Source organism: Streptomyces sp. NPDC048441 (assembly GCF_043200235.1).
Lineage (GTDB): Bacteria > Actinomycetota > Actinomycetes > Streptomycetales > Streptomycetaceae > Streptomyces.
This window is the reverse complement of the sequence record NZ_JBICXM010000001.1, coordinates 226,316-341,658: the sequence shown is the minus strand read 5'-3', so window position 1 is coordinate 341,658 and position 115,343 is coordinate 226,316. Positions and strand designations below refer to the sequence as shown.

The following is a 115,343-nucleotide window of genomic DNA, read 5'->3' as shown; positions in this document are numbered from 1 at the left end:
GGACCGCCGCGGCCTTGTCGTAGTGGATCAGCCGGGCCAGGAAGGCGGCGAGGTCTCCCGCCTCCCCGGCATCGGCGAAGTGCAGCCGCGCCGTCATGCGACGAGCGCCTCCGCACTCTCGTCCTCATCGCCGTAACCGTCCATGAACGTCAGGAGCACGGCCTTCTCCTCGGCGGTGATCCGCCGAGGCCGCTGCGTCTCCAGATTGAACGGGACGACGATCGTCGAGGCCCGCACATACACCTGCTCGGGGTCCTTGACCTCGTACGAGATGGTGAGCGAGGCAGCGCCTATCTTCGTCACCCACGACTCGATGGTCACCGGCGAGTGCCGGTGCACCAACGGCCGTACGTAGTCGATCTCATGGCGGGCCACGACGGACCCGCCGGAGAACGACGGGCTGCCGTCCCCGGGCGCGAGCCGGAACATGAAGTCGATCCGCGCCTCTTCCAAGTACCGCAGGAAGACGGCGTTGTTGACGTGCCCGAAGGCATCCATGTCCGACCACCGGAGGGGGCAACTATAGATATGCCGACTCATGTAAGTCTCTGCCTCTGCTTCTGCTTCTGCCTCTGTCTCAGCCTCGAGTGAGCTTCTTGTAGGTGGCACGGTGCGGACGAGCCGCGTCGGCGCCAAGACGCTCGATCTTGTTCTTCTCGTAGGACTCGAAGTTGCCCTCGAACCAGTACCAGGTGGAGTCACCCTCGTACGCGAGGATGTGCGTGGCGACGCGGTCGAGGAACCACCGGTCGTGGGAAATGACCACAGCCGCGCCCGGGAACTCCAGAAGCGCGTTCTCGAGGGAGGACAGCGTCTCCACGTCGAGGTCGTTAGTGGGCTCATCCAGGAGGAGCAGGTTGCCGCCCTCCTTGAGGGTCAGCGCCAGGTTGAGGCGGTTGCGCTCACCACCGGAGAGCACGCCGGCAGGCTTCTGCTGGTCGGGCCCCTTGAACCCGAAGGCGGAGACGTACGCCCGAGAGGGCATCTCGACCTGCCCGACATTGATGTAGTCGAGCTCGTCCGACACGACGGCCCACAGGGTCTTCTTCGGGTCGATGTTGGCACGGCCCTGGTCGACGTAACTGACCTTGACCGTGTCGCCGATCTTGATCGCGCCGGAGTCCGGCTGCTCCAGGCCCTGGATCATCTTGAACAGCGTGGTCTTGCCCGCGCCGTTCGGACCGATGATGCCGACGATGCCGTTGCGCGGCAACGAGAAGCTCAGATTGTCGACGAGAACCTTGTCGCCAAAGGCCTTCGAAAGATTCTCGACCTCGACGACGATCGAGCCGAGACGCGGACCCGGCGGAATCTGGATCTCCTCGAAGTCCAGCTTCCGCATCTTGTCCGCCTCGGCGGCCATCTCCTCGTAACGGGCAAGACGCGCCTTGGACTTGGCCTGACGCCCCTTGGCGCTGGACCGCACCCACTCGAGCTCTTCCTTGAGCCGCTTGGCACGCTTCTCGTCCTTGCGGCCCTCGACCTTGAGACGCGTGGACTTCTTCTCCAGGTACGTGGAGTAGTTGCCCTCGTACGGGTGGGCGCGGCCACGGTCGAGCTCGAGGATCCACTGGGCGACGTTGTCCAGGAAGTACCGGTCGTGAGTGACCGCTACGACAGCGCCGGCGTACTGGGAGAGGTGCTGCTCCAGCCAGTTCACCGACTCGGCGTCGAGATGGTTGGTGGGCTCGTCGAGGAGGAGCAGGTCGGGCGCCTCGATGAGGAGCTTGCAGAGCGCGACGCGGCGCTTCTCACCACCGGAGAGGGTGGTGACAGGCCAGTCGCCCGGCGGGCAGCCGAGCGCGTCCATGGCCTGCTCGAGCTGGGCGTCGAGGTCCCACGCGTTGGAGTGGTCCAGGTCCTCCTGGAGCTTGCCCATCTCGTCCATGAGCGCGTCGGAGTAGTCGGTCGCCATGAGCTCGGCGACCTCGTTGAAGCGCTTGAGCTTGCCCATGATCTCGGCGGCGCCGTCCTGGACGTTCTCCAGAACGGTCTTCGACTCGTCGAGCTCCGGCTCCTGCATGAGCATGCCGACGCTGTACCCGGGCGAGAGGAAAGCATCACCGTTCGACGGCTGCTCGAGCCCCGCCATGATCTTCAGCACCGTGGACTTACCGGCGCCGTTGGGACCCACGACACCGATCTTGGCGCCAGGAAGGAAGCTCAGGGTGACGTCATCAAGAATCACCTTGTCGCCGTGCGCCTTGCGCGTCTTGCGCATGGTGTAGATGTACTCAGCCAAGAGAAACCGTCCGGCAATCAGTGAGTGGGCAGATACACCCCATCTTGCCTGACGGCCACCTACCGGGGGAAACCAGTATGGCTGGGGGGCCATGACCTGGACGTTCTCCGACTACTTGGGTAGTTGACCTGTCACTGGCTGTCGCTATCGGTCGCTGCTGAGCGACCTCGCACGGCCCAGGGACGGCCTAGGGCCCGGCCTCCAAGGACTGTCCGCGACTGGGGAGCAATCGGGAGTTGCTCGCTGTGAGCCAAGTGAAGGTGCGGTCCGGTTCGAGGCGCCTGTCAACCTCTCGTGGTCGACTCGGACACACCGAGGTCTCGGCGCATGATCTTGCGGAGTTCCGCGACCGCCGAATCGAACCTGTCCTCCAACGCCCGGTAAGCAGTGCTCTCGACAGCAGCGCTGTCCATGAGCAGGTCGCGCGTATCCCTCAGGACGACGAATGCGGCGCGTGAGGCCTCGACGACGTCGTGCGGCGCGGTAATGGCTAGCTGGTGGCGGATCTCGTACGCCCCCAGAGGGCGCCAGAAACAGTTCGAGCACCCTCTGGGCGCGTTCATCCACAGGGATGTCTGCCTGCACGCACTCGTTGAGCGCTGTCCGCATTCGCGAGAGCGCAGCGGTGTAGTCGGCGTAGAGCTGCCGACGCACGTCGAGACTCTGACCGGCACGCTCCCTGCGCCAACTGACGCGATCAGCCATCAGCGTGGAACCGACCCCGATGACCGCGCCAAGCAGCGTACTTACTGGCGATATCCACTCCATGGCGGAGGAGCTTAGACGGCGATAGACGTCGCCCTGCTAGCGACTGATCGGAACCTCGTAGACGATCTCGCAGAGAGCAGCGGGCACCACGATGTCCGCCGTCTCCACGGGTCGGCCCTCGTCGCTGTAGTACGTCCGACGGATGTGAGTGACGAGGGCCGCCTTCTGAATTCCCAGGAGTGACGCTTCCTCGGCAGTCGCCTGCCGCGGTTCCGGCTGCTCCACGGCGTGGCTGACGGTGACGCCGATCGCGGCCATCCGGTTCACGACGCCTACCCCGGCATGCGGGCCGCCCTCAGGGAGAACGACGAGAGTGCCGCCGGTGAGCTCGTACGGCTCCCAACTCGTCGACAGCTGAACCGGCTTTCCGTCGGCGAGGAACTCGTAGGCGGTTCGGACGCACAGATCACCCTCGGCGATACCGAGCCGCGTGGCGACATCAGCCGGCGCGGGGAGCTTGGCATCGGTGCGACTCTCCCAGTCCCCTTGCCTACCCACGGCCTTCATGTCCGCACGAAACGGGGAGCTCTGGCGCTGCTCGCGCGCCGCCGAACGAACAACCCGCACGCGCTTCCGGGGCTCGGCAACGTAGGTGCCAGAACCGGCACGCCCCTCCAGCACCCCCTGGGAGATCAGAAGCTCCTGGGCCCGGCGCACCACGTTGTCGCCCACGCCGCATTCCTGGGCGATCTGAGCGCGGGAAGGGAGCCGATCTCCGGGCGTCCACACGTGCTCCGCGACCCGCCGCCGGAGCTCGTCGGCGATGCGGAGATAAGGAGGCTGCTCAGACATATGGAAAATCTAGTCCACTAGCCCTAATCTAGTTAACTAGCTTAACTCAAAGTGATCGCCGGTGACGGAGGCTGCCCTGTGCCTGCTGCAGAAGTGAGCGCAGAGGCCATCGCCGCACGGTTATCAGCCCTCGGGCTCACCACGCGCGTGGAGGAGCACGACCGAGACACGTCGATCGAGGCGGAGGTACCGGAATCGCTCTCCGCCGAGTCATGGCGGGAGGCCCTGGAAGTGGTGGCGGAGGCGGACCGGTTCGGCCTCCTCGCCACCAGCTTGAACAGCCGCACCCTCTGGGCGGCCGTACGCAAAGCGGTCCCGACGACGGGTGACGTCGACGGACCGAGCGATCAGCGATAGGAGCTGAACAACGTGTCCATCCGTACCGAGCGCTCCCCTTTACGGGTCTACAAGGAGCGCGCACGACAGCGCTCGGCAGAGGAACTTCGCCCCGCGCTTATGGCCAGCTGGTGCGCCCGGACCGGTGCCTGCTGATGCCCTCTAATCCCTGGCGCCCCATCACGCACACCCAGGCCGCCCCCTACCGGTCGAGCGCGTGCCGACTCGGTACGCACCACGCATGCGCGGAGTCCAACCCCGCTTCAGCGCCGATCGACGTTCCCGTGATCTATGAGGCGTGCGCTTGTCCCTGCCACGCGGCGGCCAACCCGCAAGCGCCCGTGGAGGTACCGCGGTGAAGGGATCAGCGCCAGGCGGCGCGCAGGTCTACACAGTCGTGATCAGCGCGACCAGCGTGCAGTGCGGTGACGTCATTCAGATCGGCGGCCAACCCTCCTGGGTGACAGACCTTTTTCAGCTGCCCCAGGGCTGCAAACAACTCGTCTTCGACTCGGGCGAACTGCTGACTATCAACCCGCAGAGCCGCCTCGTCGCACTTCGGACGACGAGAGGAACGTGACCCATTCGATGCTCTCTCGCCGTCACTGCATCGCGAACGACCTCCGCGACCGGATCACGGCCGGTCGGCTCAAGCCGGGCGAGCGCCTCCCCTCCGAGGCTCAACTAGCCGCCCAATACGAAGTCAGCACAGCGACGCTGCGGAGTGCTCTAGCAGTGCTGCAAGCGGAGGGCCTAGTCGACAAGATCCACGGCAAGGGGAACTTCGTTCATCGCTCTCTACGCAGAATCACGTATGTCGGCGGCTCTGGCACGCGGCCTCCGCAGATCGCTGCCGACGCAGCGCTGCGCATCACGGTCCGCACTACCAAGATCCGGGCGCGCGGCCATCTGACAGCCCTCTTACAAGTGTCGACCGGAAGCCCACTCACGGAGTTTCTCTGCCTGAAATACGAGGCGAAGTCGCCCCACAGCCTGGCTCGCATTTACGTCCCCCGCGACCTGGCGCCGGCCGCCATGCTCAACGAGCCGTCTATGTCCCACGAAGCAGCGGCGAGCTTCGCAGTACTGCTCCCGACACCCGCCAACGTCAGGGAGACAGTCAGCGCTCGCCTCCCAACGCGAGACGAAGCCTCGACCCTTCAAATCAGCTCTGCACTAGCCGTCCTCGCGATCACACAAGTGACGGCCGACATCACTGGGCGCGTGATCGAGGCTGCACTCCTAGTGCTCCCCGGGGACCGCGCCGACGCGGTCTTCACTAACAACCACGCAATCGACGAAGGACGGCCGGAAAGATGACCTACCGAAACGAGTTGCGGCTCCTCCCCTGGTCAGGGCCAGACGGCAAGCCCTGCTACCTCAGCACCAATGACAACGGCGGCCACATGTCCCGTCTGGCCGACAACATCGAGGCGGTACACCTCGGGATGGCGGCGGCACTGCTGGAACAGTCACAGGAAGTACTGGACGGCGAGGATGCCGAGCCAGACCGGCTGCGCCTCCTGGTGACAGACCTGCAGGGAGCCTTGCGGAATGCGCTCCGCGTAGCAATCAGTCGCAGCACTTCTCAGCGGTGAGTACCTACCACCGCTAATGCCTAGCCTGTCTCAGTCGCCCCAACTCCCCCAGGTGACCCCGTTCCTCGGTCGGCATCTCTGGGCTGGAAGCCAAGCGATTAGAAGCGCTTGGCTCATCGGCTGCCGACCCGGCGCTGACCTGCTCGCGGTTCTCTCTTCCTACCACGCTCGACAACCGCGATGTGGCCGACAATACGCTGTCGCCATACGATGCCGCAGGTATCCAGGCCACCACTTCAGGGGGAAGAGGCAGTCGTGCAGATCGGCCAGTCGCAGCAGATCGAACGCGAGGGAGTGACTTGGATAGGCCACCTCGTCACCCGTGAACTCGGTTGGATCTTCCGAGAGCAGTCGACCGTCGACGTGGGCATCGACGCGCACTTCGAGGTTGTGGACCGTGCTACATCACGTGCAACCGGGCAACTACTTGCAGTTCAGATCAAGTCCGGTCAGAGCTACTTTGCGTCACCCACCAGCGATGGATGGTGGTTTGTTGCAAATGCGGCACATGTGGACTACTGGCTGGGGCACTCATTGCCAGTAATTGTGGCACTATACAATCCTGAGACGCGCAAGGTTTATTGGCAACACGTAAGCAACAGCACGGTGGTATCGACGGGAAGCGGTTGGAAAGTTCATCTCCCATCCGCACAGGAAATGACCGCTGATGCACGGGTTGCTTTGCGGCCTCTCACAAGGCCAGCATCCGAACTTGAGTCGCTCAATAACCCTCTCGCCTGGAAACTTGATAGCACATATATTCAGGGTGATTGGATAGCTACATTTGAGCTCTATCGAAACCTGTTGGCCGCTCGCCTGCCCATGCTCTTCCGGGCAATCGCTGTCGTAGGTCATGAACACAATGACCGCATCCCTGTCGATCTGGCCTTGTGGATGAAGTCAGGAAGCGGAACCATTGACGTGGCGCTCATCAGACCAGGCCAACCTTTGAGCCACCTCATTCGCTACGGTGAGGGACCGCGCTACCGCCCAATGGTTGGCGTAATTTGCGGCGCAAAGCACGTAAGCGACCACCCGGAACTGAGGGGGGCAAGGATCCAGCCTCCTTTGTTCTTCGCCTCTTGGGACCCGGAGAGCGGAGACGATCAATCTCTCAAATCTGCTGTTGCGCAAGCAATTACCTGGATTGGAGATGAGGAGTGGCTATGACGAATCCGAGGAACTGACAACAGCTTCCTGCGTAGACCAGTCACCCCGGTCATACCGGTGGTTCAGTGGACAGGAACGAAAGCGAACACCCCGGCTGATGTGATTGCTGTGCTCCTGTGCTACTGGCCGACGTCTGACAGGATGCAACGCAGGGAACCGGTTCCGTGCCAGGTGTGCCGCCACCACTTAACCCGTCTCCTCCTCCTGCCGGTCTAGCTCTTGCATAGAGGCACCTCCGAGCACCGGGTTAGGCGGCAGCCTATGCGGTGTGCGCTCATCGGAATTGCATAGGCCACTTCGTCCCAAGTCAGTCAAGGTCAAGACCGACCGCTACGGCACCGGTCTGCGCTCCCGCGCCCGCTACGTCGGGCCGGACGGCTCCGAGCAGTCCAAGAGCTTCCCGGACCGTCAGAAGGGGCTCGCCGAGAAGTGGCTCACGCGGGTCAAGGCAGACATGGACGCGGGCCAGTTCATCGACCCGAAAGCCGGGCAGATCACGTTCCGGGAGTACGCCGCGAAGTGGCTGGACGGCTTGACGACGGACCTCGGCAGTCAGGAAGTCGTGAACCGACGCATCCGGCTGCACGCGATTCCCTACCTGGGATCGCGTCCCATGGGCTCCTTCAAGCCCGAGCACATGCGCACCTGGCTGAACATGCTCAGCTTGGCGCTGCCGAATGCGACGTACCGCCGCGCCATTTACGACTCGGTGTCGTCGCTGTTCAACGCTGCGGTCGATGACGGAGTCCTCAGGTCGAACCCGTGCCACGCCCAATCGGTCAAGGCCCCCGAGCCTGAGCCCCGGCTGATCCATCCCTGGCCCGAGGAACGCGTGTTCGCTGTTCGCGCGGGGCTGCCTGACCGATACGCCGCCACAGTGGACGCGGGCGGTGGCTGCGGACTCCGCCAGGGAGAGGTGTTCGGCCTCGCCAAGGAGAACATCGACTTCGACACCGGCTGGGTGCACGTCCGCCAGCAGATCAAGCGCGTACGCGGCACGCTGGTCTTCGCGCCGCCCAAGCGGGGCAAGCTCCGGGACACTCCGCTCAGTCCCGTTGTGGCTGCGGGCTTCCGTGAGCACATAGACCAATTTCCGCCGGTCGAGGTCACCTTGCCGTGGAAGACGCCGGACGGTCCACTCGTGACCCGAAGGCTCGTCTTCACGAGCAGCGTGGGCAAGGCCATATGGCGCAGCTACTTCGATGACTACGTGTGGAAGCCCGCCCTGGCCTTCGCGGGCGTCATCCCGTCCAAGGCCCGCGGCGAGAAGCGCTACGCCGCCGCACCGGACGACGGCATGCATGCCCTGCGGCACTTCTACGCCTCGGTCCTCCTGGACGCTGGCGAAAGCATCAAGGCGTTGAGCGTCTACCTGGGACACTCGGACCCCGGCTTCACGCTGCGGATCTACACGCACTTGATGCCGAGCAGCGAGGCTCGAACCAGAACCGCCGTGTCCGCCGTCTTCCTGCGGAAGCCCGCCCCGGTCGTCGCCTCAGCGGCCTAACGGCCCACAGACGGCCCACGGCCCAGCTCCGGCCCCTGATTAGCGGTTCCCCCGCTGGTCAGGGGTCGTTGGCATGATCGGGCTCGGCAAAAACACCCCATCTTGCCTGACGGCCACCTACCGGGGGAAACCAGTATGGCTGGGGGGCCATGAACTGGACGTTCTCCGACTACTTGGGTAAGTAGTCCACCACTGACTGTCACCATCGGTCGTCGCCGAGCGACGTCGCAAGGCCCAGGGAGCTCTGATGGATCTCAATGGATCTCACCTGAGGCGCGGTCCAGATTTTTCGGAGTTCGGCAGTCTGCTGATGTCGAGAACGTGCCACCGGCTCCGTCCCAGGGACATCAGCGGCCAGCACCGGCCGCACAAGGAATAAGGAGAAACCAGCATGGCTATTCAGCGGATGGACAACGTCGGCATCGTCGTCGAGGACATGGATGCCGCCATCGCGTTCTTCGTGGAACTCGGTATGGAGCTGGAGGGCAGGGCGGAGGTCAAGGGCCTCGTCGCCGACCAGTGCACCGGACTCGACGGCGTCCACTGTGACATCGCGATGGTCCGGACCCCGGACGGCCACAGCCGCCTCGAGCTGTCGAAGTACCGCAGCCCCGCGGCGATCAGCGACGGGCCGCGGAACCGGCCGCACAACATTCTGGGCACGCACCGGGTCATGTTCGCCGTCGACGACATCGAGGACACCGTTGCCCGCCTGCGGCCTCACGGCGCCGAACTCGTCGGCGAGATGGCCCGGTTCGAGGACAGCTATCTGCTCTGCTACGTCCGCGGCCCGGAGGGCATCATCGTCGGACTGGCCGAGCAACTGCGCTGAGAAGGACGAACCGAACCACGCAGCCGAAAGGAGAGGCGTCGCAGGCAGAAGGGCACTAAGGGCATTCAGTCCTCCGACGGCTCCGCCGGCGCCTTCTTCTTGCGCAGGAGGAACATCGCCGCCGCACCGAGCACGACCATGAGGATCGCTATTCCGGCGATCATCGGCGTCGCGCTGGAACCGCCTGTCTCCGCGAGGTCACCGCTGCCGGTGCCGCCTGCCGACGCGGGGCTCGGCTGGGAGACGGGCTCCGTCTTGTTGCCTATCGTGCTGCCCTCGGTCTTGCAGTCGAGCACTCCCTTGAACCGCTTCTCGAAGCCGTTCGGCCCGTTGATCGTGAAGTCGTAAGGCTGGTCCTCCTGCAGCGGGATCGTCACGGTCCGCGACGTGCCGGCCTCGATGGTGTGCTTGAAGCCCATCAGCCGGAAGGTGAACGCCTGGTCCCCCTTGTTGCTCGCCGTGATGTCCACGCCGCCCTTGGCGCAGTTCTTCTCCGCGGACAGCGCCGGTATCGCGCCCTTCTTGGCCCAGCTGGCGTTCGCCGTCGCGGAGACCGTCGATTCGCTGGAGCCCGCCAGGATCTGCGTCTGGCTCCTGGTCTCGGAGGTGAAGGCGCGGCCGACCGGCACGGTGGTCGACGCCTGCACGGCGAGGGCCGCCGAGCCGTCCGGGGTGCCCTGGGGGACCTCGAAGAACAGCTGGCTGCCGTTGGCGGCGGACGTGACTGGCTTGCCGTCCTTGCCGACGACCTTCACTCCGCTCGCCGCCGAGTCCGCCGGCGGGGTCACGGACACCGCGTCCGCGTCCGTCCGCACGGTGACCGGACCGAGCCGCTCGCCCGCGCGCCCGGAGATCGCCGGTGGGTCGAGTGTCAGCGAAGCCTTGGGCTCGGCCGAGTCGCGTGCGCTCTTGTAGAGGTAGTCCGCGAGCTTCTCAGCCTGCGGGTCGACCGCCTCCACCTCGGCGCCGTCCGAGTAGCGCCAGATCGCCACCTGCGTGCCTGCCGCCGCCGCCTGTTCGGTGAGCGCTCGCGTGCCCGCCTTCCTGGCCAGCGTGGCGAGGTCGTTCACCTGCGGGTAGGAGTTCCGCAGGATCCAGCCGATCCGGCCCGCGTTCTTGTTGCCGTTCAGCGAAGTGCCACTCCAAGGCGTCTCCTCGTACTTCGCGTCCTTCTGCGTCGGGTTGTGGATATCGATGCAGTACGTCTGCAGAGTGCCGCCGTCGTCCACGGACATCTCGAAGAGTCCGGCGGGCACCCGCTGGCTCGCGCCGTGGTCACGGATGACGGCCTGGTCGTACGTCTGGAGTCCGCCCAGCATCGCGGTGGCTCCGCCCCGGTGCTGGGGAACATCGTCCGCCGCGGCCGCACCCGCGGTGGCTATCGCGCCCGTCGTGGCGAGACCGGTCGCCAGGGTCAGGGCGGCGAGGCGCGTGGCGCCTCGTCTCCGGAGAGACGGCATGGAGCACGCGGAACCGGCGGAGCGCCCGGAGAACCGGGCGAGCCCGGAGAACGCAGAGGACACAGAACGCGCAAAAGACACAGAATTCCCCTCCGGTCGGGACCCGTTCACATCGAGGGGGGTGGTCCCGCCAGCAGATTGAAGGGGCAGAATCACCTGCCACCTGCGTGGCATCAACTACCAACTGCCCCATGAGCTACGTCCGGCATCCTAGGGACGCGGCAGATGACGGTCCCCAGTACAGCCATTCGATAACCGATCCGAATCGGAATCGTTATCGCCAACACCCTGCCCGAGCTGGGCTTATCGACAAATCAACGGCACTCATTCGCCGATAAGCCGCACATCGGTCGCCCGTCGGGGGCGTGCGGGGAGCGTGCCGGGTGCGTGTCGAGTGCCTGCGGGGAGCGTGCTGGGTGCGGGTCGGAAGCCCGCCTGAGGTCCACCGGATGTCCGTCGACCGCCCGTCATCGGAAGCCTGCCGGACCTCCTCCCGCCCAACCGCCGATCACCCGCCGATCAAACGCCGATCAAACGCCGGTCGATCGCCGATTCCCCGTCTCTAACCGCCCCCTGACCCTCCGTCACCCCACCGGTTCCGGCTCCGCCTCGCGCACCGCCGCCGCCGCCTCCGCCATCGCCGCCGGATCCGTCAGCGCCGCGTTCGCTTTGAGTACGCGTCGGAACGCTGCCGTGCCGCGCGAGAGATCGTGGCCGATGACCATCGCGTCGATGTCCGCCGATGTCCAGTGCTGGCCACCCCGCTCCTCGTCACGAACCTTCAACTTCCCCTGCACGATGACTGGTTCACCGATCGTCAGTGATCCCTGCACGTTCGTCCCGAGTGTTCGCCTCGCCCACACCGTGAAGAAATTGGTGTGCCCGTCCGTCCAGACGTTCTGCACGGCGTCGTAGTACCGCGCGGTCACCGCGAGCCGGAACCGCGCGACCGGTCCGGAGGACAGCTCCCGGAACACCGGTGTCGTCGCGACGTTCCCCACCACCGTCACCAAGGTCTCGTTCATGCGCCGAACCCCTCCCTCGTCCACTCCGCTTTCGCTGCCGCCGCGGTCGGTTCCGCGGCTGCGATCTCAGAGTGGACCGGTCGGGAAGATCTCGCTGAGCCCTGTGGTCTACCGGCCAGTTGTGGATAACTCCCTCGCCCGAACGAGGGAGCAGAGCCATCTGGCGCTCAGCCGACAGCCGCCCCCGTCACCCGCACGTACTGCTCCCGCACCTCCCGATACCGCAGCAGCTCCGCCGCCACCGGATCCAGGACCCGCGCCCGTCCGCACCCGGCAGCCGCCTCCCGCAGTCGCCGTTCCGCGTCCAGGCCGTAGCGCCGCGCAGGCCCCCGTGCCGCCATCCGGCTCGCCCACTCCACGCAGGGACCGCCCACGATGCCCGCGAGCATCAACATCACCGGCACCCCCAGGTTCGGCGCGGCGATCCCGACGATCTGGCCCACCAGCCAAAGTCCACCCACGACTTGGAGCATCGTCATCGCCGCCTGGGCGAGGACCGCCACCGGCCACCACCCGGGCCGCGGCGGCCGCCCCTGGGGCACCCCCGCCGTCACCGTCAGCTCGTCAAGCGCATCGGGCAGCCCTTCAGCCCCGCGCACCGCCGCCTCCCGCACGGCCTGCCCCCACGGCAGGGGCAGCCCCGAAGCCGCCTCGTCGGCCACTGTGCGCACCGCGTGCTCGACGCGCTGCCGAGCCGTGGCCTCCTCGTCCGTCGCGGCCTGCGCCACGGGCCACCCCATGCTCCGCGGCGAGCGCTGGGCCTCGTACCAACGCCAAAGCCGCAACCAGGGCGTGCCACACGCCTTGCCCGCGTTGCGCCGCCAGGCCCGTTCAGCCGCCTGCCCCGCGGCGGCCGCCCCCACCGCGTCCGCGAGCCGGTCGGCGAATTCCTCGCGCGCCTCTTCGCTGAGCCCGATCCACGCGCCGCCCCTGCCGCCGGACGCCCCGGCCGCGTACACGGGCCACAGCCGGTCGGCGGCGGCATCCAGGTCCGCCGCGATCCGCCGGGCCGCGGCGCCCCGCTCCTGGGTGAACTGGCCGAGTGACTCCCGCAGTTCACCGATGCCGTCGCCGGTCAGGGCGGAGAGGGCGAGCACCGTGGCGCCCGGTTCGCCGTGTTCGCCCAGTGCGATGCCGTCCTCGTCGAGCAGCCGCCGCAGATCGTCGAGGACCTGGTCGGCGGCGTCGCCGGGGAGCCGGTCCACCTGGTTGAGTACGACGAAAGTGACCTCGGCGTGCCCCGCCATGGGCCGCAGATAGCGCTCGTGGAGCATCGCGTCGGCGTACTTCTCGGGGTCGACGACCCAGATGACCGCGTCGACGAGCTCGAGGATCCGGTCCACGTGGGCGCGGTGCTCGCCGACCGCCGAGTCGTGGTCGGGCAGGTCGATCAGGACGAGCCCCTCGAGCGTGCTCGTGTCCGGGCCCTGCAACGGGCGCCTGCGCAGCCGCCCCGGGATGCCAAGGCGGTCCAGGAGCCCCGCCGCGCCGTCGGTCCAGCTGCAGCCGATGGGGGCCGCCGTGGTCGGCCTGCGGACACCGGTCTCCGAGATCGTCACCCCTGCCAGGGCGTTGAACAGCGTCGACTTGCCGCTGCCGGTAGCACCCGCGATGGCGACGACGGTGTGCCTGCCGGAAAGTCTGCGCCGGGCCGCGGCCTCGTCGAGAACCCGGCCCGCCTCGGCGAGCGTGGCGCTGTCGAGCCGGGTGCGGGAGAGCCCGACGAGTTCACGCAGGGCGTCGAGCCGGGCGCGCAGAGGGCCTTCGTAGGCGGTCGAAGTACTGGCCGAAGTACTGGCCGAAGTGCTGGAGGACGCGCCCGTCGGAGCACCTGAGGGAGCGCCGGTCGGAGCACCTGCCGGAGTATCGGACGACGGGGTGACGGACGGAGCCTCCGCCGGGATGTACGCGCCCTCAGCCGCGTCACCCCGCGCGGCACCACCGCGCCGCGCGATCAGCCCGTCGTCCCAGACGCCCTCGGAGTCATTACGAGCACCTTCGGAGCCACTACGGGCGCCTACGGAAGCGTCCTTTGGCCCCCCGGACTCTTCGGAACGCCCATCGTGCTCGGTGTGATCAGTGACGGCAGTCACCGCGGTCACCTCTCCTTCTGCAGTACGGACAGCGCGGCGATCAGGTCGGACTGGGGTTCGGGGTTCACGTCGAGGGCGTCGAGCGGGGCTAGGCGTCGCTCGCGTTCCGCGCCCAGGACGTTGTCCAGGTAAGTGGTGAGCAGGCGTCCGCCCCGGTCTCGCAACCGGAGCGCTCCGTGGGCGCCGATGCGCTCGGCGAGCGTCTCGCCCGCCGAGCGTCCGCGGCGCCCGCCGAGCAGGGCGGTGGCGAGCAGGGCGGCCACCATCTCGGGGTCGGGTACGAGGTTCTTCTCGAGCTTGTCGAGGCCGCGGACCTCGTCCTCGGCGTACTCCTCCAGGACGCGCCGCCAGCGCCGTACCGCCATGCCGATGCGGTGCTCGGCGCTCTCGGCGGTCTCGGCGTCCCGGTCGCGGCCGGTGAGCCCAGGGGCGGCGGAGGCGGGCTCGCGCCGCCACGCCTCGTCGATCCGCTCGTCGGCGGCGGTCACCGCGCACAGCAGCAGCGCCTCCAGGCTCTCGGCGACGGCGTCGAGGAGTTCGCCCGCGCCGCAGTCCAGGGGGTAGCTGCGCCAGCGCTTCAGCGCGTCCCCCGCGAGTACGGCCCCTGCCTGCAAACGCTCCCGCACGCGCGCGTGCTCGCTCTCGTACGCCTCGTCGACGGCGGAGGTGAGCCGCAGCGCGGCCGCGTACTGCGTGGCGACGGCGCCCGCGAGCTCCGGGACCCGCACGTTGAGGGACTGGATGACGCCGAGTGCCGTCCGCGCGATCGCCTGCGTACGGGCCGCCGGTTCCTGGGACCGGTGGGTGAGCCAGGCCCTCAGCGGGGCGACGGCGGTGGCCGGCAGAAGCCCGCCGCCGCCCGCGGACTCGGGCAGCTCGGGCACGGTGAAGCGCGGCACGTCGCCCAGGCCCGCCTTGGTGAGCAGCGCGCCGTACTGCCGCGACACCTCGGCCACCAGCTGGTGGGGCACCCGGTCGAGGACAGTGACGAGGGTGGCGTCGTGCTCCTTGGCCGTACGCAGCAGATGCCAGGGCACGGCGTCCGCGTACCGGGAGGCGGTCGTGACCATGACCCAGACGTCGGCCGCCGAGATCAGGGAGGCGGCGAGGATCCGGTTGTCGGAGATCAGGGAGTCGACGTCGGGGGCGTCCAGGAGCGCGAGCCCCTGGGGCAGGGTCTCCGAGGTCTCGATGCGCAGCGCGCGCTCGCCATCGGGCCCGATCGGCACCAGGTCTTCGCTCCCGCCGCCGTCACCGTCCCCGTCGCTCTCGTCGTCCGAAGGCTCCGGCCGGGGCACCCACACGCGCGTGAGGTCGGGCAGTACGCGCATTCCGGCGAACCAGTGGTGATCCTCCGGATGGCACACAAGGACCGGCGTCCTGGTGGTCGGCCGCAGCACCCCCGCCTCACTGACCTGCCGCCCGACGAGGGAGTTCACCAGGGTCGACTTGCCCGCCCCGGTGGATCCCCCGATCACGGCGAGCAGTGGCGCTTCGGGGGCCCGCAGGCGGGGCACCAAGTAGTCGTCGAGCTGGGCAAGGAGCTCATCCCGGTTGGCACGCGCGCGTGGCGCCCCCACGAGAGGGAGCGGAAAGCGTGCGGCGGCGACACGCTCGCGCAGGGCGGAGAGTGCGTCGAGCAGTTGAGGCCGTACGTCCAAGGTCACCACATGCGAAGAATGCCCAATTTTGGCAGCTTTCTGAAGCATATGGACACCGCCTGCGCGCCGATCGGACACTCAGGACGGAAGGGGCGACTGGGGCGCAGGCATAACGAGTGCACAACACCCGGGGCGTGAGACGCCAAAAGCGCTGCGAGATTCGTACCTGCCTGCGATTATCAGGACCGCTTCACCGAACCTCCACATGGCGTAGCGGAGGCGAAGCACCAGGGACAAGGACCCGGGAGCCCTATCCTTGTCCCCGGCAAGGTCACAGCTCGTCCCCACCCGGGCTCCAGGCCACCGGCCACCATCCGGCCCCCGTAGCTCAGTGGATAGAGCAGGCGCCTTCTAAGCGCTTGGCCGCAGGTTCGAGTCCTGCCGGGGGCGCACAGTCCGTCCGTGTTCGGCCCTCCTGATCGGGAGGGCCTTTTTGCTGGTCGGGGGAACGTAGCGAGAGCCCGGTAGCGGGCGTGTAAGCGCCGGACCGGCCCCAGGTCAGCGTGGGGAGGGGCCTCGTTGAGCTGGTCCGTAAACACTTCGTGTCGGACTTGGCGGGCGTGCCCGCGATTCGCTACTGCTTGACCGGCGGGCACACGCCCGTGTCCTCGCCGATGGAGTTGATCTCGGCATTGGAGCGCGAGTCACCCGCGTAGTTGACCTGGTCCGTGCACTTCGTGTCGGGGTCCTTCGGCGTGCCCGACGCCTTGTCGGACTTCTGGGGCTCGGGGCACGTGCCCGTGTCCGCGCCGATGGAGTTGATCTCGGCGTTGGAGCGCGGGTCACCCGCGTAGTTGAGCTGGTCCGTGCACTTCGTGTCGGACGGCGACTTCTTGACCGGCGGGCACGTGCCCGTGTCCGCGCCGATGGAGTTGATCTCGGCATTGGAGCGCGGGTCACCCGCGTAGTCGAGCTGGTCCGTGCACTTCGTGTCGGACTTGGCGGGCGTTCCCGACGGCTTGCCCTTCGCGGTGCCGTCGGACTGCGGGGTGCTCGTGGCCGACGCCGATGAGCTGCTCGCAGAGGGGGATGCGTTGCCGGCGTCGTCGTTGTTGCATGCCGTCAGCGCCAGGCTGAGGGCCACTGCGGTCATGGTCAGTACCGAGATCTTCCGAGTGCGCATTCTGGTGTCTGTCCTCTGCGTGTGGGGGTGACGCTCCTGGGGAGCGGGCGGGCTAGCTGGGCGACTGTTCGTCCGTGTCGCTTTCTGTCCTCTCAGAGAGTCAGCGTGGTTGCCCCAGTTGCTTCTTGATCGCGTTCAGGACACGTTCGTGACATGGCAGTGGCCGCGTCGTAAAGCGCCACACGCGCCGCCGCGATGTCACGCCGGGGGTTTCGGTGAGCAGCACTCGCCCATACGGTGGCCGGATGATGTCGATCAAGAAGTTCCAAGTCACCTTCGACTGCGCGGAACCAGAGCGCCTCGCTCGCTTCTGGTGCGAGGTGTTGGGGTATGTCGTACCGCCGCCCCCGGAGGGGTTTGCCACTTGGGACGATTTCCAACGCTCCCAGCCATCTGAGCAGCGGGATTCATGGTTCGCCTGCGTTGATCCCTCAGGCGTGGGCCCGCGGCTGTACTTCCAGCGCGTTCCCGAAGGCAAGGCCGTCAAGAACCGGGTGCATCTTGACGTGCGGGTCGGCACCGGACTCGTGGGTGAAGAGCGCCTCGCCGCACTCGAGGCCGAATGCGCGCGGCTGGTCCCGCTCGGCGCCGTACACCTGCAAACGCTGTATGACGGCAATGATGCGTGCATCCCGATGCAGGACATCGAGGGCAACGAGTTCTGTATCGACTGAGGGGCCGCGAGCCGCGAACGTGGCCTCATAGCGACGTGTCCTCATAGCGACGTGTCCTCGTAGCACCTCGTCCTCGTGGCGAGGCACGCCAGGTAGAGGTGCCCGGCACATGTCAGTGACGGCTCCCTAGCGGCGGCGTGCGCGTAGGAGGAGTGGCGGGTTCGCGCCTCGTGAGTGCTGTGATGGCGATGACCAGCATCAACGCATCCGGCGCGAATGCCGTCACCCTTTCCATTCCGCCGAGGCCGATCCCGGGGTCCTGCTGGGCGAAGAACAGCCACGTGGCCAGTGCCGCGGTCGTGGCAATGGTGAGGGAGATGGGACGCAGGCTGCCGAGCAGCGCGTCTCGAGGGGCGAATCCGGTGAGGATCAAGCCGATGCCGCCTATCCCCATGATGAGGAACGCGCCCAGTACGTGCAGGTCTTCGTTCACGTCCGCGGGGACGAAACCCACCAGCACCCACGCGCCCGCGTTCACGGCGAACAGGGCCTGCGCCGCTCGCGAGATCCGGGCCGCTCCCCAGAGTCCGCCCGCCGAGGTCAACAGCACGCCTGCCAGGAGGAGTACGCCGTGCACCGCGAAGGACACGTTCATCACGTCGTGCATCGGCGAGCAGACGTAGCGGGGGCGGGAGTCGTCCCAGGTCCGGCAGTGGACGTTGCCCAGGTCGCTGATGTTGTTGCTCGCCCAGCTGTAGGGCGTGTTGGCACGGCCTTTCCAGGCGGCTCCCACGATCACTTGCGTCATCAGGAATTGTGCGGCATTCGCAATCCATACGATCGCGCCGATTCTGGCCCACTTCGCTTTCATGCGGGGCACGTTCGCAGGCGCGGCGTCTCTCCCACATCGCTGTGCCGAGCTGGCTCTTTAGGGGGAGGTACGGCACCAGCGGCGCCGGTAGCGTTCCGCGGATGGTGATGGTGATCAGATACCTGCGATACACGGCGTACTCGTTCCTCGGCGCCGTCATGGGGCTCCTGCCGCTGGCCGTGGCGGTCTTCACCGCGTCGCCGAAGTTCCCCGCGGTCGTGCGCGTCGTCGGGTTCGGACTCGCTGTTGTCCTGGTGGTCGGCGCCATGGGGCTGCCCAGCGGGGCGCGACGGGGGTGTGTGGGGCTCGCCGACCGACAGTTGGGGGTCGCCGACTGGCAGTTGGGGGTCGACGTGCCCGCCCCCGCCGCCAAGGCCTCCTGGGCCGATCGGCTGCGGACTTCGGCGTATCTGGGCGCGCACATGGCCATCGGTGGCGCGGTGACCGTCGCCGTGGGGCTGCTCCTGTTCGTGACGGTGGTACTGCTGACCGTCTGGCTCGGCGGGGGCGGTGACGTGGCGAACTTCGGGTCAGGTCTGCGCCTGCACGGTGGGTGGTCGGGGGCCTGGGCGCTCGTCGCGTCCGTGGGGTGTCTCGCCGCAGCGGGATGCGCCGTACTGGGCGGCGCCGCACTGCTGCGAGCCCTCGCACACGGGCTGCTCGGCCCACGGCCCGCGGAGCGCCTCGCCGCCGCGGAACGACAGCTACGGCTCCTAGCCCAACGCAACCAGCTGGCCCAGGAGTTGCACGACTCCATCGGTCACACTCTCACCGCGTCCACCATCCAGGCCGCCATGGCCGGGGAGCTGATGGACAGCGATCCCGCGGCGGCCCGGCGGGCGCTCAGCAGCATCGAGGAGACCTCGCGGGCCGCCATGGACGACCTCGATCACGTCCTGGGTGTGCTGCGGCAAGGGCAGGTCCGGGCTCCCGCGCCGAGCCCCACGCAGCGCACCCTCGCCGACCTCGACGCCCTCACCGAACACGTACGACGGGCAGGCGTCGAGCTCGGTGTCGAGACCTACGGAGACCTCGCCCACGTACCGGCCACCGTCTCCCGCGAGGCCTACCGGATCGTCCAGGAGGGGCTGACCAACGCTCTTCGGTACGGCGGTGGCAGCGATGGAGGTGGCGGTGGCGGTGAGGTGACGGGGATCATCAGCCTTCACGTTGCCTCGCGGGACGGGTGGCTCGGTATCGAGGTCATCAACCCCGTTGCTGAGGATGTGATGGACCGGGTGGACGGGACGGACGGGGTGGACGGGGCCTCTCTCGCCCCCAAAGAACGCGGCGGGCACGGCCTCACCGGCGTCTCCGAACGCGTACGGCTCCTGCGCGGCGAGGTCTCCGCAGGCCTCACCCATGATCCGGCCACCGGCCCACATTGGCGGCTCGCCGCCCGTCTGCCGCTACGGTCGGCACCGTGACGACCGACGACCGCCCCGACGACCGCCCCGAAGAGTGCGCCGACGACCGCCCCATCACCCTCCTCATCGTCGATGACGACGAACTCACCCGCACCGGCCTGCGCGCCCTGCTCTCCGCCAAGCCCGATCTGGATGTCGTGGGTGAGGCCGCCGACGGCTCCGAAGTGCTGTCCCTCGTCACCGAACTCCGCCCGGACGTCGTCCTGATGGACGTACGCATGCCCGAAGTGAACGGCATCGAGGCTACCCGGCGGCTGCGTGCTGCCGACCTGGACCATCCGCCGAAGGTTGTCGTCATCACGACCTTCGAGAACGATGCGTACGTGTACGACGCCCTGCGCGCGGGCGCCAGCGGCTTCATCCGCAAGCGTGCGCCGTCGCGGCAGATCGCGCACGCCATCCGCCTGGTGGCCACCGGTGACTCGGTACTGTTCCCCGACGTCGTACGGGAGTTGGCTGCCGAGCAGCCCCGCCGTCCCGACGCGAGGACCGCCTCAAGGACCGCCTCCCTCACCCCGCGCGAGATCGAGATCGTGGGCCTCATGGCGCAGGGCCTCTCCAACCGGGAGACCGCGACGCGCCTGCATCTGAGCCTGGAGACCGTCAAGACACACGTAGGCAACGTGCTGACGAAGCTGGACGCCAGCAACCGCACCCAGGCGGTGATCCTCGCCTACGAAGCGGGGCTGGTGACCCCACGAACAGACTGGAGAGACCGGACGGACCGAACGGACCGGACGGCCCGAACAGACCGGGAGGGCTCCTCACTCCGGTAGTCGCCTGAGTTCGGATCGGGAACTTCCGGGCGTGTTCCGGCCGTTGAACGATTGGTGCCGGTGGCGCCACCGGCACCGCCACCGCCACCGCCACCCCCGACGCGGTAGCCCCCTCACCCCTCACTACCCCTCACTCACCGTAGAGCGCCTCGATCTCCCCCTCGTACGCCGCCGCCACCGCATGTCGCTTCACCTTCAGTGAGGGCGTGAGCAGACCGTTGTCTTCTGTGAACTCGCCCTCCACCAAGGCGAATTTCCGGATGGACTCCGCCCGTGAGACCGCCGTGTTCGCGTAGTCCACGGCCTTCTGGACCTCTGCGATCATTTTCGGGTCCCGGCACAGTTCGGCGAGCGGCGTGTCCTTGGGGCGCTTGCGCACGGCGAGCCAGTGCTCGACGGCCTCCGGGTCAAGGGTGATGAGCGCCGCGACATACGAACGGTTGTCGCCGACGACGATGCACTGCCCGACCGGCGCCCGGCTGCGCAGCCGGTCCTCGAGGATCGCCGGGGAGACGTTCTTGCCGCCCGACGTGACGATGATGTCCTTCTTGCGCCCGGTGATCGTGAGGTAGCCGTCGTCGTCGAGGGCCCCCAGGTCACCGGTCGCGAACCACTCGTCCCGCAGCACGGCGTCCGTCGCTGCCGGGTTGTTCCAGTACGAGCCGAAGACGATGCCGCCCTTGATGAGCACCTCACCGTCGTCCGCGATGCGGATGGATGTGCCCGGCACCGGCGTCCCCACCGTGCCGGGGCGGGGCTTCAGCGGTGGCGTGATGGTCGCGGCGGCCGTGGTCTCCGTCAGGCCGTATCCCTCGTAGATGATGATCCCGGCGGCGTAGAAGAAGAGGTTGAGGCTCCGGTCGAGGGGCGAGCCGCCGCTGATCGCGTAGCGCAGCCTGCCGCCGACCTCCTTGCGGATGCGGCGGTAGACGAGGAGTTCGTACAGCGCCCAACCGAGGTAGAGGCCGACGGAAGGGCCTGCGGAGGGGCCGGGTCCCCGTTTGTCGAGGAACTTGTTCAGGTACGCCTCCCCGAACCGCACCGCGATCCCCTCGGCCCGGTCGAAGGACGCGGCGCGCCCGATCTTCTCGGCGGTCGCGCGCCCCGTGTCGTGGATCTTCTCGAAGAGGTACGGGACGCCGACGATGAACGTCGGCTTGAACGCGCGCAGTTCGGGCCTCAGCTCGTCCGGCTTGATGCTCGGGCAGTGACCGAGTTCGATGCGGGCCATCATGCAGGCGAGCTGGATGGTGCGGCCCAGGATGTGGGCGAGCGGCAGGAAGAGCAGCGTGGACGCGACCTGGCCCGTGATCTCCTTGAAGATGGGGTGCAGCAGGTCGACCGTGTTCGCGGCCTCGGCGTGCAGATTGCCGTGGGTGAGGACGCAGCCCTTGGGCTTGCCGGTCGTGCCCGATGTGTAGCAGATGGTGGCGATGGAGTCCGGGGTGAGTGCGGACCGCCGCTTGGTGACCTCCTCGTCGGACAGCTCCGCGCCCTCGTTGGCGAGTTCGTCGATTGCGCCGTCGTCGATGCAGAGGATGCGCGGCTGCTTGGGACCGGCGAGGCCCACGACCGCCGACTCAGCCGTCGCCACGTTCTGTGGCGTCTCCGCGATCAGCAGGCTCGCGCCCGAGTCCCGCACGATCCACTCGATCTGCTCCGCCGCCGAGGTCGCGTACACGGGCACGGTAAGCCCACCCGCCGCCCAGATCGCGAAGTCCAGTACGGCCCACTCGTACCGCGTACGGGACATCAGCGCGACCCGGCCGCCCGGCTCAAGACCCGCGGCTATCAACCCCTTGACCGTGGCGGTCACTTCACGTGCGAAGGTCTCCGCGGTGACCGGCCGCCACTGGTCGCCCTGCTTGCGACGCAGGACGACCGCGTCGGGCGCTTCGGCCGCGTTGGTGAAGGGGATGTCGGCGGTGCTGCCCGATGCGGCCTTCGCCGCGAGCCGGGCCGTACGCGCCTCGCGTACGACTCCGTGCTCGTCCCGGGTGAGTTCGACCGGGGCGCGGTCAGCCAGCTCGCTGTGGCGTCGCGCCCGTTTCAGATCCTTGCGTACGCCCATGACGGCTCCCGGCTCCCGGCTACCAACTGACGTGCAGAGGTCATGCGGTGGTGATGCGGTGCGTACTTACTGGGAGGTCAACTTACTCAAGCGTAGGGAAAGTTCAATGGGCCGGACAGCGAAGAAGAGGCCAGGAGATCCAGTTTCCGACCGGGCTCACCCGGATGAAGGAACCCAGACCTCCCCCTCCAGCACCCGCCCCATCCCCACCCACACCATGTTCATCAGCCGCAGCGTGACCCCCTCCGGCGACTGGTCCGGATGGCTGCCCATCCAGTCGGTGAGCGAGTCTGCCGCGCCGACCAGCGCGTGTGCGACGAAGTCGGCGTCCTCGTCGGAGAGTTGCGAGCCGCCGCCACTCGCCGTGATGCCGTCCCAGACCAGGCCGGCGACCTCCGCCATCACCGCACGCCGCGCGTCGGCCACGGTGGCCGCGATCGCCTCGCTCAGCTCGGAGGCCTGGCGGTGCAGGACCACCCAGCTGTCCCGATGCTCGGCCACGAAGGCGAAGAACGCCGATAGGCCCGCGTGCAGGCGCAGTTCGGGTGCGGCTCCCCCGGCCTGCGCGGCACTCTGGAACGCGGCGACCAGGCGGTCGGCCTCGCGCCGCAGGCAGGCGAGGAAGAGGCCCTCCTTGGAGTCGAGGTAGAGGTAGACCATCGGTTTGGAGATCCCGGCGAGCTCGGCGATCTCGTCCACGGACGCGGCGTGATAGCCGCGCTTGGCGAAGACCGTCACCGCCACGTCGATGATCTGCTGCTCGCGCTCCTGGCGCGGAACGCGCCGCCGCCGCCCCTCGGTTCTCCCGTTTCTCCCATTTCTCCCGTTCACCATCACCCTTGCAGCCTCCCAGACTCGGCATTACCTTACCCCTTAGTAAGTTTACTGTTGAGTAAGGAGATTGCCATGGTGGACGACATCGGCGGCATTGGCGACATCGACGGGACAGACGGTCTGGCCGGTCTGGACTTCGCGAGCGTCACCCCCGAAGAGTTCGCGAAGATCGTGAAGGGCCTTTCCGGCAAGGAGATCACCGAGATCGCCCAGGACGGCGAGCTGCGCGCCCGCGTCCTCGCGGAGGTCTTCGGCCGGATGAGACGCCAGTTCAAGCCGGAGGCCGCGGGCACGCTCAAGGCCCTGATCCGCTGGAAGGTCACGGGAATCGACGAGGCGGTCTACGAGACCGAGATCGCGGACGGCACCTGCACCGTCCGCGAGGGCCGCTCCGATGCCGAGCCGCGCGTCACGCTCGTCCTGCCCGACGCCGAGTTCCTCAAGCTGGTCTCCGGCAACGCCAACCCCGTGACGATGTTCATGATGCGCAAGCTCAAGATCGCGGGCGATGTGGCGCTCGCCGCCGGTCTGACCCGCTACTTCGACATCCCGAAGGCGTAAGCCACCACTTGGGACGTAAGCCACCACCACTTGGGGCATAAGCCACCACCCCGAAGGCATAACGAAGGCGTTCGTAAGGAGCACATCATGGCCTTCTCCCTCGACCTGACCGAGGAACAACAGGACCTCCGTGACTGGGTGCACGGCTTCGCGGCCGGCGTGGTGCGACCGGCCGCCGCCGAGTAGGACGAGCGCGAGGAGACCCCCTGGCCCGTCATCCAGGAGGCCGCGAAGATCGGTCTGTACGGTTTCGAGTCCCTGGCCGACCTGTTCGGCGACCCGAGCGGGCTCTCGCTACAGATCGCCAACGAGGAGCTGTTCTGGGGCGACGCGGGTATCGGCATGGCCCTGTTCGGCACGTCCCTCGCGGTGGCCGGGATCTTCTCCGCGGGCACGCCCGATCAGCTCGCCATTGGGGTCTCCCCTGCTCGAACGTAGTTGAGAGCTTGGGGAAGGGTGCCGCAGTGTTTCGGCGACGAGGACGACCCGCAGGTCGCGGCGTTCTGCGTCTCCGAGCCCGACGCGGGCTCGGACGTGTCGGCGATGCGGACGCGCGCGACGTACGACAAGGTGCGCGACGAGTGGACCCTGTCGGGCCAGAAGGCGTGGATCACGAACGGCGGCATCGCGAACGTCCACGTCGTGGTCGCCTCCGTGGACCCGGCCCTGGGATCGCGGGGGCAGGCGGCGTTCATCGTGCCGCCGGGCACGCGGGGCCTCGAAGGTGCCCGGAAGATAGAGAAGCTGGGGCTGCGGGCGTCGCACACCGCGGATGTGTTCCTCGATGACGTACGCGTCCCGGGGCACTGTCTGCTCGGCGGCAAGGACCGCCTCTACGAGCGGCTCGCGCGGGCCCGCGAGGGAACGGGGTCCGGCGGCCGTAGCCAGGCCGCGATGGCGACCTTCGAGGTGAGCAGGCCCACGGTGGGCGCGCAGGCGCTGGGGATCGCGCGGGCCGCGTACGAGTACGCGCTCGACTACGCGGGCTCCCGGGTCGCCTTCGGCCGCCCCATCATCGAGAACCAGTCCATCGCCTTCGCCCTCGCCGATCTGCGGACCGAGATCGAGGCGGTACGGCTGCTGATCTAGCAGGCGTCGTGGATGGCGCGGAACGACAAGGCCTTCGACGCCGGACAGGGCTCCATGTCGAAGCTGCGGGCCGGGGAGCTGGCCGTGGCCGCCGCGGAGAAGGCTGTGCAGGTACTGGGGGGTGCGGGGTACAGCAGGGAGCATCCGGTGGAGCGGATGTACCGGGACGCGAAGATCTACACGATTTTCGAGGGGACCAGTGAGATTCAGCGGCTTGTGATCGCTCGGGCGATTTCTGGGCGGCAGATTCGCTGAGCAGATCCGCTGAGGTGAGGGACGGGAATCGGGCGGCCGAACCGGGCGGCCGAACCGTGCGGCCGAACCGTGCGGCTTCTTTCCCCGTGGCGCCTCAAGCCCGCACTGACCTGCGCCGATGAAAAGATCATGACGTCGACGCACTCACCGCTCCGCGAGCCCGACGCCGTCCTCGGGCTGCTCAACAGCCAACGCGTCGGCCGCGGCCACCTCCGCACCGCCGTCTCCGTCCTGCTCCCGGCGCTCGCGATCGCCGTCGCCGGGTTCCACCGGCGCTGGATGTCCGACGACGGGCACATCTACGTCCGGACGGTCCGGCAGATCCTGGCCGGCAACGGCCCCGTCTTCAACGCGGGCGAGCGCGCGGAGTCCTCCACCGGCACCCTCTGGCAGTGGCTGCTCGTGCTCGCGGGTCTGCCGGGCTTCGACATCGCGACGGCGGCGATGTACGGCGGGCTGCTGCTGACCGCCGCAGGGTTCGCGTTCGCCTCGCTGGGGGCGCTGCGCCTCTACCGGGGTGCGGCCGTCCTGCCGCTCGGCTGCCTCGTGCTCCTTGCCCTGCCGCCCGTCTGGGACTTCGCCACCTCCGGCCTGGAGACCGGGCTCGCCACCTGCTGGATCGCGGGGGCCTGGCTGCTCCTTGTCACGCGGGCCCGGTCGATCGCCACCTGTGTGGTGCTCGGGCTCGGCCCCCTCGTACGGCCCGACCTGGCACTCGTCTCCGCCGTCTTCCTCGGCACGCAGTGGCTGATGGTGGGACCCTCGCGGCGGACCGCTTGCCGCGGGCTCGGGGCGGCCGTCGCGCTGCCGGTGGCGTACGAGATCTTCCGGGTCGGGTACTACGGGCAGCTGATGCCGCTGCCCGGCGTGACCAAGGAGGCATCGCAGAGCCTGTGGGGGCGGGGGCTCGGCTACCTCGCTGACTTCGCCGGGCCCTATCTGCTGTGGGTTCCCGCGCTGTTCCTGCTCGCGGCCCTGCTGCCGTCGTCGGCGACGCCGCAGCGGGCCGCCGCTCCCCTGATCCCCGCGCTCGCGCCCGTCGTCGCTGGCCTCCTGTGCTGGGCGTACGTCATCAAGGTGGGCGGCGATTTCATGCACGGCCGGATGTTCCTGCCGGGGCTGCTTCTCATGCTCCTGCCGGCCTTCCTGGTGCCCCTCACCCGCGCGTGGACCATCGCCACGGTGGGCGTCGCGGGCTGGGCCGTGATCTGCGCGGCCGTACTGCGGATTCCGTACGAGGGGCGGATCGGGCCCGGCGGGGTGGCGGACGAGCGCGGTGTGTACGTCCAGCAGAACGCGGCCCCGCACCCCCTCCACCACTACTTCGCGGGCTACCCGGGCAATATCGCGTACGCCCGTCTCGTACGCGACGCCGATCGCCCGGGAGCGCCCAACCTGATCCTCGCCCGGACCCCCGCCGCCGCCCACTCCCCCACCGTCACCGGCGTCTACAGCACCCTCGGCTTCAGCGGCACGGTCGTCCCGCTGGACGGCGCCGCCCTCGACCCGATCGGCCTCGCCTACCCTCTGGCGGCCCACTCCCAGCGCATCAACGGCCGTGTGGGCCACGACAAGCGGCTCCCCGACACGTGGATCTTCGCCGACCGGGGCCGCGGTCCGCTCCCCGCCGGCCTCGACCCGGCGGGTGTCGCCGCCGCGCGCCGGGCCCTCGGCTGCGGGCCGCTGGCCGAGCTGCGGGCGGCGACGCGGGATCCGATGACTCCGGGCAGGTTCTGGCACAACATCACAGGATCCTGGGACCGCACCTCGTTCCGCTTCCCGAACGATCCGGTACAGGCCGAGCGGCAGCTCTGCGGCGACTAGGGCCCTTCTGCCTTCTGACGGAGGGCTCAACTTCCGCTGCCTACGCGGGTCTTGAATGTTGAGTGATCACGTCTGATGCTGGTGTTTCTTGTTGCCTTACGTTCGGAGTTGCAGCATGAGCGCACATCTGCCGAGCCGCCGGTCGTTCCTCGCCACCGGCACCGCACTCGTGGGCTGGGCCGCCTTCGCGTCGCAGAAGCAGGCCTTCGCGGCGGAGGCGAAGGCCGCCGACACCGCGGAATGGAATGCCGATCCGCGCGTCTTCCAGGTCAACAGAGAACCGGCCAGGACGAGACTCGTCCCGTACGCCTCCACGGCTGACGCGCTTCGCGGCGAGCTCACCAAGTCGCCGTACTACCGTTCCCTCAACGGCAGTTGGCGCTTCCACTGGTCCAAGAACCCCGAGCAGCGGCCCACCGGTTTCGAGACCGACGACTACGACGTCAGCGGCTGGGACCACATCCCCGTGCCCTCCAACTGGGAGATCGAGGGCTACCCGGAGCCGATCTACCTCAACATCAAGTACCCCTGGGAGGGCTACGAGAAGCCCGACTTCCCCGACGTACCCAAGGACTTCAACCCCGTCGGCTCCTACCGCCGCACCTTCACCGTCCCGGACGACTGGTCCGGGCGACGCACCCTGATCTCCTTCCAGGGCGTGAAGTCGGCCTTCTTCGTCTGGGTCAACGGCAAGAAGGTCGGCTACAGCGAGGACAGCTACACCCCGGCCGAGTTCGACATCAGCCCCTACCTCCGCCCCGGTTCCAACTCCCTCTCGGTGGAGGTCTATCGCTGGTCCGACGGCAGCTGGCTCGAGGACCAGGACATGATCGACCTGTCCGGGATCTTCCGGGACGTGTATCTGTACGCGATCCCCCTCGTCCATGTGCACGACCTCTTCGTACGGACGGATCTGGACTCGGCGTTCCGCGACGCGACGCTGTCCGTCACCACCGTCGTACGCGACAGGACCGGCGAGGCGCGCAAGGGCGAGCACCGCGTCGAGGCCCGGCTGTACGACTCCGGCGGCCGCCCCGTGCCGGGCGCGAAGCTCACCGGTGAGCCCGTCTTCGACGAACCGCTCACCCTGAAGGCGGACATCAAGGCACCCGCCCTCTGGTCCGCCGAGGACCCGAACCTCTACACCCTCGTCGTCACCCTCACCGACGCCAAGGGCCGTACGACCGACATCCAGCGGACCCGGATCGGCTTCCGCCAGGTCGACTTCGGCCCCGGCACATGGACGGTCAACGGCAAGCACGTCATGTTCCACGGCACCAACCGGCACGAGTCGACCCCCGAGCACGGGCAGGCCGTACCGGAGTCGGTCATGGTCGAGGACGTCCTCCTCATGAAGCGGCACAACATCAACGCCGTCCGGACCTCGCACTACCCCAACCACCCGCGCTGGCTCGAACTCTGCGACGAGTACGGCCTGTACGCGATCGACGAGACCAACCTCGAGACCCACGGTGTGCGCGACCGGCTCCCCGCGTCCCTGCCCGAGTGGACCGACGCCTGCGTGGACCGGCTCCGCTCCATGGTCGAGCGCGACAAGAACCACGCGTGCGTGGTGGCGTGGTCGCTCGGCAACGAAGCGGGCGAGGGCGGCAACTTCAAGACGATGGCGGACTGGGTGCGCGCCCGTGACGACTCCCGGCCCGTGCACTACGAGGGGATGAACTCCGTCGCCGACGTGCACAGCATGATGTACGAGACCCCGGCCAACGTCGAGAAGTACGGCAAGTCCGGCAATCCCACCCCGTACATGCTCTGCGAGTACACGCACGCGATGGGCAACAGCAACGGCAATCTCCCCGAGTACTGGGAGATATTCGAGAAGTACCCGAATCTGCACGGCGGTTTCGTCTGGGACTGGGTCGACCAGAACATCCGTCTCCCCATCCCCGGCGACACCAAGCACAGCTATCTCTCGTACGGCGGCGACTGGCACCCTGGCTATCCGACGGACGGCAACTTCAGCTGCAACGGCCTTGTCGCGTCGACTCGTTCGCCCCACCCCGGCCTCATGGAGATCAAGAAGGTCTACCAGCCCCTGTCCGTCACGGCCGACGACCTCGCGACCGCGGCCGGGACCGTCAAGGTCCACAACAAGCACCTCTTCAGCGGCCTGGACGCGTACGAACTCCGCTGGAGCGTGACGCGGGACGGGGAGAGCATCCAGCACGGCACACTCCGCGCGCCGGACGTGGCGCCCGGCACCACCGGATCCGTACGCATCCCGTACAAGAAGCCGGGCAGCCTGGAACCCGGCGCCGAGTACTGGCTCGACATCACCTTCGCCCTGCGCGGCAAGACCCGCTGGGCCGATGCGGGGCACATCGTCGCCGCCGAGCAACTGCCCCTGGACTGGCGCGCCCCCGCTCCCGCCGACCCGGACCCCGGCAAGCTGCCCGCCCTCGAACTCACCGAGAGCGGCACCGAGGTGAAGGTCACAGGGCGCGATGTCGAGGTGGCCCTGTCCAAGGCGACCGGCACCCTCGCCTCGTACAAGGTCAAGGGAAGGCTCCTGCTCGCGGGCGGCCCCGTACCCAACTTCTGGCGTGGTCCCACCGACAACGACATCGGCCGCAAATACCAGGAGACGGCGGCCACTTGGCGCGAGGCGGGCGCCAAGGCGAAGGTAACGGAGGTCAAAGCCGCGCAGCCGACGCCCGGCGAGGTCACCATCGAGGTGAGCTCAGACCTCCCGACCTCGCCCCACCCCTCCACCTGGCACACAGTGTTCACGGTGCGCGGCGACGGCGAGGTACGGGTCCGGCACACGCTGAAGGCGGCGGCGGGGCTGCCGGACCTGCCCATGGTGGGCGCCCTGCTCACAGTGCCCGCCGGATTCGAGCGGATCGACTGGTACGGCCGCGGGCCACACGAGAACTACCAGGACCGCAAGTCTTCGGCGTTCGTGGGCCGTTACCGCTCGACGGTGGACGCACAGGTCGCGCCCTACGTCCGTCCGCAGCAGACCGGCAACATGACGGACGTACGACACCTGTCCCTCGCCGACCGTTCGGGCGACGGCCTGACCGTGCTGGCCGACCCGGACGGCCACGAGCCGCTGCTCGAGACCAGCGCGCTGCACCACTCGCCGGCCGATCTGGACGGACCGAGGCACCCGCACGAGGTGAAGCGGCACGACGAGACGATCCTCGGGGTCAACCACCGGCAGATGGGAGTCGGCGGCAACGACTCCTGGGGCGCGCCCCCGCTGGAGGCGTATCTGCTGCACTCCGGGCAGACCTACACCTACGCGTACCGGCTGCGGGCGGCCGTCAGCCGGGCTTGATTCCGTGAGGTCAGCCGGGCTTGATTCCGTGAGGTCAGCCGGGCTTGATCTCGCCTTCGCCACTGCCTCCTGCCGCGCCGCCGTCTCCACCTCCGGTGAGGCGGTCCGCCTGATGGACGGCGGTGGCGAGATCGCGCAGTGCGGTGTCGTCGTCGCCATCTGATGCCAACTCCTCGGCGCGCCTGGCCAGTTCGGCCAGTGGGGGCGCGCCGGGGAGGGGCGGCAAGGTGGAGGGTTCGCTGGTGGAGGTGGACATCGGCTCAGGAGCGGTAGCCGTCGCGCCGGTGTAGTCGGGCCGCACGGCGGGATCGCCGGGCTCGGTCTGCGCGGAGGCCCCGTGCCGCAGGGTGTCCGCGAAGTACGCGGCGACCGCGGCGGTCCGCAGGCCGTGGCCGGCGTCCCACAGCCCGCCGTCCAGGTCCCCCGACTCGATCTCGTTCGACTCCTCGTGCGGGGCACGGCTTTCGGGGTCGAGCCAGCGGACATTGGCCGTCGCCACGTGCCCGCTCGCGCCGTCCCGCATCCGTACGGCATACAACGCGGTCACGGTGTGGCCGGGCCCGACCTCTCCCCCGTCCACGCTGTCGTCACGGAAGTCGTCGTCGGCGACCGCGCGGTTGTCGTAGCCGATGAGCCGGAACTGCTTGACGTTCTGCGGATCGAAGGCGACCTGCGCCTTGGCGTCGCGGGCGCGCAGCTCGATATTGGCAGGCAACTGATCGCAGAAGACCTTCCGGGCTTCCGCACTGTCCGACACATAGGTGGTGTGCCCGTCACCCTTGTCGGCGAGGCGTTCCATCAACGCGTCCCCGTAGTCGCTGCCGACGCCCACCCCGAAGAGGGTGATGCCGTGTTCACGGCGGGCGTCGGAGATGCGCTCCAGGATGCCGTCGGCGCTGGTCTCGCCGGTGTTGGCGAGGGCGTCGGAGAGGAGGACGACGCGGTTGGTGGCACCTTCGCGCAGACCGCGAACAGCGGTGTCATATCCGGTCCGGATGCCTGCTTCGAGGTTGGTGGACTGGGTGGGCTCCATACGACCGATGGCACGGTGCACCCGTTCACGATTCTCCCCCATGCGCGTCATCGGCAGCACGGTCTCAGCGCTGTCGCTGAAGGTGACGAGGGCGAGCGAGTCATCGGCGCGCAGCTGATCGGTCATGACCCCGAGGGATTCCTTGACCAGATCGAGGCGGCCGGGCTCGGACATGGAGCCGGAGACGTCGATGACGAAGGTCAGCGCGGCGGGCGGCCGTTCACTCTTCGGCGCGGCGGCATGTGTCGCGAGCCCCACCCGCATCATGGACCAGCCGTCCGCGTCGGTACGCGCGCCATCCACGCTCACCGAGAAGCCGTCACCATCGGGGCGCGGATAGTCCTGACGGAAGCTGTTGACGAACTCTTCGGGGCGTACGGTCGCCGGGTCGGGCAGGCTGCCGTCCGCGAGGGTACGGCGGGCGAAGCCGTACGAGGCGGTGTCCACGTCCAGGGCGAAGGTGGACAGATAGTCGGGGGGCGGCGCGAAGTCCCGCTTCTCGTCGCCCTGTTGCTCACCGGGGGTGGCCGCGTCACCGGTGCCGGGCGAGGCGGGGCCCGGCGCGGGCAACGGCGCGGTGCCACGCCGGTCCTTCCCGCTGCTGTCACTGGCCCGTTCCGTGTTGCCGCCACCGGAGCTGCACCCGGTGAGCAACACCCCGCCCGCCACAACCGCGGCGAGCAGCCCCCGCCGTACTTTCCAGGTCCGCATCCTGGCCCCCTCGCGTCGTCGGTTCACATGACTGTGACGCGCGGGGCACCGCGAACGATCGCCCGGGGACGTTGCGGAAGAGTCTCGATGCGGGAACGGCGGGCCGCCAAGGTAACGTCCGGCAGAGGGTGCTTGGCGAGCTCGTGGACACGGCCGTGCCGGTCGGTTCAGGGATCGGCGGGAAGTCGGCCCTGCTGGAGATCGCCGGAACCCCGGTCTTCGTAAAGCGCGTACCCCTCACCGATCCCGAGAGGCAACCGCCCCCCACCCAACTCGCCGCCCTCATAGGCACCGTGAAGTCACGCGCCGGGTTCGCCTAGTACTCCAGCCGTAGATCGCTGGTACGTCGTCCGACCGACTGCGCCTACGGGTGCGTGTCCGTGATCGCGATGACCTCGTCGAGGCGGTCCAGGGCAGCCTTCAGGTCGTCGGCCTTGGCCTGGATGCGGTCGCGCTCAGCGCGCAGCATGGCTCGTTGCTCGGCGTCGGTGTGCCCGGAGTCCCAGCACGGAAGGAGTTCCGTGATCCTTTGGCTGGTCAGGCCGGCGGCGAACATCTGCTGGAAGAAGCGGACCAGGGGGATGGCGTCCTGCCGGTAGAGGCGCTGGCCGGACGGGCTGCGCTCCGCGATGAGCAGCCCCTGCTGCTCATAGTAGCGCACGGCGCGTACCGAGACGCCGGCCCCCCGCGCCACCTCGCCGATGCGGATCAGCCGCTCGGTCGCGGCCTCTGTGACGGTCATGGTGATTCCTCTCACCCCGGCCCTGATGACCAGCGCTTGCCTCTGACGTTAGCGTCAGGTTTTAGCGTACAGGGCATGGACATCAACAACTCAGTTGCCCTTGTCACCGGAGCCAACCGCGGCCTGGGCCGCGCCTTCGCCCAGCGCCTGCTCGAACGGGGCGCCCGCAAGGTCTACGCGACGGCCCGCCGGCCCGAGACCGTGGACCTGCCCGGGGTCGAGGTGCTGCCCCTTGACATCTCCGATCCCGCAGCCGTGAAGGCCGCGGCCGAGGCCGCCCAGGACGTCTCGCTGCTCATCAACAACGCGGGGATCCAGACGGGAACCGACCTGGTGACCGGTTCGCTGGACGCGGTCCGGCACGAGCTGGAGACCAACGTGTTCGGCCACCTGGGAATGATCCGGGAGTTCGCGCCGACGCTCGCCAGGAACGGCGGGGGCGCGATGGTCAACGTCCTCTCCGCCATGTCATGGTTCGGGGGCGCGGGCGCCAATGCCTACCACCTGACCAAGGCCGCCGCCTGGGCCATGACCAACGGCGTCCGCCTGGAACTCGCCGAGCAGGGCACGCTGGTGACAGCGGTGCACCTCGGTCTGGCCGACACCGACATGGCCGCGGGCTGGCCCGTGGCCAAGATCGCGCCGTCGGACCTGGCCGACGCGGCGCTCGACGGTGTCGAGGCGGGCTCCGCCGAGGTCCTCGCCGACCAGTGGAGTCGGGACATCAAGTCCCGGCTGCCGCTGGCGCCGGAAGAATTCAACGCCGCGATGGACCGCGCCCTGGCGGCGCTAGCGGCGGCCTGAGGGGCACTCGGGCCGCACTGACTTCGGTCGGTTGCTTCTGAGGTCGGTCAACTGGTTATCCCAAGAGGGCGGGCCGTCGCCCCCGTCAGCTGACCACGTCCTTACGCGCGAACCCCCGGAACGCCAGCGCGAACAGCACAAGGGCGTACGCCACCGAGACAGCCGAGCCCTGGATCATCCCGCCCCACTCCATCTTCGGCTGGATCGCGTCCGCCCACGCGAACTGCCAGTGCGCCGGCAGGAAGTCGCGCCAGCTGCCCAGTGCCGTCACCGCGTCCAGGACGTTGCCGACGATCGTCAGGCCTACCGCGCCGCCCACCGCCCCCAGCGGCGCGTCCGTCTTCGTCGAGAGCCAGAACGCCAGCGCGGCCGTGACCAGTTGGGAGACGAAGATGTACGCCACGACGATCACGAGGCGCTGTGCCGCCGTGCCCGCGGGCATGACACCGCCGGTCGGGATCTCCAACGGGCCCCAGCCGTACACGGCCGACCCCACCGCGAGCCCGATCAGCGGGAGCAGCACCATGGCCGCCGCGCTGAGCCCCAGCGCGACGGTCAGCTTGGACCACAGCAGGCGTGCACGCGGTACCGGAGCGGCGAGGAGATAGCGCAGTGAGGACCAGCTCGCCTCGGAGGCGATCGTGTCCCCGCAGAACAGTGCGACGGGGATGACCAGGAGGAAGCCCGCCGACACGAACAGGCACGTCGCGGCGAAGTTCGCGCCGGATGCCGTGGCCGTGTCCATCAGGGTCACGCGGCCGTTCCTGGCCCCCGGCGAACCGGCGACGGTGAACGCGATGACGAGGATGAAGGGGAGAAGGCCCATCACCCCGGCCATCACCAGGGTCCGGCGCCGCTTCAGCTGGCGGACCGCCTCGACCCGCAGCGGCAGTGTACGGCCGGGGCGGTATCCGGGGGCCGTGACGGCTGTGGCGCTCATGCGGTGCCTCCGTCGATCAGGGTCAGGAACGCGTCTTCGAGGCGGCGGTGCGGGCCCATGGACTCCACCGGCAGCTCCAGGCGCACCAGCTCGGGCAGCAGCCTGGCGGCGCTCGCGCTGTCCGTGCCGTCGAGGCGCACCAGGAGGCCGCTGTCCGCGCGGACGGCGGAAGCCACCCCGGGCAGCGCGGCGACCTTGTCGACCAGGGGGTCGGAGATGTCGTCCGCGAGGCCCACGAGCAAGGTGTCGCCGGAGCCGATGATCTCGGCGACCGGGCCCGCCTGGACGAGGCGGCCCCGGTCCATGACCACCAGGTGCGTGCAGGACTGCTCGACCTCGGCGAGGAGGTGGCTGGAGACGATGACCGTGCGGCCACCCTCCGCGTACCGGATCATCACCCCGCGCATCTCACGGATCTGCGGCGGGTCCAGGCCGTTGGTCGGTTCGTCGAGGATCAGCAGGTCCGGCATACCCAGCATCGCCTGGGCGATCGCGAGCCGCTGCCGCATTCCCTGTGAGTACGTCCGCACCGCGCGGGCAAGCGCCTCGCCGAGCCCGGCGATCTCCAACGCCTCGTCCAGGTGGGCGTCTTCGGCCGGGCGGCCGGTGGCTTTCCAGTACAGCTCCAGGTTCTCGCGCCCGGTGAGATGCGGCAGGAAGCCCGCGCCCTCGACGAACGCGCCGACCCGGGAGAGGACCGGAGCGCCCGGCCTGATCGCCTGCCCGAAGACGTGGATCTCGCCCGCGTCGGGCCTGATCAGGCCCATGAGCATGCGCAGGGTCGTCGTCTTGCCCGCGCCGTTCGGGCCCAGGAGGCCCAGCACCTGGCCCTTTTCGACACGGAAGGAGACGTCACGGACCGCGTACCGGTCGGCCGACTTCGCGTACTTCTTGCTCAAGTCCGCGATCTGGAGCGGCACTTCGGCGAGGCTGGAGTCCGGTGCGGGCGCCGTCGTCCGGCGCCGTCCGGTGAGCAGGAGGAGCACTGCGATGAACCCGCCCGCCAGGGGGAGCCACCACACCCAGGCGGGGAGCGGCGCCGCCGCCGTCTTGACGCCGGGGGCCGTGGGGAGCGACAGGTCGTTCTTCAGGGACACCGTGTACGTGGCGGGCTTCGCCGGAGAGGCGTAGCCCAGGTCCGTCGAGGCGAGGACGAGGCTCAGGCGGTGGCCCTTCTGCAGGTCGTGGTCGACGGCTGGCAGGGTGAGCGTGACGTCCTTGCCCGCCTTCGCGCCTTCCACCCGTACCGGCGTGACCAGTTGCGAGGGCAGCACCTTCTGCTTGCCGTCGGGCCCGACGTCGTACACCTTCGCGAAGAGCACGGCGTCGTCGCTCGATGACTTGACGTGCACCCGCGCCGTCGGCGATCCGGTGATCCGCAGGTCGTCGCGGAGGGGCGCCGAGTCGAATCTGGCGTTCTGGCCCGGGAAGTCGAGGGATACGCCGACTCCGAGCGAGGACAGCTGGGAGAGGCCACCGCCGCCTCCGGCGCCCGGGAGGTTGGAGATGGCGGGTGGTGAGCCGCCCGCCGGGTTGGCGAAGGTCTGCTCACGGCCGGTCAGGGGCACCTTCCGGCCACGGCTCTCCAGGCCCGGATACCGGTCACCGCTCGCGCCCCGAAGCTGCGCGGCCCCGTCGGTGGAGTCGATGCCGCCGGTGCGGGTCACACGGAACGCGGGGCCGGTGTCCGCGCTCTTGTCGTCCTTCAGATAGCGGTCGAACCACGATCCGATACGGGCGTCGATCCGCCCCGTCTCGCGGTCGCCGCCGTCATGGCCGCCCGAGATCCAGTCGACGGACACGGGCGCGTGGTTGCCTCGGATCGCCCTGGCCGTGGCGTCGGCCTGGCCGAGCGGGAACAGGGAGTCGGTCTGGCCCTGCACAACCAGGGCGGGGACCTTGATGCGGTCGCCCACGGCGGCCGGGCTGCGGGCCGTGAGAAGTTCGCGCGCCGCCGCGTCCGGCTTCCCTGCCATCGCGACACGGTCGTACATCTCGCAGAGCTGCTTCTCGAAGCGGTCGCAGCCGCCGCCGGTGTTGATGAAGAGGCCGGCCCAGAGCTTCTTGAACACGCCGTCGGGGAACAGGGCTTCGCTGAGGTTCCAGTACGTGATCTGGGGCGCGATGGCGTCCACGCGGTCGTCGTACCCGGCGGTGAGGAGCGACACCGCGCCGCCGTACGAAGCGCCGGTCATGCCGACGCGGGGATCGCCCTTCTTGTCCAGCCGCACCTCGGGGCGCTTCGCCAGCCAGTCGATCAGCCGGGACGCGTCGGCGACCTCGCCCTTCGGGTCGTTGAGGCCGATCTTGCCGGTGGACCTGCCGAAGCCTCGGGCCGACCAGGTGAGGACCGCGTAGCCCTTGGCTGCCAGGTCCTCCGCCTGTGCGCGCAGGTCGTCCTTGCTGCCGCCGAAGCCGTGGCCGATGAGGACTGCGGGGCGCTTTTGGGACGGGTCCCTCGCCGTGAAGTACGACGTGTCGATCTTCGCGCCGCCCGCGCCCGTCATCTGCATGACGTGGTCCTCGCGATGCACCGCGGGGGCGTCGTCCGATGCGGCCGCCGTCCACGTGCCCACGCCCGCGAGCAGCGCGACGGCGGCAACCACAGCGAGCAGTCTGCGCCTGGGCAGTCGTAGATCCATGCGTCAACCGTACGGGCGAGGGCTGACAATCGGGGCAGCCGGTGGGGTGAACCGGCTTACCTACCTGGGGAGTAGGCAAGAGGGCCCGCATACCACCACCGTGGTACGCGGGCCCCCTGACCGCGCTCAGTGATTACGCGGGAACCCCAGGTCCACACCCTCCGGCGCGTCCGACGGGTCCGGCCAGCGCGTGGTGACCACCTTGCCCCGCGTGTAGAAGTGCGTCCCGTCGTTCCCGTAGATGTGGTGGTCGCCGAAGAGCGAGTCCTTCCACCCTCCGAAGGAGTGGTAGCCCACCGGCACCGGGATCGGGACGTTCACGCCGACCATGCCCGCCTCGATCTCCAGCTGGAAGCGCCTCGCGGCACCACCGTCACGCGTGAAGATCGCCGTGCCGTTGCCGAAGGGCGACGCGTTCATCAGCGTCACGCCCTCCTCGTACGTGTCGACCCGCAGCACGCACAGCACGGGGCCGAAGATCTCGTCCTTGTACGCGTTCGCCGTCACCGGCACGCGGTCCAGGAGCGAGAGGCCGATCCAGTGACCGTCCTCGAAGCCGTCGACCGTGAGGCCCGTGCCGTCGAGGACGACCTCGCAGCCCTCCGCCGCCGCACCGGTGACGTACGAAGCGACCTTGTCGCGGTGCGCCGCCGTGATCAGCGGGCCCATCTCCGACGTGGGGTCGTTGCCGGGGCCGATCTTGATCTTCTCGGCCCGCTCCTTGATCTTCGCGACGAGCTCGTCGCCGATCGAGCCGACCGCGACCACGGCCGAGATGGCCATGCAGCGCTCGCCCGCCGAGCCGTACGCCGCCGACACGGCCGCGTCGGCCGCCGCGTCGAGGTCCGCGTCCGGCAGGACCAGCATGTGGTTCTTGGCGCCGCCGAGCGCCTGGACGCGCTTGCCGTTGGCGGTCGCGGTGGTGTGGATGTGGCGGGCGATCGGCGTCGAGCCGACGAACGAGACGGCCGCCACGTCCGGGTGCGAGAGCAGCCGGTCCACGGCCACCTTGTCGCCGTGCACGACGTTGAAGACGCCGTCCGGGAGACCCGCTTCCGAAAGCAGCTCGGCGATCTTCATCGCGGCCGACGGGTCCTTCTCCGACGGCTTCAGTACGAAGGTGTTGCCGCACGCGATGGCGAGCGGGAACATCCACATCGGCACCATGGCCGGGAAATTGAACGGCGTGATGCCCGCGACGACGCCGAGCGGCTGGCGGATGGACGAGACGTCCACGCGCGATGCCACCTCCGTCGACAGCTCGCCCTTCAGCTGGACCGTGATCCCGCAGGCCAGGTCCACGATCTCCAGGCCGCGCGCGACCTCGCCGAGCGCGTCCGAGTGCACCTTGCCGTGCTCGGCGGTGATCAGCTCGGCGATCGCGTCACGGTTGGCGTCGAGCAGCGCGCGGAAGGCGAAGAGGATCGAGGTGCGCTTGGCGAGCGACGACTTGCCCCACGTGGCATACGCCTCGCGCGCGGAGGCGACGGCGGCGTCCACCTCGTCCACGGACGCGTAGACGACCTGCGTGGTGACGGCGCCGGTCGCCGGGTCGGTCACCGAACCGTACGTACCCGACGCGCCCGCGGCACGCTCAACCGGCTTTCCACCGATCCAGTGATTGACGGTCTTCGTCATGACAAGCATCCCTACTCTCACAGGTGGCGGCGTCGGGCTGAGACGTGCCGGTCGTACTCTTTCCTGGCCTTGATCGCCGACGGTCGGTCCGCGGTCTCGGCCACGGGCACATCCCACCACGCCTGCGCCGGGGGCGGGGGCGACACTGTGTCTGCCGTTTCCGTCTCCACGTAGACACATGTGGGACCGTCGGCCGCCCGCGCCTCGGCGAGGGCATCGCGCAGGTCAGCGACTGTTTTGGCGCGGATCACCCGCATCCCGAGCGAGGCCGCGTTGGCCGCGAGATCGACGGGCAGCGGGGCGCCCGTGTACGTGCCGTCCGAAGCCCGGAAGCGGTAGGCCGTGCCGAACCGCTCGCCGCCCACGGACTCCGAGAGCCCGCCGATGGACGCGTACCCGTGGTTCTGGAGGATCACTACCTTGATCGGGATGTTCTCCTGGACCGCCGTGACGATCTCGGTGGGCATCATCAGATACGTTCCGTCGCCCACCAGGGCCCAGACAGGACGGTCCGGGGCGGCCATCGCGACGCCGATCGATGCGGGGATCTCGTATCCCATGCAGGAGTAGCCGTACTCGACGTGGTACTGGAGGGGCGAGCGTGCCCTCCACAGCTTGTGCAGATCGCCGGGGAGGGATCCGGCCGCGTTGATGATCACATCCGCGTCCGTGACCAACTGGTCGAGCAGGCCGAGCACTTGGGTCTGCGTGGGGCGTACGTCGGGTTCCTCGGCCGCGTAAGCCGCGTCGACCCGCTGTTCCCAGCGCACCTTGTCCTCGGCGTACTCGGCGGCGTACGCGGACGGCACGCGCCACCCCGCGAGGGCGCCGGTCAGGGCCGCGAGGCCCGCGCGCGCGTCCGCGATCAGGGTCGTGCCCGCCATCTTGTGGCCGTCGAACGCCGTGATGTTGAGGTTGAGGAAGCGGACACCGGGCTCGGCGAAGAGCGTGCCGGATGCCGTGGTGAAGTCGCTGTAGCGGGTGCCGACGCCGATCACCAGGTCGGCGGTGCGGGCGAGTTCGTCGGCGGTGGCCGTGCCGGTGTGCCCGATGCCGCCGACGTCCGCCGGGTGGTCGAAGCGCAGGGAGCCCTTGCCCGCCTGGGTGGAGGCGACGGGAATCCCGGTCGCGTCCACCAGGTCCCGCAGCGCGCCATCGGCCGCGCTGTGGTGGACTCCGCCGCCCGCGATGATCAGCGGGCGCCGCGCCTCGCGCACGGCCCGTACAGCGGCGGCCAGTTCACGCGGATCGGGAGCCTGCCGGCGTACGCCCCACACCCTCTCCGCGAAGAACTCCTCCGGCCAGTCGTACGCCTCCGCCTGCACGTCCTGCGGAAGCGCGAGCGTGACGGCGCCGGTCTCCGCCGGGTCGGTCAGCACGCGCATCGCGGCGAGCGCGGCCGGGATCAGGGCCTCGGGGCGGGTCACGCGGTCGAAGTATCTCGACACCGGGCGCAGGCAGTCGTTGACCGATACGTCGCCCGCGTACGGCACTTCGAGCTGCTGGAGCACCGGGTCCGCGGGGCGGGTCGCGAAGGTGTCGCCCGGCAGGAGCAGAACGGGGAGGCGGTTGACGGTCGCGAGCGCGGCGCCGGTGACGAGGTTGGTCGCGCCGGGCCCGATGGAGGTGGTGACGGCGTGCGTGGACAGGCGCCCCGACTGGCGGGCGTACCCCACGGCGGCGTGCACCATGGCCTGTTCGTTGCGGCCCTGGTGGTAGGGCATGTCGTCGCCGTACTCCAGGAGGGCCTGACCGATGCCTGCCACGTTGCCGTGTCCGAAGATGCCCCAGGTCGCGCCGATGAGCCGCTGCCGCTCGCCGTCGCGCTCGGTGAACTGCCGGGACAGGAAGCGGATGAGGGCCTGCGCGGTGGTGAGCCTGACCGGGGCGCTCATCGAGGTCGGGGTCATCGGTATCCCTCCGTGTGATCGGGGTGGAAGCAGATCCGCCACTCCCGTTCATCCCCAGGACCGGCCATCACATTCAGGTAGTACATGCTGTGCCCCGGCTGAGCGATCGACGGGCCGTGCCAGCCGTCGGGGACGAGCACGGCGTCGCCCGTACGGACCTCGGCGAGGACGTCGGTGCCGCCGGGGCGGGACGGGAAGACCCGTTGATAGCCGAAGCCTTCCTGGCCTCCCTGGGTGGCCTCGATCTCGAAGTAGTAGATCTCCTCGAGCTCGGCCTCGACTCCCGGGCGGTGCTCGTCGTGCTTGTGCGGCGGGTACGAGGACCAGTTGCCGCCGGGCGTGATCACCTCGACGGCGATGAGGCGGTCGCAGTCGAACGCGTCGGCGGACGCGAAATTGCGGACCTCGCGGGAGCAGGTACCGCTGCCGCGGTGTTCGACGGAAACCTCCGGCGCGGAGCCGTAGCGGGCGGGGAGTCGACGCTCGCACTTCGCTCCTGCCAGGGCGAAGCGGCCTCCCGCGCCGGAGGCGATCTGGATGTGGGCGTCACGCGGTACATAGGCGAAGTCGCTCACGCCGCTGAACACACTGTCCCTGCCCAGCAGTTCGATCATCTCGCCTTCCGCGTGCACCGTACAGCCGCCGGCGAGCGGGAGCACGATCCATTCACTCTCCCCGGTGGCGAAGGAGTGCGTGGCGCCGGGTTCGATCTCGACCACACACAGCGCGGAATAGGTCAGACCTGACCGCTTCGGATCGAGGTCCAGGGCGTACGGCCCCTCGGCCGCACTGCCCTTCGGTACATACGTCATAGAGCCCTCCTACAGCAGTCCGACGGCTGTGTCGACGGCGCCCGCCACGTCGCCGTCGGCCGGGTACAGCAGCGTGCGCCCGGCGACGAGCCCTCGCACGGTGGGCAGTTGGAGCGCGCCGCGCCACTTCTCGTACGCGGCGTCACTGTCGTCACCGAGGTCGCCGCCAAGGAGGACGGCGGGCAGCGTCGAGGTCTCCATGACCCGCGCCATGTCGTCCGGATTGTCGGTCACCGGAACCTTCAGCCAGGTGTACGCCGATGTCCCGGCAAGCCCCGAAGCGATGGCGATGGACGTGGTGACGGCCTCGGCGCTCAGGTCGTTGCGCGGCGGACCGCCGTCCACGGGGCGCCGGCAGAGGAACGGCTCGACGAAGACGGGCAGCTTGTGCGCGGCCATGGCGTCGATGGCGCGGGCGCTCGAATGGAGGGTAGTGAGGGAGCCGGGGTCGTCGTGGTCGACCCTCAGCAGGAGTTTCCCCGCGTCGAACCCGAGCCGGTCGAGATCCTCCGCGCGGTACCCCGTGAACCGGTCGTCCAGCTCGAAAGAGGCACCGGCGAGACCGCCCCGGTTCATCGACCCCATGGCGACTTTTCCGTCGAGGGCACCGAGCAGGAGGAGATCCTCCAGGATGTCCGCGGTGGCGAGCACGCCGTCCACGCGAGGGCGGGAGAGAGCCAGGCAGAGCCGCTCGAGGAGGTCCCCGCGGTTGGCCATGGCCAGCTTGTCGCCGCCGACGGAGAGGGCGCCCCGGGCGGGGTGATCGGCGGCGATGATCATCAGCCGCCCGCTGCTCCCGAGGAGGGGCCGCCGGGAGCGCCGGGCCGCGGCCTCCGCGATGGCCTCGGGGTGCTGGGCCCGGATCCGGACGAGGTCCGCCAGTTCCGCGACGTCGACGAAGTCAGCCATGCGTCACGGCTCCCGCGGCAAGGGCCGCCTCGACCTCGTCAGGGAACGGCATGGCGGACGAACACTCGAGCCGAGAGGCGACGATCGCCCCCGCCGCGTTCGCGTACCGCATCGTCCGCTCCAGCTCCCACCCGGCGAGCAGCCCGTGGCAGAGCGCCCCGCCGAAGGCGTCCCCGGCCCCGAGTCCGTTGAGGACGGTCACCGGCAGCGGCGGCACTTCGACGGCGTCACCGGAGCGGTTCATGGCGAGGACGCCCTTGGGGCCCTGCTTGACCACGGCGAGTTCCACTCCGGAGTCCAGCAACGCGCGAGCGGCGGCGTCCGGTTCACGCTTCCCCGTGGCGATCTCGACCTCGTCGAGATTCCCCACGGCGACCGTCGCGGAAGCGAGCGCCTCCGCGTAGAAGCCGCGCGCCTCCTCGGCCCGCTCCCAGAACATCGGCCGCCAGTCGAGGTCGAAGACCGTCAGACCCGCCTTCGCCCGGTGCCGGAGCGCGGCAAGGGTCGCCGACCGGCTGGGCTCCGCGCAGAGCCCCGTACCCGTCATCCAGAACACCCGTGCGGAAGCGATGGCGTCGAGGTCGAGGTCCCCCTCGTGGATCTCCAGGTCAGGCGCTTTCGGCAGCCGGTAGAAGTAGAGCGGGAAGTCGTCCGGCGGGAAGACCTCGCAGAAGGTCACCGGCGTCGGGAGCCCCTCGACTCCGCTTACCCACCGGTCGTCGACCCCGAACTCGCGCAGCGCCCGGTGCAGATACTCCCCGAAGGGGTCCTCGCCGGTGCGCGTGACGACGGCGACCCGGCGGCCCAGCCTCGACGCGGCGACGGCGACGTTCGACGCCGAGCCGCCGAGGAACTTGCCGAACGTGCTGACCTCGGCGAGCGGCACCCCGGCCTGAAGGGGATACAGGTCGACCCCGATCCGGCCCATCGTGATGACGTCGTACGACTCGGTCACCCTGTACTCCCTCGTACTCCCTCTCGGCCTCGGCAGAGCCCTGACTCCAAGACCTGACCCCCCTAGGTCTATTCCTGTCCGGTGAACCCTGTCAACACATTGTCCTTACATTCGGACTACTCCTTGACATCGTTCTCCGCCGCCCTGAAAGCTGGCCGCCATGACGACGCTGTCACGCATCCGGATCGGCTCGGCACCCGACTCGTGGGGTGTCTGGTTCCCCGAGGATCCGGGCCAGGTCCCCTGGAGCCGCTTCCTCGACGAGGTGGCGGACTCCGGATACGAGTGGATCGAACTCGGCCCGTACGGCTATCTGCCCACCGATCCCGCCGAGCTGACCGCCGAGACCCAGCGGCGCGGCCTGAAGGTCTCGGCGGGAACGGTCTTCACGGGCCTGCACCACGGCCCCTCGGTCTGGGACAAGACCTGGGCCCATGTGGCCGACAACGCGGCGCTCGCGCAGGCGATGGGCGCCGAGCATCTCGTCGTCATCCCCTCCTTCTGGCGCGACGACAAGACCGGCGAGGTCCTGGAGGACCGCACACTCACTCCGGAGCAGTGGCGTCAGCTCACGCTCCAGACCGAGCGCCTGGCGTACGAGGTGCGCGAGCGCTACGGCCTGCGTGTCGTCGTCCATCCGCACGCCGACACGCACATCGACGACGAGCAGAACGTCACCCGCTTCCTCGACTCGACCGACCGCGACCTCGTATCGCTCTGCCTGGACACCGGTCATTACGCCTACTGCGGCGGCGACAACGTCAAGCTCATCGAGACGTACGGCGAACGCATCGGCTATCTGCACCTCAAGCAGGTCGACCCGGCCGTCCTCGCCGAAGTGCGCGCGCAGGAGATGCCGTTCGGGCCCGCCGTGGCGCGGGGCGTGATGTGCGAACCGCCGTCCGGCGTGCCCGCGATCGAACCGGTACTCGCGGCGGCGCAGAGGCTGGGCGTCGATCTGTTCGCCATCGTCGAGCAGGACATGTACCCGTGCGCGCCGGACAAGCCGCTGCCCATCGCCCGCCGCACCCGGTCGTATCTGCGCTCCTGCGGAGCGTGACGCTTCGCTGCCGCATCCGTGCGCCTCCCGTGCGCCGCACCACTGCGCCGCCTGAATGCATCACAAGCGTCACAAACAACCTCTTCCTGTCACACATGTCCCGGCTACGCGGGTCTTCCGTCACAGCCAGTCGACAGGCGCTCCCCAGCGCTCACTCCGCGTCGTTCACCGGGCACAGGCTGAGTGATCGCCAGCGTCGCGCCGCAGCTCCCCCGACGGTTCCCCCCGAGCCGCCCCTCCGGCGCACGCAGGGAGGTGCCACTGATGACGGACCGAAAGCTCTGGTCGTACAAGGAGATCGCCGCACACATCCGGGTACAGCCGGACACCGTGCGCTCCTATCGCAAGCACGGCCTGCTCCCCGACCCCGACCACGTGGAGAGCGGCAAGCCCTACTGGTACGCGGACACCGTCCGCGCCTGGGTCGCCGCGAGGCCCCGCAACCGTGGGCGCACGGACTGACGCGCGGACCGACGTACGGGCCGGCGCGTTGATGGTTACCCCCTAGGGGTATAGTGTGGTGAGTGTCGGGAGGTCCCCGGGAACACCGGGACCCCTCGCGCCCATTGACGACACACACGTAGCCGCACGCCGCCCTCACCGAGGAGAACGACATGAGCGCCCACACCGAGCTCCCGCAGGCCGAGACCGCAGGAAGTACCGGCTCCTGCTGCTCCCCCAGCGGTTCCTGCCACTCCGACGGCGCCGCCGAGGCGCCCCAGGGTGCCGTGACGACGGTGTACGAGGTGACCGGCATGACCTGTGGTCACTGCGAGGGCGCCGTATCCAGTGAGATCTCGGAGATCGAGGGTGTCAGCTCCGTCAAGGCGGTGGCCTCCACGGGCCTGGTGACCGTGGTCTCCGAGGCCCCGCTCGACGAGGCCGCGGTGCGCGCCGCGGTCGACGAGGCGGGCTACGAGCTCACCGGCGTCGGCAAGGCCTGAGGCCGACGCCTGACGCCTGACCCGCCGCTCGGCGGGTACCCCGGGCCCTGTGGCATCGTCGCCGCCGCAGGGCCCGCAGCCGTTCCACCCAGAAGTGTGAAAGAGCCATGAACGAAGTCGAACTCGCCGTCGGCGGAATGACCTGCGCCTCCTGCTCCGCCCGCATCGAGAAGAAGCTGAACCGCATGGAGGGCGTGAGCGCGTCGGTCAACCTCGCCACGGAGAAGGCGAAAGTCTCGTACGGCGAAGGGATCGAGGTCGCACAGTTGATCGCGACGGTCGAGAAGCTGGGCTATACGGCGGAGGAGATCGTCCCGGCTCCCCCCGAGTCGGACGCGCCGCCCACCACCGCCGACATCACCGAGCCCGACACCCTGCGCCAGCGCCTCATCGGCTCGGCGGTGCTCTCGCTGCCCGTGGTCCTGCTCGCGATGGTCCCGTCTCTCCAGTTCGACAACTGGCAGTGGCTCTCGCTGACCCTGGCCGCGCCCGTCGTCGTCTGGGGCGGGTTCCCCTTCCACAAGGCCGCGTTCACGAACCTGCGGCACGGCGCCGCGACCATGGACACCCTGGTGTCGGTGGGCACGCTCGCCGCGTTCGGCTGGTCGCTGTGGGCGCTGTTCCTCGGGGACGCGGGGATGCCGGGGATGCGGCACGGCTTCGAGTTCACGGTGTCGCGCGCCGACGCCGCCTCGACGATCTATCTCGAAGTCGCAGCGGGCGTCATCTCCTTCATCCTGCTCGGCCGCTGGCTCGAGGCCCGCTCCAAGCGCAAGGCGGGCGCGGCCCTGCGGGCTCTGCTCGAACTGGGCGCCAAGGACGCCGCCGTACTGCGCGACGGTGCGGAGGTACGTGTTCCGGTCGCGCGTCTCGTCGTCGGCGACCGTTTCGTCGTACGCCCCGGAGAGACCGTCGCGACCGACGGCACCGTCATCGAAGGCGCATCGGCGGTCGATGTCTCCATGCTGACCGGCGAGTCCGTCCCGGTGGATGTGACCGCGGGCGACGCGGTGACCGGGGCCACCACGAACGTCTCGGGGCGGCTCGTCGTCGAGGCCACGCGGGTCGGCGCCGACACCCAACTGGCCAGGATGGCCAAGCTCGTCGAGGACGCGCAGACCGGCAAGGCTCAGGTGCAGCGCCTCGCCGACCGGATCGCCGGGATCTTCGTGCCGGTCGTCCTGATGATCGCCACCGCCACGCTCGGCGGCTGGCTCGGCGCCACCGGCGATGTGACCGCCGCCTTCACCGCGGCCGTCGCCGTCCTGATCATCGCCTGCCCGTGCGCGCTCGGCCTCGCGACGCCGACCGCCCTGATGGTCGGCACGGGGCGCGGGGCACAGCTCGGCATCCTCATCAAGGGACCTGAAGTCCTCGAGTCCACGCGCCGCGTCGACACCGTCGTCCTGGACAAGACCGGGACGGTGACGACGGGACGCATGACCCTGCGGGACGTGTACGTCGGCGGGGAGACCGAAGAGAAGCAGTTGCTGCGGCTCGCGGGAGCCCTCGAACACGCCTCCGAGCATCCGGTCGCGCGGGCCGTCGCTGCGGGCGCCGCCGCGGAGTTGGGGCTTCCGGTGGGCTCGCTGCCCGTCGTGGAGGGGTTCCGGAACGTCCCGGGGTCCGGCGTGCGCGGCACGGTGGAAGGACATGACGTCCTCGTCGGTCGTGAGCGGCTGCTCGTGGACGCGGGAGTCGAGGGGCTCGCTTCGGTGGCCGCGCTCAAGGCGGAGGCCGAGGCGACGGGGCGTACGGCCGTCCTGGTCGCCTGGGACGGCGTGGCCCGCGGTGTCCTCACCGTCGCCGACGCCGTCAAGGACACCAGCGCCGAAGCGGTGCGCGAGCTGCGTGCCCTGGGCCTGACGCCGGTGCTGCTCACCGGCGACAACAGGGCCGTCGCCGAAGCGGTGGCCGAGGCCGTCGGTATCGACGCGGACGCCGTGTACGCCGATGTCCTGCCCGAGGACAAGGTCGATGTCGTACGGCGGCTGCGCGGCGAGGGCAAGGTCGTCGCGATGGTCGGGGACGGGGTCAACGACGCGGCGGCGCTCGCCACCGCCGATCTGGGGCTCGCGATGGGCACGGGCACGGACGCGGCCATCGAGGCGAGCGATCTGACGCTGGTGCGCGGGGACTTGCGCGGGGCCGCCGACGCGATCAGGCTCTCCCGTAAGACCCTCGCCACGATCAAGGGCAATCTCTTCTGGGCCTTCGGCTACAACGTCGCCGCGCTTCCGCTGGCCGCGGCCGGGCTTCTGAACCCGATGATCGCGGGGGCCGCGATGGCGTTCTCATCAGTATTTGTGGTGACGAACAGCCTTCGTCTGCGGACCTTCACATAGACTCTTCACATCTTGGTCGCAGCATTCTCACCCCTGAGTCCTGATCGGCATATCGGGCCTCTTGCGCATGTACAGGACATATGCAAGAGACGCAGATCACAGCGATCCGAACGTAACCATTCAGGGGGCTCGCGAGTCTAAGAGACGATGCCGGGGACGTCTTGGGGGACGTCTCTAGACATCGGGGACATCTTGGGGGATGTTCCTAGGAATGCGTTGGCCGGGACACGTGCACCGGGGAGCTTTGAGCGGCCCTCCCGATACGTACGCGTCCCGGCAGATCGCAGACCACCACAGACGCCCGGCCGGATCCCGTGGGGGGAATCCGCACCGGGAAATAGGAAAGCGCCCCGACCGTCGACCCGTGGGGGGATCGGCGGCGGGGCGCTTTTCGCTTGGCTTGCGCTGTGCGCCCCGTAGGGGGCGCGGGGAACTGCGCGCTCAGCCACATGCGGCCCGCAGCTTCCGAAAGAGGGTCAGCGACCCTCGACCGGAACGAAGTCCCGAAGAACCTCACCGGTGTAAATCTGCCGGGGACGGCCGATGCGGGAGCCAGGCTCCTTGATCATCTCGTGCCACTGGGCGATCCAGCCCGGGAGGCGGCCCAGCGCGAAGAGAACCGTGAACATCTCGGTCGGGAAGCCCATCGCGCGGTAGATGAGGCCCGTGTAGAAGTCCACGTTGGGGTACAGCTTGCGCTCGACGAAGTAGTCGTCGGCCAGCGCGTGCTCTTCCAGCTTCAGCGCGATGTCGAGCAGCTCGTCGTTCTTGCCGAGAGCCGAGAGGACGTCGTGCGCCGCCGCCTTGATGATCTGCGCCCGCGGGTCGAAGTTCTTGTAGACGCGGTGCCCGAAGCCCATGAGCTTCACGCCGTCTTCCTTGTTCTTCACCTTGCGGATGAAGTTGTCGACGTCGCCGCCGTCCTGCTTGATGCCCTCGAGCATCTCCAGGACGGACTGGTTGGCGCCACCGTGCAGCGGACCCCAGAGGGCCGAGATGCCGGCGGAGATCGAGGCGAACATGTTCGCCTGCGACGAGCCGACCAGACGCACGGTGGAGGTCGAACAGTTCTGCTCGTGATCCGCGTGCAGGATCAGGAGCTTGTCGAGCGCGGAGACGACGACCGGGTCCAGGTCGTACTCGGCGGCAGGCACCGAGAACGTCATGCGCAGGAAGTTCTCGACATAGCCGAGGTCGTTGCGCGGGTAGACGACCGGGTGGCCCTGCGACTTCTTGTACGCGTAGGCCGCGATCGTCGGAAGCTTGGCGAGCAGGCGGATCGTCGAGAGGTCGCGCTGCTCCTCGTCGAACGGGTTGTGACTGTCCTGGTAGAACGTCGACAGCGCGCTGACCACGGACGACAGCATCGCCATCGGGTGGGCGTCACGCGGGAAGCCGTCGTAGAAGCGCTTGACGTCCTCGTGCAGCAGCGTGTGCTGCGTGATGTCGTTCTTGAAACTGGCGAGCTCGTCGACCTTCGGCAGTTCGCCGTTGATCAGCAGGTACGCCACCTCGGTGAAGGTGGAGCGCTCGGCCAGCTGCTCGATCGGATAGCCGCGATACCGGAGGATCCCCTGCTCGCCGTCGAGGTAGGTGATGGCGGATTTATAAGCGGCGGTGTTGCCATAGCCGCTGTCCAGGGTCACCAGACCGGTCTGGGCGCGGAGCTTCCCGATGTCGAAGCCCTTGTCGCCGACGGTCGAATCGATCACCGGGTAGGTGTACTCGTCGCCATCGCCGTACCGCAGTACTACAGAGTTGTCGCTCACGTCATCCCTCACCGACGTTGTGCCTCTTCTTCGAGGTGCCCTGACTGTCTCTACCATCCCCCATTTGGCCCTGGAGAGTGCACTCGGGGTCGACCATTGGGCCTATTGGCGGCACTGAGTGCCGCCAACTTACTCATCCTGCCCCCTTCGACCCGGTTGCGGAAGCGCTGTGTGACCTTTCCGACTCGTTTGATCGATCAAAATTTTCCGAGCCGGAAATCCAGGGCCGTACAGCGTCTGCCCGCGGAGACCGTGCGCACCGCTTGTCCCAGAGCCTTGCGTGAACCGACAAGCACGACCAGCTTCTTGGCCCGCGTCACCGCCGTATAGAGCAGGTTCCTCTGCAGCATCATCCATGCGCTCGTGGTCACGGGGATCACCACCGCCGGATACTCACTGCCCTGGGAGCGGTGGATGGTGACCGCGTACGCGTGCGTCAGTTCGTCCAGTTCGTCGAAGTCGTACGGAATCTCCTCCTCCTCGTCCGTCAGGACCGTGAGCCGCTGCTCGTCGGAGTCGAGCGAGGTGACTACTCCGACGGTGCCATTGAAGACGCCGTTCTGCCCCTTCTCGTAGTTGTTGCGGATCTGGGTGACCTTGTCGCCGACGCGGAACACGCGGCCGCCGAAGCGCTTCTCCGGTACGTCCGGCCTGCTGGGGGTGATGGCCTGCTGGAGCAGGCCGTTCAGGCTGCCCGCGCCCGCCGGGCCGCGGTGCATGGGTGCGAGCACCTGGACGTCCCTGCGGGGGTCGAGGCCGAACTTCGCCGGGATGCGGTGCGCGGCCACGTCCACCGTGAGCCGCGCGGCGTCCTCGGTCTCGTCCTCCACGAAGAGGAAGAAGTCCGTGAGGCCCTGAGTGAGGGGCGGCACGCCGGAGTTGATGCGGTGGGCGTTCGTGACGACGCCGGACTGCTGGGCCTGGCGGAAGATGTGCGTGAGCCGGACCGCGGGGACGGGGCTCTGCTCGCTGAGCATGTCGCGCAGGACCTCGCCCGCGCCGACGCTCGGCAGCTGGTCCACGTCTCCGACGAAGAGGAGGTGTGCGCCGGGGGCCACCGCCTTCGCCAGTTTGTTGGCGAGGAGCAGGTCCAGCATGGATGCCTCGTCGACGACTACGAGGTCGGCGTCGAGGGGCCTCTCCTTGTCGTACGCCGCGTCTCCTCCCGGCTTGAGCTCCAGGAGGCGGTGGACCGTGGAGGCCTCGGCGCCGGTGAGCTCGGCGAGGCGTTTGGCCGCGCGGCCCGTGGGGGCGGCGAGGACGACCTTCGCTTTCTTGGCTCGGGCCAGCTCCACGATCGAGCGGACCGTGAAGGACTTGCCGCAGCCGGGGCCGCCGGTGAGGACGGCGACCTTCTGCGTCAGCGCCAGCCTGACCGCTTCCTCCTGCTCGGGGGCGAGGTCGGCGCCCGTGCGGGTGGCCAGCCACGCGAGTGCCTTGTCCCAGGCCACGTCCTGGAAGGCGGGCATACGGTCTTCCGCGGTCCTGAGGAGGCGCAGCAGCTGGGCGGAGAGGGACAGCTCCGCGCGGTGGAAAGGGACCAGGTAGACGGCCGTGACGTCCTCGCCGCCGTGGGCCGCGCCGCCGTCGGGGCCGGGGACCTTCTCTCGTACGACGCCTTCCTCCTCGCCTGCCAGTTCGGCGAGGCAGTCGATGACCAGGCCCGTGTCGACCTGGAGCAGCTTCACCGCGTCCGCGATGAGGCGCTCCTCCGGGAGATAGCAGTTGCCCTGGTCGGTGGACTGCGACAGTGCGTACTGGAGGCCCGCCTTGACGCGTTCCGGGCTGTCGTGCGGGATGCCGACGGACTGGGCGATGCGGTCCGCGGTGAGGAAGCCGATGCCCCAGACGTCGGCGGCGAGACGATAGGGCTCGTTCTTCACTATGGAGATGGAGGCGTCCGCGTACTTCTTATAGATACGGACGGCGATGGACGTGGAGACGCCTACTCCTTGCAGGAAGACCATGACCTCCTTGATGGCCTTCTGCTCCTCCCAGGCCGCGGCGATCAGCTTGGTCCGCTTGGGGCCCAGGCCGGGGACTTCGACCAGGCGCTTGGGGTCTTGCTCGATGATGTCGAGGGTGTCCACGCCGAAGTGGGTGGTGATGCGGTCGGCCATGACTGGGCCGATGCCCTTGATGAGGCCTGAGCCGAGATAGCGGCGGATGCCTTGGATGGTGGCGGGGAGGATCGTGGTGTAGTTCTCCACCGTGAACTGCTTGCCGTACTGCGCGTGGGAGCCCCAGCGGCCTTCCATGCGGAGTGATTCGCCTGCCTGCGCGCCGAGGAGTGAGCCGACCACGGTGAGGAGGTCGCCGCTGCCGCGGCCTGTGTCCACACGGGCGACCGTGTACCCGTTCTCCTCGTTGGCGTAGGTGATCCGCTCCAGGACACCCTCGACGACTGCGGGTGTTGGTGGCGTCGTCGCTGCTGCTGGACTCGACATGATCCGACGCTACCGCTCCGCACCGACAGCGCGGGAAGCCTGTGGACAACTCCCTGTGGACAACTCGAGGGGGCCCGGTCCGATCGACCGGGCCCCCTCGGGTTTCCCCTCCCCTGTCGGTACTCCGCGATCCCCCCAGATCTCCCGTACGGAAGTCCCGACGCACAGTACGACCCGCGTAGGGCGGGAAGGGTTGCACGGGCCGGACCGGAAAGTTTCAGGTGTGTGGGTGCCTGTGCGGGTGTGTGGGTGGGGATGCCTGCGGCGCCTGTGGCTCGTTGGGTGGGGGTTGGCGACGCGGCATCGGTTCGTCGGTGGCAGCGGGGCCGCGCCGGTATGTCCGTCCTCGCCATCACGGTCTGAGCGTCGGGCTTCTTCGGTGCTGGAGTTCTGGGAACCGTGCTCCGGGCGGAAATACCGACACGACCCCTCGCGTCCGTTGCCGACAGCGGGTACGTCGTGGAGGCCAACGCTGCGGGGCAATCGGGATGGGGTCCCGCTGCGGGCTAAGCGGGTCGGGCGAAGTCGGCTACGGTTTGGCAGCGCCCTGAAGGGGCGCGGGGAACTGCGCGACCAGCCACGACGGGCTCGCAGACATCCGAAGGACCAGTCCCGCACATCCAGCGAAGCGCTTAGCACGCCTCCGTGGCGTAGCTCCTTGCCGTCTCCGACAGGAGCTCCCTGCCGTCCCTCGCCCACAGCTCCTCGTTGAAGAGTTCGACCTCGATCGGGCCCGTATAGCCCGCCTCCTCCACGTAGCCGCGCCACTGCCGCAGGTCGACCGACCCCGAGCCCAGCTGGCCACGCCCGTTCAGAACGCCCTCGGGCAACGGGGTGATCCAGTCGGCCAGTTGGAAGGCGTGGAGGCGTCCGCCCTGTCCCGCTCGGGCGATCTGCGCCGGCGCCTGGTCGTCCCACCACACGTGGTACGTGTCCACGCAGACCCCGACCTGTGAAGGTGGGAAGTCCTCGGCCAGGTCGAGGGACTGAGCGAGCGTCGACACCACGCAGCGGTCCGACGCGAACATCGGGTGGAGGGGTTCGATGGCCAGGCGGATCCCGCGCGATGCCGCGTACGGGGCGAGTTCCGCCAGCGCCTCGGCGATGCGGGAGCGTGCTCCGTGCAAGTCCTTGCTGCCGGGAGGCAGGCCGCCCGAGACCAGGACCAGCGTGTCCGTGCCGAGAGTTGCCGCCTCGTCGATCGCCGCCCTGTTGTCGTCGATGGCCGCCACGCGCGCGTGTGCGTCGATCGCCGTGAGGAAGCCGCCCCGGCAGAGCGTGGTGACCGTCAGGCCCGCGTCGCGCATCAGCTTGGCGGTCGCCTCAAGGCCGTAGGCCTGGACCGGCTCCCGCCAGAGGCCGACCCCGGGGATCCCCAGGTCCACGCACGCCGTGGCGAGTTCGGGGAGGGAGAGCTGCTTGACCGTCATCTGGTTGATGGAGAAGCGCGCAAGGGCCGCCTCGCTCATTGCTGGACTCCGTACACGGTGAGCAGGGATTTCATCCGGGACTCGGCGAGCGCGGGGTCCGGGAACAGGCCGAGGTTGTCCGCCAGTTCGTACGCGTGAGCCAAGTGCGGCAGCGACCGCGCCGACTGGAGGCCCCCCACCATCGTGAAATGGGTTTGGTGGCCTGCCAGCCACGCCAGGAACACCACGCCTGTCTTGTAGAAGCGGGTGGGTGGCTGGAAGAGGTGGCGGGAGAGCGGGACCGTCGGGTCGAGGCAGGCGTGGAACGCCTTCGTGTCGCCCGTGTCGAGGAGTCGTACCGCCTGGGCCGCCAAGGGGGCAAGGGGGTCGAAGATGCCCAGCAGGGCGTGGCTGAAGCCCTGGTCGTCGCCCGCGATCAGCTCGGGATAGTTGAAGTCGTCGCCCGTGTAGCAGCGGACGCCGTCCGGCAGGCGGCGGCGCACGGCGATCTCGCGCTGTGGGTCCAGGAGGGAGATCTTGATGCCGTCGACCTTGTCGGGGTGGGCCGTGATGACCTCGAGGAAGGTGTCCGTCGCGGCGTCCAGGTCCGTACTGCCCCAGTAGCCGGTGAGCGCCGGGTCGAACATCGGGCCGAGCCAGTGCAGGATCACCGGCTCGCTCGCCTGGCGCAGGAGGTGACCGTACGTCTGGAGGTAGTCGTCCGGTGACTTCGCCACTGCGGCGAGCGCGCGGGACGCCATCAGGATCACCTGTGCGCCGCTCGATTCGACCAGGGCCAGCTGCTCCTCGTATGCGGAGCGGACCGTCAGGAGGTCGGTGGGGGCCGTCAGTTGGTCCGTGCCCGCGCCGCAGGCGATCGCGCCGCCCACCGACTTCGCTTCCGCCGCCGAACGTCTGATCAGTTCCGCCGCGCCCTGCCAGTCCAGGCCCATGCCCCGCTGTGCCGTGTCCATCGCCTCGGCCACGCCAAGGCCCTGCGCCCACAGGTGGCGGCGGAAGGCCAGGGTCGCGTCCCAGTCGACAGCCGCCGGGGAGTCCGGGGAGACGTCCGGGTAAGGGTCCGCCACCACGTGTGCCGCCGAGAAGACCGTGCGGGAGGTAGGAGGGGAGCCCGCCGTCTGGGAAGGGGTGGCCTGGCGGGGCTCGTACCGGTGCGTGGTGCCGTCCGCGCGCGGCAGCAGAAGCGTCACTGGACGATCTCCGGCACCTCGATGCGGCGGCCCTCGGCCGAGGACTTCAGGCCGAGTTCGGCGAGCTGCACGCCGCGTGCGCCCGCGTGCAGGTCCCAGTGGTAGGGCGCGTCCGCGTACACGTGCTTCAGGAACAGCTCCCATTGGGCTTTGAAGCCGTTGTCGAACTCCTGGTTGTCCGGCACCTCCTGCCACTGGTCGCGGAAGGACTGGGTCACGGGCAGGTCCGGGTTCCAGACCGGCTTGGGGGTCGAACCCCGGTGCTGTACGCGGCAGTTGCGCAGGCCCGCGACCGCCGAGCCCTCCGTGCCGTCCACCTGGAACTCGACCAGCTCGTCACGGTTCACCCGGACCGTCCAGGAGGAGTTGATCTGGGCGATCGCGCCGCCATCGAGCTCGAAGATGCCGTACGCGGCGTCGTCCGCCGTCGCGTCGTAGGGCTTGTTCTGCTCGTCCCAGCGCTGCGGGACGTGTGTCGTGGCAAGGGCCTGGACGCTGCGTACGCGGCCGAACAGCTCGTGCAGTACGTACTCCCAGTGCGGGAACATGTCCACGACGATGCCGCCGCCGTCCTCCGAGCGGTAGTTCCAGGAGGGGCGCTGGGCGCTCTGCCAGTCGCCCTCGAAGACCCAGTAGCCGAACTCGCCCCTGACGGACAGGATCTTGCCGAAGAAGCCGCCGTCGATGAGGCGCTTCAGTTTCAGGAGGCCCGGTAGAAAGAGCTTGTCCTGGACCACGCCGTGCTTGATGCCGGCCGCCTGGGCGAGGCGGGCCAGTTCCAGGGCTCCGGCGAGGCCTGTCGCGGACGGCTTCTCCGTGTAGATGTGCTTGCCCGCGGCGATGGCTCGCGTGAGGGCCTCCTCGCGCGCGGAGGTGACCTGCGCGTCGAAGTAGATGTCGATGGTGGGGTCGGCGAGGACCGCGTCCAGGTCGGTCGAGATGTTCGCCTCGGCGTCCAGGCCGTGGCGTTCCGCGATCTCGCGCAGGGCGTGCTCTCTGCGGCCCACGAGGACGGGCTCCGGCCACAGCACCGTGCCCTCGGCGTCACCCAGACCGAGTCCGCCCTGCTCGCGCAGGGCGAGCAGGGAGCGGACGAGGTGCTGGCGGTAGCCCATCCGTCCTGTCACACCGTTCATGGCGATGCGCACCGTCTTGCGAGTCACAGCAGTCCCTCCGTACGCTCCAGGCGCATAGCAAGCGCTTTCTATGCAAGAAGAAGCTAGCCTGCCGCACAAGGTTCGGACAAGGGCTTCGGACCAGAGCCGTGACACGGAGGACGACGAGATGACCGTGACCCTGGCGGACGTGGCGGCCCACGCCCAGGTCTCCCCCGCTACCGTCTCCCGCGTACTGAACGGCAACTACCCCGTGGCGGCGGCCACCCGGGAGCGTGTCCTGCGCGCCGTGGACGACCTCGACTACGTCCTCAACGGGCCCGCGAGCTCGCTCGCCGCGGCCACGTCCGATCTGCTCGGCATCCTGGTGAACGACATCGCCGACCCCTTCTTCGGGATCATGGCCGGTGCGGTGCAGTCCGAGATCGGCGGACCCGGCGGGCGCGCCGGCGGCGAGCGGATGGCCGTGGTCTGCAACACCGGGGGCTCCCCCGAGCGCGAGCTCACCTATCTGACGCTGCTGCAGCGCCAGCGCGCCGCGGCCGTGGTCCTGACCGGCGGCGCACTGGAGGACCCGGAGCACGCGGCAGCGATGTCCGCGAAGCTGGCGCGGCTCGCCGACGCGGGCACCCGGATCGTGCTCTGCGGACGGCCGCCGCTCGCGGACACCGACGCGGTGACGGCCACCCTCACCTTCGACAACCGCAACGGCGGGCGGCGGCTCACCGAGCATCTCCTGACGCTGGGGCACCGCAGGATCGGCTATGTGGCGGGGCCTGTGGAGCGGACCACCACGCGGCATCGGCTCGAGGGGCACAGGGACGCGATGGCCGCCGCCGGCATCGACAGCGGCGGCCAGGACGAGCTGACCGTCCACGGCCCCTACACCCGCCGGTCCGGCTACGAAGCCACCCTCGAACTCCTGCGCCGCGCCCCGGACCTGACCGCCATCGTGTCCGCCAACGACACCGTCGCCCTCGGCGCGTCCGCCGCCCTGCGCGAGCGCGGCCTGCGCATACCGCAGGACATCTCGGTGGCGGGCTTCGACGACCTCCCCTTCTCGGTGGACGCCGTCCCCGCACTGACGACCGTACGGCTGCCGCTGTACGAGGCGGGCGCCCGCGCGGGCCGCCTCGCCACGGGCGCGGAGGCGGCACCTCCCGGGGGCGTGGCGACGATCGGGGCGGAGCTGATGGTGCGGGGGTCGACTGCGCCGCCGCGCGGGTGAGCCCTGGACGAGGCCGGAGACCTCGGCTGATCCCGCGGAGGCCGATCCCGCGGGTTTCGACACTGCGGGTTTCGACACTGCGGGCATGGCCTCGGAGACCGACGCGGGGTATCGTTGACTCAGTCAAGGGTAAACGCCTCGATGCCCCCTGGAGTGATGATCCGTGAAGCCCCATGCCTCCGAGACGCCCATCCAAGAGATCCGCGCCTTCAACCGCTTCTACACGAACCTCATCGGCGCCCTCGATTACAGCCGCCAGCTCTACGTCCCGTACACCCTCACCGAGGCCCGCGTCCTCTACGAGCTCAACCACGCCCCCCACCTCGACGCGGCCGACCTGCGCTCCGAACTCTCCCTGGACGCCGGATACTTGAGCCGTCTGCTCGGCAAGCTCGAGAAGGCCGGAATAGTCGAGCGTGCACCCTCCGAGCGTGATCCGCGGCGCCAGCGCATCACGCTCACCGCGCAGGGGCGTGAGACCGCCGCCCTCCTTGACGAGCGGTCCAGTGAGGCCGTCGGTTCGCTGCTCTCGAATGTGCCGTCCGCCCAGCGGCCCCGCCTGGCGGAGGCGATGCGCACCGTACGGGAGATCCTGAGCGGTGCGGCGCAGGACGGGGCGAAGGACGCACGCCCCGTCCTGCGTGCGCCCGGTCCCGGTGATCTCGGGTGGATCGCGGAGCGCAACGCCGCCCTGTACGCCGCCGAGTACGGGTTCAACATCGAGTACGAGGGCCTGGTCGCCCGGATCGTCGCCGAATACGCGGAGGACCACGACCCCCACCTGGAGCGGACGTGGATCGCCGAGCTCGACGGGCGCCGCGTGGGGTGTGTGATGTGCGTGCGCGACGACGCGCCCGCGACCGCCCGGCTGCGGCTGCTGCTCGTCGAGCCCGACGCGCGGGGAATGGGTATCGGCGACCAACTCGTCGGCGCCTGCGTCGAGTTCGCCCGCGGTGTCGGCTATCGCGAGATGGTGCTGTGGACCAACGACATCCTCGGCGCCGCCCGCGCCATCTATCAGCGGCACGGCTTCGTCCTCGTCGACGAGAAGCCGCACCGCTCGTTCGGGGTCGACCTGCTGGGGCAGGACTGGCAACTGCATCTGGACGAAGACACCCTTTAGGGTCTGCGTCATGAAACTCGCCTTCTCCACCCTCGGCGTGCCCGGCCTCCCCATCGCCGACGTGCTGAGCCTGGCCACCACCCACGGCTATCACGGCGTCGAGCTGCGCGCGCATCCCGAAGAACCGGTCCACCCGGGGATCGACCTCTCCGAACGGGCCGATGTGGCCGCCCAGTTCAAGGCCGCGGGCGTCGAGATCCTCGCAATCGCCGGGTACGCGCGCGTGGCCGAGCCCGGCGACGACAAGCCCGTCCTCGAAGACATACGTTCCCTGCTCACCCTCGCCCGGGACCTGGGCGCCCCCTTCATCCGCGTCTTCCCCGGCGGCGGCACCGAACAGAGCGCCGATGAGGCCGACGCGACGGCGGCCCGACGGCTCGGTACCGCGGCCGAGTACGCCGCCGACTTCGGCGTACGCATCCTCCTGGAGACCCACGACTCGCACCGCACCGGCGCCGCCGCCACCCGCGTACTCGGCACGGTCGGGCACCGTCACGTCGGCGCCCTGTGGGACGTGATGCACACCTGGCTCGGCGGCGAGACCCCCGCCGAGAGCCACGCGGCGCTCTCGCCGTACCTCGGCTACGCCCAGGTGAAGGACATCGCGTCGGCCGACGACACGACGCCGCTCGCGCTCGGCGCGGGAGTCCTGCCGCTCGCCGAGTGCGTGGACGTGCTGCTCAGCGGGGAGCAGCGGGACGGCTGGTTGTGCTGGGAGTACGAGAAGCGGTGGTACGAGGAGGCCGCGGAACTGCCCCGACTGCTCGGTCCTGGGCAGGACTTCCTGTCCCGGCTCCTGAACCGCCACGCCTGACGCCCGCCAGGGACGTCAGGCCGACGCCGCCGACCAGGAGCGGCGCCGCGCACCACCCGAGCGCGCTCACCGACTCCCCGAGCACGAGCGCCGCCGCCGACATCCCGAACACCGGGACGAGGAGCGAGAAGGGAGCCACCGTCGACGCGGGGTGGCGGCGCAGCAGATAGCCCCAGGCGCCGAAGCCGAACACCGTCGTGATCCACGCGACGTAGACGATGATTCCCGCGCCCTGCCAGTCCAGTGAGCGCAGGGCGGCGAGGTCCGCCGTCGGGCCCTCGAAGAGCAGCGAGAGCCCGAGCAGCGGCAGGACCGGGACCGTGCTCACCCACACCATGAAGTTCAGGGAGTCGGGCGGGGATGCCTTGCGGGTCAGGACGTTCGATACGCCCCAGCAGGCCGCGGCGGCGATCAGCAGCGCGAAGGCCGTGAGCGGGCCCGCCTCCCCCTCGTCGACCGCCGCGACACCGATGCCCGCGAGGGCGATCACCATGCCCGCCAGGCGTACGCGGCCGGGTCGTTCACCGAGGGCCACGAAGGCGAAGAGGGCCGTGAACACCGCCTGGATCTGGAGGACGAGGGAGGACGTCCCGGCCGGCATCCCCGCGTCCATGCCGATGAACAGAAGGCCGAACTTGGCGACCCCCAGGACGAGTCCGACGCCCACGATCCACTTCCACGCGACCTTGGGCGGCCCCACGAAGAAGACCGCGGGCAGCGCCGCCACCAGGAAGCGCAGGGCGGAGAAGAGCAGCGGTGGGAAGTGGTCGAGGCCCACCTCGATGACGACGAAATTGACGCCCCATACGGCGGTGACGAGGACGGCGAGGAGGACATGAGCGGGTCGCATGGGTCGAGGATCACCCGGCATGACCATGTAGGACCAGCGCGGATAACTGCATGATGGGATGAAGCAACGCTAACGAATGGGGTGGGTCACACATGCTCGATCTCGCTCGGCTCCGCGCCCTGCACGCCGTCTCCGTGCACGGCACCGTCGGCGCCGCCGCCACCGCGCTCGGCTACACCCCGTCCGCCGTCTCCCAGCAGATCGCCAAGCTGGAGCGCGAGACCCGCACCACCCTCCTCGAACGGCAGGGCAGGGGTGTCGCGCTCACCGAGGAGGCGCGTCATCTCGCCGCCACCGCACAGGAGTTGATGGCGATCGTGGAGCGCGCGGAGACCGAGCTCGAGGAGCGGCGCGGGCTGCCGGCGGGACGCCTGACCATCGCCGCGTTCGCCTCGGCGGCGCGCGGCATCATGCCCGGAGTCCTCGCGGATCTCGCCCGGCGGCATCCCGCGCTCGACGCCCGGATGTCGGAGATCGACCCGCATCTCTCCATCGACCTGGTGGCCAAGGGCGCGGTGGACATGGCCGTCGTGCACGACTGGGACATCGCGCCGCTGCCCACGCCTCCCGGCGTCGAGCAGGCCGTCATCGGCGATGACCTCTGCGACCTCGTGGTGCCCGTCGGCCACCGGCTCGCGGGGCGTGACGCGGTGCGCCGCGAGGAGCTGAAGGGCGAACGGTGGATCACCCAGCCGCCGGGGCTCGTCTGCCACGAGTGGCTGATCCGCACCCTGCGCGAGGCGGGCTGCGAGCCGGACATCGCGCACACGGCGGAGGAGAACCCCACCCTGGTCGCGCTGGTCGCCGCGGGCCTCGGCATCGCGCTGATCCCGCGCCTCGGCCGCGGCCCTGTCCCCGAAGGGGCGGTCACGGTGCGGCTCGATCCGTTGCCGGTGCGGCGGCTGTACGCGCTGTGGCGGGCGGGGGCGTCGCGGCGCCCCGCGATAGCCGAGACGGTACGGACCTTGCAGGGGCACTGGCCCCTACCTGGACCTGGATCTGGACCGGCACTCGCGCTCGACCCCGTCCGTGACCCCATCCATGACCCCAAGCAAGTCGCCCCCTGAGCCTCAGCAGTCCCGCCCGTACCACTTTCCGGAAATACGTCTTCGGCCGGGAACCCACACGCGAGGCCGGCCGTCCAACGGTCATGCTGCCGGGTGAGTCTCCGCGAGGCGGTGTCGGCATCGCTGCTGGCTGCGAACGCTGACTTACCCTCTCCGCCGCCCGCGGTCGGCAGTATGCCGTCACCGGTGCGCCCCCTCCCAACAGCGCCGGTGACGGCCCCTCTCCTCCACAGTGGCCGCCAGGTCCCTTGACTGGCAGAAATCTTCGGGATATCCGTGACTCTCGGAAAGTTTCCTTCAGCCGGTTCCCCCAACCCGGCTCCGGTCCGGACTCCGTCCCCGAAGGAGCGCACATGTCCCACCGAAACGCGTCCAGACGCACCCTGCTCGCCGCCACGGCCGTCGCCGCGGCGGCACTCGCGAGTCCCGCCGCCCACGCGGCGGGCAGCGGCGACCAGCACCGTGCTCGCGACCGGAAACTCCGGGAGCTCATCTCCCGTATGAGCCTCGAAGAGAAGGTCGGCCAGCTCTTCGTGATGCATGTGTACGGCCACTCCGCCACCGAGCCCGACCAGGCGGACATCGACGCGAACGTGGAGGAGCTCGGCGTGCGCACCGCCGCGGAGGCGGTCGCCAAATACCACCTGGGCGGCGTCATCTACTTCGGCTGGGCCCACAACACCCGTGCCCCGCACCAGATCGCCGACCTCTCGAACGGCATCCAGCGCGCGGCCCTCACCCCGGAGCACCCGAAGCAGTCCCCCACCGCCCGCATCCCGCTGCTCATCTCCACCGACCAGGAGCACGGCGCCGTGGCCCGCGTAGGCATCCCCGCCACGCTGCTGCCCGGCGCGATGGCCCTGGGCGCCGCCGGCTCGCCGTCCACCGCACGCAAGGCCGCCCGGATCGCGGGCGCCGAGCTCCGCGCGCTCGGCATCCGCCAGAACTACGCCCCGGTCGCCGACGTGAACGTCAATCCCGCCAATCCCGTCATCGGCGTACGCTCCTTCGGCGCCGACCCCGAAGCGGTCGCGGACCTGGTCGCCGCCCAGGTCAAGGGCTACCAGAGCACGGACATCGCATCGACGTCCAAGCACTTCCCCGGCCACGGCGACACCAAGGACGACAGCCACTCCAAGCTGCCCTACATCCACCACACCCGCGAGCAGTGGGAGACCCTGGACGCCCCGCCGTTCCGCGCGGCGGTGGGCGCGGGTATCGACTCGATCATGACCGCGCACATCGTGGTCCCCGCCCTTGACCCCGCCGAGGACCCGGCCACGCTCTCCCACCCCATCCTCACCGGCATCCTGCGCGAGCAACTCGGTTACGACGGGGTCGTGGTGACGGACTCGCTCGGGATGCAGGGCGTACGGACGAAGTACGGCGACGACCGCGTCCCGGTGCTCGCCCTGAAGGCGGGCGTCGACCAGCTCCTCAACCCGCCGAAGCCGGAGATCGCCTGGAACGCGGTGCTCCAGGCGGTGCGGGGCGGCGAGCTGACGGAGGCGCGCCTGGACGAATCGATCCTCCGGATCCTGCGGCTCAAGTCGAAGCTCGACCTGTTCAGCGACCCGTACGTCACCTCGCGCGGTGTCGACCGCGCGGTCGGCACGCGCGAGCACCTCGCCGCGGCCGACCGCATCGCCGACGAGACGACGACACTGCTGCTCAACGAGGGCGGGCTGCTTCCGCTGTCGCACAGCACGCACCGGAAGGTGCTCGTGGTGGGCGCCGATCCCGCGTCGCCGTCGGGGACGACGGGGCCGCCGACGGCCGTACTGGGCGGCCAGCTGACGGAGTCGGGCTTCTCGGCGACGGTCCTGCCCACCGGCACCGCTCCCTCCGCCGCCAAGATCAGTGAGGCGGTGGCAGCCGCCGCGGACCATGACGCGGTGCTCGTGGGCACGTACAACGTCGGGGCGGGGAGCGCGCAGATCGCGCTGGTGGAGGCCCTGGTGGCGACCGGCGTCCCGGTCGTCGCGGTGGCGATCCGCAATCCGTACGACGTGGCGCTGCTGCGGTCCGTGGGCGCGTCCCTTGCGGCGTACTGCTGGACGGATGTCGAACTGCGCGCCGCGGTACGGGTGATCGCGGGGCGCGTCGAGCCGCACGGGCGGCTTCCCGTACCGGTGCAGCGGGCGGATGATCCCGCGCAGGTGCTGTACCCGGTCGGATACGGACTGACGTACTGAGTCGTACGCCACGCCCCCGGCGCACCACCTCTACCTGAACCAAAGCACCCCGCGCACCTGGCGTGTGCCCGCCCCGGCGGGTCACGCTGGGTGCGGATATCGGGGGGATTGCCATGCTTGCCATGCTTGGCTGGAGATGTGCGGGGGCTGTGGGGACCGCGGGGGTGCTGGTCGCGGTGTTCGCCGGTGTGACCGGCTGCCAGAAATCATCGGACCCGGGATCGGGATCGGATTCGTCGGACCGCCAGCCGTCATCGTCGTCGTCCGGGTACGGCGCGGTCTTCCTCGCCGTCGACGAGTGCAGTTCGCGGGGCCGCGCGACCTTCACGGAGGTGCCGTGCACGAGCGAGCGGGCCGCGGCGCGGGTCATCGCCCGCTACGACGACAAGGTCGCGGAGGGTCCTCCCTGCCCCGTACGTACAGACTTCGTACTGCACATCACCGAAGGCAGACCCACGAGGAACGAAGTGCCGCGGGGCTACGCCTGTATGCGCAACCTGGAGGAGCCGCATCCCGGGGACCCGGGGGGTGGGGGCGGGCCCCGGACTGTCGTCGGGGACTGCGTCTACAGCGCGGGGCGGGGCGAGGTTCGGGAGACGGCGTGTGATGGGTCCGGCGCGAAGGCCCCGGAGTATCGGGTGAGGGTGGCGGTGACTGAGCGGGCCCTGTGTCCTGCCGCTACGCAGCTGTATGTGGCGCTGGGGGGTGGGGAGTCGGGGAAGCCGGTGGGGTGTGCGGTGCGGGTGTGAGCGGGTCTCCCCCCGCCGGAGGGGCTGAATTCTCAGCCCCTCCGGCGTTCGAGGACGAACTACGGGCGCAGAGTCAGCTCCTTCTGCGCGTCCTTGCGGTCAAGCTTCGCGTCGTACGGAGCCAGCGGCTTCGGGGACGCCGAAGTCGAGACCCCGGCCCACGCCTGAATCCGCTCCGTCGCCTTCGCCTTCTCGGCGGGGACGAGGCCGGCCACGTTCGCGCCGTGGTTGGCGCCCGGCGCGGTGAAGACGTAGGAGTCGTGCTTCGCGCCCGTCGCGGGGTGGAACGGCTCCGCACCCCAGGGGTCGTTACCCCCGTAGACGTACAGCATCCGCTGCGCGTTGTGCCGCACCCAGCGGTCCACGTCCTTCATGGCACCCGGCTCGAACTTCATCGGGATGTCACGCGGCACGAAGTTCCGCGGCGGCTGGTAGCCGTAGCGGCTCAGGTCGCCGAGCCAGGGCTGCTTGATGTCGGGCGAGCCCAGCTGCGTGCCGGCCTGGTAGTAGTACGGCGTGTACGGGGTCAGGCCCTGGTCGGCGTAGGAGGACCAGCCGCCCACCTCGTCGATGTAGTCGAAGATCGCCTGGTCCGACGCGGACTTGGCGTCGGGGACGTCCGCGCACGCGGACTCCGGCTGGTACTGCCAGAAGCCCCACACCATGTCCAGGACGACGGCCTCGTAGGCCTTGTCCAGGTTCCCGACCGTCTTGAAGGTGTAGCCGCCCGCCTCGGCGAACGCGGCGTACTTCTTCTCCAGCGGCTCACGGCGCACGAGCGCCTCGCGCTGCACGGCCTCCAGCTTGGTGCGGCACTCCTTGGTGCCGACCGTCTTGAAGAACTCGTCGTAGGCGGAGTCTTCCTTGTTCACCACGTCGTTCGGGGCGACGTACGCGACGACGCCGTCCATGTCACGCGGGTAGAAGCGCTCGTAGTACGTGGCGGTCATGCCGCCCTTCGAGCCGCCGGTCGTCAGCCACTTCTTGTCGTAGATGGGCTTGAGCGCCTTGAAGATGCGGTGCTGGTCGCTCGCGGCCTGCCAGATGTCGAGCTTGGACCAGTCGGCGGGCTCGGGGCGTGACGGCGTGAAGTAGCGGTACTCCACGGAGACCTGGTTGCCGTCGATGATCCGCGTCGGCTCGCTGCGGCTGGGAGTGGTCGAGACTCCGTAGCCGCTGGTGAAGAGGGCCGTCGGGCGGGCGGTGTCCTTGTGCAGAACCGTCAGACGCTGCTTGAAGGTGCCCTTGGAGGGGTGCCGGTGGTCGATCGGCTGGGTGTAGTTGAGGACGAAGTAGCGGTAGCCGGCGTACGGCTTCTCCTCGATCAGGCTCATGCCCGGTATCGCGAGGAGCCGGTCCTTTATGTCGGTGGCCTGTGTGTCGACGGCCTGCGGCTTCGCGGCGGTGGCCGCTCCTGCCGCACTCGCTGTGCCCGCGGTGCCTATGCCTATGAGCACCACTAGCGACAGCAGCCATCTGAGCGCCTTGCGCATGCACTCTCCCCTGAGTGGTTCACGGTTGCGTCCGCCGGAACTTATCGGAGCAACTCGTTCACCACTAGGGGCACTTGCGTCACACTCGGGCGCACTCCATCACAAAGGGGGCGCTGTACCCAGAAAACCGCCCCCAGCCCCTCAGCCCCTCAGCCCCTCAGCACAGGATCCAGCCCGAGCTGGTGCTCCCCCCGCCGACCTCTCCCCTCACCCACACACACCGGCGACCCGCGTGCACCGTCACCGGGCCCGCGTGATGGGTGTAGCGGCCCTTGTCCCTGGCCGGGCGGTTGCCGCGGGCCTGGACGCTGACGGACATCGTCTTGCGGGCGCCGGGGCGCTTGGCGATGGTGACGGCGCAGACGTAGCTGCGACTCTTGTAGACCACGACCTTGCCCGTACTGAAGGAGAGGGTGCGCACCTTGTGCCCGGCGCAGCGGCCCGCCGATGCCTGCGCCTGGGCCGTTCCCGCACCCGCGACGACACCGAGCAGGACGGTTGCCGCAAGGACGCCCGCACCGAACGCAAAGCGCCGCCGTATTCGACCAGTGCTCACCGGTTCCCCTCCCGCCACTTCCGCATCAGCGTACTGATGTACGGACGCGGCCCGCAGGGCGCCCGGTTGCGAAACCGCCGCGATTCGTTCAACGGCTACTTCGTTCAACGCTACGGAGCGGCCCTACGCGGCCGACGGCTCGGCCTCCCCCACGAACGTCCGCCACAGCCGCGCGTACCGCCCGTCGAGCGCGAGCAGCTCCTCGTGCGTGCCGTCCTCCGCGACCCTGCCGCGGTCCATCAGGACCACGCGGTCCGCGCGGGCTGCCGTGGTGAGGCGGTGGGCGACGACCAGCGTGGTGCGCTTGCCCGCTATGCGGTCGGTGGCCTGGTTGACCTGTGCCTCCGTGGCGAGGTCCAGGGCGGCGGTCGCCTCGTCGAGGAGCAGGATGTCCGGGTCGACGAGTTCCGCGCGGGCCAGGGCGATCAGCTGGCGCTGCCCCGCGGAGAGGTTGCGGCCTCGTTCGGAGACCTCGTGGAGGTAGCCGCCGTCCAGGGTGGCGATCATGTCGTGCGCGCCGACCGCGCGGGCCGCGGCCTCGACCTCCGCGTCGGTGGCGGCGGGCCGCCCGTAGGCGATGGCGTCGCGCACCGTGCCCGCGAAGAGGTAGGCCTCCTGCGGAACGACACCGAGGCGGTGGCGGTACGAGGTCAGATCCAGGGACCGCAGGTCCGTGCCGTCCACCGTCACCCGGCCGCCGGTCGGGTCGTAGAACCGGGCGACGAGCTTGACGAGGGTCGACTTGCCCGCGCCTGTCTCGCCGACGAACGCGACGGTCTGGCCCGCGGGGATGCGGAGCCGCACATCGCTGAGGGCTTCCTCCTCATCGCCGTACGCGAAGTCCACGTCCTCGAAGGCGATCTCGCCGCGCAGCGACAGGACGTCGAGGGGCTTGTCGGCGGCCTCGGTCGATGTCGGCTCCTGGAGCAGCTCCTGGATGCGGCCGAGCGAGACGGTGGCCTGCTGGTAGCCGTCGAAGACCTGCGAGAGCTGCTGGACGGGCGCGAAGAACAGGTCGATGTAGAGGAGGTAGGCGACCAGGGCGCCGGTCGTCAGCGTCCCCGCCTCCACCCGGCCCGCGCCGACCATCAGGACCGCGGCCGCGGCGACCGCCGAGAGCAGCTGCACGAACGGGAAGTAGACGGAGATCAGCCACTGCCCGCGGATGCGCGCGCTGCGGTAGTCGGCACTGCCCGCGGCGAACTTCTCGCGGCCCGCGCGCTCACGCCGGAAGGCCTGCACGATGCGAAGACCGGCCACGGACTCCTGAAGGTCGGCGTTGACCACCGAGACGCGCTCGCGGGCGAGTTCGTACGCCTTGACGCTGGACCTGCGGAAGAAGAACGTGCCGATGATCAGCGGCGGCAGCGTCGCGAAGACGACGAGCGCGAGCTGAATGTCGATCACGACGAGCGCGACCATGATGCCGAAGAAGGTGACGACGGAGACGAACGCGGTGACCAGGCCCGTCTGGAGGAAGGTGGACAGGGCGTCCACGTCCGTCGTCATCCGGGTCATGATGCGCCCGGTCAACTCCCGCTCGTAGTAGTCGAGTCCGAGCCGCTGGAGCTGGGCGAAGATCTTCAGGCGGAGGGAGTAGAGGACGCGTTCGCCCGTCCTCCCGGTCATCCGCGTCTCGCCGATCTGCGCCGTCCACTGGACGAGCACGGCGAGCAGCGCGAGCCCGGAGGCCGTCCACACGGCGCCGAGCGCGAGCTGTGAGACGCCCTCGTCGATGCCGTGCCTGATCAGTACGGGGAGCAGCAGGCCCATGCCCGCGTCGATCGCGACGAGGAGCAGCGCGAGCAACAGTGGCTTCCCGAATCCGGCGAGGAGGCGGCGGAGCCCGTACGACTCCTCCGTGGTGACCGCGCGCGCCTCGTCGATGCCGGGGGTGTCGGTGGCCGGGGGCAACGCGTCGACCTGCGCGAGGAGTTCGGGCGTCGCGGGCATCCCGGACATCGCGGTGTCCTTGGGCTCGCGGTCGCCGACCCAGAGCTGCGGCGTGATGCCTCGCTCGGCGTCGAACTCGGCGTCGAGCTCATCGCGTACGGAGGTGTCCTCGGGCAGCTCGACCGGCACCGCACGGCCCGGCGAGACGCCGCCGAGCTCGTCGGGGTCGGTCAACAGGCGCCGGTAGAGGGCCGATCGCTCGGTCAGCTCCTCGTGCGTGCCGATGGCGGCGAGCTTTCCGCCGTCGAGTACGGCGATGCGGTCGGCGAGGTTCAGGGTGGAGCGACGGTGGGCGATGAGGAGGGTGGTGCGGCCTGCCATGACACCGCGCAGGGCCTCGTGGATCTCGTGCTCGACCCGCGCGTCCACCGCGGACGTCGCGTCGTCCAGGACGAGGAGCCGGGGGTCGGTGAGGATGGCGCGCGCGAGGGCGACGCGCTGGCGCTGGCCGCCGGAGAGGGTGAGCCCGTGCTCGCCGACGGTGGTGTCGTAGCCGTCGGGCAGCTCGGATATGAAGCGGTCGGCCTGGGCGGCGCGGGCCGCGGTCTCGATCTCCTCCTGAGTGGCGCCCGGCTTTCCGTACGCGATGTTGGCGCGGATGGTGTCGGAGAAGAGGAAGGAGTCCTCGGGCACGAGCCCGATGGCGGCCCGCAGCGATTCGGTCGTCAGCTCGCGCACGTCGTGCCCGCCGATGAGGACGGCGCCGTGGGTCACGTCGTAGAAGCGGGGCAGGAGCAGCGAGACGGTGGACTTTCCGCTGCCGGATGTTCCGACGACGGCGAGGGTCTCGCCGGGCCTGATCTCGAAGGAGAGGCCGTCGAGGACGGGGCGGCTGTCCTCGTAGGCGAAGGAGACGTCGTCGAACTCGACCGTCGCCGGAGCGTCTGCGGGGAGCGCCTTGGTGCCGTCCTTCAGCGTCGGCTCGGTGTCGATGAGCTCCAGGACGCGCTCGGCGCCCGCGCGGGCCTGCTGGCCGACGGTGAGCACCATGGCGAGCATACGGACGGGCCCGACGAGCTGGGCGAGATAGCTGGAGAAGGCTACGAACGTACCGAGCGTGATCTGTCCGCGCACCGCGAGCCAGCCGCCGAGCGCGAGCATCGCGACCTGCCCGAGCGCGGGCACGGCCTGCAGTGCGGGCGTGTACTTGGAGTTGAGCCGAATGGTGCGAAGGCGCCCCGCGAAGAGCTTGCGCCCGACCTCCCGGAGTTTCCCGGTCTCCTGCTCCTCCTGGCCGAACCCCTTCACGACACGTACGCCGGAGACGGAGCCGTCCACGACTCCGGCGACGGCGGCGGCCTGGGCCTGCGCGTACCAGGTCGAGGGGTGCAGTCGGTTGCGGCTGCGCTTGGCGATGAACCAGAGGGCGGGGGCGACGGCGAGCGCGACGAGGGTCAGCGGGATGGAGAGCCACGCCATGATCACGAGGGAGATCACGAAGAGCAGTACGTTGCCGATGGTCATCGGCAGCATGAAGAGCAGGCCCTGGATCAGCTGGAGGTCGCTGGTGGCGCGTCCGACGACCTGCCCGGTGGACAGCTCGTCCTGCCGCCGCCCGTCGAGCTCGGTGATCGTCCCGTACATCTCGGTCCGCAGGTCGTGCTGGACGTCGAGGGCGAGGCGGCCGCCGTAGTAGCGGCGGATGTAGGTGAAGACGTAGACGAGGGCGGCGGCGCCTATGAGGGCGGCGGCCCAGGGGCCCATGGAGCGCGTCTTGTCCCCGACGACGTCATCGATGATGACCTTGGTGATGAGCGGGACGAGGGCCATGACGGCCATACCGGCCAGCGAGGCCCCGAGCGCGAGCACGACGTCCTTCGGATACCGCCACGCGTACCCGGTCAGTCTCCTCGCCCAGCCGGATTTCTCCGGCCCGACCCCGCCCCGTTGCTCCGCCACGTGCTGCCTCCCGTCGACCTGACCTGCCGAGAGGCACAACCCGGGGCGGGGCGGATTTCATCCCGCCGCAACAAAGAGGGGTCTGAGGACCTAGGTCCGGCCTAGGACCGGCCTAGGACCCTGTCAGCTGCCGGGGACCGCCACGGACGCCTCCCGCGGCGCGTCCGTCGGGGCGTAGCGCCCGGCCGCGGGGGTCCTGGGCGCCAGGTCCTTGTGGACGGCCTTGGCCACGCCCTGGATGGTGGCGACGCCATAGTTCATGGTGCTGTTGCCGTGGGTGAGCACGGACAGGGTGTAGTCGTGGCCGCCGCCCTTGAACGCGCCGATGCTGTGCACCCGCCAGCCGTGGGTCGACCGCTGTAGCCAGCCGTTCTTGACGTGGATCTCGACGCCGGACGGCGCGCCCGCGGGGGTGCCCCAGCGCTGCGAGGGGATCACTTTGCCCATCAGCTCGAGGAGGTAGGCGCGGGAGGCGTCGGTCAGGACGGTGTTCTGGCCGGTGATCAGGGCGAGGAGCTGCTGCTCGTCGGTGGCGTTGATCCGGGTGAGGCCCCAGTAGCCGCCGGACCCCGGCACCGTTTTCGTCATCCCGGCGGCCCGGAGGAAGCCCGTCACCTTGGTCGCGCCGAGCTGGCGCCAGAGCGTACTGGTGGCCGCGTTGTCGGACTTGGTGATCATGGAGGTCGCGAGGCTCTTCTCGCGGGACGACAGGGCGCGGCCGGTCTTCTGGGCGTCCCACAGGAGCGTGGCGAGGACGGTCGCCTTGACGACGCTCGCCGAGTCGAACGAGGTCGTCGCGCGCAGGGTGCAGGTGGTGCCTGTGGCGCGGTCGCGGAGGCCGACCGCGACGGTGCCCTTGCGGTTCTTCAGCGCCGCCGTGATGTCCTTCGTCAGCTTGGCGGCCAGGCCTGCCTGCGCCGAGGCGCAGGTGACGCCCGGTGCCGTCGCGGCGACGGCGGGCGTGGCGGCCGAGGCCGCGCCGAGCGGCACGAGCACCCCGGCGGCGAGGCCAGCCGAGAGTATGCGGGCACGCCTGGATATCCCGGATATCGGGTGTGTCACGGAGTCTTCCCATCCCTGTCGGTCCGTACGAGCCCCTCGGGACCCGTACGAGCGCGCCCCCGGCGCACTCACCCCGCTTGACCCACGGGCACCCGTAGAGGTTGCACGAAGCCGTCCATTGATCGCAAAAAAGTCCCGGTGTCACACCGTTGAAAGCGTGTGACGCCGGGATTCTTCTGCGGCCGGCGCAGGCTCAGAGGTGCGTCGGCTCGAACATGCGCAGCACGGCCGGGAGCACGACGACCGAGGGGCCGGGCTCCCCGAGAGCCTTCGCGAGGTCGTCGCGGAGGGCCTCCGGGGTCGTGCGGACGCCCGGTACGCCGAAGGACTCCGCGAGGGCGACGAAGTCGGGGCGGGAGAGCTCCGTCGCCGTGGGCTCGCCGAAGGCCTCGGACATGTACTCCCGCAGGATTCCGTAGCCCCCGTCGTCCACGATCAGCCAGGTGACCGGCAGGCCGTGCTGCTTGGCGGAGGCCAGTTCCGCGATGGAGTACATCGCGCCGCCGTCGCCCGAGACGGCAAGGACCGGCTTCGAGGGGTCCGCGGCGGCCGCGCCGATGGCGGCGGGGAAGCCGTAGCCCAGGCCGCCCGCGCCCTGGGCGGAGTGCATCGTGTTCGGGCGCCGCGCGTCGAAGGCGGACCACGCCCAGTACGCCAGGATCGTCATGTCCCAGAAGGACGGTGACGTGTCCGGCAGGGCCTCCCGGACCGAGGCGAGGACCTGCTGCTCCAGGGTGAGCTCCTGGGCGGCGATACGGTCCTTGACCTTGGTGAGGACCGTCCGCACCCGCTCGGGGGCCGAGGGGTCCTCGCGGGGGGCGTCGATCGTCTCCAGGAGCGCGGAGAGCGCGAGCCGCGCGTCCGCGTGGATGCCGAGCGCCGGGTGGTTGGACTCCAGCTTTCCGGCGTCCGCCTCGATCTGGATGACCCGGCCGCGCGGCTTGAACGTGTGGTAGTTCGACGAGAGTTCGCCGAGGCCGGAGCCGATCACCAGGAGGACGTCGGCGTCCTCAAGGAAGTCCGTCGTGTACCGGTCCTCCAGCCACGACTGGAGCGACAGCGGGTGCTCCCAGGGGAACGCGCCCTTGCCGCCGAAGGTCGTGACGACGGGCGCGTTCACCAGCTCGGCGAGAGCGAGCAGCTTGCCGCTCGCATCGGAACGTACGACTCCGCCGCCCGCGATGATCGCCGGGCGCTCGGCCCGGCTGAGCAGGTCGGCCGCCACCGCGGTCAGCTCGGGGCGCGGGACGACATCCTCCGGGGTCGCGTCCATGGCCGTGACGACGGGCAGGGTCGTCTCCGCCAGCAGCACGTCCTGCGGGATCTCCACCCACACCGGGCCGTGCGGGGCGGTGAGCGCCGACTCCCAGGCCGCCGCGATCGCGGAGGGGATCTGCGAGGCCGTGCGGACCGGGTGGACGGACTTGACCACGTCTCTGAACGACGCCTGCTGGTCACGCAGCTCGTGGAGGTAGCCGTGCCGGCCGCCGCCGAGGCCCGCCACCGGGATCTGGCTGCCGATCGCGAGCACGGGCGAGGAACCTGCCGCCGCCTCCTGGAGCGCCGCGAGCGAGGTCAGCGCGCCGGGTCCGGTGGAGAGGAGGAGCGGGGCCACCTCGCCGGTGATCCGGCCGTACGCGTCCGCCGCGAAGCCCGTGTTGTTCTCGACGCGAAGGCCTACGTACGAGAGAGAAGAGCGGCGCAGGGCGTCGAACATGCCCAGCGCGTGCTGACCGGGGAGGCCGAAGACCGTCGTCGCGCCGAGGCCCTGGAGGGTCTCGACGACGAGATCGCCGCCGTTGCGCCCGGCGGGCGGGTTCAGGGCCGCCTCCTGCTGCGCGTCCGTGGGGCGCAGGACTACGTCGTGGTCGTGCGTCACTTGGCCGCGCTCCCCTCAGTGGTCCGGCGGGCCTCCGCGATCTGGCGGGACATGATCGTCGTCAGTTCGTACGCGGTGTGCGACGCGGCGACGGCCGTGATCTCCGCGTGGTCGTAGGCGGGGGCGACCTCGACGACGTCCGCCGATACGAGGTTGCAGGAGGAGAGCCCCCGCAGGATCTCCAGGAGCTCGCGCGACGTCATGCCGCCCGCCTCCGGGGTGCCGGTGCCGGGCGCGTGGGCCGGGTCCAGGCAGTCGATGTCGATGGAGATGTACAGCGGGCGGTCGCCGATGCGCTGGCGCAGCTGGTCGGCGACCTCGTCGGCGCCGCGGCGGTAGATGTCCGCCGACGTGACGATGCCGAAGCCCATCTTCTCGTCGTCGGTGAGGTCCTGCTTGCCGTAGAGCGGGCCGCGCGTGCCGACGTGGGAGAGCGCCTCGGTGTCGAGGATGCCCTCCTCGACGGCCCGGCGGAACGGCGTGCCGTGCGTGTACTCGGCGCCGAAATACGTGTCCCAGGTGTCCAGGTGCGCGTCGAAGTGCAGCAGGGCGACCGGGCCGTGCTTCTTGGCCACGGACCGCAGCAACGGGAGCGCGATGGTGTGGTCGCCGCCCAGCGTCATCATGCGGGCGCCCGAGCCGAGGAGGTCGTCGGCGGCTGCCTCGATCGTCTCGACCGCTTCGTTGATGTTGAACGGGTTGGCGGCTATGTCGCCCGCGTCCGCGACCTGCGCGAGCGCGAAGGGGGAAGCGTCCTGCGCGGGGTTGTACGGACGCAGGAGCCGCGAGGCCTCACGGATCGCGTTGCCGCCGAAGCGGGCGCCGGGGCGGTACGAGACACCCGTGTCGAAGGGGACGCCGACCACGGCGATGTCCGTCTTGCCGCCCACCTCGTCGATGCGAGGCAGCCTGGCGTACGTCGCCGGGCCCGCGTACCTCGGCACGCGGGAGGAATCGACCGGGCCGCGGGGGGTCGGGTTCTCGGCGCTGCTCATGGTCGGTTTCCTCCTGCTGGTCAGAGTGCTGCTGTGGTGCTCAGTGCTGCTTGGACAAGTGTCGCGCGGCCCACTGACAGTGGACCGCGCGCATGACTAGACGGCCACCGGCGATTCCGGTTCCGCTTCTTCGGTCCCACGCCCCGCGAGCCGCTCCCGCCAGGCCGCGAGGACGTCCGCGTCGGTCGGCTTCGTGGCGAGGGAGACGACGACGTACACGGCGAGGGAGATCAACAGGCCGTAGTAGACGGGCTCGTTGGCGAGGATTCCGTACCACCACATGAGCCCGATGACCGAGAGCCCACCGGCGACGACGGCCGACAACGCGCCCGTGCCCGTGCCGCGCTTCCACAGCAGCCCGCCGAGGATCGGCACGAGAAGACCGGCGACGAGCAGGTTGTAGGCGACGGTCAGCGCCTGGACGACGTCGTTGAGCGCGATGGCGATGCAGACGACGGCGACGCCCATGACCAGGATGAAGAGCCGGTTGCCCTTGACCTCGTCGTGCGGCTCGTCGCCTTCCCCCTTCGGGGAGACGGCGCCCCGCAGCCGCGACCAGATGTCGTTGTTGGCGACGGTCGCGCAGGCGATGAGCGCTCCGGAGGACGTGGACATCACGGCGGCGAGCGCCGCGGCGAGCACAAGGCCCCGTACGCCCATGGGCAGTTCGTCCTTGACGATGGTCGCGAAGGCCGCGTCCGCGCTCGGCAGCTTCGGGTACATGACCTTGGCCGCGGTGCCGATGACGGCGCCCGCGACGGCGTACACCAGACAGTAGGTACCGGCGACGGTGCCTCCGTAGCGGGCGACCTTGTCGCTGCGCGCGGTGAAGACGCGCTGCCAGATGTCCTGCCCGATGAGCATCCCGAACGTATAGATCAGGACGTACGTGAAGATCGTCTCGCCGCCGATGCCCAGCGGGTCGAAGTACTCGGTGGGCAGCTTGGCCTTCATCTCACTGAAGCCACCGGCCTTGACGACGGCGATGGGGAGAAGGAGGAGCAGCACGCCGACGGTCTTCACCACGAACTGCACCATGTCGGTGAGCGTGATGGACCACATGCCGCCGAGCGTCGAGTAGGCGACGACGATCGAGCCGCCGAGGATGATCGCCAGGGTGCGGTTCATGTCGAAGATGACGTCGAAGATCGTGGCGTACGCGATGGTCGATGTGACCGCGAGCATCAGCGTGTACGCCCACATGACGACTCCGGAGATGACGCCCGCGCGCCCGCCGTAGCGGAGGTCGAGCATCTCGGAGACGGTGTAGACCTTCAGGCGTGCGATGCGCGCCGAGAAGAAGACGCTCAGCGCGAGGAGCCCGAGGCCGATGGTGAAGACCATCCAGGCGCCGGAGAGCCCGTACTGGTAGCCGAGGCCGACGCCACCGATGGTGGACGCGCCACCGAGGACGATGGCGGCCATGGTCCCGGAGTACATCCACGGTCCGAGGCGGCGTCCCGCGACCAGGAACTCGCTCTTGGACTTGGCGCGGCGCATACCCCACCAGCCCATCGCGAGCATACCGGCGAGATAGACGACGATCACTGTGTAGTCGACGGCCATAGGGCCCTCCTTCGCGCACCTCGGTGGCGTGTCGTGCAGATGGGGGTGATGCAGATGGGGATGGTGACCGGCCATGGGGACATCCGCCCGTACCCACGGCCTGGGGTCGGCACGACCTTAGGTGGCCGGAAAGCAACGCTGAAGTGTACGTTTCATCCACTCTTCACGACCGAGATGGATGGAACGTCCACCGTGCCGGACCCCGCCGCATCAGCCGCCTCTTCCGGAGCCGTTTCCGTGGCTCCCCCCACCCCGCCCGTCCCGCTGACCGCGCTGCTCGCCCGGGAGGATCTGGGCCTGCGCCAGATCGCGGGCCCCGACGCCGGGGAGAGCGGGGCGGCCATCCACTGGGTGCACACCTCGGAGATGGCGGACCCGTATCCGTATCTCCTGGGCGGCGAGCTGCTGTTGACGGCGGGCGTGCACATCACGGACCCGGTGGGCGCGGGCGTCTACCTCGACGATTACGTGGCGCGGATCGTCGAGGCGGGTGGCTCGGCCCTCGGCTTCGGCGTCGCGCCCGTGCACGACACGGTGCCCCGCGCCCTGGTGACGGCCTGCGACCGCTACGGCCTGCCGCTCCTGGAGGTGCCACCGCGCACCACGTTCAGCGGGGTCGCCCGCGCGGTGTGGCGCCTCGTCGCGGAGGCCAGGCACGCGGAGCTGCGCCGGGTCACGGAGGCCCAGCAGGGCCTCGCCACGGCCGCCGCACGCCCCGACCCGCTCCCTGCCGTCCTGCGGCAGCTCGCGGCACGTCTGAGCGGCTGGGCGGCCCTCTACGCACCGGACGGGGCGGTGCTGCACACGGCGGGGACGGCTCCGGGCGCCGGAGTGCGGCAGGCGGTGCGCGACCTCTCCGCGGTCCTGCGTCCCACCGGGCGGACCGGTCCCACCCCCGCATCCGCCACCGACTCCGTGGGCAGCACCCACCTCTCCGCGTACGCGCTCGGCGGCGGGCAGGGCTTCGCCCTCGGGGTCGCCGCCGACCGGCGCGAACCCGGGGACCACACCATCACCGGGGTGGCCGTCGTGCTGCTCTCGCTGCTCACCGGCAAGCACCAGGGCGCCGCCGAGTCCGCGCGTTCGGCGGCTCTCGTACGGCTGCTGCTCGGCGCGGCGGCGGACGATGTCACGCCACTCCTGGGGGCCGGGCAGTGGACCGTGGTGCACGCGCGCGGGGTCGCCGGTGTCGCCGGTGTCACCGGTGTCACCGGTGTCGATCCCGTGGCGCACGCCGTGGCCGCTTCCGCGCTCGCCGCCGCGCTGGACAGCGGCCTGGTCGACACGGACGCCGGGCAGGATCTCGTACGGCTCCTGCTCCCCGCCGACCGGGAGCCCACCGGGCAGCCGGGCTGGACGCTGGGCGTCTCCTCCCCCGCATCCCCCGGCGACCTGCCCGCCGCCGATGCCCAGGCGGCGCGGGCCCTGCGCCGTGCGGAGGCCACCCGCACCCCGCTCGTCCGGCACCGCGAGGCGGGCATCGCCGCCCTGGTCGCACCCGCCGAGGCCGACGCCCACGCGCGCGTGCTGCTCGCCCCGCTGGACGGCAACCGGGCCCTCACCGAAACCCTGCGCACCTGGCTCTCCCTGCACGGCAGTTGGGACCGCACGGCAACGGCACTCGGCGTACACCGCAACACGGTCAGACAGCGCATCACCCGGTGCGGGGCGCTCCTGGGTACGGACCTGGACGACCCGGACGTACGGATGGAACTGTGGTTCGCGCTCGGCCGCGAGAGCTGACGCGGGCGGACGAAGGGGCGCACGTCACATTCCAGGCTTCGGGACAGTCCGCCACCGCGTGGTCACCCCCGGCACAATGGGACCCATGCCCATACCCAGCCGTGCCGCGCTTGTCGACCACCTAGTCCGCTCCCGCATCGCGGGCAACGTCGCCACTCCCCGCGAGAACAACCTCAGCCACTACAGGAAGCTCGCGAACGGCGACCGCCACTACTGGCTCGGTCTGGAGCTCGGCGACCGCTGGACCGACGAGCAGGACGTCCTCGCGGTGATGGCCGAGCGGTGCGGTGTCATCGACGACACCGAGTTCCGGCAGGGGCAGGACACGATCGACCCCGAGCTGACGGTCGACGCCCTCGAGCGGATGGCCGCCCGTCTCCGTAAGGCCGCGGCGGGCAAGGAGAGGGTCCTTTTCGCCACCGGCCACCCCGGGGGGATGCTCGACGTGCACCGCGCGACAGCGGCCGCCCTGCGCACGGCGGGCTGCGAGATCGTCGTCATCCCGGAGGGCCTCACCGCCGACGAGGGCATGGTCTTCCAGTTCGCTGACGTGGCGATGCTGGAGCGCGGCGCGACCCTGTGGCACACGCACTCCCCGGAGCCGATGAACGCGATCCTGGACGGCCTGGAGCGCGAGGGCCGCCCACTGCCCGACCTGGTCGTCGCCGACCACGGCTGGGCGGGACGGGCGGGACAGCGCGGCATCGACTCCATCGGGTACGCGGACTGCAACGACCCGGCGCTGTTCATCGGCGAGGCCGAGGGCACCCTCCAGGTGACGATCCCGCTCGACGACCACGTCACGAGCCCGCGGTTCTACGACCCGATGACGGCCTACCTGCTCGACGCGGCGGGCCTCACGCCGGAGGCCTGAGTCACGGCCACGGAATTCACGGCCACGGAATTCACGGCCACGGGTTGAGCCCTTCCTCGCGCCGCTGGGAGTAGCCCGGCGTCGGGTCCAGATAGACCCGTCGTACGCCGGGAAACCGCTCCCGCAGCCGCTGCTCGGCCTGTTCGCAGGCCCACTCGATCTGCGCCGCCGTGGAGGCGTCACGGAAGTCGACCTTGGCGGCGACAAGGGCTTCGCGCGGCCCCTGGAGCAGCGTCGTCAGTTCGAGTACGGCCTCGACGTGCTCGGAGGCGAGCAGCACGTCACGGATCTCCTTACGCATCGGCTTCGGCAGCGGGCGCCCGATGAGGAGCTGGGCGTTGCTGCGGCCGAGCACCCAGGCGACGTACAGAAGCAGCGCGCCGATGCAGAGCGAGGCCGCGCCGTCCCACGCGCCGGATCCGGTGAGCTGCCCGCCGAGCAGTCCGCCCGCGGCGAGCACGAGTCCTGCGAGGGCGGCGGAGTCCTCCAGGACGACGGCCTTCACGGCGGTGTCGGGCGTGTAGCGCAGATAGCGCCCGAAGGAAGCCCCGAAGCGCTCCGCCTCACCGCGTGCCTGTCTGACGCCGGTGCGCAGCGAGTAGCCCTCCAGGAGGAAGGCGACGCCGAGCACGATGTACGAGATGAGCGGGTCGCCGAGGTCCTCGCCCGCCACCAGCGTGTGGATGCCGTCGTAGATCGAGAAGACGGCGCCGCCGACGAAGGTGGCGACGGCCGCGAGCATCGCCCAGATGTAGCGCTCGGGGCCGTAGCCCAGCGGGTGCTCCTCGTCGGCGGGCTTCTCGCTCCGCTTCAGGGCGGTGAGGAGCAGCAGCTCGGTGACAGTGTCGGCCAAGGAGTGCGCCGCTTCGGAGAGCATCGCGCTCGACCCGCTGATGACACCGGCGACGGCCTTGGCGACGGCGATCCCGAGGTTGGCGACGGCGGCGACTACGACGGTGAACGTGCTCTCGCCACCGCCCTCCGGCGGCTCCGGCTGACTGCTGTCGAGCGACTCACTCATGTATCGGACCGTATGTCCGATCAGCGCGGGACGCGAAACGTCCCTCCCCGAAGAAGCCGGTCAGCGCGGGACGCGAACGACACCTTCCTGAATCACCGTCACCGCGAGCCGCCCGTCCTGCGTCCAGATCCGGGCCTGGCCGAGGCCGCGCCCGCCGGACGCCGACGGCGACTCCTGGTCGTACAGAAGCCATTCGTCGGCCCTGAAGGGGCGGTGGAACCACATCGCGTGGTCGAGCGAGGCGCCGACGACGTCACCGACCGCCCAGCCGCCCCGGCCGTGCGCGAGCAGCACCGAGTCGAGCAGCGTCATGTCGGAGACGTACGTGGCGAGACAGACGTGCAGCAGGGACTCGTCGATGCCGCCGTCGAGTTTGCCGTTCGTACGGAACCACACCTGGGAGCGCGGCTCGCGCGGCTGCCCGACCGTGCCCCAGGGCGGTGCGTCCGCGTAGCGCAGGTCGACGGCCGCGCGGGCCTCGACCAGACGCTCGGCGACGCGTGCCGGCAGGTGGCGGGGCAGCATCTCGGCGGCGGTCGGCAGTGTCTCCGGGTCCGGCGCCGACGGCATCTCGGCCTGGTGCTCGAGCCCCTCCTCGTACGTCTGGAAGGACGCGGAGAGGTGGAAGATCGGCTGCCCGTGCTGGACGGCGACGACACGGCGGGTGGTGAAGGAGCGGCCGTCGCGGATCCGGTCGACGGTGTAGACGATCGGCGCACCCGGGTCACCGGCGCGCAAGAAGTACGCGTGCAGGGAGTGGGCAGGCCGATCGGCGGGGACGGTGCGTCCGGCCGCCACCAGCGCCTGGGCGGCCACCTGGCCGCCGAAGACGCGCGGGACGAGCGCCGAGCGGCTCACGCCCCGGAAAATGTCCTCCTCGATCTGCTCGAGGTCGAGCAGATCGAGGAGGTCTTCAAGTGCCTTGTTCATGAACTCAGTTCTACAGGGGGATCTTTACAGGCCCATGTCCTTGGCGATGATCATCTTCATGACCTCGCTGGTGCCGCCGTAGATGCGGTTGACGCGGTTGTCCGCGTACAGGCGGGCGATGGGGTACTCGTTCATGAAGCCGTAGCCGCCGTGCAGCTGGAGGCACTTGTCGATGACGCGGTGCGCGACCTCGGTGGTGAACAGCTTCGCGGACGCGGCCTCGGCCGCGGTCAGCTCGCCCGCGTCCAGGGCTTCCAGGGCGCGGTCGGCGACGGCCTCCGCGGCATCGACCTCGGCCTGGCAGGCGGCGAGCTCGAACTTGGTGTTCTGGAAGGAGGCGACGGTCTTGCCGAAGACCGTGCGGTCCTGCACGTACTCCTTGGCGAACCGGACGGCGGCCTTGGCCTGGGCGTACGCGCCGTAGGCGATGCCCCAGCGCTCGGAGGGGAGGTTGCTTCCGAGGTAGTAGAAGCCCTTGTTCTCCTCGCCGAGGAGGTCCTCGACGGGGACCTTGACGTCGACGAACGCCAGCTCGGCGGTGTCGGAGACCTTCAGGCCCAGCTTGTCGAGCTTGCGGCCGATGGAGTAGCCGTCGGACTTGGTGTCGACGGCGAAGAGCGAGATGCCGTGGCGGCGGTCCTCGGCGGTGGGCGCGGACGTACGGGCGCAGACGATCACGCGGTCGGCGTGCACACCGCCGGTGATGAAGGTCTTGGAGCCGTTGAGGACGTAGTGCGTGCCGTCCTCGGAGAGCTTGGCGGTGGTCTTCATGCCCGCGAGGTCGGAGCCGGTGCCCGGCTCGGTCATCGCCAGGGCCCACATCTCCTCGGCGGAGACGAACTTCTCCAGGTAGCGCTTCTTCTGCTCGTCGGTGCCGAGCGCCTTGATGTACGGCAGGGCGAGCAGCACGTGCACACCGGAGCCGCCGAAGCTGACGCCCGCGCGGGCCGTCTCCTCGTACTGGATGGCCTCGAACTTGTGCGACTCGATGCCCGCGCCGCCGAACTCCTCGGGGACGCTGATGCCGAAGAGGCCGAGCTCGGCCAGCTTGTAGTAGAACTCGCGCGGCACGATTCCCGCGGCGAACCACTCTTCGTGGACCGGGACGACCTCGGCCTCGATGAAGGCGCGCAGAGTCTCCCGGAACGCCTCGTGGTCCTCATTGAAAACGGTACGGCGCACGGAGAACTCCTTCGATACGGCACCAGACTCGGCCAGACGCAAGACGACTAAGCGCTTGCTCAGATGAACGTTACCCGCCGGTCACCGGACCGTCCAGAGAGAAGTCCTGTCGCCCCCGTCACGCCACCGCCGCCGCGAACGCCCCGCGCGCGAGGCGGTGCAGCAGACCCGCCATGGCCGTCCGGCTCGGCAGCGCGTCACGCCTGCTCAGGTGCGGCGTGGAGTTGAGCAGCCCGAACACCGCGTGCACGGAGACGCGGGCCGCGTTCTCCGCGAGGTCGGGGTAGGCCTTGCGCACGACGTCGACCCAGATCTCCACATACTGCCGCTGGAGCTGGCGGACGAGCTTGCGGTCGCTGTCCCGCAGCCGGTCGAGCTCGCGGTCGTGCAGGGTGATCAGGGAGCGGTCGTCGAGCGCGAAGTCGATGTGCCCCTCGATGAGCGCGTCGAGCACCTGATCCGGCGAGCCCGCGGATCCGGTCGCGCCGCCCGGACCACCCGGGCCGCCCGCGCCGTCCGCATCGGCGACACATCGCTTGCCGCCGGTGAGCAGCTGCCCGCTGATGCCGACGAGCAACTCGGCGAGCATCGCGTCCTTGCCCGCGAAGTGGCGGTAGAGACCGGGGCCGCTGATGCCGACGGCGGCTCCTATCTCGTCCACTCCGACTCCGTGGAAGCCGCGTTCGGCGAAGAGCCGGGCGGCTTCCCTGAGGATCTGCTCGCGACGGGTGGGGGCGTCGGTTCTGGTGGCCATGGAATCAATTCTAGACAGGGCGGTTAGCGGTCGTTAACCTGAACGCAATGCGTTAACGCTCATTAACCGAGCAAGGGGGCTCGACTGATGCTGCAGGCACCGGTGCTGACGAGCGCGGCTGATCCCGCGTCCGAAGCATGGCGGACGAACGAGGCGGCGCACACCGCCCTCGTCGAAGGCCTGCGGGCCAAGCTCGCCGCGGCCAGGCTCGGCGGCGGTGAGCGGGCAAGGGCCCGCCATGTCGCCCGCGGCAAGCTGCTGCCCCGCGACCGCGTGGACGCGCTGCTCGACCCGGGCTCGCCCTTCCTGGAGCTGGCGCCGCTCGCGGCCGACGGGCTGTATGGAGGGGACGCGCCCGCCGCCGGGGTCATCGCCGGAATCGGCCGGGTCTCCGGGCGCACATGCGTGATCGTCGCCAATGACGCCACCGTCAAGGGCGGCACGTATTACCCGATGACGGTGAAGAAGCATCTGCGCGCCCAGGAGGTCGCGCTGGAGAACCGCCTCCCCTGCCTGTATCTGGTGGACTCCGGGGGCGCCTTCCTGCCCATGCAGGACGACGTCTTCCCGGACCGCGAGCACTTCGGGCGGATCTTCTACAACCAGGCGCGGATGTCCGGCGCGGGCGTCCCGCAGATCGCCGCCGTCCTCGGCTCCTGCACGGCGGGCGGGGCGTATGTCCCCGCGATGAGCGACGAAGCGGTCATCGTCCGCGGTCAGGGCACGATCTTCCTCGGCGGCCCGCCCCTGGTGAAGGCGGCGACCGGCGAGGTCGTGACGGCCGAGGAGCTGGGGGGCGGCGAGGTCCACTCCCGGGTCTCCGGGGTGACGGACCACCTCGCGGAGGACGACGCGCACGCGCTGCGGATCGTGCGGACGATCGTCTCCACGCTCCCCGAGCGCACCGAACTCCCGTGGTCCGTCCGCCCGGTCGAGGAGCCGAAGGCCGACCCTGCCGGGCTCTATGGAGCGGTGCCGACGGACTCCCGCACCCCCTATGACGTCCGCGAGGTCATCGCGCGCGTGGTCGACGGTTCACGGTTCGCGGAGTTCAAGGCGGAGTACGGCACGACGCTGGTCACCGGCTTCGCGCACCTGCACGGCCACCCGGTCGGCATCATCGCGAACAACGGCATCCTGTTCTCCGAGTCCGCCCAGAAGGGCGCCCACTTCATCGAGCTCTGCGACCAGCGCGGCATCCCGCTGGTCTTCCTGCAGAACATCTCCGGCTTCATGGTCGGCCGGGACTATGAGGCGGGTGGCATCGCCAAGCACGGCGCCAAGATGGTGACGGCCGTGGCCTGCACCCGCGTACCGAAGCTGACGGTAGTGATCGGCGGTTCGTACGGCGCGGGGAACTACTCGATGTGCGGCCGGGCCTACTCCCCCCGTTTCCTGTGGATGTGGCCGAACGCCAAGATCTCCGTGATGGGCGGCGAGCAGGCCGCGTCGGTCCTCGCGACCGTCAAGCGCGACCAGTTGGAGGCGCGCGGCGAGGAATGGTCGGCATCGGACGAAGAGGCCTTCAAGGACCCGGTCCGCGCCCAGTACGAACAGCAGGGCAATGCCTATTACGCCACCGCGCGGCTCTGGGACGACGGCGTGATCGACCCCATGGAGACCCGGCAGGTCCTCGGCCTCGCTCTGACCGCGTGCGCCGAGGCACCGCTGGGCGAGCCCGGCTTCGGCGTCTTCCGGATGTGAGGCGGACGATGACTGACTTCAGCAGGAGAGGGACGATGTTCGACACCGTGCTGGTCGCCAACCGAGGCGAGATTGCGGTCCGCGTCATCCGTACGCTGCGGGCGCTCGGCGTCCGCTCGGTCGCCGTCTTCAGCGACGCGGACGCGGACGCGCGGCATGTCCGCGAGGCGGACACCGCCGTACGGATCGGCCCGGCACCGGCCGCCGAGAGCTATCTGTCAGCCGAGCGGCTGATCGATGCGGCCGTACGGACGGGCGCTCAGGCCGTCCACCCGGGGTACGGCTTCCTCGCGGAGAACGCCGGCTTCGCGCGCGCCTGCGCCGACGCCGGGCTCGTCTTCATCGGCCCGCCCGCCGAGGCCATCTCCCTCATGGGCGACAAGATCCGCGCCAAGGAGACGGTCGAGGCGGCCGGGGTCCCGGTGGTCCCCGGCTCTTCGGGCAGCGGCCTGAGTGACGTGCAACTGGCGTCAGCCGCGCGGGAGATCGGTATGCCGGTGCTCCTGAAGCCCTCTGCAGGCGGCGGCGGCAAGGGGATGCGGCTCGTGCGGGACGAGACGGTGCTCGCGGACGAGATCGCCGCCGCGCGGCGCGAGGCACGGGCCTCCTTCGGCGACGACACGCTGCTGGTGGAGCGGTGGATCGACCGCCCCCGGCACATCGAGATCCAGGTCCTCGCGGACACCCATGGGAACGTGATCCACCTCGGCGAGCGCGAGTGCTCGCTCCAGCGCCGCCACCAGAAGATCATCGAGGAGGCCCCGAGCGTCCTCCTGGACGAGGCCACGCGCGCGTCGATGGGCGAGGCGGCGGTCCAGGCGGCGCGCTCCTGCGGGTATGCGGGCGCGGGCACGGTGGAGTTCATCGTGCCGGGCAAGGACCCGGCTTCGTACTACTTCATGGAGATGAACACCCGGCTCCAGGTGGAGCATCCGGTGACGGAGCTGATCACCGGGATAGACCTGGTGGAGTGGCAGCTGCGGGTGGCCTCCGGGGAGGAACTCCCGTACGCGCAGCAGGACATCACGCTCACGGGCCACGCGATCGAGGCCCGCGTATGCGCCGAGGACCCTTCCCGCGGTTTCCTGCCGTCCGGCGGCACGGTCCTCGCCCTGCACGAACCGCAGGGCGACGGCGTGCGGACCGACTCCGGCCTGAGCGAGGGCACGGAGGTCGGCAGCCTGTACGACCCGATGCTGTCGAAGGTCATCGCCTACGGCCCGGACCGCGCCACGGCCCTGCGGAAACTGCGGGCCGCCCTCGCGGAGACGGTGACGCTCGGCGTTCCGACGAACGCGGGGTTCCTGCGGCGGCTCCTCGCCCACCCGGCGGTGGTCTCCGGGGAGTTGGACACGGGCCTTGTGGAGCGGGAAGCGGAAGGGCTCGTACGGCAGGGGGTGCCGGATGAGGTGTACGAAGCCGCCGCTGCGGTGCGCACCGCCGCCCTCGAGCCCGTCGGTGACGGCTGGCGGGACCCGTTCTCGGTGCCAGGGGGCTGGCGTCTCGGCGGCACCCCGGCCCCACTGACCCACCACCTCCGCGTACCGGGCCACGAACCCGTCGCGCACATCGCCACCAAGGACCCGCGCACCGTGCAGCCCGGCCGCGTCACCGTCCACGTGGACGGACTCACCCACACCTTCCACCGCGCGGGCGACTGGCTGGGCCGGGACGGCGACGCCTGGCACGTCCAGGACCACGACCCCGTGGCGGCGAGCCTCACCGGTGCCGCCCACTCGGGAGCCGACGCCCTCACGGCCCCCATGCCCGGCACCGTCACGGTCGTCAAGGTGTCCACCGGCGATCGCGTGACCCAGGGGCAGAGCCTCCTCGTGGTGGAGGCCATGAAGATGGAGCACGTCATCTCCGCCCCGCACGCGGGCACCGTCAGCGAACTCGACGTCACACCGGGCGCGACCGTCGCCATGGACCAGGTCCTTGCCGTGGTGATCCCGGACGAGGCGGAGGAGGACAAGAAGTGACCACCGACGCACGGCCCGGCCCGCTCCCCATGGTCGTCCCCACCCAGGACCTCCCGCCCCGGGTCCGCATCTATGAAGTAGGCGCCCGGGACGGCCTGCAGAACGAGAATTCGGCCGTCCCCACGGAGGTCAAGGCGGAGTTCATCCACCGTCTCGCCCAGGCGGGCCTCACCACCATCGAGGCGACCAGCTTCGTGCACCCCGAGTGGGTGCCCCAACTGGCCGACGCCGAGCAGCTGTTCCCGCTCCTGGCGGACGTGGAGGCCAAGCTTCCGGTCCTCGTGCCGAACGCCCGAGGCCTCGACCGCGCCCTCGCGCTCGGCGCACGTAGCGTCGCCGTCTTCGTCAGCGCCACGGAATCCTTCGCCAAGGCCAACCTCAACCGCACGATGGGCGAGGCCCTGGCGGTGACGGAGCCGGTCGTGGCCCGCGCCCGCGAGCAGAAGGTGCATGTGAGGGGCTATCTCTCCATGTGCTTCGGCGATCCCTGGGAGGGCCCCGTGCCCATCGCCCAGGTCGTCCGCACCGCGAAGTCCCTCCTGGACATGGGCTGCGAGGAGCTGAGCCTCGGCGACACGATCGGCGTGGCCACACCGGGCCATGTCCTGGCGCTGCTCGCCGAGTTGAACGAGGAGGGCGTGCCGACGGACCGCATCGGCGTGCACTTCCACGACACGTACGGCCAGGCCCTCTCCAACACCCTGGCAGCCCTTCAGCACGGCGTAAGCACGGTCGACGCGTCGGCGGGCGGCCTGGGCGGCTGTCCGTACGCGAAGAGCGCCACCGGCAATCTCGCCACGGAAGACCTCGTATGGATGCTCGACGGCCTCGGTATCGAGACCGGCGTCGATCTCGGCCGTCTCACCGCCACCAGCGCGTGGATGGCCGAACAACTGGGCCGACCCAGCCCGTCCCGCACCGTCCGTGCCCTGACGGGCACCTCCCACCAGGAGCAGTGAGAACGATGGACCACCGTCTGTCCCCCGAGCACGAGGAACTCCGCCGCACAGTCGAGGCGTTCGCGCACGACGTGGTCGCCCCGAAGATCGGCGACCTCTACGAACGCCATGAGTTCCCGTACGAGATCGTGCGCGAGATGGGCCGCATGGGCCTGTTCGGCCTGCCCTTCCCCGAGGAGTTCGGCGGCATGGGCGGCGACTATCTCGCCCTCGGCATCGCGCTCGAAGAGCTGGCGCGGGTCGACTCGTCCGTGGCGATCACCCTGGAGGCGGGCGTCTCGCTCGGCGCGATGCCGATCCACCTCTTCGGTACGGAGGAGCAGAAGCGCGAGTGGCTGCCCCGGCTCTGCTCGGGTGAACTCCTCGGCGCCTTCGGCCTGACCGAGCCGGACGGCGGCTCGGACGCGAGCGGCACCCGCACGACGGCGGTGCGCGACGGCGACGAGTGGGTGATCAACGGCTCCAAGTGCTTCATCACCAACTCCGGTACGGACATCACGGGCCTGGTCACGGTCACCGCCGTCACCGGCCGCAAGCCGGACGGCCGTCCGCTCATCTCCTCGATCATCGTGCCGTCCGGGACCCCCGGGTTCACGGTCGCGGCGCCGTACTCGAAAGTCGGCTGGAACGCCTCGGACACGCGTGAGCTGTCCTTCGCGGACGTACGGGTCCCGGTGGCGAACCTCCTGGGCGAAGAGGGCCGCGGCTACGCCCAGTTCCTTCGGATCCTCGACGAGGGCCGGGTGGCGATCTCCGCGCTCGCGACGGGCCTCGCGCAGGGCTGCGTGGACGAGTCCGTGAAGTACGCCCACGAACGGCACGCCTTCGGGAAGCCGATCGGGGCGAACCAGGCGATCCAGTTCAAGATCGCCGACATGGAGATGCGGGCCCACATGGCCCGGGTCGGCTGGCGGGACGCGGCCGCGCGCCTGGTGAGCGGGGAGCCGTTCAAGAAGGAAGCGGCGATCGCGAAGCTCTACTCCTCGACGGTCGCCGTGGACAACGCCCGTGAGGCCACACAGATCCACGGCGGGTACGGATTCATGAATGAGTACCCCGTGGCGCGGATGTGGCGCGACTCCAAGATCCTGGAGATCGGCGAGGGGACCAGCGAGGTGCAGCGGATGCTGATCGCCAGAGAGCTCGGCTTCGCGGGATAGCCGCGGGGTTTCCCCCGCGCTCCGAGGGCAGGCGATCGCGGGAGCCACTGGACTTCAGCTTAGGTTAGGTTAACCTAAGCGCTAGTTCCGGCCAGTGGCCCCGCCGCGCCGCCGTCCTCACGAAAGCAGAGACCCTCATATGTCCCACGCCCGCTTCCCTCAGCCCTCCCGTCGCGGCATCCTCGCCGCAGGCGGCGCCCTCGGCCTCACGGCCCTGCTGGCAGCCTGCGGAGACGAGAAGAAGAGCGGCTCGGGCAAGTCGGACGCCGGGGACTCAGGGCCCTGGAGCTTCAAGGACGACCGCGGCACGACGGCCGAGCAGGACGCGACCCCGAAGAACATCGTCGCCTTCACCGGCGTCGCCGCCGCCCTCTTCGACTACGGCATCGAGGTCAAGGGCGTCTTCGGCCCGACGAAGACCAAGAGCGGCAAGCCCGACGTCCAGGCCGGCGACATGGACATCAGCAAGCTGACGATCCTCGGCAACGAATGGGGCAAGTTCAACATCGAGAAGTACGCGGGCCTCGCCCCCGACCTCCTCGTCTCCACGATGTTCGACGACGCGGGCACCCTCTGGTCCGTCCCCGAGGAGAGCAAGGACAAGATCCTCAAGCTCGCACCGAGCGTCGGCATCAGCGTCTACGACCGCCAGATGACCCGGCCGCTCCAGCGCATCCTCGCGCTCGCCGAGTCGCTCGGCGCCGACGTGAAGGCCGACAAGGTCGTCAAGGCGAAGAAGCGGTTCGAGGCCGCCGCCGAGCGGCTGCGCAAGGTCGCCAAGGCGAACAAGGACATCAAGGTCCTTGTCGGCTCGGCCAGTCAGGACATCTTCTATGTCTCCGGCACGAACCTCTCCGCCGACCTGGAGTACTTCAAGTCCCTCGGCGTGAACTTCGTCGAGCCGTCCGAGAGCGCCAAGAAGGCGAGCGGCGGCTGGTTCGAGAACCTGAGCTGGGAGAACGTCAACAAGCACGGCGCGGACCTGATCATGATGGACAACCGCACCGCCACCATCCAGCCCGCCGACCTAGAGAAGCCGACCTGGGCGAAGCTGCCCGCGGTCAAGGCGGGCCAGGTCATCCCCCGCGTGACCGAGCCCATTTACTCGTACGACAAGTGCGCCCCGATCCTCGAGGACCTCGCCGACGCGATCGAGAAGGCCAAGAAGGTCAGCTGACCCCCTGAACGCATACGCACAGCAGCCCTCTCCGCATTCCGGAGAGGGCTGTTCCGTTTTTGCTCCTCCCGGTGACCGCTGATACCTCCTGGGTTTAATGAGCAAGGAAGTTAGGTTAGGCTTACCTCACTTCCCCAAGTCCCCTCACCCAGAGGAAGTTCATGCGCTCGCACCTGCTCAACGACACCACCGCGGAGCGTTACCGCAGCTCCGTGACCGAAGGGGTCGAGCGGGTGGCGGCCAGAATCGCCACCACCTCCCGCCCCTTCACCGGCATCTCGGTCGACGACCTCGCGCCCCGCATCGAGGCCGTCGACCTGGACGAGCCCCTGCACGACACGATCGCCGCCCTGGACGAGCTCGACGAGCTGTACCTGCGCGACGCCGTGTACTTCCACCACCCCCGCTACCTCGCGCACCTCAACTGCCCGGTCGTCATCCCGGCCGTGCTCGGCGAGGCGGTGCTCTCCGCCATCAACTCCTCCCTCGACACCTGGGACCAGTCCGCGGGCGGCACCCTCATCGAGCGCCGCCTCATCGACTGGACCGCCGAACGCATCGGCCTCGGCCCGGCCGCCGACGGCGTGTTCACCAGCGGCGGCTCGCAGTCCAACCTCCAGGCCCTCCTCCTCGCCCGCGAAGAGGCGGCCAAGTCCGGCAAGCCCGCATCCCAGCTGCGCATCTTCGCCTCCGAGGCAGGCCACTTCAGCGTCCAGAAAGCCGCGACGCTGCTCGGCCTCGGCGAGGACGCCGTCGTCACCATCCCCACCGACGGCGACAAGCGCATACAGACCATGGCACTCGCCCGCGAGCTCGAACGCTGCCTGCACGACGACCTCACCCCCATGGCGGTCGTCGCCACCGCCGGGACCACCGACTTCGGCTCCATCGACCCGCTCCCCGAGATCGCCGAACTCTGCGAGCAGTACGGCAGCTGGCTGCACGTCGACGCGGCGTACGGCTGCGGTCTGCTCGCCTCGCTCAAGAACCGGCACCTCATCGACGGCATCGAGCGCGCCGACTCCGTCACCGTCGACTACCACAAGTCGTTCTTCCAGCCGGTGAGTTCGTCCGCCGTCCTGGTGCGGGACCGCTCGACGCTGAGCCACGCGACGTATCACGCGGAGTACCTCAACCCACGCCGCATGGTGCAGGAGCGCATCCCCAACCAGGTCGACAAGTCCCTCCAGACGACCCGCCGCTTCGACGCCCTGAAGCTGTGGATGACCCTGCGCGTGATGGGCGCCGACGCCATCGGCGAGCTCTTCGACTCCGTCTGCGATCTCGCGGCCGAAGGCTGGCAGCGCATCGCCGCCGACCCCCGCTACGACGTCGTCGTGGAGCCGCAGCTCTCGACACTCGTCTTCCGCTACATCCCCGAGTCGATCTGCGACCCCTCCGCCATCGACCACGCCAACCTGTACGCCCGCAAGGCCCTGTTCGCCTCCGGTGACGCGGTCGTCGCGGGCACCAAGGTCGGCGACCGCCAGTACCTCAAGTTCACCCTGCTCAACCCCGAGACCACGGTCGCCGACATCACGGCCGTCCTCGATCTGATCGCCGGCCACGCCGAGCAGTACCTGGGAGAGACCCTTGACCGCGCTTCCTGATCACCGAGAACCACTGGAACCGACGGAACCACAGGAACCACAGGAACCGCAGGAACCACTGGACTTCATCGGTATCGGCCTGGGCCCCTTCAACCTCGGCCTCGCCTGCCTGACCGAACCCATCGACGAGCTGAACGGCCTCTTCCTGGAGTCCAAGCCGGACTTCGAGTGGCACTCGGGCATGTTCCTCGACGGCGCCCACCTCCAGACCCCGTTCATGTCGGACCTGGTCACCCTCGCGGACCCGACATCGCCCTACTCCTTCCTCAACTACCTGAAGGAAGCGGGGCGGTTGTACTCCTTCTACATCCGCGAGAACTTCTACCCGCTGCGCACCGAGTACAACGACTACTGCCGCTGGGCCGCCGCGAAACTCTCCTCGATCCGCTTCAGCACGACAGTGACCGAGGTGACGTACGAGGACGATCTCTACGTCGTCCGCACCACCACCGGCGACACCCTCCGGGCCCGCCACCTCGTCCTCGGCACCGGCACTCCGCCCCACATCCCCGAGTCGTGCGCGGACCTCGGAGGGGACTTCATCCACAACTCCCGCTATCTACAGTCCAAGCAGGAGCTCCAGCGGAAGGAGTCGATCACGCTGGTCGGCAGCGGCCAGTCCGCCGCCGAGATCTACTACGACCTCCTGAGTGAGATCGACGTACACGGCTACAAGCTCAACTGGGTCACGCGCTCCCCGCGCTTCTTCCCGCTCGAATACACCAAACTGACGCTGGAGATGACCTCTCCGGAGTACGTCGACTACTTCCACGCGCTGCCCGAGGCGACCCGCTACCGCCTTCAGGATCAGCAGAAGACGCTCTTCAAGGGCATCGACGGCGACCTGATCAACGAGATCTTCGACCTGCTCTACCAGAAGAACCTCGGCGGCCCCGTGCCGACGCGGCTGCTCACCAACTCCTCGCTGCGGACCACTTCTTATGAAGAAGGCACCTACACCCTCGGTCTGCATCAGGACGAGCAGGGCAAGGACTTCGAGCTGAGCTCCGAAGGCCTGATCCTCGCGACCGGCTACCAGTACGTCACACCCGACTTCCTGGAGCCGGTGCGCGACCGCATCCGCTGGGACGGCCGGGGCCGCTTCGAGGTCGCCCGCAACTACTCCATCGACACCACGGGACGCGGCATCTTCCTACAGAACGGCGCCGTGCACACCCACTCCCTGACCAGCCCCGACCTGGGCATGGGCCCGTACCGCAACGCGTACATCATCGGTGAGCTGCTCGGCTCCGAGTACTACCCCGTCGAGAAGTCCATCGCGTTCCAGGAGTTCGCCGTATGACCCTCACTCTTCGCCCCCTCGACCCGCTGAAGGACGCCGAGCTCCTGCACGGCTGGGTCACTCACCCCAAGGCCGCGTTCTGGATGATGCAGGGCGCGACGCTGCCGGACGTCGAGCGCGAGTACATGGCGATCGCCGCCGCCGAGCACCACGACGCGTTCATCGGCCTGCGCGATGGCGTCCCCGCCTTCCTGATGGAGCGCTACGACCCCCGGTACGTCGAACTCGTCGGCCTCTACGAACCCGAGCCCGGCGACGTGGGCATGCACTTCCTGACCCCGCCCTCCGACGTCCGCATCCCCGGCTTCACCCGTGCCGTGATCACCAAGGTCATGCGGACGCTCTTCGCCGACCCGGCGACCCGGCGCGTGGTGGTCGAGCCCGACGTCGACAACAAGGCCGTGCACGCCCTCAACGAAGCCGTCGGGTTCCGGGCGGCCGAAGTCATCCAGAAGCCGGAGAAGAAGGCCCTGCTCAGCTTCTGCACCCGCGAGCAGTTCTTCGAATGTCACAGCGAAGCAGCAGTACGCGAAAGGGAATCGGCGATATGACCCTGTCCGACGCAACGGCGCACCTCTCCCCCGAGCGCTGGGAGCAGGCCAACCGTCTCCTCATCCGCAAGGCCATCGCCGAGTTCGCCCACGAGCTGCTCCTCACCCCGGAGCCGCTGGGCGACGACAAGTACGTCGTCCGCAGCGACGACGCCCTGACCCGCTACCGCTTCACCGCGAAACGGCTCAGGCTCGACCACTGGCAGGTGGCAGCCGACTCCATATCCCGGCACCGCGACGGCGCCGAACTCCCGCTGAACGCACTCGACTTCTTCATCGAGCTGCGTACGGCACTCGGCCTGAGCGACGAGATCCTGCCGGTCTACCTGGAGGAGATCTCCTCCACCCTCTCCGGCACCTGCTACAAACTCACCAAGCCCGCGCTCCCGGCCGCCGAGCTCTCCCGCTCCGGCTTCCAGGAGATCGAGACGGGCATGACCGAGGGCCATCCCTGCTTCGTGGCCAACAACGGGCGGCTCGGCTTCGGCGTGCACGAGTACCTCTCGTACGCTCCCGAGACCGCGAGCCCCGTACGCCTGGTGTGGCTGGCGGCGAGCAAGGAGCGCGCCGCGTTCACGGCGGGCGCGGGCATCGACTACGAGTCGTTCTTCCGGGCCGAGCTCGGCCCGGAGACCCTGGAGCGCTTCGACCGGAAACTCCGCGACCAGGGGCTTGACCCGGACGAGTACCTCCTGATCCCGGCCCACCCCTGGCAGTGGTGGAACAAGCTCTCCGTGACCTTCGCGGCGGAGGTCGCCCAGCGGCACCTCGTCTGCCTCGGTGAGGGCGACGACGAGTACCTGGCCCAGCAGTCGATCCGTACGTTCTTCAACACCAGCGACCCGGCCAAGCACTACGTGAAGACGGCCCTCTCGGTCATCAACATGGGCTTCATGCGCGGGCTCTCGGCCGCGTACATGGAGGCGACCCCGGCGATCAACGACTGGCTCGCGAACCTCATCGACACCGACGAGACGCTGAAATCGACCGGCCTCACGATCATCCGCGAGTGCGCGGCGGTCGGCTATCGCCACCTGGAGTACGAGGCCGCCACCGACCGCTACTCCCCGTACCGCAAAATGCTCGCCGCCCTGTGGCGCGAGAGTCCCGTCCCTTCCCTCGGGGAGGGCGAGCAACTGGCCACCATGGCCTCGCTGTTGCACACCGACCTCGAAGGTGCGTCCATCGCGGGCGCCCTCATCGAACGGTCCGGGCTCACCCCCGCCGAGTGGCTGCGCGGCTATCTGCATGCCTATCTGACGCCGCTCCTGCACAGCTTCTACGCGTACGACCTCGTCTTCATGCCGCACGGCGAGAACGTCATCCTGGTCCTGAAGGACGGCGTCGTACAGCGGGCGATCTTCAAGGACATCGCCGAGGAGATCGCCGTCATGGACCCGGACGCGGCCCTGCCGCCCACGGTCGAGCGGCTCCGCGTCGAGGTCCCCGACGACCAGAAGCTCCTGTCCCTCTTCACGGACGTCTTCGACTGCTTCTTCCGCTTCCTGTCCGCGAACCTCGTCACGGAGGGCCTGGCCGACGAGGAGACCTTCTGGGGCGCCGTCGCCGAATGCGTGACCACGTACCAGGAGGCAACGCCCCAACTGGCAGACAAGTTCAAGCAGTTCGACATGTTCACCCCGGAGTTCGCCCGGTCCTGCCTGAACCGGCTCCAGTTGCGGGACAACGAACAGATGGTGGACCTCGCCGATCCGGCGGGGGCGCTGCAACTGGTGGGGACGCTGAGGAACCCGATCGCGTAAGCGGTCACGCACAAGCCGAGTGGGCTCCCGAGACGCCGCGGTCAATAGCGGCTCCGCCGCGGGTCGGGAGCCCACTCATATACGTACGTACGTGACTACTTGCCGGGCCAGGGCACGTCCGGCGCCTTGTAGTAGCCGATGCCCATCGCGTCCCAGCGCGGCCCCTGTTCGGCGAGCCGCACCTTGTACGTGTTCCAGTCGTGCGTCGACGCGGGCGACCAGCCGAGCTCGGCGATGCCGGGCAGCCGCGGGAACGCCATGTACTCGATGTGCGCCGACGTCGAGAGCGTCTCCGACCACAGCGGCGCCTCGACACCCTCGATGGAGTCCGCGGGCGCGCCCTTCAGGTACGTCCCCGGGTCCCAGTCGTAGCTGCGCTGCGTCGAGACGTAACCCGCCCAGGCCAGGCCGAGCGGGGTGTCCTTGTCGTACTTCATGTCGAGGTAGGAGCGATCGGCGGGCGAGAGGACCAGTTTGGTGCCGTTCTTCGCCGCGTTCGCGACCTGCTCGCGCTCGGCGGCGCTGGTGGCGTCGTAGCCCCAGTACTGCGCGATGGCGCCCTTGGCGGGCGTGGCGCCGGTCAGCTGGTGCCAGCCGATCGCGGTCTTGCCGTACTTGGCGACCAGGGGCTGGACCTTGTCCATGAACGCCACATAGTCCTCATGGCTGGTGGAGTGCGCCTCGTCACCGCCGATGTGGATGTACTTGCCGGGCGTCATGGCGGCGATCTCGCGGATGACGTCGTCCACGAAGTCGTACGTCACGTCCTTCTTGACGCACAGCGAGCTGAAGCCGACCTCGGTGCCGGTGTAGAGCGGGGGCGCTACGCCGTTGCAGTTCAGTTCGGCGTACGAGGCGAGCGCGGCGTTCGTGTGGCCCGGCATGTCGATCTCGGGGATCACTTCGAGCTGCCGCGATGCCGCGTACTGGACGATGTCCTTGTACTGGGCCTTCGTGTAATAGCCGCCCTTGCCGCCGCCGACCTGTGTGGAGCCGCCGTACGTCGCGAGCTTGGGCCAGGAGTCGATGGCTATGCGCCAGCCCTGGTCGTCGCTGAGGTGCATGTGCAGCTTGTTGACCTTGTAGAGCGACATCTGGTCGATGTAGCGCTTGACCTTGTCGACCGAGAAGAAGTGCCGCGACACGTCGAGCATCGCGCTGCGGTAGCCATAGCGGGGCGCGTCCTTGATGGTGCCGCCCGCGACCTGCCAGGGGCCCTTCTGCACGGTCTTCTGCTCGGCGGCCGCGGGCAGTTGCTGCCGCAGCGTCTGGACGCCGTAGAAGAGCCCCGCGGACTTGCGGGCCGTGATGGTGAGGGAGCCGCGCTTGGACTCCAGGCGGTAGCCCTCGTTCCCGAGCGACGCGTCCTTGGAGTTCAGCCGCAACCGGATGCCGTCACTGCCACCGTCGTCGGTGACCTTGAGGGGGTAGCCGGTGGAGGGGCGCAGGACGCCCGCGAGATAGCTGCCTGTCTTCTGTGCGTCACGCGAGCCGTCGACCCGGATGCGGGTCTTGGAGTTGATCTCGAACGGGGATCCGCCGGGGACGGCGGACGCGGGGGCCGGGACGACCTGGCCGAGCGGGGTCGGGGTGGCGGCCGTGGCTGCCTCGGCCGCCTCCTGGCCCGTACTGTCACCGCCCGGCACAGCGGCCACGGAGGAGAATCCGGCCGCCGCCACGAGCAGCAGCGAGCCGAACAGGCGGGGCGATCTGTGGTGCTGTCTCACGAGCGGGTCCCTTCGACGGGCCATCACTGTGGTGCAACGCAAGCGAACGGTCACCATGGGTACCTTGCGCCCCGTGGCGGGTCAAGGGTGTAGACCACTTCCGGGGCTCGCCGATGGAAGAATCGCCCCATGGCGGAAATCATCCAGCGCGACGGGACCTGGACCTTCGACGGAGAGACTCTGCGGCTTGTGCCGGGGCGTGACAAGAACGTGTCCCTGCTGCGCAGAGCACTGGGTGAACTGGCCGTTCCGCTCGGGGCGTTGGCCGGTATCGCCTTCGAACAGGGCAAGAAGTCGGGGCGTTTGAGACTGCGCCTCCGGGACGGCGCGGACCCGCTGCTCCAGGCTACGGGCGGCAAGCTCGGGGACGGGGCGGATCCGTATCAGCTGGCGGTGGAATCGGACCGGTACGGCGTCGCGGAGTACCTGGTGGACGAGGTCCGCAACGCGCTCCTCATCGAGCAGGTGCCTGCCACGTCCTGCGAGAGCTATCTGCTGTCGGGCCCTCCGCTGCCGTTGTCCGTGTCGGCGGGGGACGGCACCGCGAGCTTCGACGGGGAGCACATCCGCCTCGAGTGGAACTGGAAGACGGAGGAGGCGAAGGCGGCGGCCGGTGCGCGGACGCTGGCGCTCGACGAGATCGCGGCGGTGGAGTGGCAGCCCGCGGTGGGTCTGGAGAACGGCTGCCTCCGGTTCACCGTGCGGCATTCGCCGACCAAGGCTCCGCCGAAGTACGACCCGAACTCGGTCGAGCTGTGGGGCTTCAAGAAGGATCCGCTGATGGCGCTGGTGGCGGCGGCGGTCCAGGCGAGGCTTCCGCATCCGGCTGGGGCGCCGGGCCCTGCGGAGTCCCCGGAGGCTCCGGGGGGCCTGCCTGCGGCTGTCCCGCCTGCGCCGGAGCCCGCCGAGGACGATCATGATGCGCTCCTGCGGCGGCTGCGGGAGCTGGGTGAGCTACACCAGGCCGGGATACTCACCGACGAGGAGTTCTCGCTTGCCAAGCAGGCCGTACTGAAGAGGATGTAAGCCGTCAGGGCTGGATTTCGACGCGACCCTGCCCGGAATCGGGCAGGATTGTTGCACCCGGAGGGCTATTCCTCCAGGATCGACGAATGCACGACGACCTGGTGGATCACCTGACCCGCAGCACCCCGCTCCAGCGGGGCGAAGCTCTGCGGGTCGTCCAGGACGTGCTCGCCTACTTCGACGAGACGACCGAGCAGTTCGTCCGTCGCCGCCACCGCGAACTGCAGGGACAGGGCCTGCTGAACGCGGCGATCTTCGAGCAGATCTCGGCGGATCTCACATACCGCGCGGTCGCGCCGCCCGAGCTCAGCCTCCGGCAGCTGCGCCGCATCATCTACGGCTAGGACACCCTCTATGTGCGGAATCGTCGGTTATATCGGCAAGCGTGACGTGGCCCCCCTCCTCCTCGAAGGCCTCCAGCGCCTGGAGTACCGCGGCTACGACTCCGCGGGCGTCGTCATCACCAGCCCCAAGGCCGCGGGCCTGAAGATGGTCAAGGCGAAGGGCCGCGTCCGCGACCTGGAGGCCAAGGTGCCCGCCCGCTTCAAGGGCACCACCGGCATCGCCCACACCCGCTGGGCCACGCACGGCGCGCCCTCCGACGAGAACGCACACCCGCACATGTCGGGCGACAACAAGGTCGCCGTCGTCCACAACGGCATCATCGACAACGCGTCCGAGCTGCGCGCCAAGCTCACCGCCGACGGCGTCGAGTTCCTCTCCGAGACGGACACCGAGGTCCTCGTCCACCTCATCGCCCGCGCCCAGGCCGACAAGCTGGAGGACAAGGTCCGCGAGGCCCTGCGCCACGTCGAGGGCACGTACGGCATCGCCGTCCTGCACGCCGACTTCAACGACCGCATCGTCGTCGCCCGCAACGGCTCCCCCGTCGTCCTCGGCATCGGCGAGAAGGAGATGTTCGTCGCCTCGGACGTCGCCGCGCTCGTCTCGCACACCCGCCAGGTCGTCACCCTCGACGACGGCGAGATGGCCACCATCAAGGCCGACGACTACCGCACGTACACGACCGAGGGCTCGCGCACGACCGCCTCGCCGACCACCGTGGAGTGGGAGGCCGAGTCGTACGACATGGGCGGCCACGACACGTACATGCACAAGGAGATCTTCGAGCAGCCCGACGCCGTGGACCGCGTCCTGCGCGGCCGCATCGACGACCGCTTCTCCACCGTGCACCTCGGCGGCCTGAACCTCGACGCGCACGACGCCCGCAAGGTGCGCCGCGTCAAGATCCTCGGCTGCGGCACCTCGTACCACGCGGGCATGATCGGCGCCCAGATGATCGAGGAGCTGGCCCGCATCCCCGCCGACGCGGAGCCCGCGAGCGAGTTCCGCTACCGCAACGCGGTCGTGGACCCCGACACCCTCTACATCGCCGTCTCCCAGTCCGGCGAGACGTACGACGTGCTTGCCGCCGTCCAGGAGCTGAAGCGCAAGGGCGCACGCGTCCTGGGCATGGTGAACGTCGTCGGTTCCGCGATCGCCCGTGAGGCCGACGCGGGCGTGTACGTCCACGCGGGCCCGGAGGTCTGCGTCGTATCCACCAAGTGCTTCACGAACACCACGGTCGCCTTCGGCCTGCTCGCCCTGCACCTCGGCCGCATCCGTGACCTGTCGGTCTCCGACGGCAAGCGGATCATCGAGGGCCTGCGGAAGCTGCCGGGCCAGATCTCGGAGATCCTCAAGCAGGAGGACGAGATCAAGAAGATCGCCAAGGACTACGCGGACGCCCGCTCGATGCTCTTCATCGGGCGTGTACGCGGCTACCCCGTCGCCCGTGAGGCCTCCCTCAAGCTCAAGGAGGTCTCGTACATCCACGCCGAGGCCTACCCGGCCTCCGAGCTGAAGCACGGCCCGCTCGCGCTCATCGAACCCGCGCTCCCCACGGTCGCGATCGTCCCGAACGACGACCTCCTGGAGAAGAACCGCGCCGCCCTCGAGGAGATCAAGGCCCGCAGCGGCAAGATCCTCGCGGTCGCGCACCAGGAGCAGGAGAAGGCCGACCAGACGATCCTCGTCCCGAAGAACGAGAACGAGCTGGACCCGATCCTGATGGGCATCCCGCTCCAACTCCTCGCCTACCACACGGCATTGGCGCTCGGCCGCGACATCGACAAGCCCCGCAACCTGGCGAAGTCGGTCACCGTCGAGTAGTCCCGCCCCGCGGAGTCGAGTAGCCCCGCCCCGCAGACATGAACGACCCCCTGTGCGTGCCACCAATCGCACAGGGGGTCGTTCTTCAGGGGGCGGGGGCGCCCATTCCCCCGACCCACGCCTGCGTCGACCGATGGCCGTCACTCCCCGGCCGGCAGGGCGTGCAGTTGTCGTGCCACCAGTACATACCCCTCACGAGGACGCAACCCACTCCTACGCACGAGTAGATTTATCTACATGGGAGGAAAGTTGACGCCCCGTCGGCCCCGCCCTACTGCCACGCTACGGAATGACCACGACGGGGCGTTGCGCGCGGCGCGCGAGCCGGCCCGCGACCGAGCCGAAGATGCGCCCCACGATCCCGTGCGTCGAGCCGACGACGATCGCGTCCGCGGAGTACTCACGGCCGACCTCTTCGAGCTCGTGGCAGATGTCCCCGCCACGCTCGACGAGGATCCACGGCACCTCGGCCAGATAGTCCGCACAGGCCAGCTCGAGCCCGAGCACCTCCGTGCGGTGATCCGGCACGTCGACGAAGACCGGGGGCTCACAGCCCGCCCACACCGTGGTGGGGAGTCTGTTGGCCACATGCACGATGATCAGGCCGGAGCCCGATCGATGGGCCATCCCGATCGCGTACGAGAGTGCGCGCTCACTGGAGGTCGAGCCGTCGAAGCCGACGACGACCCCGTGCCGGAAGGCCGGATCGCAGGAATGACGTGGTTCTTCCGCCGCCTGGGGGGTCGCCGTGGGATCGGCGACCTGCCGCTTGCGGTCCGCGGGTTCGGAGAATTCGTGACCGGCCATGGGTGTCTCGGCGAAGGAGTCCTCTGTGGGAGGGTCGGCTCTGTTCGGGTCGTACGGCTCATTATGGAGCGGAACGGGCAGGGACGGGGAAAAGCAGGGACGGGGACGAGCGGGGACGAGCGGGGACAAACACCGGAGCTGTGTCCGGGAATCATCTTCCCAACCCCATACCCCTAAGGGTAGGGCGACACTCCTCTCCTGCCCAGAGCCTTCGACGGGCCCTGCGGGAGCCTCACGGCGTTCACCGGAGCATGCATGAGCGGCGCCCGGATGGCAATGGTTGCTGCCTTGTACAGGCGGTTTGGGCACCCACCCGCGTGGGCTGTCATCGGCCACAAGGTTCACGCCAGTGACCGGCCGCGCGACCACGCGTTGAACTCGGTACGCCACCGCCACAGGGAGCCCGCCGTGCCTGGACCGCCGACCGTGTCCTCACGAGTCACGACGAAGAGCCACCGACGCCCACCAGAGGGGGCGCACGAGCGTCCACGGGGTGGTGTCCCGGCGCCGCGCGCCGAGGAGGCGCCTCCCGCCGCTCCCCAGGATGCGGTGAGCGAGGTCGTCCGCTGGGCCGCGTTCAGCTGTGTCCTGGTTCCCGTCGTCCTTGTGGGGTATGGGACCTCACTGGCCGGAGCCGCGGGGTCGGCCCTCGGGCTCGTGGCCGTGACGGGAGTCTGCCGGGTGCTCCTGCGGCAGTCCGAGCGAGGCGCGGCGCGGGTGCTCGACGAGCAGAGCTGTGACCGCAGGGGGCGGCACGGGCGGACGGGCGCGGGGGCGCACAGAGGTGGTCGGCATTCTGGTGGGTCCACGCCGGAGGACTGACCGATTCGCGCGCACTCCCCCGTAACTTTTCAGCCAACTTCCTATGGGCGTGCATTCCTTGGCCGAAGGGGTGCTCAACCCCGGTCTCACCAGGGCTGAAAGGTGCGAAGAAGGCCCTTGCACCCTACGGGGACCGGCCACTGCGCCGAGGCGCACTTCCCAGCAACGCCCGTGAGTGCAACGCTTCGTGATCGACTGCTTCACGCCAAGTTGCCATGTCGACATAGTGCCGGGTCCGTAACTGGTCACCCCGGCAGCACGGGACACAGTAGATTCGATCATGACTGTATTACGGCGGGGGACTGGTGGAGGACCGAGGGGAAACGTGCAGGAGCGACAGGTCCGACAGGAACGCCAAGAGCGCCGAGAACACAGAGCACGCAGAGCACGCCAAGAACAAGGAGCCGCGACGACCGAGGGGGGCTTAGCACCATGAGCCACGACTCCACTTCCGTGCAAGAAGCCGTGGCCCGGAAACTCTCCGGGCGCCGCCGCCGGGAGATTGTCGCGGTGCTGCTGTTCAGCGGTGGCCCCATCTTCGAGAGCTCCATACCGCTCTCCGTGTTCGGGATCGACCGGCAGGACGCCGGGGTTCCCCGGTACCGGCTGCTGGTCTGCGCCGGTGAAGAGGGACCGCTGCGTACGACCGGGGGGCTCGAACTCACCGCGCCACATGGCCTGGAGGCCATAGGGCGGGCAGGCACCGTCGTCGTGCCGGCCTGGCGGTCGATCACATCGCCGCCGCCGCCGGAGGCGCTGGACGCGCTGCGCCGCGCGCACGAGGAGGGCGCCCGCATCGTGGGGCTCTGCACCGGTGCGTTCGTGCTCGCCGCGGCCGGTCTGCTCGACGGCCGTCCGGCGACCACGCACTGGATGTACGCGCCGACGCTGGCCAAGCGGTATCCGTCCGTCCATGTGGACCCGCGTGAGCTCTTCGTCGACGACGGAGACGTACTCACGAGCGCGGGGACCGCGGCCGGAATCGATCTGTGCCTGCACATCGTGCGGACGGACCACGGCAACGAAGCGGCGGGCGCGCTCGCCCGCAGGCTCGTCGTGCCTCCGCGCAGGGCCGGCGGCCAGGAGCGTTACCTCGACCGGTCGCTGCCCGAGGAGATCGGTGCGGATCCGCTGGCCGAGGTCGTCGCCTGGGCGCTGGAGCATTTACACGAACAGTTCGACGTGGAGACCCTGGCGGCACGCGCGTACATGAGCAGGCGCACCTTCGACCGCAGGTTCCGCTCGCTCACCGGGAGCGCTCCCCTGCAGTGGCTGATCACTCAGCGTGTACTGCAGGCACAGCGGCTGCTCGAGACCTCCGACTACTCCGTCGACGAGGTCGCGGGCCGCTGCGGCTTCCGCTCGCCCGTGGCACTGCGGGGTCATTTCCGGCGCCAGCTGGGCTCGTCGCCCGCCGCCTACCGGGCCGCCTACCGCGCCCGCAGGCCGCAGGGGGGTGAGCGGGCCCTGCTGGAATCGGCGCCCGTTCCCGTCCCGTCGGCGCTGAGTGCGGAGGGTGGTCCTGTCCCGTCGCAGACCCGGCGTACGGCGGCCGCGAGCGCGCTCGGCCCATCGGCCTCGCTGTCCGCGGATCCGGGAAAACCGCACTCGGATATGTACGCGCCAGGGCATCCGCCACTGCCCGGCCAGAGGAGTGCGCCGTAGGGTAAGACGCATGAACGACCGCATGGTGTGGATCGACTGCGAGATGACCGGGCTCTCGCTGACGGACGACGCACTTATCGAGGTGGCCGCACTGGTCACCGACTCGGAACTGAACGTGCTCGGCGAAGGTGTGGACATCGTGATCCGCCCGCCGGACGCGGCGCTGGAGACCATGCCCGAGGTGGTGCGCAAAATGCACACCACCTCGGGGCTCCTCGACGAGCTGGCCGGCGGCACGACGCTGGCGGACGCCGAGGAGCAGGTCCTGGCCTACGTACGTGAACACGTCAAGGAGCCGCGCAAGGCTCCGCTCTGCGGGAACTCGGTCGGCACCGACCGGGGCTTCCTGCTGCGCGACATGGGAACACTGGAGGAGTTCCTCCACTACCGCATCGTCGACGTGTCCTCCATCAAGGAACTCGCCCGGCGGTGGTACCCCCGGGCGTACTTCAACAGCCCGGACAAGAACGGCAACCACCGGGCCCTGGCCGACATCCGCGAGTCCATCGCCGAGCTGCGCTACTACCGCGAGGCGATCTTCGTTCCGCAGCCGGGCCCGGACTCGGACACCGCGAAAACCATCGCGGCGAAGTATGTGCTGCCCTCGGACTGACCTCCGCGGAAGCGCTGTGTACGGGGTCCGTAAAACGCGTGCGCGAGCACCCCTTCGGACCCTGTACACTTTTTCTCGGCCGGTCGGAAGAACAACATACGACCGGACATGGTGGGTGTAGCTCAGTTGGTAGAGCACCTGGTTGTGGTCCAGGTGGCCGCGGGTTCAAGTCCCGTCACTCACCCTGAATGATCAAGGCCCGACCTGCGAAAGCAGGCCGGGCCTTCTTCATGCCCGGAACCGTGGCCAAACCGTGGCCACACACCCCCCGCCATTCGCCCCTAATCTGCCCCCATGGCAAGCATCGCGCGGCTTCGTCGAGCCGGATGCCCTGGTGTGCCGTCGCGATGGTGCTCCCGCTCCGGACCCTGCTCCTGAGCGCAGCCCGCAGGGCGCTGTGCTGGACCCATCCCGGCGTCAGTACGCCCGAGGTCAGCCCTTCTCCCCCATGGCAGCGCGGAGCCAGTCCAGTGGCGTCTGGGCCAGCAGTTCGTCAGCCAGCCGTTGCCCCGACTCTGTGACGATGCGTGCTCGGCTGTTGTCGATCCACCGCTGAGCGCTGGCGTACCCCTGGCCCTTGTATTCCAGGCCCTGGAGCATGCATTCCAGCTTGTCGGCGTCCCGCGCACAGATCGCCTCGGCTGACTCTTTGGCCTCGTACTCGGCGACCAGGACACGGACAGCGTCGCGCAGAACCTTGGGCATGCCTGCTGTCTGGTCCGCGGTCACCGCCTCTGCGTCCCCCGGCGCGGCGTACTTCTTGCCCAGGTGGTTGACGTCTCCGGTGCGCGTCTCCTGGGAGTCGTGCCACACCGCCAGGTGAGCGGCGCGCGCCGCGTCCACGCCCTCAAGCGTCGCGATGACCGAGGCGATGACGGACGTGCGCCACGCGTGTTCGGCCACGCTCTCGGGGTCTCGAACGCCCGCCATCCACCAGCCCGTTCGGCGCGCAGACTTCAACGTGCCCGCCTCCCAGAGGAAGTGGGCGACCTCTTTCAGGTCCTGGTCAGCCACGGTGTCCCCTTTCACGCCTCGGCGAGGCGGATTGCGTACCGAATGCCCTCCAGCTCTCGCCGAGCCTGCGGGGAGAGCTGCAAGTCATCCAACATCACAGGAAGCCGGTGGCGTAGAGCGGTCCCGGCAGCGGACGGTGCGCGCAGCAAGTTCGGGCGGGCAGCCAGTAGCGACCACAGTGTGTGGACGTTGAGATCGAAGAAGCCGTGCCTGGGGGTGAGTCCGCGGACGAGGTGGTCTAGCAGTCGGTAGCCATGCCAGAAGCTCGGCGCGGGCGAGGCGATGAAGTCGTCCGACAGCTCAATGTGCGTCGACTCCCCGATCCAGTACGCCCAGTAGTTCAGGTTCGCTGCCTCGGCCGTTTCATCGTCACCGAGGGTGTGCGTGATGAAGTGCGCCATCCGGTCTCGATCGCCTTGGCGAGCCTCGATGGCGGCGACGGAACGGGAGTTGAGCCAGCGAATCAACCAGTCATCCGGCCGCTCGAGTCTCTGCTGGTGGGCCAGCCAGTCGGATGTGTCTGTGTCCGCGTCGAAACCTGCCAGGTACAGGGCTTGGCGTCGCAGCAGGAAGTCCCCTCCGCCCCGGGCCTGTTCAGCTGTCTCTCGCATACGGGTGAAGAACCGCGCACGGTCCTCGGCCGAAAGCTCAGGCGCTCCTGGTGCAGGGCCCCGGCGGGGGCGCGGCGGCTTGGGGAGGTTCCGTACCGGTGTGGGAGCTGCGCCGGTGAGCGGCCACGTCAGGACCTCAACAAGGTCTCGCTGCATCACCCAGGCTCCCAGCGGGCTCGCCTCGGTGGGCTGACTGTCATCAAGGGCACTGGCCAGGAGCGCATCAGCTTCCAGGGCGCGTTCGAGGGCTGTCAGGAGTCCCAGGGCCGTGCCCATGCGCATCAGCCTGTGGCGGTGCACGAGCGTCTGCCCCACTGGCACGGACGTGAGCGGTCGGCGCCCGGACTCCCACCCGGCAATGGTGTCTGGCGAAACGCCGAATGCTTCGGCAAAGCCGTCCTGAGTGTGGCCCAACTGTTCGCGGATCACGCGGAAGACGTAGCCCGAGACGATGCCCGCTCGGACGCGCTCGGGCGTTCCCTGACCCCCGGTCAGGGTTGATCGCGTGTGATGCTCCATGACGCCCCCTTGCACGCATTTGGCGGGGCACTTACCCGTACCTGCGGTCACTTCTGGCAACGATCACCGCTACCTACTGTCAAGGGGTGATGACCAGCAACTCAGCGTAGTGGGAGTGGTGCCGCCGTGAACGCCGTAGAACGAACCTCGATGGCCCCCAGAGGGGGAATTTCGCTGCAGGCCCTGGATAGCCAGCAGGGCGACGGCGCGATCTCCGAATGGCTAGCCCGCGCGCAGGCGGCGCCCGAACTCGCCTGGCGCGAGTGGCAGGAGGGGGGGCGTGGCGCTGCTACCTCTCGGCAGCAGGTTCGTTGCGGCCCGCCTGCCTGAGGCTCTCGCGTACGCGGCTGTGCTGGCCGCAGAGCCGGAAGAGGTCGCCGAGCGCCTGGAGCAGCGCCTCCAGGGTCCGGTCATCTTCGACGGCCGGACGATGGGCGGCACCTATTACGCCCTGATGGAGCCGCGCGACCGGCCAGCGTGGAAGCACCAAGACGTCGCCCCGCTCCTGGGACGAGGTACCTACCTCGGGTTGCCAAAGCTCACCCGACGGGAACCGCCCGGTATGTACTGGGTCGTGCCACCGCGCTTCACCGGCGATCTGTGCACCCCCGAGCACGTAGCCGCCCTGATCGCCCACGGTCGCGAGCGGCTGGCCAGGGAGCTGGAGCAGTGAGGCCCACCGTCCCCGCCGAAGCAGCCCCTGAGGCACAGCAGGCCTATCAGGTGCAGCTTGCGCACCTGTACGCCTGCCCGCAGTGCCGCCTAGAGGCCCCGTGTGAAGACGGCCGCCGTATCCGCCGCGCACTGCAAGCGGCGCGCACGGCCGCCGCCCCCATGAACTCCCGCCGCGACAACAGCGGACTGTAGAACCCCTCGCCCCGAGACGCGCTCTGCCTGGCGCTCATCCGCTCGGGGCGAGGGAGGCCGTACTCATCCACCAACACAGGAGGTTCCTGATGGGCACGCTCACGAACGGCAGGACCACCATCCCCTACGAGCAGCACACCGCTCCCGGTCTGGACTGGCGGAAGGCCGGACGGACGGACCGACCTCGACCCGATCCTCAAGGAGTGCGTCATCCTCGCGGAGGCACCAGCCGCACAGAGGCACCCGCACCACAGCATCCCGGATGGCACCCGCATGATCGCCATCAGCGACGACAAGGACCCGAGTGCTGCGGTGCTGCTCATGAGCCGCGTAGAGATCAGCAAGTTCTTTGACGGGGTGATCGCGGGTGAGTTCGACGACTTCCGGGCCAGCGAGGACGAGCTCCAGGCGGCGGGCGTCGGAGCAGGCTGACGAAGCGGCGCCGCTCTTCCGGCCCCCGGCCGACAACTGCCGCTCCCTGACCGGCGGACCGGTCTGTTCGGAGCATGAAGGCCCACCGCTCGAGACAGAACGCTGCTGGAGCGGAGTCAGGATCTGCCCCGTCTGCACCCCGCTGGGCAACACCCACGAGGCCACGCGGCTGATCGTCCAGCGAGCGCACCGAGAGTTCAACAACGAGTACTGGCATCAGCCGGGGCCTGTGACCTAGCGGAACAGCGCAACCGGGGAGGGCTGGCAGGTTTCGGCGCTGGCAGCCCTATTCCGCGCTAGACGAGGTCGCGGCGCGGCACGTCGAAGCGTGTTGCCAATGCCGCTGGGGGGCTGCTCAAGGCCCGTTCTGCGAAAGCAGTCCGGGCCTTCTTCATGCCCAGGTGGCGTCCCCAGGTTGACAGGCAGACGATGGAATGAGGGGGTCATGTCCAGAATGGAGGAAGCCGTCATGATCGAGGTCAAGGCAGTCGAGAAGCCGGATGAGCGGCGGGATTTCCCCCGCGGTCACCTCGAAGCGGTCCATCTCACTGGGCTGGACTTCGCCGTGGGCACCTTCGAGCCCGGCTGGCGCTGGTCCGAGTCCGTGGCTCCGATCGCGGGGACCACGAGCTGCCAGATCCACCACAACGGCTATGTCGTCCAGGGGCGGATGCACATCCGCATGGACGACGGAGGCGAGAGCGAAGTCGGACCGGGCGATGTCTTCGTGTGCGCGCCCGGGCATGACGCCTGGGTCGTGGGTGAGGAACAAGTCGTGGTGTACGACTTCGCGGGAGGCATGGCGCAGGAGTACGCGAAGGAGGCGAAGGGGTAGAGGGGGGCAGGGACAGCTGCCTGGCGCGCCTCTGCGTCTGCCCGACTGGTCATAGGGGCAGGGCTCTCGGCGTAGAGAAGATGCGCAGTGTGCACTCCGCTTTGCTTCCCCTCAGGGAGGACCCTGAAGGGAGGCAGAACTGGCCGCGAACGAGCTCCCCTCCACGGCCGGTTCACCTCGAACGTGGGCGTCGACACCGCGGGAATGCGTCGATGCCCACGGGGCTGACAAGCGTGGCGGACGGAAGGCGGCCCGGTCGTCGCCCAAGCAGAATCGGCCGCGACGCTCCCCATGGTCACGACCGATCCGCCTCGACCATGGAGGCGGCAATGCGGGAGAGAGCTCACCTTCCATGGGAGTCGGGATGTCACCGGCTCTCTGCGTGCCTTCCCGTGGAAGCGCCGCTGACACAAGTTGAAACGCGAACACCCTTCTGGTGCGGGCCGCTCAGGACGACGCCCGCTCCACCAGCTCCGTAGGAAGCACCAGTTGGCGGCGCTCAAGGCGCCGGACCGCGGCCGGGCGGCGGTCCGCTATCTCGGTGAGGAGGAGATCGATCATCGCCCGGCCCATCTCCTCGATCGGCTGGCGCACGCTCGTCAGCGGTGGGTCCATGTGGCGGGCGATCGCCGAGTCGTCGAAGCCGACGAGCGCCACGTCGTCCGGTATCCGGCGCCCGGCCTCGCGCAGGACCTGGCGCGCGCCCGAGGCCATCACGTCGGAGCCCGCGAACACCGCGTCAAGGCCGGGGCAGGACTCGAGAAGCTCTGTCATCGCACGCCGGCCGCCCTCCTCCGTGAAGTCGCCGGGCGCGATGAGGCGCTCGTCCACCGGGCGGCCCGCGTCCGTCAGGGCCGCGCGGTAGCCGTCGAGGCGGCGCTGGGCGCCGTAGACGTCCAGGCGGCCGGTGATGGTGGCTATACGCGTACGGCCGCGGCCGAGCAGGTGCTCCACCGCTGTCCGCGCCCCGGCGAAGTTGTCGGAGTCCACCGAGGGCAGCGCCTCTTCGGCCGAGCGGCGGCCGCTGATCACCGCGGGGATCTCCAGCTGAGCCAGGAGGTCCGGCAGCGGGTCGTCGGCGTGGACGGAGACCAGGAGGACCCCGTCCACGCGGTGGGCCGCGAGGTACTGGGCGAGGCGCTGACGCCTGCGGTCGTTCCCCGCGAAGATCAGCAGGAGCTGCATCTCCGTCTCGCTGAGCTCCGCCCCGACACCGCGCAGGACGTCGGAGAAGTACGGCTCGGCGAAGAAGCGGGTCTCGGGCTCGGGCACGACCAGGGCGATGGCGTCGGTGCGGTTGGCGGCGAGGGCACGGGCCGCCGTGTTCGGGACGTAGCCGAGCTCCGCGACGGCGGCCTCGACCGCCGTACGGGTCGCCTCGCTCACCCGCGGCGATCCGTTGATCACGCGGGAGACCGTTCCGCGACCCACGCCCGCCCTCGCGGCGACCTCTTCCAGGGTCGGTCGTCCGCCACTGCGGCCGCGCGGTCCGTGAGCTGGCATTGTCCGCCTCCCGTCGCACTCCCCGTCGCACTCCCCGTCGCGCTTCCCCCGGGCGAGGAATGTAAATGTAGAGGAATGTAACAGGCTGATCTTCGTCGGTCCGATGAGCTGAATCGCGGGCGCCCCCGTAACAGCCCGATAACTGAAGGCATATCTCTCTGTCCGGTCCCTTGACACCCCCGTCCTGAGCCACGAACCTTCAACTCATCACTTGTGGGAGCGCTCCCACACTACCTGACACGTACACATCCCGCACGTTCCCCGCCCGCGCCGCAGAGTCAACCAACGGGGCAAGAAGTGCAGTTGGCCGGGGGGTCGGCACGTCAGGCAACAGGAGGACGCAATGCGCACGAGTATCCGCCGACCACGCCGGATGGTGGCTTTCGCAGCCGTGGCCGCGCTGGCCACGAGCCTGCTGGCCGGCTGTTCGAGCGACGACGACAGTGGCTCAGGGGGCAGCAACGGCAAGGTCACGCTGAACGTCGGCACGTTCGGTGTGCTCGGCCTGAAGCAGGCAGGCCTCTATGACGAGTACGAGAAGTCGCACCCGAACATCAAGATCAAAGAGAACGTGATCGAACGGAACGACGCCTACTACCCGAAGCTGCTCACCCAGCTCCAGTCCGGCGCCGGTGTCAACGACGTCGCGGCCATAGAGGTCAGCAACATCACCGAGGTCGTGCAGACCCAGGGCGCCAAGTTCGAGGACCTGAGCAAGGCGACGGGCGTGGACAAGTCCACGTATCTCGACTGGAAGTGGAAGCAGGCCACGACCGAGGACGGCAAGACGGTCGGCCTCGGTGTCGACATCGGCCCGACGGCGCTGTGTTACCGCAAGGACCTCTTCAAGAAGGCCGGTCTTCCCACCGACCGCGAAAAGCTCGCCAAGGCGTGGGCGGGCGACTGGGACAAGTACGTCGCGCTCGGCGAGAAGTACACGAAGAAGGCGCCCAAGGGCACCAAGTTCGTGGACTCCGCGTCCAGCGTCTACAACGCCGTCTTCGCCGGTGCGAAAGAGCGGTACTACGACAAGGGCGGCAAGGAGATCTACGAGAACAGCCAGGGCCGCAAGGACGCCTGGGACGCGGCGATGAAGGTCGCGCAGGGCGACATGTCGTCCAAGCTCAAGCAGTTCGACCCGACCTGGGACCAGGGCTTCGCCAACGCCAAGTTCGCCACCGTGGCCTGCCCGGCATGGATGGCCGGTTACATCCAGGAGAAGACCGGCGCGAGCGGCAAGGGCCAGTGGGACATGGCCAAGGCGCCCACGGACGGCAACTGGGGCGGGACGTTCCTCGGCGTGCCGAGCGCGGGCAAGCACAAGAAGGAGGCGACCGAGCTCGCCGTCTGGCTGACCCAGCCCGAGCAGCTCGCGAAGGTCTTCGCCAAGCAGGCCAGCTTCCCGTCGACCCCGTCGGCGTACGACACGCTGAAGCCGTCGGCGGCCACCAAGGCGTACTTCAATGACGCGCCCATCACCCAGATCTACGCCGATATCGCGAAGAACACCCCCTCGGCCGTCTACGGCCTGAAGGACGCCCAGATCGGCCAGTCCATCACGGACATCGGTGTGCTCCAGGTGGAGCAACAGGGCAAGTCTCCGGCCGAGGGCTGGGAGGCCGCGCAGAAGGAGATCAAGGATGTTCTGGGACAGTGACGCGCATGAGCCCGTGCGGTGGCATGGCGTCCGAGACCACTGAGGACGCCCATGTCCGAGACCACTGAGTACGCCGAGACCGCGTCCCCCGGTGAGGGGGACGCGGCCCCGGCCGCGTCCAGGAGCCGCAAGGACTCCTCCACGTCCTCGTGGCGCAGTCGCCTGTACCGCTGGGACATCAAGGCGTCGCCGTATGTCTTCGTCGCGCCGTTCTTCCTCTTCTTCGGGGCCTTCGGCCTGTTCCCGCTGCTCTACACCGGCTGGGCATCGCTGCACCGCCTGGAGCTGACCAACCTCGACAGCAGCACCTGGCTGGGCCTGGAGAACTACACCAACCTGCTCCAGAGCGACTACTTCTGGAACGCCCTCGGCAACACCTTCACCATCGGCATCATCTCCACCGTCCCCCAGCTCGCGATAGCGATCGGCATCGCGCATCTGCTCAACTACAAGCTGCGCGGTTCGACCCTGTGGCGCGTGGCGATGCTCGCTCCGTACGCCACTTCGGTGGCGAGCGCCTCGCTGGTCTTCACGCTGCTGTTCGCCTGGGACGGCGGCATGGTGAACTGGATCATCGGTTCCGTCGGCATCGATCCCGTCAACTGGCGTGAATCGTCGTGGGGTTCGCAGTTCGCGGTGTCGTCGATCGTCATCTGGCGGTGGACCGGCTACAACGCCCTGATCTATCTGGCGGCGATGCAGGCCGTGCCGCACGATCTGTACGAGTCGGCATCGCTCGACGGCGCCTCGCGCTGGCAGCAGTTCCGGCACGTGACGATCCCGATGCTGCGTCCGACGATCCTGTTCACGGTGGTCGTCTCCACCATCGGGGCGACCCAACTCTTCGGTGAGCCACTGCTGTTCGGCGGCACGGCCGGGTCCAAGGGTGGTGCCGACCACCAGTTCCAGACCCTTGGTCTCTATCTGTACGACCAGGGCTGGATCAACGGCCATCTGGGCCGGGCTTCGGCAGTCGCCTGGCTGATGCTCGTGATCCTGCTGCTCATCGCCGCGGTCAATCTGCTGATCGCCCGACGCCTGAGGAAGGACCGATGAAGTCCCGCACCCTGGGCCTGAAGGCCGACAGGACCCCGGGCGCGAAGAACCGGCGCCCCCTCGGCCTGAAGGCCGGTCGCACGATGCACGCGGGGCCCGTCACCTACGTCGTTCTCGCGCTGTTCACCGCCGTCTCCCTCGCACCGCTGATCTGGACGGCGATCGCGGCTTCGCGCAACAGCGGGCGGCTCGCGCAGACACCGCCGCCCGTGTGGTTCGGCGGGAACCTCTTCAAGAACCTGGAACGGGCCTGGACCGAGGCCAGCCTGGGCGACGCGATGCTCAACACCACGATCGTGGCGGGCAGCATCACCATCGGGACCGTCCTGTTCTCCACGATCGCCGGATTCGCCTTCGCCAAGCTGAAGTTCAAGTTCAGCGGTCTGCTGCTCCTGCTGACCATCGGCACGATGATGGTGCCGCCGCAGCTGAGTGTCGTACCGCTCTATCTGTGGATCGCCGACCTGCAGTGGACCAACCAGCTCCAGGCGGTGATCCTGCCGACGTTCGTGAGCGCCTTCGGGGTGTTCTTCATGCGGCAGTTCCTGATCCAGGCACTGCCGACCGAGCTCATCGAGGCGGCGCGGATGGACGGGGCGAGCAGTCTGCGCATCATCTGGCACGTGGTGTTCCCGGCCGCGCGGCCCGCGATGGCGGTGCTCGGCCTGCTGACGTTCGTCATGGCCTGGAACGACTTCCTCTGGCCGATCATCGCCCTCAACCAGTCGAACCCCACCGTGCAGGTGGCGCTCAACTCCCTCGGTACGGGCTACATCCCGGACCGGGCGGTGATCATGGCGGGCGCCCTGCTCGGCACGCTGCCCCTGCTCCTGGCGTTCGTCCTGTTCGGCAAGCAGATCGTGAGCGGCATCATGCAGGGCGCGGTCAAGGGCTAGCCGTCAGGGGCTGAGGCCACTCTCCGCCCCCCGTACCTCTCTCCCGCCAGGGCCGAGCCGCCGCCACCTCCCTCGGCCCTGGCCAATCCCTCTCCTCCTGTCCCCCATTCTTCCTGTCCCCCCTCCCATGGGAGCGCTTCCATGCCTGAACCCATTACCTTTCCGGCCGACTTCCTCTGGGGCGCCGCCACGTCCGCGTACCAGATCGAGGGCGCCGTACGCGAAGACGGCCGCACCCCCTCCATCTGGGACACCTTCAGTCACACTCCGGGCAGGACGGCCGAAGGCCACACCGGCGACATCGCCGTCGAGCACTACCACCGCTACCGCGACGACGTGGCGCTCATGGCGGACCTCGGCCTGGACGCCTACCGGTTCTCCGTCTCCTGGTCGCGGGTGCAGCCCACCGGGCGCGGCCCCGCCGTCCAGCGCGGGCTCGACTTCTACCGGCGGCTCGTCGACGAGCTTCTCGGCAAGGGCATCAAGCCCGCCCTGACGCTCTACCACTGGGATCTGCCGCAGGAGTTGGAGGACGCGGGCGGCTGGCCCGCACGGGACACCGCGTACCGGTTCGCCGAGTACGCCGGTTTCGTCGGCGAGGCGCTCGGTGACCGCGTCGACTCCTGGATCACGCTCAACGAGCCGTGGTGCAGCGCCTTCCTGGGCTACGGCTCCGGGGTGCACGCCCCCGGCCGCACCGAACCGGCGGCCGCACTGCATGCGGCGCACCACCTGAACCTCGCGCACGGCCTGGGCACGCAGGCGCTGCGCGCCGCCCTGCCGGCCCGCTCCCAAGTGGCGGTGAGCCTCAACTCCTCGGTGGTCAGGGCGGTTTCGGACACTCCACAAGACACGGACGCCCGCCGTCGCATCGACCATCTCGCCAACGGCGTCTTCCACGGCCCGATGCTGCACGGCGCCTATCCCGCGGACCTGCTCACCGACACGGCCCGGATCACCGACTGGTCCTGTGTGCACGACGGCGACCTGACCGCCATCCACCAGCCGCTCGACGCACTCGGCCTCAACTACTACACACCCGCCCTTGTTTCGGCCGCCCAGAACGGCCCGGAGGGCAAGCGTGCCGACGGGCACGGCGCGAGCGACCACTCCCCCTGGCCGGGCGCAGACGACGTCGCCTTCCACCAGACGCCGGGCGACCGCACCGAGATGGGCTGGACCATCGACCCGACCGGGCTGCACGAGCTGATCATGCGCTACACGCGGGAGGCGCCGGGGCTTCCGCTGTACGTGACCGAGAACGGCGCCGCCTACGACGACAAGCCCGACCCCGAAGGCCGCGTCCACGACCCGGAGCGCATCGCCTACCTCCACGGCCATCTGGCCGCCGTCCGCCGGGCCATCACGGACGGGGCCGATGTCCGCGGCTACTACCTCTGGTCCCTCATGGACAACTTCGAATGGTCGTACGGCTACGGCAAGCGCTTCGGCGCGGTGTACGTCGACTACGAGACGCAGGCCCGCGTCCCGAAGTCCAGCGCCCACTGGTACGCGACGGTGGCGGCGGCCGGTGAGCTGCCTCGGGAGGGCGTCGCGGGCTGACCGGCTCCGGCAGCACCCCTGAGGGGCCGAGTACCTGAGCAGCCGACGAGGAACCGGGTGGCACTCTGCCGCTCGGCTCCTTAGGTTGCCGATATGCCACATTCCGTACGAGAACAGGCACGGTGAGCGCCGGTGGGCGTATTCCGTGACCACCCCGAGTTCGCGCTGTTCATCTGCCTCGCCCTTGGCTACCTCGTGGGGAAGCTACGGGTCGGCCCCATCACCCTGGGCGGCATCTGCGGCACCCTGATCGTCTCGCTGCTGCTCGGTGCCTGGGCCAAGGTCGTCGTCTCCGACGACGTCAAGACGATCTTCTTCGCGCTCTTCATCTTCTCCCTCGGCTATCTCGCGGGTCCCCAGTTCTTCTCCAACCTCAACCGCGAGAGCCTGCGCTTCTTCGCGCTCTGCGGGATCGAGCTCGTCTGCGTCCTCGGCATCGCCTTCGGCCTGGCCAAGGCCTTCGACCTGGACGTCGGCACGGCATCGGGCATCCTGGCGGGCGCGGCCACCGAGTCCGCGGTCGTCGGCACGGCGACCGAGGCCATCGGCAAGCTCGACGGGCTCACGCCGGACCAGATCACCCAGTACCAGGGGCACGTCGCCACCGCGTACACGGTCTGCTACCTGTTCGGCCTGATCACCATCGTGCTTTACACCAGCCAGATCATGCCGATGATGATGCGGATCAACCTGCGGGACGCCTCGCGCGAACTGTGGGAGAAGCTGCGCGGCGCGAGCGGCAGCCTCGAATCCGACGAACGCGAGGCCCTGCCCGGCATGGTCGGCCGCACCTACCTGGTGACCGAGGCCGACGGCAGGACCCTGGGCGACCTGGAATCCGAGCTGGACAGCCGGATCACCATCGAGGCCGTCAAGCGCGGCAGCAAGACCCTGACGCCAGGCCCCGATCTCGCCCTGACCCTCTCCGACCTGGTCCTCGTAGTCGGCCGCCGCGCCAACGTCATCGAGGCGGGACGGCTGATCGGCACCGAGACCCCCGGCATCCCCGGCGTCGACACTCCCCTGGCCACCGCCCAGGTCGCCGTCACCGAGAAGTCGTCGGACGGCCTGAGCGTGGACGAGCTGCAACGCGCGCATCCGGAGTTCATCAAGGACGGCGTGTACGTCACCGACGTACTGCGCGGCGAACAGCATCTGCCCGCGGCCGGCGGCACCACCGTGCGCCGGGGCGACGTCCTGACCCTGGTGGGCGCCCGCTCGGGCCTGAACAAGCTGGTCGCGAAGATCGGCGCCGTCGTCAAGAACGACGCCACCGACTTCATCTATCTGGGTCTCGGCATCGCGGCCGGTTCCCTGCTCGGCCAGGTCGTCGTGCGCTTCGGCGACGTACCCATGTCCCTCGGCACCGGCGGCGGCTGTCTGATCGCCGGGCTGCTCTTCGGCTGGTTCCGCTCCCGCAAGCAGACCTTCGGGGCGTTCCCGCCGCAGGCCGCCAACACCCTCAAGGACATGGGCCTCGCCATCTTCATCGCCTGTACGGGGCTCACCTCGGGACCGCAGGCCTGGCCGCTGCTCAAGCAGTACGGGGCGCTGCTTCCGTTCGCCGGGATCGCGATGGTCCTCGTACCCGCGACGATCTCCCTCTTCGTGGGCCGCAGGCTCCTGAAGATCGAGCCACCGCTCCTGATCGGCGCGATCGCGGGCCAGCAGTGCTCGACCCCGGCGATCACCTCCGTCACCCAGGTGGCCCAGAGCTCGGTACCGCTGCTCGGCTACACGATCACGTACGCGCTCTCGAACTTCCTGCTCCCCCTGACAGGACCGAT

The 115,343-nt window shown here is 69.2% G+C and carries 92 protein-coding genes, 2 tRNA genes and 3 pseudogenes (2 of these 97 running past the window's edge); 53 read left to right on the top strand and 44 right to left on the bottom strand.

Going from position 1 to position 115,343, the window contains the following annotated elements; translation table 11 throughout:
• The 5 genes from ACGFSB_RS01520 to ACGFSB_RS01500 form a co-directional block, all read right to left on the bottom strand.
• Positions 1-97 carry the 5' portion of a hypothetical protein gene (locus ACGFSB_RS01520; RefSeq protein WP_393392394.1) on the bottom strand. It extends 590 nt beyond the left edge of the window, so the window shows 97 of its 687 coding nt (coding positions 1-97); its start codon is at positions 95-97; its stop codon lies off the left edge, out of view.
• The gene (locus ACGFSB_RS01515) at positions 94-540 is read right to left on the bottom strand and encodes an acyl-CoA thioesterase (protein WP_393392391.1); all 447 of its coding nucleotides are present in this window, start codon (positions 538-540) and stop codon (positions 94-96) included. The genes ACGFSB_RS01520 and ACGFSB_RS01515 overlap by 4 nt, the downstream gene beginning before the upstream one ends.
• A gap of 37 nt (positions 541-577) precedes the next feature.
• Positions 578-2,242: an energy-dependent translational throttle protein EttA gene (ettA, locus tag ACGFSB_RS01510; protein ID WP_393392388.1), complete on the bottom strand. Its 1,665-nt coding sequence runs from the start codon at positions 2,240-2,242 to the stop codon at positions 578-580.
• A 284-nt stretch (positions 2,243-2,526) separates the two neighbouring features.
• Positions 2,527-2,805, bottom strand: coding sequence for a hypothetical protein (locus ACGFSB_RS01505; RefSeq protein WP_393392385.1), 279 nt, complete (start codon positions 2,803-2,805; stop codon positions 2,527-2,529).
• A 241-nt stretch (positions 2,806-3,046) separates the two neighbouring features.
• On the bottom strand, positions 3,047-3,802 hold the full coding sequence (locus ACGFSB_RS01500; protein ID WP_393392384.1) for a GntR family transcriptional regulator: 756 nt from the start codon (positions 3,800-3,802) through the stop codon (positions 3,047-3,049).
• A 78-nt stretch (positions 3,803-3,880) separates the two neighbouring features.
• Between ACGFSB_RS01500 and ACGFSB_RS01495 the strand changes: the two genes are divergently transcribed.
• The 6 genes from ACGFSB_RS01495 (at position 3,881) to ACGFSB_RS01470 (ending at position 9,245) form a co-directional block, all read left to right on the top strand.
• Positions 3,881-4,159, top strand: coding sequence for a hypothetical protein (locus tag ACGFSB_RS01495; protein WP_393392381.1), 279 nt, complete (start codon positions 3,881-3,883; stop codon positions 4,157-4,159).
• A gap of 567 nt (positions 4,160-4,726) precedes the next feature.
• Entirely contained in the window at positions 4,727-5,458 is a 732-nt protein-coding gene (locus ACGFSB_RS01490; RefSeq protein ID WP_393393760.1) for a GntR family transcriptional regulator, read from the top strand.
• A complete protein-coding gene (locus ACGFSB_RS01485) occupies positions 5,455-5,736 on the top strand; it encodes a hypothetical protein (RefSeq protein WP_393392379.1) in 282 nt (93 codons plus the stop codon). Before ACGFSB_RS01490 ends, ACGFSB_RS01485 begins: the two co-directional genes overlap by 4 nt.
• Before the next feature lie 255 nt (positions 5,737-5,991).
• Positions 5,992-6,906, top strand: coding sequence for a DUF4365 domain-containing protein (locus ACGFSB_RS01480; protein WP_393392377.1), 915 nt, complete (start codon positions 5,992-5,994; stop codon positions 6,904-6,906).
• A gap of 283 nt (positions 6,907-7,189) precedes the next feature.
• On the top strand, positions 7,190-8,413 hold the full coding sequence (locus tag ACGFSB_RS01475; protein ID WP_393392374.1) for a tyrosine-type recombinase/integrase: 1,224 nt from the start codon (positions 7,190-7,192) through the stop codon (positions 8,411-8,413).
• Positions 8,414-8,804: 391 nt separating this feature from the next.
• A complete protein-coding gene (locus tag ACGFSB_RS01470; RefSeq protein WP_393392371.1) occupies positions 8,805-9,245 on the top strand; it encodes a VOC family protein in 441 nt (146 codons plus the stop codon).
• A gap of 65 nt (positions 9,246-9,310) precedes the next feature.
• On the opposite strand, the gene ACGFSB_RS01465 is transcribed toward ACGFSB_RS01470, so the two are convergent.
• The 4 genes from ACGFSB_RS01465 to ACGFSB_RS01450 form a co-directional block, all read right to left on the bottom strand.
• Positions 9,311-10,705, bottom strand: coding sequence for a Cys-Gln thioester bond-forming surface protein (locus tag ACGFSB_RS01465; protein WP_393392369.1), 1,395 nt, complete (start codon positions 10,703-10,705; stop codon positions 9,311-9,313).
• Positions 10,706-11,289: 584 nt separating this feature from the next.
• A complete protein-coding gene (locus ACGFSB_RS01460) occupies positions 11,290-11,730 on the bottom strand; it encodes a single-stranded DNA-binding protein (protein ID WP_393392366.1) in 441 nt (146 codons plus the stop codon).
• Positions 11,731-11,897: 167 nt separating this feature from the next.
• Positions 11,898-13,823, bottom strand: coding sequence for a GTPase (locus ACGFSB_RS01455; protein WP_393392363.1), 1,926 nt, complete (start codon positions 13,821-13,823; stop codon positions 11,898-11,900).
• A gap of 5 nt (positions 13,824-13,828) precedes the next feature.
• Positions 13,829-15,493, bottom strand: coding sequence for a dynamin family protein (locus ACGFSB_RS01450; protein ID WP_393392360.1), 1,665 nt, complete (start codon positions 15,491-15,493; stop codon positions 13,829-13,831).
• A 308-nt stretch (positions 15,494-15,801) separates the two neighbouring features.
• Between ACGFSB_RS01450 and ACGFSB_RS01445 the strand changes: the two genes are divergently transcribed.
• Positions 15,802-15,874, top strand: a tRNA-Arg gene (locus ACGFSB_RS01445).
• Positions 15,875-16,058: 184 nt separating this feature from the next.
• On the opposite strand, the gene ACGFSB_RS01440 is transcribed toward ACGFSB_RS01445, so the two are convergent.
• Complete coding sequence (locus tag ACGFSB_RS01440; RefSeq protein WP_393392358.1) at positions 16,059-16,607, bottom strand: hypothetical protein; 549 nt, start codon at positions 16,605-16,607, stop codon at positions 16,059-16,061.
• Between the two features lie 245 nt (positions 16,608-16,852).
• Here ACGFSB_RS01440 and ACGFSB_RS01435 point away from each other — a divergent pair, with 245 nt between their 5' ends.
• On the top strand, positions 16,853-17,281 hold the full coding sequence (locus ACGFSB_RS01435; RefSeq protein ID WP_393392356.1) for a VOC family protein: 429 nt from the start codon (positions 16,853-16,855) through the stop codon (positions 17,279-17,281).
• A 112-nt stretch (positions 17,282-17,393) separates the two neighbouring features.
• Here the strand turns inward: ACGFSB_RS01435 and ACGFSB_RS01430 are convergent, their stop codons facing one another.
• Positions 17,394-18,029: a DUF998 domain-containing protein gene (locus ACGFSB_RS01430; RefSeq protein ID WP_393392353.1), complete on the bottom strand. Its 636-nt coding sequence runs from the start codon at positions 18,027-18,029 to the stop codon at positions 17,394-17,396.
• Positions 18,030-18,193: 164 nt separating this feature from the next.
• Here ACGFSB_RS01430 and ACGFSB_RS01425 point away from each other — a divergent pair, with 164 nt between their 5' ends.
• Both ACGFSB_RS01425 and ACGFSB_RS01420 read left to right on the top strand, forming a co-directional pair.
• On the top strand, positions 18,194-19,519 hold the full coding sequence (locus ACGFSB_RS01425; protein WP_393392351.1) for a sensor histidine kinase: 1,326 nt from the start codon (positions 18,194-18,196) through the stop codon (positions 19,517-19,519).
• A complete protein-coding gene (locus tag ACGFSB_RS01420; protein WP_393392348.1) occupies positions 19,516-20,295 on the top strand; it encodes a response regulator in 780 nt (259 codons plus the stop codon). The genes ACGFSB_RS01425 and ACGFSB_RS01420 overlap by 4 nt, the downstream gene beginning before the upstream one ends.
• 130 nt (positions 20,296-20,425) lie before the next feature.
• Here ACGFSB_RS01420 and ACGFSB_RS01415 read toward each other — a convergent pair whose 3' ends face one another.
• Entirely contained in the window at positions 20,426-22,366 is a 1,941-nt protein-coding gene (locus tag ACGFSB_RS01415; RefSeq protein ID WP_393392346.1) for an AMP-dependent synthetase/ligase, read from the bottom strand.
• 156 nt (positions 22,367-22,522) lie between these two features.
• Positions 22,523-23,200, bottom strand: a complete 678-nt coding sequence (locus ACGFSB_RS01410) for a TetR/AcrR family transcriptional regulator (protein ID WP_393392343.1) — start codon at positions 23,198-23,200, stop codon at positions 22,523-22,525.
• A gap of 72 nt (positions 23,201-23,272) precedes the next feature.
• Here ACGFSB_RS01410 and ACGFSB_RS01405 point away from each other — a divergent pair, with 72 nt between their 5' ends.
• The 4 genes and pseudogenes from ACGFSB_RS01405 (at position 23,273) to ACGFSB_RS01390 (ending at position 30,233) form a co-directional block, all read left to right on the top strand.
• A complete protein-coding gene (locus ACGFSB_RS01405; RefSeq protein WP_393392341.1) occupies positions 23,273-23,761 on the top strand; it encodes an SCP2 sterol-binding domain-containing protein in 489 nt (162 codons plus the stop codon).
• An 84-nt stretch (positions 23,762-23,845) separates the two neighbouring features.
• Positions 23,846-25,105: pseudogene (locus tag ACGFSB_RS01400) on the top strand (acyl-CoA dehydrogenase family protein).
• A 129-nt stretch (positions 25,106-25,234) separates the two neighbouring features.
• The gene (locus tag ACGFSB_RS01395) at positions 25,235-26,929 is read left to right on the top strand and encodes a hypothetical protein (RefSeq protein ID WP_393392339.1); all 1,695 of its coding nucleotides are present in this window, start codon (positions 25,235-25,237) and stop codon (positions 26,927-26,929) included.
• 115 nt (positions 26,930-27,044) lie between these two features.
• Entirely contained in the window at positions 27,045-30,233 is a 3,189-nt protein-coding gene (locus tag ACGFSB_RS01390; RefSeq protein WP_393392336.1) for a glycoside hydrolase family 2 TIM barrel-domain containing protein, read from the top strand.
• A gap of 34 nt (positions 30,234-30,267) precedes the next feature.
• Here ACGFSB_RS01390 and ACGFSB_RS01385 read toward each other — a convergent pair whose 3' ends face one another.
• Positions 30,268-31,977 (bottom strand): von Willebrand factor type A domain-containing protein, encoded by a 1,710-nt coding sequence (locus tag ACGFSB_RS01385; RefSeq protein WP_393392334.1) that lies wholly within the window; start codon positions 31,975-31,977, stop codon positions 30,268-30,270.
• Between the two features lie 125 nt (positions 31,978-32,102).
• On the opposite strand from ACGFSB_RS01385, the pseudogene ACGFSB_RS01380 reads away from it, so the two are divergent.
• Positions 32,103-32,237 (top strand): annotated as a pseudogene (locus ACGFSB_RS01380) (protein kinase family protein); the annotation flags it as partial.
• Between the two features lie 104 nt (positions 32,238-32,341).
• Here ACGFSB_RS01380 and ACGFSB_RS01375 read toward each other — a convergent pair.
• Entirely contained in the window at positions 32,342-32,719 is a 378-nt protein-coding gene (locus ACGFSB_RS01375; protein WP_393392333.1) for a MerR family transcriptional regulator, read from the bottom strand.
• 75 nt (positions 32,720-32,794) lie between these two features.
• On the opposite strand from ACGFSB_RS01375, the gene ACGFSB_RS01370 reads away from it, so the two are divergent.
• On the top strand, positions 32,795-33,523 hold the full coding sequence (locus tag ACGFSB_RS01370; protein WP_393392330.1) for an SDR family oxidoreductase: 729 nt from the start codon (positions 32,795-32,797) through the stop codon (positions 33,521-33,523).
• A gap of 85 nt (positions 33,524-33,608) precedes the next feature.
• Here ACGFSB_RS01370 and ACGFSB_RS01365 read toward each other — a convergent pair whose 3' ends face one another.
• From ACGFSB_RS01365 to iolC, 7 genes are all read right to left on the bottom strand, one after another.
• Entirely contained in the window at positions 33,609-34,463 is an 855-nt protein-coding gene (locus tag ACGFSB_RS01365) for an ABC transporter permease (protein ID WP_393392328.1), read from the bottom strand.
• On the bottom strand, positions 34,460-37,105 hold the full coding sequence (locus tag ACGFSB_RS01360; RefSeq protein WP_393392325.1) for an alpha/beta fold hydrolase: 2,646 nt from the start codon (positions 37,103-37,105) through the stop codon (positions 34,460-34,462). Before ACGFSB_RS01360 ends, ACGFSB_RS01365 begins: the two co-directional genes overlap by 4 nt.
• A gap of 126 nt (positions 37,106-37,231) precedes the next feature.
• Positions 37,232-38,743, bottom strand: coding sequence for a CoA-acylating methylmalonate-semialdehyde dehydrogenase (mmsA, locus tag ACGFSB_RS01355; protein WP_393392322.1), 1,512 nt, complete (start codon positions 38,741-38,743; stop codon positions 37,232-37,234).
• A gap of 17 nt (positions 38,744-38,760) precedes the next feature.
• Entirely contained in the window at positions 38,761-40,653 is a 1,893-nt protein-coding gene (gene iolD / locus ACGFSB_RS01350) for a 3D-(3,5/4)-trihydroxycyclohexane-1,2-dione acylhydrolase (decyclizing) (protein WP_393392321.1), read from the bottom strand.
• A complete protein-coding gene (gene iolB / locus ACGFSB_RS01345; RefSeq protein ID WP_393392318.1) occupies positions 40,650-41,465 on the bottom strand; it encodes a 5-deoxy-glucuronate isomerase in 816 nt (271 codons plus the stop codon). The genes iolD and iolB overlap by 4 nt, the downstream gene beginning before the upstream one ends.
• Positions 41,466-41,474: 9 nt before the next feature.
• The gene (locus ACGFSB_RS01340) at positions 41,475-42,374 is read right to left on the bottom strand and encodes a deoxyribose-phosphate aldolase (RefSeq protein ID WP_393392316.1); all 900 of its coding nucleotides are present in this window, start codon (positions 42,372-42,374) and stop codon (positions 41,475-41,477) included.
• A complete protein-coding gene (iolC, locus tag ACGFSB_RS01335) occupies positions 42,367-43,302 on the bottom strand; it encodes a 5-dehydro-2-deoxygluconokinase (RefSeq protein ID WP_393393757.1) in 936 nt (311 codons plus the stop codon). Before iolC ends, ACGFSB_RS01340 begins: the two co-directional genes overlap by 8 nt.
• A gap of 187 nt (positions 43,303-43,489) precedes the next feature.
• Between iolC and ACGFSB_RS01330 the strand changes: the two genes are divergently transcribed.
• From ACGFSB_RS01330 to ACGFSB_RS01315, 4 genes are all read left to right on the top strand, one after another.
• The gene (locus ACGFSB_RS01330) at positions 43,490-44,389 is read left to right on the top strand and encodes a sugar phosphate isomerase/epimerase family protein (RefSeq protein ID WP_393392313.1); all 900 of its coding nucleotides are present in this window, start codon (positions 43,490-43,492) and stop codon (positions 44,387-44,389) included.
• Between the two features lie 264 nt (positions 44,390-44,653).
• Entirely contained in the window at positions 44,654-44,851 is a 198-nt protein-coding gene (locus tag ACGFSB_RS01325; RefSeq protein WP_393392311.1) for a MarR family transcriptional regulator, read from the top strand.
• A 152-nt stretch (positions 44,852-45,003) separates the two neighbouring features.
• A complete protein-coding gene (locus tag ACGFSB_RS01320; RefSeq protein ID WP_393392309.1) occupies positions 45,004-45,333 on the top strand; it encodes a heavy-metal-associated domain-containing protein in 330 nt (109 codons plus the stop codon).
• A 107-nt stretch (positions 45,334-45,440) separates the two neighbouring features.
• A complete protein-coding gene (locus ACGFSB_RS01315; RefSeq protein ID WP_393392307.1) occupies positions 45,441-47,678 on the top strand; it encodes a heavy metal translocating P-type ATPase in 2,238 nt (745 codons plus the stop codon).
• 476 nt (positions 47,679-48,154) lie between these two features.
• Here the strand turns inward: ACGFSB_RS01315 and ACGFSB_RS01310 are convergent, their stop codons facing one another.
• From ACGFSB_RS01310 to ACGFSB_RS01290, 5 genes are all read right to left on the bottom strand, one after another.
• Positions 48,155-49,447: a citrate synthase gene (locus ACGFSB_RS01310; RefSeq protein ID WP_393392304.1), complete on the bottom strand. Its 1,293-nt coding sequence runs from the start codon at positions 49,445-49,447 to the stop codon at positions 48,155-48,157.
• Between the two features lie 197 nt (positions 49,448-49,644).
• Entirely contained in the window at positions 49,645-51,894 is a 2,250-nt protein-coding gene (locus ACGFSB_RS01305) for an ATP-dependent RecD-like DNA helicase (protein ID WP_393392301.1), read from the bottom strand.
• A 632-nt stretch (positions 51,895-52,526) separates the two neighbouring features.
• Positions 52,527-53,363 carry a sugar phosphate isomerase/epimerase family protein gene (locus tag ACGFSB_RS01300; protein ID WP_393392299.1) on the bottom strand — a complete coding sequence of 279 codons (837 nt, stop codon included), beginning with the start codon at positions 53,361-53,363 and terminating at the stop codon, positions 52,527-52,529.
• Positions 53,360-54,514 carry a dihydrodipicolinate synthase family protein gene (locus tag ACGFSB_RS01295; RefSeq protein WP_393392296.1) on the bottom strand — a complete coding sequence of 385 codons (1,155 nt, stop codon included), beginning with the start codon at positions 54,512-54,514 and terminating at the stop codon, positions 53,360-53,362. The genes ACGFSB_RS01300 and ACGFSB_RS01295 overlap by 4 nt, the downstream gene beginning before the upstream one ends.
• Positions 54,511-55,677, bottom strand: coding sequence for a Gfo/Idh/MocA family protein (locus tag ACGFSB_RS01290; RefSeq protein WP_393392293.1), 1,167 nt, complete (start codon positions 55,675-55,677; stop codon positions 54,511-54,513). Before ACGFSB_RS01290 ends, ACGFSB_RS01295 begins: the two co-directional genes overlap by 4 nt.
• A gap of 121 nt (positions 55,678-55,798) precedes the next feature.
• On the opposite strand from ACGFSB_RS01290, the gene ACGFSB_RS01285 reads away from it, so the two are divergent.
• The 3 genes and pseudogenes from ACGFSB_RS01285 to ACGFSB_RS01275 form a co-directional block, all read left to right on the top strand.
• Positions 55,799-56,857, top strand: a complete 1,059-nt coding sequence (locus tag ACGFSB_RS01285; protein WP_393392290.1) for a LacI family DNA-binding transcriptional regulator — start codon at positions 55,799-55,801, stop codon at positions 56,855-56,857.
• A 163-nt stretch (positions 56,858-57,020) separates the two neighbouring features.
• Positions 57,021-57,980 (top strand): GNAT family N-acetyltransferase, encoded by a 960-nt coding sequence (locus tag ACGFSB_RS01280; protein ID WP_393392287.1) that lies wholly within the window; start codon positions 57,021-57,023, stop codon positions 57,978-57,980.
• A gap of 10 nt (positions 57,981-57,990) precedes the next feature.
• Positions 57,991-58,671 (top strand): annotated as a pseudogene (locus ACGFSB_RS01275) (sugar phosphate isomerase/epimerase family protein); the annotation flags it as partial.
• Here the strand turns inward: ACGFSB_RS01275 and ACGFSB_RS01270 are convergent.
• Entirely contained in the window at positions 58,661-59,644 is a 984-nt protein-coding gene (locus ACGFSB_RS01270; RefSeq protein ID WP_393392284.1) for an EamA family transporter, read from the bottom strand. The pseudogene ACGFSB_RS01275 and the gene ACGFSB_RS01270 overlap by 11 nt on opposite strands.
• Before the next feature lie 92 nt (positions 59,645-59,736).
• On the opposite strand from ACGFSB_RS01270, the gene ACGFSB_RS01265 reads away from it, so the two are divergent.
• The 3 genes from ACGFSB_RS01265 to ACGFSB_RS01255 all read left to right on the top strand — a co-directional run bounded on the left by ACGFSB_RS01265 (position 59,737) and on the right by ACGFSB_RS01255 (position 63,655).
• Positions 59,737-60,711, top strand: a complete 975-nt coding sequence (locus ACGFSB_RS01265; RefSeq protein WP_393392281.1) for a LysR family transcriptional regulator — start codon at positions 59,737-59,739, stop codon at positions 60,709-60,711.
• Between the two features lie 353 nt (positions 60,712-61,064).
• On the top strand, positions 61,065-62,906 hold the full coding sequence (locus tag ACGFSB_RS01260) for a glycoside hydrolase family 3 protein (RefSeq protein WP_393392278.1): 1,842 nt from the start codon (positions 61,065-61,067) through the stop codon (positions 62,904-62,906).
• Between the two features lie 113 nt (positions 62,907-63,019).
• A complete protein-coding gene (locus ACGFSB_RS01255) occupies positions 63,020-63,655 on the top strand; it encodes a hypothetical protein (RefSeq protein WP_393392276.1) in 636 nt (211 codons plus the stop codon).
• A 59-nt stretch (positions 63,656-63,714) separates the two neighbouring features.
• On the opposite strand, the gene ACGFSB_RS01250 is transcribed toward ACGFSB_RS01255, so the two are convergent.
• The 7 genes from ACGFSB_RS01250 to ACGFSB_RS01220 all read right to left on the bottom strand — a co-directional run bounded on the left by ACGFSB_RS01250 (position 63,715) and on the right by ACGFSB_RS01220 (position 75,058).
• Positions 63,715-65,148, bottom strand: a complete 1,434-nt coding sequence (locus tag ACGFSB_RS01250; RefSeq protein ID WP_393392273.1) for a S28 family serine protease — start codon at positions 65,146-65,148, stop codon at positions 63,715-63,717.
• A 157-nt stretch (positions 65,149-65,305) separates the two neighbouring features.
• A complete protein-coding gene (locus ACGFSB_RS01245) occupies positions 65,306-65,704 on the bottom strand; it encodes a hypothetical protein (protein WP_393392270.1) in 399 nt (132 codons plus the stop codon).
• A 123-nt stretch (positions 65,705-65,827) separates the two neighbouring features.
• Positions 65,828-69,556, bottom strand: a complete 3,729-nt coding sequence (locus ACGFSB_RS01240; RefSeq protein WP_393392267.1) for an ABC transporter ATP-binding protein — start codon at positions 69,554-69,556, stop codon at positions 65,828-65,830.
• 123 nt (positions 69,557-69,679) lie between these two features.
• On the bottom strand, positions 69,680-70,618 hold the full coding sequence (locus ACGFSB_RS01235; protein ID WP_393392265.1) for a serine hydrolase: 939 nt from the start codon (positions 70,616-70,618) through the stop codon (positions 69,680-69,682).
• Between the two features lie 193 nt (positions 70,619-70,811).
• Positions 70,812-72,497, bottom strand: coding sequence for a thiamine pyrophosphate-binding protein (locus ACGFSB_RS01230; RefSeq protein WP_393392262.1), 1,686 nt, complete (start codon positions 72,495-72,497; stop codon positions 70,812-70,814).
• A complete protein-coding gene (gene speB / locus ACGFSB_RS01225) occupies positions 72,494-73,492 on the bottom strand; it encodes an agmatinase (RefSeq protein WP_393392259.1) in 999 nt (332 codons plus the stop codon). Before speB ends, ACGFSB_RS01230 begins: the two co-directional genes overlap by 4 nt.
• 96 nt (positions 73,493-73,588) lie before the next feature.
• A complete protein-coding gene (locus ACGFSB_RS01220) occupies positions 73,589-75,058 on the bottom strand; it encodes a sodium:solute symporter (protein ID WP_393392256.1) in 1,470 nt (489 codons plus the stop codon).
• Positions 75,059-75,232: 174 nt separating this feature from the next.
• Between ACGFSB_RS01220 and ACGFSB_RS01215 the strand changes: the two genes are divergently transcribed.
• Positions 75,233-76,801, top strand: coding sequence for a PucR family transcriptional regulator (locus ACGFSB_RS01215; RefSeq protein ID WP_393392253.1), 1,569 nt, complete (start codon positions 75,233-75,235; stop codon positions 76,799-76,801).
• Positions 76,802-76,886: 85 nt separating this feature from the next.
• Positions 76,887-77,675 carry a phosphatase gene (locus ACGFSB_RS01210; protein WP_393392250.1) on the top strand — a complete coding sequence of 263 codons (789 nt, stop codon included), beginning with the start codon at positions 76,887-76,889 and terminating at the stop codon, positions 77,673-77,675.
• Positions 77,676-77,706: 31 nt separating this feature from the next.
• Here ACGFSB_RS01210 and ACGFSB_RS01205 read toward each other — a convergent pair whose 3' ends face one another.
• The 4 genes from ACGFSB_RS01205 to ACGFSB_RS01190 form a co-directional block, all read right to left on the bottom strand.
• On the bottom strand, positions 77,707-78,696 hold the full coding sequence (locus tag ACGFSB_RS01205; RefSeq protein WP_393392247.1) for a cation diffusion facilitator family transporter: 990 nt from the start codon (positions 78,694-78,696) through the stop codon (positions 77,707-77,709).
• A gap of 60 nt (positions 78,697-78,756) precedes the next feature.
• Positions 78,757-79,626: an acyl-CoA thioesterase gene (locus ACGFSB_RS01200; protein ID WP_393392245.1), complete on the bottom strand. Its 870-nt coding sequence runs from the start codon at positions 79,624-79,626 to the stop codon at positions 78,757-78,759.
• A gap of 24 nt (positions 79,627-79,650) precedes the next feature.
• Entirely contained in the window at positions 79,651-80,808 is a 1,158-nt protein-coding gene (locus ACGFSB_RS01195) for an acyl-CoA dehydrogenase family protein (RefSeq protein ID WP_393392242.1), read from the bottom strand.
• Positions 80,809-80,926: 118 nt separating this feature from the next.
• On the bottom strand, positions 80,927-81,562 hold the full coding sequence (locus ACGFSB_RS01190; RefSeq protein WP_393392240.1) for a TetR/AcrR family transcriptional regulator: 636 nt from the start codon (positions 81,560-81,562) through the stop codon (positions 80,927-80,929).
• Positions 81,563-81,649: 87 nt separating this feature from the next.
• On the opposite strand from ACGFSB_RS01190, the gene ACGFSB_RS01185 reads away from it, so the two are divergent.
• From ACGFSB_RS01185 to ACGFSB_RS01145, 9 genes are all read left to right on the top strand, one after another.
• A complete protein-coding gene (locus ACGFSB_RS01185) occupies positions 81,650-83,266 on the top strand; it encodes a carboxyl transferase domain-containing protein (protein ID WP_393392238.1) in 1,617 nt (538 codons plus the stop codon).
• A gap of 35 nt (positions 83,267-83,301) precedes the next feature.
• A complete protein-coding gene (locus ACGFSB_RS01180) occupies positions 83,302-85,248 on the top strand; it encodes an acetyl-CoA carboxylase biotin carboxylase subunit (RefSeq protein WP_393392235.1) in 1,947 nt (648 codons plus the stop codon).
• Between the two features lie 29 nt (positions 85,249-85,277).
• Entirely contained in the window at positions 85,278-86,207 is a 930-nt protein-coding gene (locus ACGFSB_RS01175; RefSeq protein ID WP_393393754.1) for a hydroxymethylglutaryl-CoA lyase, read from the top strand.
• 5 nt (positions 86,208-86,212) lie between these two features.
• Complete coding sequence (locus ACGFSB_RS01170; RefSeq protein ID WP_393392232.1) at positions 86,213-87,367, top strand: acyl-CoA dehydrogenase family protein; 1,155 nt, start codon at positions 86,213-86,215, stop codon at positions 87,365-87,367.
• Positions 87,368-87,506: 139 nt separating this feature from the next.
• Entirely contained in the window at positions 87,507-88,544 is a 1,038-nt protein-coding gene (locus ACGFSB_RS01165; protein WP_393392229.1) for an ABC transporter substrate-binding protein, read from the top strand.
• Positions 88,545-88,705: 161 nt separating this feature from the next.
• On the top strand, positions 88,706-90,154 hold the full coding sequence (locus tag ACGFSB_RS01160; RefSeq protein ID WP_393392226.1) for a pyridoxal phosphate-dependent decarboxylase family protein: 1,449 nt from the start codon (positions 88,706-88,708) through the stop codon (positions 90,152-90,154).
• 67 nt (positions 90,155-90,221) lie between these two features.
• Entirely contained in the window at positions 90,222-91,457 is a 1,236-nt protein-coding gene (locus tag ACGFSB_RS01155; protein ID WP_393393751.1) for a lysine N(6)-hydroxylase/L-ornithine N(5)-oxygenase family protein, read from the top strand.
• Complete coding sequence (locus tag ACGFSB_RS01150; protein ID WP_393392223.1) at positions 91,454-92,008, top strand: GNAT family N-acetyltransferase; 555 nt, start codon at positions 91,454-91,456, stop codon at positions 92,006-92,008. Before ACGFSB_RS01155 ends, ACGFSB_RS01150 begins: the two co-directional genes overlap by 4 nt.
• A complete protein-coding gene (locus tag ACGFSB_RS01145; protein ID WP_393392220.1) occupies positions 92,005-93,771 on the top strand; it encodes an IucA/IucC family protein in 1,767 nt (588 codons plus the stop codon). Before ACGFSB_RS01150 ends, ACGFSB_RS01145 begins: the two co-directional genes overlap by 4 nt.
• A gap of 95 nt (positions 93,772-93,866) precedes the next feature.
• Here the strand turns inward: ACGFSB_RS01145 and ACGFSB_RS01140 are convergent, their stop codons facing one another.
• Complete coding sequence (locus tag ACGFSB_RS01140; RefSeq protein WP_393392217.1) at positions 93,867-95,498, bottom strand: beta-N-acetylhexosaminidase; 1,632 nt, start codon at positions 95,496-95,498, stop codon at positions 93,867-93,869.
• A 129-nt stretch (positions 95,499-95,627) separates the two neighbouring features.
• Here ACGFSB_RS01140 and ACGFSB_RS01135 point away from each other — a divergent pair, with 129 nt between their 5' ends.
• The 3 genes from ACGFSB_RS01135 to glmS all read left to right on the top strand — a co-directional run bounded on the left by ACGFSB_RS01135 (position 95,628) and on the right by glmS (position 98,696).
• Positions 95,628-96,524, top strand: a complete 897-nt coding sequence (locus ACGFSB_RS01135) for a DUF4429 domain-containing protein (RefSeq protein WP_393392214.1) — start codon at positions 95,628-95,630, stop codon at positions 96,522-96,524.
• 86 nt (positions 96,525-96,610) lie between these two features.
• Complete coding sequence (locus tag ACGFSB_RS01130) at positions 96,611-96,868, top strand: hypothetical protein (RefSeq protein WP_393392212.1); 258 nt, start codon at positions 96,611-96,613, stop codon at positions 96,866-96,868.
• 10 nt (positions 96,869-96,878) lie between these two features.
• On the top strand, positions 96,879-98,696 hold the full coding sequence (gene glmS, locus ACGFSB_RS01125; protein WP_393392209.1) for a glutamine--fructose-6-phosphate transaminase (isomerizing): 1,818 nt from the start codon (positions 96,879-96,881) through the stop codon (positions 98,694-98,696).
• A gap of 282 nt (positions 98,697-98,978) precedes the next feature.
• Here the strand turns inward: glmS and ACGFSB_RS01120 are convergent, their stop codons facing one another.
• Entirely contained in the window at positions 98,979-99,503 is a 525-nt protein-coding gene (locus ACGFSB_RS01120) for a universal stress protein (protein ID WP_135333169.1), read from the bottom strand.
• A 549-nt stretch (positions 99,504-100,052) separates the two neighbouring features.
• On the opposite strand from ACGFSB_RS01120, the gene ACGFSB_RS01115 reads away from it, so the two are divergent.
• The 4 genes from ACGFSB_RS01115 (at position 100,053) to ACGFSB_RS01100 (ending at position 102,787) form a co-directional block, all read left to right on the top strand.
• Entirely contained in the window at positions 100,053-100,325 is a 273-nt protein-coding gene (locus ACGFSB_RS01115; protein ID WP_393392206.1) for a hypothetical protein, read from the top strand.
• A gap of 432 nt (positions 100,326-100,757) precedes the next feature.
• Entirely contained in the window at positions 100,758-101,990 is a 1,233-nt protein-coding gene (locus ACGFSB_RS01110) for a GlxA family transcriptional regulator (protein WP_393392203.1), read from the top strand.
• A gap of 10 nt (positions 101,991-102,000) precedes the next feature.
• Positions 102,001-102,603 carry an oligoribonuclease gene (gene orn / locus ACGFSB_RS01105; protein WP_393392200.1) on the top strand — a complete coding sequence of 201 codons (603 nt, stop codon included), beginning with the start codon at positions 102,001-102,003 and terminating at the stop codon, positions 102,601-102,603.
• A 111-nt stretch (positions 102,604-102,714) separates the two neighbouring features.
• Positions 102,715-102,787, top strand: a tRNA-His gene (locus ACGFSB_RS01100).
• Positions 102,788-103,035: 248 nt separating this feature from the next.
• Here ACGFSB_RS01100 and ACGFSB_RS01095 read toward each other — a convergent pair.
• Entirely contained in the window at positions 103,036-103,617 is a 582-nt protein-coding gene (locus ACGFSB_RS01095) for an HD family hydrolase (RefSeq protein ID WP_393392197.1), read from the bottom strand.
• A gap of 11 nt (positions 103,618-103,628) precedes the next feature.
• On the bottom strand, positions 103,629-104,747 hold the full coding sequence (locus tag ACGFSB_RS01090; protein ID WP_393392194.1) for a helix-turn-helix domain-containing protein: 1,119 nt from the start codon (positions 104,745-104,747) through the stop codon (positions 103,629-103,631).
• Between the two features lie 280 nt (positions 104,748-105,027).
• Between ACGFSB_RS01090 and ACGFSB_RS01085 the strand changes: the two genes are divergently transcribed.
• From ACGFSB_RS01085 to ACGFSB_RS01070, 4 genes are all read left to right on the top strand, one after another.
• On the top strand, positions 105,028-105,420 hold the full coding sequence (locus tag ACGFSB_RS01085) for a hypothetical protein (RefSeq protein ID WP_393392192.1): 393 nt from the start codon (positions 105,028-105,030) through the stop codon (positions 105,418-105,420).
• Positions 105,417-105,614, top strand: a complete 198-nt coding sequence (locus ACGFSB_RS01080) for a hypothetical protein (protein ID WP_393392189.1) — start codon at positions 105,417-105,419, stop codon at positions 105,612-105,614. The genes ACGFSB_RS01085 and ACGFSB_RS01080 overlap by 4 nt, the downstream gene beginning before the upstream one ends.
• Before the next feature lie 273 nt (positions 105,615-105,887).
• A complete protein-coding gene (locus ACGFSB_RS01075; protein ID WP_393392186.1) occupies positions 105,888-106,046 on the top strand; it encodes a hypothetical protein in 159 nt (52 codons plus the stop codon).
• Between the two features lie 469 nt (positions 106,047-106,515).
• Positions 106,516-106,881 carry a cupin domain-containing protein gene (locus ACGFSB_RS01070; protein WP_393393748.1) on the top strand — a complete coding sequence of 122 codons (366 nt, stop codon included), beginning with the start codon at positions 106,516-106,518 and terminating at the stop codon, positions 106,879-106,881.
• Between the two features lie 447 nt (positions 106,882-107,328).
• Here ACGFSB_RS01070 and ACGFSB_RS01065 read toward each other — a convergent pair whose 3' ends face one another.
• On the bottom strand, positions 107,329-108,384 hold the full coding sequence (locus tag ACGFSB_RS01065) for a LacI family DNA-binding transcriptional regulator (protein WP_393392183.1): 1,056 nt from the start codon (positions 108,382-108,384) through the stop codon (positions 107,329-107,331).
• A gap of 343 nt (positions 108,385-108,727) precedes the next feature.
• On the opposite strand from ACGFSB_RS01065, the gene ACGFSB_RS01060 reads away from it, so the two are divergent.
• The 5 genes from ACGFSB_RS01060 to aspT all read left to right on the top strand — a co-directional run.
• Positions 108,728-110,041 (top strand): ABC transporter substrate-binding protein, encoded by a 1,314-nt coding sequence (locus ACGFSB_RS01060; protein ID WP_393392181.1) that lies wholly within the window; start codon positions 108,728-108,730, stop codon positions 110,039-110,041.
• A 51-nt stretch (positions 110,042-110,092) separates the two neighbouring features.
• Entirely contained in the window at positions 110,093-111,097 is a 1,005-nt protein-coding gene (locus ACGFSB_RS01055; protein WP_393392178.1) for a carbohydrate ABC transporter permease, read from the top strand.
• Positions 111,094-111,993, top strand: a complete 900-nt coding sequence (locus tag ACGFSB_RS01050) for a carbohydrate ABC transporter permease (protein WP_393392176.1) — start codon at positions 111,094-111,096, stop codon at positions 111,991-111,993. Before ACGFSB_RS01055 ends, ACGFSB_RS01050 begins: the two co-directional genes overlap by 4 nt.
• Before the next feature lie 141 nt (positions 111,994-112,134).
• Complete coding sequence (locus ACGFSB_RS01045) at positions 112,135-113,556, top strand: GH1 family beta-glucosidase (protein ID WP_393392174.1); 1,422 nt, start codon at positions 112,135-112,137, stop codon at positions 113,554-113,556.
• Between the two features lie 132 nt (positions 113,557-113,688).
• Positions 113,689-115,343: the 5' portion of an aspartate-alanine antiporter gene (gene aspT, locus ACGFSB_RS01040; protein ID WP_393392171.1), read on the top strand. The gene runs 25 nt beyond the window's last position; 1,655 of the gene's 1,680 nt are visible here — the first part of the coding sequence; the start codon lies at positions 113,689-113,691; its stop codon lies off the right edge, out of view.

Excerpts from the sequence above, each read along its gene's own strand:
- ACGFSB_RS01515 (WP_393392391.1), bottom strand. The coding sequence starts at position 540 with ATGAGTCGGCATATCTATAGTTGCCCCCTCCGGTGGTCGGACATGGAT.
- ACGFSB_RS01505 (WP_393392385.1), bottom strand. The coding sequence starts at position 2,805 with ATGAACGCGCCCAGAGGGTGCTCGAACTGTTTCTGGCGCCCTCTGGGG.
- ACGFSB_RS01500 (WP_393392384.1), bottom strand. The coding sequence starts at position 3,802 with ATGTCTGAGCAGCCTCCTTATCTCCGCATCGCCGACGAGCTCCGGCGG.
- ACGFSB_RS01490 (WP_393393760.1), top strand. The coding sequence starts at position 4,727 with ATGCTCTCTCGCCGTCACTGCATCGCGAACGACCTCCGCGACCGGATC.
- ACGFSB_RS01485 (WP_393392379.1), top strand. The coding sequence starts at position 5,455 with ATGACCTACCGAAACGAGTTGCGGCTCCTCCCCTGGTCAGGGCCAGAC.
- ACGFSB_RS01470 (WP_393392371.1), top strand. The coding sequence starts at position 8,805 with ATGGCTATTCAGCGGATGGACAACGTCGGCATCGTCGTCGAGGACATG.
- ACGFSB_RS01465 (WP_393392369.1), bottom strand. The coding sequence starts at position 10,705 with ATGCCGTCTCTCCGGAGACGAGGCGCCACGCGCCTCGCCGCCCTGACC.
- ACGFSB_RS01460 (WP_393392366.1), bottom strand. The coding sequence starts at position 11,730 with ATGAACGAGACCTTGGTGACGGTGGTGGGGAACGTCGCGACGACACCG.
- ACGFSB_RS01440 (WP_393392358.1), bottom strand. The coding sequence starts at position 16,607 with ATGCGCACTCGGAAGATCTCGGTACTGACCATGACCGCAGTGGCCCTC.
- ACGFSB_RS01435 (WP_393392356.1), top strand. The coding sequence starts at position 16,853 with ATGATGTCGATCAAGAAGTTCCAAGTCACCTTCGACTGCGCGGAACCA.
- ACGFSB_RS01430 (WP_393392353.1), bottom strand. The coding sequence starts at position 18,029 with ATGACGCAAGTGATCGTGGGAGCCGCCTGGAAAGGCCGTGCCAACACG.
- ACGFSB_RS01425 (WP_393392351.1), top strand. The coding sequence starts at position 18,194 with ATGGTGATGGTGATCAGATACCTGCGATACACGGCGTACTCGTTCCTC.
- ACGFSB_RS01415 (WP_393392346.1), bottom strand. The coding sequence starts at position 22,366 with ATGGGCGTACGCAAGGATCTGAAACGGGCGCGACGCCACAGCGAGCTG.
- ACGFSB_RS01410 (WP_393392343.1), bottom strand. The coding sequence starts at position 23,200 with ATGGTGAACGGGAGAAATGGGAGAAACGGGAGAACCGAGGGGCGGCGG.
- ACGFSB_RS01405 (WP_393392341.1), top strand. The coding sequence starts at position 23,273 with ATGGTGGACGACATCGGCGGCATTGGCGACATCGACGGGACAGACGGT.
- ACGFSB_RS01395 (WP_393392339.1), top strand. The coding sequence starts at position 25,235 with ATGACGTCGACGCACTCACCGCTCCGCGAGCCCGACGCCGTCCTCGGG.
- ACGFSB_RS01390 (WP_393392336.1), top strand. The coding sequence starts at position 27,045 with ATGAGCGCACATCTGCCGAGCCGCCGGTCGTTCCTCGCCACCGGCACC.
- ACGFSB_RS01385 (WP_393392334.1), bottom strand. The coding sequence starts at position 31,977 with ATGCGGACCTGGAAAGTACGGCGGGGGCTGCTCGCCGCGGTTGTGGCG.
- ACGFSB_RS01375 (WP_393392333.1), bottom strand. The coding sequence starts at position 32,719 with ATGACCGTCACAGAGGCCGCGACCGAGCGGCTGATCCGCATCGGCGAG.
- ACGFSB_RS01370 (WP_393392330.1), top strand. The coding sequence starts at position 32,795 with ATGGACATCAACAACTCAGTTGCCCTTGTCACCGGAGCCAACCGCGGC.
- ACGFSB_RS01365 (WP_393392328.1), bottom strand. The coding sequence starts at position 34,463 with ATGAGCGCCACAGCCGTCACGGCCCCCGGATACCGCCCCGGCCGTACA.
- ACGFSB_RS01360 (WP_393392325.1), bottom strand. The coding sequence starts at position 37,105 with ATGGATCTACGACTGCCCAGGCGCAGACTGCTCGCTGTGGTTGCCGCC.
- mmsA (WP_393392322.1), bottom strand. The coding sequence starts at position 38,743 with ATGACGAAGACCGTCAATCACTGGATCGGTGGAAAGCCGGTTGAGCGT.
- iolD (WP_393392321.1), bottom strand. The coding sequence starts at position 40,653 with ATGACCCCGACCTCGATGAGCGCCCCGGTCAGGCTCACCACCGCGCAG.
- iolB (WP_393392318.1), bottom strand. The coding sequence starts at position 41,465 with ATGACGTATGTACCGAAGGGCAGTGCGGCCGAGGGGCCGTACGCCCTG.
- ACGFSB_RS01340 (WP_393392316.1), bottom strand. The coding sequence starts at position 42,374 with ATGGCTGACTTCGTCGACGTCGCGGAACTGGCGGACCTCGTCCGGATC.
- iolC (WP_393393757.1), bottom strand. The coding sequence starts at position 43,302 with ATGGGCCGGATCGGGGTCGACCTGTATCCCCTTCAGGCCGGGGTGCCG.
- ACGFSB_RS01330 (WP_393392313.1), top strand. The coding sequence starts at position 43,490 with ATGACGACGCTGTCACGCATCCGGATCGGCTCGGCACCCGACTCGTGG.
- ACGFSB_RS01325 (WP_393392311.1), top strand. The coding sequence starts at position 44,654 with ATGACGGACCGAAAGCTCTGGTCGTACAAGGAGATCGCCGCACACATC.
- ACGFSB_RS01320 (WP_393392309.1), top strand. The coding sequence starts at position 45,004 with ATGAGCGCCCACACCGAGCTCCCGCAGGCCGAGACCGCAGGAAGTACC.
- ACGFSB_RS01315 (WP_393392307.1), top strand. The coding sequence starts at position 45,441 with ATGAACGAAGTCGAACTCGCCGTCGGCGGAATGACCTGCGCCTCCTGC.
- ACGFSB_RS01305 (WP_393392301.1), bottom strand. The coding sequence starts at position 51,894 with ATGTCGAGTCCAGCAGCAGCGACGACGCCACCAACACCCGCAGTCGTC.
- ACGFSB_RS01300 (WP_393392299.1), bottom strand. The coding sequence starts at position 53,363 with ATGAGCGAGGCGGCCCTTGCGCGCTTCTCCATCAACCAGATGACGGTC.
- ACGFSB_RS01285 (WP_393392290.1), top strand. The coding sequence starts at position 55,799 with ATGACCGTGACCCTGGCGGACGTGGCGGCCCACGCCCAGGTCTCCCCC.
- ACGFSB_RS01270 (WP_393392284.1), bottom strand. The coding sequence starts at position 59,644 with ATGCGACCCGCTCATGTCCTCCTCGCCGTCCTCGTCACCGCCGTATGG.
- ACGFSB_RS01265 (WP_393392281.1), top strand. The coding sequence starts at position 59,737 with ATGCTCGATCTCGCTCGGCTCCGCGCCCTGCACGCCGTCTCCGTGCAC.
- ACGFSB_RS01260 (WP_393392278.1), top strand. The coding sequence starts at position 61,065 with ATGTCCCACCGAAACGCGTCCAGACGCACCCTGCTCGCCGCCACGGCC.
- ACGFSB_RS01255 (WP_393392276.1), top strand. The coding sequence starts at position 63,020 with ATGCTTGCCATGCTTGGCTGGAGATGTGCGGGGGCTGTGGGGACCGCG.
- ACGFSB_RS01250 (WP_393392273.1), bottom strand. The coding sequence starts at position 65,148 with ATGCGCAAGGCGCTCAGATGGCTGCTGTCGCTAGTGGTGCTCATAGGC.
- speB (WP_393392259.1), bottom strand. The coding sequence starts at position 73,492 with ATGAGCAGCGCCGAGAACCCGACCCCCCGCGGCCCGGTCGATTCCTCC.
- ACGFSB_RS01220 (WP_393392256.1), bottom strand. The coding sequence starts at position 75,058 with ATGGCCGTCGACTACACAGTGATCGTCGTCTATCTCGCCGGTATGCTC.
- ACGFSB_RS01215 (WP_393392253.1), top strand. The coding sequence starts at position 75,233 with ATGGATGGAACGTCCACCGTGCCGGACCCCGCCGCATCAGCCGCCTCT.
- ACGFSB_RS01210 (WP_393392250.1), top strand. The coding sequence starts at position 76,887 with ATGCCCATACCCAGCCGTGCCGCGCTTGTCGACCACCTAGTCCGCTCC.
- ACGFSB_RS01205 (WP_393392247.1), bottom strand. The coding sequence starts at position 78,696 with ATGAGTGAGTCGCTCGACAGCAGTCAGCCGGAGCCGCCGGAGGGCGGT.
- ACGFSB_RS01200 (WP_393392245.1), bottom strand. The coding sequence starts at position 79,626 with ATGAACAAGGCACTTGAAGACCTCCTCGATCTGCTCGACCTCGAGCAG.
- ACGFSB_RS01190 (WP_393392240.1), bottom strand. The coding sequence starts at position 81,562 with ATGGCCACCAGAACCGACGCCCCCACCCGTCGCGAGCAGATCCTCAGG.
- ACGFSB_RS01185 (WP_393392238.1), top strand. The coding sequence starts at position 81,650 with ATGCTGCAGGCACCGGTGCTGACGAGCGCGGCTGATCCCGCGTCCGAA.
- ACGFSB_RS01180 (WP_393392235.1), top strand. The coding sequence starts at position 83,302 with ATGTTCGACACCGTGCTGGTCGCCAACCGAGGCGAGATTGCGGTCCGC.
- ACGFSB_RS01175 (WP_393393754.1), top strand. The coding sequence starts at position 85,278 with ATGGTCGTCCCCACCCAGGACCTCCCGCCCCGGGTCCGCATCTATGAA.
- ACGFSB_RS01170 (WP_393392232.1), top strand. The coding sequence starts at position 86,213 with ATGGACCACCGTCTGTCCCCCGAGCACGAGGAACTCCGCCGCACAGTC.
- ACGFSB_RS01165 (WP_393392229.1), top strand. The coding sequence starts at position 87,507 with ATGTCCCACGCCCGCTTCCCTCAGCCCTCCCGTCGCGGCATCCTCGCC.
- ACGFSB_RS01160 (WP_393392226.1), top strand. The coding sequence starts at position 88,706 with ATGCGCTCGCACCTGCTCAACGACACCACCGCGGAGCGTTACCGCAGC.
- ACGFSB_RS01150 (WP_393392223.1), top strand. The coding sequence starts at position 91,454 with ATGACCCTCACTCTTCGCCCCCTCGACCCGCTGAAGGACGCCGAGCTC.
- ACGFSB_RS01145 (WP_393392220.1), top strand. The coding sequence starts at position 92,005 with ATGACCCTGTCCGACGCAACGGCGCACCTCTCCCCCGAGCGCTGGGAG.
- ACGFSB_RS01135 (WP_393392214.1), top strand. The coding sequence starts at position 95,628 with ATGGCGGAAATCATCCAGCGCGACGGGACCTGGACCTTCGACGGAGAG.
- ACGFSB_RS01130 (WP_393392212.1), top strand. The coding sequence starts at position 96,611 with ATGCACGACGACCTGGTGGATCACCTGACCCGCAGCACCCCGCTCCAG.
- glmS (WP_393392209.1), top strand. The coding sequence starts at position 96,879 with ATGTGCGGAATCGTCGGTTATATCGGCAAGCGTGACGTGGCCCCCCTC.
- ACGFSB_RS01120 (WP_135333169.1), bottom strand. The coding sequence starts at position 99,503 with ATGGCCGGTCACGAATTCTCCGAACCCGCGGACCGCAAGCGGCAGGTC.
- ACGFSB_RS01110 (WP_393392203.1), top strand. The coding sequence starts at position 100,758 with ATGAGCCACGACTCCACTTCCGTGCAAGAAGCCGTGGCCCGGAAACTC.
- orn (WP_393392200.1), top strand. The coding sequence starts at position 102,001 with ATGAACGACCGCATGGTGTGGATCGACTGCGAGATGACCGGGCTCTCG.
- ACGFSB_RS01090 (WP_393392194.1), bottom strand. The coding sequence starts at position 104,747 with ATGGAGCATCACACGCGATCAACCCTGACCGGGGGTCAGGGAACGCCC.
- ACGFSB_RS01075 (WP_393392186.1), top strand. The coding sequence starts at position 105,888 with ATGATCGCCATCAGCGACGACAAGGACCCGAGTGCTGCGGTGCTGCTC.
- ACGFSB_RS01070 (WP_393393748.1), top strand. The coding sequence starts at position 106,516 with ATGATCGAGGTCAAGGCAGTCGAGAAGCCGGATGAGCGGCGGGATTTC.
- ACGFSB_RS01065 (WP_393392183.1), bottom strand. The coding sequence starts at position 108,384 with ATGCCAGCTCACGGACCGCGCGGCCGCAGTGGCGGACGACCGACCCTG.
- ACGFSB_RS01060 (WP_393392181.1), top strand. The coding sequence starts at position 108,728 with ATGCGCACGAGTATCCGCCGACCACGCCGGATGGTGGCTTTCGCAGCC.
- ACGFSB_RS01055 (WP_393392178.1), top strand. The coding sequence starts at position 110,093 with ATGTCCGAGACCACTGAGTACGCCGAGACCGCGTCCCCCGGTGAGGGG.
- ACGFSB_RS01050 (WP_393392176.1), top strand. The coding sequence starts at position 111,094 with ATGAAGTCCCGCACCCTGGGCCTGAAGGCCGACAGGACCCCGGGCGCG.
- ACGFSB_RS01045 (WP_393392174.1), top strand. The coding sequence starts at position 112,135 with ATGCCTGAACCCATTACCTTTCCGGCCGACTTCCTCTGGGGCGCCGCC.